At 56.7% G+C, this 93,806-nt stretch carries 80 protein-coding genes, 2 tRNA genes and 2 rRNA genes (2 of these 84 only partly in view); 51 read left to right on the top strand and 33 right to left on the bottom strand.

Features of this window, described 5'->3' with window-relative positions:
• Positions 1-1,784, top strand: the 3' portion of a protein-coding gene (locus DDIC_RS09535) for an MFS transporter (protein WP_136400221.1). 601 nt of this gene lie to the left of the window's left edge; 1,784 of the gene's 2,385 nt are visible here — the last part of the coding sequence; the start codon falls outside the window, past its left edge; it ends in the stop codon at positions 1,782-1,784.
• On the opposite strand, the gene DDIC_RS09540 is transcribed toward DDIC_RS09535, so the two are convergent.
• A complete protein-coding gene (locus DDIC_RS09540) occupies positions 1,765-2,763 on the bottom strand; it encodes a formyltransferase family protein (protein WP_136400222.1) in 999 nt (332 codons plus the stop codon). The two genes, DDIC_RS09535 and DDIC_RS09540, sit on opposite strands and share 20 nt — an antisense overlap.
• 88 nt (positions 2,764-2,851) lie before the next feature.
• Positions 2,852-3,553 carry a M15 family metallopeptidase gene (locus tag DDIC_RS09545; RefSeq protein WP_247647444.1) on the bottom strand — a complete coding sequence of 234 codons (702 nt, stop codon included), beginning with the start codon at positions 3,551-3,553 and terminating at the stop codon, positions 2,852-2,854.
• Positions 3,554-3,709: 156 nt separating this feature from the next.
• On the opposite strand from DDIC_RS09545, the gene selD reads away from it, so the two are divergent.
• From selD to lon, 6 genes are all read left to right on the top strand, one after another.
• On the top strand, positions 3,710-4,768 hold the full coding sequence (selD, locus tag DDIC_RS09550) for a selenide, water dikinase SelD (protein WP_136400223.1): 1,059 nt from the start codon (positions 3,710-3,712) through the stop codon (positions 4,766-4,768).
• Positions 4,769-4,994: 226 nt separating this feature from the next.
• Positions 4,995-5,078 (top strand) — tRNA-Leu (locus tag DDIC_RS09555).
• A gap of 27 nt (positions 5,079-5,105) precedes the next feature.
• Positions 5,106-6,452, top strand: coding sequence for a trigger factor (gene tig / locus DDIC_RS09560; protein ID WP_168732523.1), 1,347 nt, complete (start codon positions 5,106-5,108; stop codon positions 6,450-6,452).
• A gap of 96 nt (positions 6,453-6,548) precedes the next feature.
• Entirely contained in the window at positions 6,549-7,157 is a 609-nt protein-coding gene (gene clpP / locus DDIC_RS09565) for an ATP-dependent Clp endopeptidase proteolytic subunit ClpP (protein WP_136400225.1), read from the top strand.
• 1 nt (position 7,158) lies between these two features.
• On the top strand, positions 7,159-8,451 hold the full coding sequence (gene clpX / locus DDIC_RS09570) for an ATP-dependent Clp protease ATP-binding subunit ClpX (protein ID WP_136400226.1): 1,293 nt from the start codon (positions 7,159-7,161) through the stop codon (positions 8,449-8,451).
• Positions 8,452-8,844: 393 nt separating this feature from the next.
• Positions 8,845-11,283: an endopeptidase La gene (gene lon / locus DDIC_RS09575; RefSeq protein ID WP_136400227.1), complete on the top strand. Its 2,439-nt coding sequence runs from the start codon at positions 8,845-8,847 to the stop codon at positions 11,281-11,283.
• Between the two features lie 96 nt (positions 11,284-11,379).
• Here lon and DDIC_RS09580 read toward each other — a convergent pair whose 3' ends face one another.
• Genes DDIC_RS09580 through DDIC_RS09590 form a run of 3 tightly spaced genes read right to left on the bottom strand, consistent with a single transcriptional unit; the run spans position 11,380 to position 14,113 of the window.
• On the bottom strand, positions 11,380-12,066 hold the full coding sequence (locus tag DDIC_RS09580; protein ID WP_136400228.1) for a hypothetical protein: 687 nt from the start codon (positions 12,064-12,066) through the stop codon (positions 11,380-11,382).
• On the bottom strand, positions 12,060-12,638 hold the full coding sequence (locus DDIC_RS09585; protein WP_136400229.1) for a bifunctional adenosylcobinamide kinase/adenosylcobinamide-phosphate guanylyltransferase: 579 nt from the start codon (positions 12,636-12,638) through the stop codon (positions 12,060-12,062). Before DDIC_RS09585 ends, DDIC_RS09580 begins: the two co-directional genes overlap by 7 nt.
• Positions 12,638-14,113, bottom strand: a complete 1,476-nt coding sequence (locus DDIC_RS09590; protein ID WP_136400230.1) for a hypothetical protein — start codon at positions 14,111-14,113, stop codon at positions 12,638-12,640. Before DDIC_RS09590 ends, DDIC_RS09585 begins: the two co-directional genes overlap by 1 nt.
• A gap of 230 nt (positions 14,114-14,343) precedes the next feature.
• Between DDIC_RS09590 and thiD the strand changes: the two genes are divergently transcribed.
• The 4 genes from thiD to truA all read left to right on the top strand — a co-directional run bounded on the left by thiD (position 14,344) and on the right by truA (position 17,742).
• Positions 14,344-15,147, top strand: a complete 804-nt coding sequence (gene thiD, locus DDIC_RS09595; protein ID WP_136400231.1) for a bifunctional hydroxymethylpyrimidine kinase/phosphomethylpyrimidine kinase — start codon at positions 14,344-14,346, stop codon at positions 15,145-15,147.
• A 123-nt stretch (positions 15,148-15,270) separates the two neighbouring features.
• Positions 15,271-15,708, top strand: a complete 438-nt coding sequence (gene fliJ, locus DDIC_RS09600; protein ID WP_136400232.1) for a flagellar export protein FliJ — start codon at positions 15,271-15,273, stop codon at positions 15,706-15,708.
• A complete protein-coding gene (locus DDIC_RS09605) occupies positions 15,665-16,969 on the top strand; it encodes a MotE family protein (RefSeq protein WP_247647445.1) in 1,305 nt (434 codons plus the stop codon). The genes fliJ and DDIC_RS09605 overlap by 44 nt, the downstream gene beginning before the upstream one ends.
• Positions 16,969-17,742 carry a tRNA pseudouridine(38-40) synthase TruA gene (truA, locus tag DDIC_RS09610; RefSeq protein ID WP_136400233.1) on the top strand — a complete coding sequence of 258 codons (774 nt, stop codon included), beginning with the start codon at positions 16,969-16,971 and terminating at the stop codon, positions 17,740-17,742. Before DDIC_RS09605 ends, truA begins: the two co-directional genes overlap by 1 nt.
• Positions 17,743-17,835: 93 nt before the next feature.
• Here truA and DDIC_RS09615 read toward each other — a convergent pair whose 3' ends face one another.
• From DDIC_RS09615 to DDIC_RS09645, 7 genes are all read right to left on the bottom strand, one after another.
• A complete protein-coding gene (locus tag DDIC_RS09615) occupies positions 17,836-18,255 on the bottom strand; it encodes a YbjQ family protein (protein ID WP_136400234.1) in 420 nt (139 codons plus the stop codon).
• A gap of 159 nt (positions 18,256-18,414) precedes the next feature.
• The gene (locus tag DDIC_RS09620) at positions 18,415-19,404 is read right to left on the bottom strand and encodes a hypothetical protein (protein ID WP_136400235.1); all 990 of its coding nucleotides are present in this window, start codon (positions 19,402-19,404) and stop codon (positions 18,415-18,417) included.
• 87 nt (positions 19,405-19,491) lie between these two features.
• Positions 19,492-20,127 carry an HAD family hydrolase gene (locus DDIC_RS09625; protein ID WP_136400236.1) on the bottom strand — a complete coding sequence of 212 codons (636 nt, stop codon included), beginning with the start codon at positions 20,125-20,127 and terminating at the stop codon, positions 19,492-19,494.
• A gap of 50 nt (positions 20,128-20,177) precedes the next feature.
• Positions 20,178-20,951, bottom strand: coding sequence for an acyltransferase (locus tag DDIC_RS09630; RefSeq protein ID WP_136400237.1), 774 nt, complete (start codon positions 20,949-20,951; stop codon positions 20,178-20,180).
• Complete coding sequence (locus tag DDIC_RS09635) at positions 20,952-21,722, bottom strand: 3-deoxy-manno-octulosonate cytidylyltransferase (protein ID WP_136400238.1); 771 nt, start codon at positions 21,720-21,722, stop codon at positions 20,952-20,954.
• A gap of 112 nt (positions 21,723-21,834) precedes the next feature.
• Positions 21,835-22,749 carry an NAD-dependent epimerase/dehydratase family protein gene (locus DDIC_RS09640; RefSeq protein WP_136400239.1) on the bottom strand — a complete coding sequence of 305 codons (915 nt, stop codon included), beginning with the start codon at positions 22,747-22,749 and terminating at the stop codon, positions 21,835-21,837.
• 11 nt (positions 22,750-22,760) lie between these two features.
• Positions 22,761-23,543 (bottom strand): HpcH/HpaI aldolase family protein, encoded by a 783-nt coding sequence (locus DDIC_RS09645; RefSeq protein ID WP_136400240.1) that lies wholly within the window; start codon positions 23,541-23,543, stop codon positions 22,761-22,763.
• A gap of 439 nt (positions 23,544-23,982) precedes the next feature.
• Here DDIC_RS09645 and DDIC_RS09650 point away from each other — a divergent pair, with 439 nt between their 5' ends.
• A complete protein-coding gene (locus DDIC_RS09650; RefSeq protein ID WP_136400241.1) occupies positions 23,983-24,438 on the top strand; it encodes a hypothetical protein in 456 nt (151 codons plus the stop codon).
• Here DDIC_RS09650 and DDIC_RS09655 read toward each other — a convergent pair.
• The 4 genes from DDIC_RS09655 to DDIC_RS09670 form a co-directional block, all read right to left on the bottom strand.
• Positions 24,435-25,154, bottom strand: a complete 720-nt coding sequence (locus tag DDIC_RS09655) for a flagellar basal body L-ring protein FlgH (RefSeq protein ID WP_136400242.1) — start codon at positions 25,152-25,154, stop codon at positions 24,435-24,437. The two genes, DDIC_RS09650 and DDIC_RS09655, sit on opposite strands and share 4 nt — an antisense overlap.
• Before the next feature lie 24 nt (positions 25,155-25,178).
• Complete coding sequence (gene flgA / locus DDIC_RS09660) at positions 25,179-26,456, bottom strand: flagellar basal body P-ring formation chaperone FlgA (RefSeq protein ID WP_247647446.1); 1,278 nt, start codon at positions 26,454-26,456, stop codon at positions 25,179-25,181.
• Between the two features lie 9 nt (positions 26,457-26,465).
• The gene (flgG, locus tag DDIC_RS09665) at positions 26,466-27,251 is read right to left on the bottom strand and encodes a flagellar basal-body rod protein FlgG (protein ID WP_136400243.1); all 786 of its coding nucleotides are present in this window, start codon (positions 27,249-27,251) and stop codon (positions 26,466-26,468) included.
• A 61-nt stretch (positions 27,252-27,312) separates the two neighbouring features.
• Entirely contained in the window at positions 27,313-28,107 is a 795-nt protein-coding gene (locus tag DDIC_RS09670; RefSeq protein ID WP_136400244.1) for a flagellar hook-basal body protein, read from the bottom strand.
• A 449-nt stretch (positions 28,108-28,556) separates the two neighbouring features.
• Here DDIC_RS09670 and DDIC_RS09675 point away from each other — a divergent pair.
• A tRNA-Leu gene (locus DDIC_RS09675) sits at positions 28,557-28,643 on the top strand.
• Between the two features lie 180 nt (positions 28,644-28,823).
• Here the strand turns inward: DDIC_RS09675 and DDIC_RS09680 are convergent.
• Complete coding sequence (locus DDIC_RS09680) at positions 28,824-30,053, bottom strand: ISL3 family transposase (RefSeq protein WP_168732524.1); 1,230 nt, start codon at positions 30,051-30,053, stop codon at positions 28,824-28,826.
• A gap of 167 nt (positions 30,054-30,220) precedes the next feature.
• Between DDIC_RS09680 and DDIC_RS09685 the strand changes: the two genes are divergently transcribed.
• Genes DDIC_RS09685 through DDIC_RS09695 form a run of 3 tightly spaced genes read left to right on the top strand, consistent with a single transcriptional unit; the run spans position 30,221 to position 31,954 of the window.
• Entirely contained in the window at positions 30,221-30,571 is a 351-nt protein-coding gene (locus tag DDIC_RS09685; protein WP_136400246.1) for a DUF6538 domain-containing protein, read from the top strand.
• 10 nt (positions 30,572-30,581) lie between these two features.
• Positions 30,582-31,445, top strand: a complete 864-nt coding sequence (locus DDIC_RS09690; protein ID WP_136400247.1) for a hypothetical protein — start codon at positions 30,582-30,584, stop codon at positions 31,443-31,445.
• Positions 31,446-31,462: 17 nt separating this feature from the next.
• Positions 31,463-31,954, top strand: a complete 492-nt coding sequence (locus DDIC_RS09695; protein ID WP_136400248.1) for a hypothetical protein — start codon at positions 31,463-31,465, stop codon at positions 31,952-31,954.
• 354 nt (positions 31,955-32,308) lie between these two features.
• Here the strand turns inward: DDIC_RS09695 and DDIC_RS09700 are convergent, their stop codons facing one another.
• The gene (locus DDIC_RS09700) at positions 32,309-33,211 is read right to left on the bottom strand and encodes a LysR family transcriptional regulator (protein WP_136400249.1); all 903 of its coding nucleotides are present in this window, start codon (positions 33,209-33,211) and stop codon (positions 32,309-32,311) included.
• 94 nt (positions 33,212-33,305) lie between these two features.
• Here DDIC_RS09700 and DDIC_RS09705 point away from each other — a divergent pair, with 94 nt between their 5' ends.
• From DDIC_RS09705 to DDIC_RS13810, 8 genes are all read left to right on the top strand, one after another.
• The gene (locus DDIC_RS09705; protein WP_136400250.1) at positions 33,306-33,944 is read left to right on the top strand and encodes a hypothetical protein; all 639 of its coding nucleotides are present in this window, start codon (positions 33,306-33,308) and stop codon (positions 33,942-33,944) included.
• A 41-nt stretch (positions 33,945-33,985) separates the two neighbouring features.
• Positions 33,986-34,663, top strand: a complete 678-nt coding sequence (locus DDIC_RS09710; protein ID WP_136400251.1) for an O-methyltransferase — start codon at positions 33,986-33,988, stop codon at positions 34,661-34,663.
• On the top strand, positions 34,660-36,204 hold the full coding sequence (locus DDIC_RS09715) for an MFS transporter (RefSeq protein ID WP_136400252.1): 1,545 nt from the start codon (positions 34,660-34,662) through the stop codon (positions 36,202-36,204). Before DDIC_RS09710 ends, DDIC_RS09715 begins: the two co-directional genes overlap by 4 nt.
• 526 nt (positions 36,205-36,730) lie before the next feature.
• On the top strand, positions 36,731-36,871 hold the full coding sequence (locus tag DDIC_RS13805) for a hypothetical protein (protein WP_168732526.1): 141 nt from the start codon (positions 36,731-36,733) through the stop codon (positions 36,869-36,871).
• A gap of 14 nt (positions 36,872-36,885) precedes the next feature.
• The gene (locus DDIC_RS09720; RefSeq protein ID WP_168732527.1) at positions 36,886-37,494 is read left to right on the top strand and encodes a hypothetical protein; all 609 of its coding nucleotides are present in this window, start codon (positions 36,886-36,888) and stop codon (positions 37,492-37,494) included.
• 124 nt (positions 37,495-37,618) lie between these two features.
• Entirely contained in the window at positions 37,619-38,137 is a 519-nt protein-coding gene (locus DDIC_RS14200; protein WP_432612334.1) for a cobaltochelatase CobT-related protein, read from the top strand.
• Between the two features lie 55 nt (positions 38,138-38,192).
• Positions 38,193-38,528 carry a hypothetical protein gene (locus DDIC_RS09730; protein ID WP_136400255.1) on the top strand — a complete coding sequence of 112 codons (336 nt, stop codon included), beginning with the start codon at positions 38,193-38,195 and terminating at the stop codon, positions 38,526-38,528.
• A 147-nt stretch (positions 38,529-38,675) separates the two neighbouring features.
• On the top strand, positions 38,676-38,828 hold the full coding sequence (locus DDIC_RS13810; RefSeq protein ID WP_168732528.1) for a hypothetical protein: 153 nt from the start codon (positions 38,676-38,678) through the stop codon (positions 38,826-38,828).
• A gap of 474 nt (positions 38,829-39,302) precedes the next feature.
• On the opposite strand, the gene DDIC_RS09735 is transcribed toward DDIC_RS13810, so the two are convergent.
• Positions 39,303-40,805, bottom strand: coding sequence for a sigma-54 interaction domain-containing protein (locus DDIC_RS09735; protein ID WP_247647447.1), 1,503 nt, complete (start codon positions 40,803-40,805; stop codon positions 39,303-39,305).
• A gap of 294 nt (positions 40,806-41,099) precedes the next feature.
• Between DDIC_RS09735 and DDIC_RS09740 the strand changes: the two genes are divergently transcribed.
• From DDIC_RS09740 to DDIC_RS09750, 4 genes are all read left to right on the top strand, one after another.
• A complete protein-coding gene (locus tag DDIC_RS09740) occupies positions 41,100-43,547 on the top strand; it encodes a glycyl radical protein (RefSeq protein WP_136400256.1) in 2,448 nt (815 codons plus the stop codon).
• Positions 43,548-43,621: 74 nt separating this feature from the next.
• Positions 43,622-44,518, top strand: a complete 897-nt coding sequence (locus DDIC_RS09745; RefSeq protein ID WP_136400257.1) for a glycyl-radical enzyme activating protein — start codon at positions 43,622-43,624, stop codon at positions 44,516-44,518.
• An 8-nt stretch (positions 44,519-44,526) separates the two neighbouring features.
• Positions 44,527-44,814: an ErpA-related iron-sulfur cluster insertion protein gene (locus DDIC_RS14100; RefSeq protein WP_168732529.1), complete on the top strand. Its 288-nt coding sequence runs from the start codon at positions 44,527-44,529 to the stop codon at positions 44,812-44,814.
• A gap of 81 nt (positions 44,815-44,895) precedes the next feature.
• Complete coding sequence (locus DDIC_RS09750) at positions 44,896-45,189, top strand: ErpA-related iron-sulfur cluster insertion protein (RefSeq protein WP_136400258.1); 294 nt, start codon at positions 44,896-44,898, stop codon at positions 45,187-45,189.
• A 125-nt stretch (positions 45,190-45,314) separates the two neighbouring features.
• On the opposite strand, the gene DDIC_RS09755 is transcribed toward DDIC_RS09750, so the two are convergent.
• Positions 45,315-46,220 carry a DMT family transporter gene (locus tag DDIC_RS09755; RefSeq protein WP_136400259.1) on the bottom strand — a complete coding sequence of 302 codons (906 nt, stop codon included), beginning with the start codon at positions 46,218-46,220 and terminating at the stop codon, positions 45,315-45,317.
• Positions 46,221-46,335: 115 nt separating this feature from the next.
• A complete protein-coding gene (locus tag DDIC_RS09760) occupies positions 46,336-47,802 on the bottom strand; it encodes an APC family permease (protein WP_136400260.1) in 1,467 nt (488 codons plus the stop codon).
• 475 nt (positions 47,803-48,277) lie between these two features.
• Here DDIC_RS09760 and DDIC_RS09765 point away from each other — a divergent pair, with 475 nt between their 5' ends.
• From DDIC_RS09765 to DDIC_RS09825, 13 genes are all read left to right on the top strand, one after another.
• On the top strand, positions 48,278-48,817 hold the full coding sequence (locus tag DDIC_RS09765) for a DUF4125 family protein (protein WP_168732530.1): 540 nt from the start codon (positions 48,278-48,280) through the stop codon (positions 48,815-48,817).
• 45 nt (positions 48,818-48,862) lie between these two features.
• Positions 48,863-49,594: a sulfite exporter TauE/SafE family protein gene (locus DDIC_RS09770; protein WP_136400262.1), complete on the top strand. Its 732-nt coding sequence runs from the start codon at positions 48,863-48,865 to the stop codon at positions 49,592-49,594.
• Positions 49,595-49,707: 113 nt separating this feature from the next.
• On the top strand, positions 49,708-51,135 hold the full coding sequence (locus DDIC_RS09775; RefSeq protein WP_136400263.1) for a sodium:proton antiporter: 1,428 nt from the start codon (positions 49,708-49,710) through the stop codon (positions 51,133-51,135).
• A 1,213-nt stretch (positions 51,136-52,348) separates the two neighbouring features.
• On the top strand, positions 52,349-55,252 hold the full coding sequence (locus tag DDIC_RS09780) for a bifunctional diguanylate cyclase/phosphodiesterase (RefSeq protein WP_136400264.1): 2,904 nt from the start codon (positions 52,349-52,351) through the stop codon (positions 55,250-55,252).
• A gap of 624 nt (positions 55,253-55,876) precedes the next feature.
• Complete coding sequence (locus DDIC_RS09785; RefSeq protein ID WP_211088871.1) at positions 55,877-57,028, top strand: ABC transporter substrate-binding protein; 1,152 nt, start codon at positions 55,877-55,879, stop codon at positions 57,026-57,028.
• A 63-nt stretch (positions 57,029-57,091) separates the two neighbouring features.
• Positions 57,092-57,946, top strand: coding sequence for a branched-chain amino acid ABC transporter permease (locus tag DDIC_RS09790; RefSeq protein ID WP_136400266.1), 855 nt, complete (start codon positions 57,092-57,094; stop codon positions 57,944-57,946).
• Between the two features lies 1 nt (position 57,947).
• Positions 57,948-58,976, top strand: a complete 1,029-nt coding sequence (locus DDIC_RS09795) for a branched-chain amino acid ABC transporter permease (RefSeq protein ID WP_211088872.1) — start codon at positions 57,948-57,950, stop codon at positions 58,974-58,976.
• Positions 58,973-59,725 (top strand): ABC transporter ATP-binding protein, encoded by a 753-nt coding sequence (locus DDIC_RS09800; protein WP_136400268.1) that lies wholly within the window; start codon positions 58,973-58,975, stop codon positions 59,723-59,725. Before DDIC_RS09795 ends, DDIC_RS09800 begins: the two co-directional genes overlap by 4 nt.
• Positions 59,725-60,417, top strand: a complete 693-nt coding sequence (locus tag DDIC_RS09805) for an ABC transporter ATP-binding protein (RefSeq protein ID WP_136400269.1) — start codon at positions 59,725-59,727, stop codon at positions 60,415-60,417. The genes DDIC_RS09800 and DDIC_RS09805 overlap by 1 nt, the downstream gene beginning before the upstream one ends.
• A 30-nt stretch (positions 60,418-60,447) precedes the next feature.
• The gene (locus DDIC_RS09810) at positions 60,448-61,863 is read left to right on the top strand and encodes an amidase (RefSeq protein ID WP_136400270.1); all 1,416 of its coding nucleotides are present in this window, start codon (positions 60,448-60,450) and stop codon (positions 61,861-61,863) included.
• A gap of 101 nt (positions 61,864-61,964) precedes the next feature.
• Entirely contained in the window at positions 61,965-63,293 is a 1,329-nt protein-coding gene (locus DDIC_RS09815) for an aminotransferase class III-fold pyridoxal phosphate-dependent enzyme (RefSeq protein ID WP_136400271.1), read from the top strand.
• A gap of 12 nt (positions 63,294-63,305) precedes the next feature.
• Complete coding sequence (locus DDIC_RS09820) at positions 63,306-64,409, top strand: iron-containing alcohol dehydrogenase family protein (protein ID WP_136400272.1); 1,104 nt, start codon at positions 63,306-63,308, stop codon at positions 64,407-64,409.
• Positions 64,410-64,509: 100 nt separating this feature from the next.
• Positions 64,510-65,811, top strand: coding sequence for a M20/M25/M40 family metallo-hydrolase (locus DDIC_RS09825; protein ID WP_136400273.1), 1,302 nt, complete (start codon positions 64,510-64,512; stop codon positions 65,809-65,811).
• Positions 65,812-65,867: 56 nt separating this feature from the next.
• On the opposite strand, the gene DDIC_RS09830 is transcribed toward DDIC_RS09825, so the two are convergent.
• The 6 genes from DDIC_RS09830 to DDIC_RS09855 all read right to left on the bottom strand — a co-directional run bounded on the left by DDIC_RS09830 (position 65,868) and on the right by DDIC_RS09855 (position 72,976).
• Positions 65,868-66,101 carry a hypothetical protein gene (locus DDIC_RS09830; protein WP_136400274.1) on the bottom strand — a complete coding sequence of 78 codons (234 nt, stop codon included), beginning with the start codon at positions 66,099-66,101 and terminating at the stop codon, positions 65,868-65,870.
• 31 nt (positions 66,102-66,132) lie between these two features.
• Positions 66,133-66,825, bottom strand: a complete 693-nt coding sequence (locus DDIC_RS09835) for a hypothetical protein (protein ID WP_136400275.1) — start codon at positions 66,823-66,825, stop codon at positions 66,133-66,135.
• Positions 66,822-67,763 (bottom strand): PD-(D/E)XK nuclease family protein, encoded by a 942-nt coding sequence (locus tag DDIC_RS09840; RefSeq protein ID WP_136400276.1) that lies wholly within the window; start codon positions 67,761-67,763, stop codon positions 66,822-66,824. The genes DDIC_RS09835 and DDIC_RS09840 overlap by 4 nt, the downstream gene beginning before the upstream one ends.
• A 164-nt stretch (positions 67,764-67,927) precedes the next feature.
• Positions 67,928-71,887: an MFS transporter gene (locus DDIC_RS09845; RefSeq protein WP_247647448.1), complete on the bottom strand. Its 3,960-nt coding sequence runs from the start codon at positions 71,885-71,887 to the stop codon at positions 67,928-67,930.
• Positions 71,880-72,197: an ArsR/SmtB family transcription factor gene (locus DDIC_RS09850; RefSeq protein WP_136400278.1), complete on the bottom strand. Its 318-nt coding sequence runs from the start codon at positions 72,195-72,197 to the stop codon at positions 71,880-71,882. The genes DDIC_RS09845 and DDIC_RS09850 overlap by 8 nt, the downstream gene beginning before the upstream one ends.
• A gap of 107 nt (positions 72,198-72,304) precedes the next feature.
• Positions 72,305-72,976, bottom strand: coding sequence for a Crp/Fnr family transcriptional regulator (locus DDIC_RS09855; RefSeq protein WP_136400279.1), 672 nt, complete (start codon positions 72,974-72,976; stop codon positions 72,305-72,307).
• 218 nt (positions 72,977-73,194) lie between these two features.
• Between DDIC_RS09855 and DDIC_RS09860 the strand changes: the two genes are divergently transcribed.
• The 4 genes from DDIC_RS09860 (at position 73,195) to DDIC_RS09875 (ending at position 79,195) form a co-directional block, all read left to right on the top strand.
• Positions 73,195-74,643, top strand: coding sequence for an aryl-sulfate sulfotransferase (locus DDIC_RS09860; protein WP_136400280.1), 1,449 nt, complete (start codon positions 73,195-73,197; stop codon positions 74,641-74,643).
• A gap of 91 nt (positions 74,644-74,734) precedes the next feature.
• Positions 74,735-76,135, top strand: coding sequence for an SLC13 family permease (locus tag DDIC_RS09865; protein ID WP_136400281.1), 1,401 nt, complete (start codon positions 74,735-74,737; stop codon positions 76,133-76,135).
• Positions 76,136-76,161: 26 nt separating this feature from the next.
• Entirely contained in the window at positions 76,162-77,751 is a 1,590-nt protein-coding gene (locus DDIC_RS09870; protein WP_247647449.1) for an outer membrane homotrimeric porin, read from the top strand.
• Positions 77,752-77,821: 70 nt separating this feature from the next.
• The gene (locus DDIC_RS09875; RefSeq protein WP_136400282.1) at positions 77,822-79,195 is read left to right on the top strand and encodes an aryl-sulfate sulfotransferase; all 1,374 of its coding nucleotides are present in this window, start codon (positions 77,822-77,824) and stop codon (positions 79,193-79,195) included.
• A gap of 199 nt (positions 79,196-79,394) precedes the next feature.
• Here the strand turns inward: DDIC_RS09875 and DDIC_RS09880 are convergent, their stop codons facing one another.
• The gene (locus DDIC_RS09880) at positions 79,395-80,522 is read right to left on the bottom strand and encodes a LacI family DNA-binding transcriptional regulator (RefSeq protein ID WP_136400283.1); all 1,128 of its coding nucleotides are present in this window, start codon (positions 80,520-80,522) and stop codon (positions 79,395-79,397) included.
• Between the two features lie 329 nt (positions 80,523-80,851).
• Here DDIC_RS09880 and DDIC_RS09885 point away from each other — a divergent pair, with 329 nt between their 5' ends.
• The 3 genes from DDIC_RS09885 to DDIC_RS09895 all read left to right on the top strand — a co-directional run bounded on the left by DDIC_RS09885 (position 80,852) and on the right by DDIC_RS09895 (position 83,956).
• Positions 80,852-82,195, top strand: a complete 1,344-nt coding sequence (locus DDIC_RS09885) for an MFS transporter (protein ID WP_136400284.1) — start codon at positions 80,852-80,854, stop codon at positions 82,193-82,195.
• Positions 82,196-82,199: 4 nt separating this feature from the next.
• Positions 82,200-83,021: a phosphodiesterase gene (locus DDIC_RS09890; protein ID WP_136400285.1), complete on the top strand. Its 822-nt coding sequence runs from the start codon at positions 82,200-82,202 to the stop codon at positions 83,019-83,021.
• A 350-nt stretch (positions 83,022-83,371) separates the two neighbouring features.
• Positions 83,372-83,956 (top strand): TetR/AcrR family transcriptional regulator, encoded by a 585-nt coding sequence (locus DDIC_RS09895; protein ID WP_136400286.1) that lies wholly within the window; start codon positions 83,372-83,374, stop codon positions 83,954-83,956.
• A gap of 180 nt (positions 83,957-84,136) precedes the next feature.
• On the opposite strand, the gene DDIC_RS09900 is transcribed toward DDIC_RS09895, so the two are convergent.
• Both DDIC_RS09900 and DDIC_RS09905 read right to left on the bottom strand, forming a co-directional pair.
• Positions 84,137-84,634 carry a nitroreductase family protein gene (locus tag DDIC_RS09900; protein WP_136400287.1) on the bottom strand — a complete coding sequence of 166 codons (498 nt, stop codon included), beginning with the start codon at positions 84,632-84,634 and terminating at the stop codon, positions 84,137-84,139.
• 42 nt (positions 84,635-84,676) lie between these two features.
• Positions 84,677-85,216 carry a flavin reductase family protein gene (locus DDIC_RS09905; RefSeq protein ID WP_136400288.1) on the bottom strand — a complete coding sequence of 180 codons (540 nt, stop codon included), beginning with the start codon at positions 85,214-85,216 and terminating at the stop codon, positions 84,677-84,679.
• A 517-nt stretch (positions 85,217-85,733) separates the two neighbouring features.
• Between DDIC_RS09905 and DDIC_RS09910 the strand changes: the two genes are divergently transcribed.
• Together DDIC_RS09910 and DDIC_RS09915 are read left to right on the top strand one after the other, a co-directional pair.
• Positions 85,734-86,867, top strand: coding sequence for a DUF362 domain-containing protein (locus DDIC_RS09910; RefSeq protein ID WP_136400289.1), 1,134 nt, complete (start codon positions 85,734-85,736; stop codon positions 86,865-86,867).
• A gap of 132 nt (positions 86,868-86,999) precedes the next feature.
• Positions 87,000-87,884 (top strand): AraC family transcriptional regulator, encoded by an 885-nt coding sequence (locus tag DDIC_RS09915; protein ID WP_136400290.1) that lies wholly within the window; start codon positions 87,000-87,002, stop codon positions 87,882-87,884.
• Between the two features lie 212 nt (positions 87,885-88,096).
• Here DDIC_RS09915 and DDIC_RS09920 read toward each other — a convergent pair whose 3' ends face one another.
• On the bottom strand, positions 88,097-89,260 hold the full coding sequence (locus DDIC_RS09920) for a GGDEF domain-containing protein (RefSeq protein WP_136400291.1): 1,164 nt from the start codon (positions 89,258-89,260) through the stop codon (positions 88,097-88,099).
• A gap of 2,270 nt (positions 89,261-91,530) precedes the next feature.
• On the opposite strand from DDIC_RS09920, the gene DDIC_RS13820 reads away from it, so the two are divergent.
• Positions 91,531-91,686 (top strand): hypothetical protein, encoded by a 156-nt coding sequence (locus DDIC_RS13820; protein ID WP_168732531.1) that lies wholly within the window; start codon positions 91,531-91,533, stop codon positions 91,684-91,686.
• A 25-nt stretch (positions 91,687-91,711) separates the two neighbouring features.
• Here DDIC_RS13820 and rrf read toward each other — a convergent pair.
• Both rrf and DDIC_RS09930 read right to left on the bottom strand, forming a co-directional pair.
• Positions 91,712-91,826 (bottom strand): 5S ribosomal RNA (gene rrf, locus DDIC_RS09925).
• 48 nt (positions 91,827-91,874) lie between these two features.
• Positions 91,875-93,806 (bottom strand): 23S ribosomal RNA (locus DDIC_RS09930); it runs 1,002 nt beyond the window's last position.

The following is a 93,806-nucleotide window of genomic DNA, read 5'->3' on the forward strand; positions in this document are numbered from 1 at the left end:
AGCGCACCGTGGGCACAAGCCTTTCGGGCATGACCAGAATGCTGATTGTCATCATCGGCACGGCGCAGCTGCTCTATGCCTGCGGCACGCTGGCGCTGTTTGACACCTACGTCAAACAGGCCGTCCGAACAAAGGCCGACATACTGGCGGAGGCCACGGGGCGCGACTTTGAGTACCTCATCCACAAAGGCGTGGATATTGCCAGCCTGCGGGGCAAGGATCAGGCGCTGGAGCAGCTGCTGGCGGCCAACAACGAGCTGGCCGGGGCCATGTTGCTGTCTCCCGACGGGACGGTCATTGCCTCTGCCGGGCATGTGCCCGACGCCTCGCTTACGCTCGAAAAATCTCTCAATACATACTGGCCCAGCCGCTTCCACCAAAAGCAGGAAGTGCTGCGCCTTCAGCTGGCCCTGCGCCCGCAGGCCATAACCGCGCGCATATCCGCTCTGGCGCTCGACCTCGGCGCGTCGCTGCTTATCAGCTTTTTGCTGCTGCTTGAGCTTTCAAAACTGCTGGGGCTCATCGCCCAGCGCACCCTGCCCCTCGGCGATATGGCTAACGAGCTTGAGGGCACGCACCGGTCACGCGCGGTGCAGGCTTTGCGGGCTGCTGGGTTTGTGTTCTTTTTGGGCTACGATATGGGCATATCGTTTATCCCGCTTCTGGCCCGCCAGCTTTACGAGCCTTTCATGGGACTGAGCCGCGATGTGGCCATTGGCCTGCCCATCTCGGCCGAGATGGTCAGCGCGGGCGTGGCATTGCTGTTTTCGGGCGGATTTTCGCTGCGGTACGGCTGGCAAAAGGTCTTTGCCGCCGGCACGCTGGCGGCTGCAGTAGGGCTGCTGATGGGCGGCATGGCCAACAGCCTGCATCTGCTTATTCTGGGCCGCATAGCCGCCGGTTTTGGCTTTGGGCTGGTGCTCATGGCCGGGCAGATAGGCACCCTGGGCAAGGCCAATGCCGGGGCCGGGCTTACCAGCGTTTTTGCGGGTATCTTTTCGGGCAGCATTTGCGGCTCCGCCGCCGGGGCCATGCTGGCCGACCATATTTCATTTCAGGCGGTGCTTGCCACGGCGGCCTGCACGATATTGCTGGCCCTGTTTACGGTTATGCTGGGCAAGGAGCCCGCCGCCGCGCAGGATGCAACCGGGGCCGCATCCCCGACCAGGCCAGCTCTCGGGCATATGTTTTCCGGCTGCATGCAGCTGCTGCAAGACCCGCGCATGCACCTTGTGCTGCTGCTGGTGGGCATTCCCGCCGCCATGTGCCTGACGGGCTTTTTGCACTACCTGCTGCCGCTCAGGCTGGCAAACGCGCATGTGGACCAGTCGGACATTGGCCGTATATTCATGCTCTACGGGCTGTGCTTTATCACTGCCGGCCCGCTGCTGGGCCGGTGGATAGACCACAGAAAAGATAAATCCATATTTCTGACCCTTACAGGCCTGCTGTCTGGCATTACGCTGCTGATCGCGGCAAAGGGCACGGGCATGACCGGAGCCGCCGCCGCTGTCATAACCCTGGGGCTTGCCCAGTGCCTGGCAGCCCCGGCTTCCATGATCTGCATTCTCACGCTGGCCTCGGCCCAGAGGCTTGGCAGGGAAAAAACCGCCTCGGTCTACCGAGGGCTTGAGCGCATGGGGCAGGTGGCCGGGCCGGTGATATTTGGCCTTGCCGTCAGCGTCATGACCTCAGCCAGCGCGCTGCTGCTCATGGGCGGCATTGTCTGCGCGCTGGCGTTGCTGTTTCACCTGCTGTGGAAACTCAAGACGGCATCGAGCTGATCATGTTGCCCAGACAGGCCCCGGCATCGGTTTCGGCCTCCCGGCCTGCCGCCGCACTGGCGGCGCTGGCCCTGGAATGAGCCTGGGTTGTGGACAGCGACCCGGCCCGCGAACAGGGCAGCGACTCAACCATGGCCCGCAGTTCCGGCATGGCGGCATCCGCCAGCCCGCCGGGCAAAAACCACGACAAGACCTCATGGTAATCTTGTGACCGCACCAGCGGTGCGACCTTTTTTGTAAACCGCCTAAATTCTTCTTCGGTAGGATAGCTGAAATACTGCCTGCCCTCAGGCCGCTGGGCGTATGTGGTCAGCTCCTGCCCGGATTCCAGCTGCGGCAGATGACGCAGCAGGGTGTCAATACCCGCAAAATAGGTGTGCACAAAGTTCCACAGCAGGCAACGCCCATAGTCTATGGGCCACCAGCCTATTTCCACAATAGGGCCTGTATCCAGCCCGGCGTCGAGGTGAAACAGCGTGCAGCCAGAGCGGGCATGCCCATGCTCCATGGCCCGGAAGGGGCTGCACAGACCCTGCAGGTCGGGCAGCGCGCCGGGGTGCATGCCATAGGTGCCGAGGCGGGGCATGTCGATAACTTCGCTTGGAATGACGTAATCATACCGGCAGGATATAATCACATCCGGCGCAAGGGCGCGCATGCGCTGCCGCGACTCGGCAGACTTCATGGGCCCCCACATCTGCATGGGGATGCCGTAACGTTTTTGCAACCCCAGATACGTCTGACATACGGCGCTATTGCCTTGAGGAAACCGGGTTTCGAGCCACGGCAGTATATGGTCGAGCACCATGCCCCGCTCGTGGCCCACGAGGCATTCCGCATAGGCATTGCTGCACTCGGCATCAAGCACGTAATCTGACAGCACCACAAAAACTTCGTGCTGCGGAACCAGACCAGCCAACAACCTGTTAAGGGCCACACAGCCGGCAAGATCTTTTTTGGCGCATACAACAATTTTCACAGCATATCCTTTAGTAGAACATTGCTGTGCATGCTACGCCGCAACATTGCGTATGAAAAGGAAAAATCGTTTACCTTATGCGGTGCCGTCATTCCACCACAAAATTAAAATAGGTATCGGGATAGGGTTCGTTTTTGAGGGTATAATGCCACCACTCTTCTTCGTACCTCTTAAAGCCCGCCTGCTCCATCACCCCCAGCAGCACGGCCCTGTTGGCCTCTTGCTGCGCAGTCAGCCCCTTGGCCCCGTGGTGCGAGGCTTCGCCAAAATGGTCAAAGGTCGAGCCCATATCGACCTCCCTGCCGCTCTGCCTGTCCACCAGAGTCAGATCAACGGTGCTGCCGCGCGAATGCCCCGAACGCGTGGCCACATAGCCGAGGTCAAACACGCGGGCCTTGTCCACCTGCGGGTAAAAGACGGACTTCATGCGGGTGTCGGCGGCGTCCATGCCCCAGCGCACAAAATGGTCCACTGCGGCCTGCGGGCGGTAGGCGTCAAAAATTTTCAGGGTATAGCCCTTGTTTTCCGCGCTTGCGGCGGCCTTGCACAGGGCCTTTGCCGCCGGCTCCGTCAAAATGGCCTGCGGCCCGACATAGCCGTCAATACGCTTGCCGACAAAATTGTAGGATGAAAAATAGCGTATTTCCAAAATCACGTTTTCGCACACGCCGGTCACATGCACAAACCCCTCATGCAGAGCCGCCTGAGCCCGCAGCGGCAGCAGCAGAGCCAGAGAGAAAACCAGAACCGACAGCATCCCAGACCAATTGCACTTGCGGCTTGCACTCATGGAGCTTCTCCTCTTTTTTCCGCAGGGGGATAAAATAAAAAACCCGATGGTTATTGCACCCTATTATGCCCTGAGCGTCAATGCATGGCTTTTTGACCTTTTGCTTTCAACAATGCATAATTGGCAGATGAACATCACACTACCAGGGAGCGCAGCATGAAACTGCTGGAAAAAGCCCGCGCGGCCGGTTGAGCCGCCAAGCTGGCTCCAGGGGCCCTGGAGCGACTTTTGCGCGGTTTGCCGTCTGCTACGCGCCCTGACCTTGAGGCCAGGGTTCTCGCTGGCCGCGCCAGGAACGAAGACGCCGTGGTGCTGACCGTTCCCCCTGGCTGCGCTCTGGTGCAGACCGTGGATATTCTTGCGCCCATCGTCAACGACGCCTTTGCCTTTGGCCGCATTGCGGCGGCCAATGCGCTGTCTGACGTCTACGCCATGGGCGGGCAGCCGTGGAGCGCCATGAACGTGGCCTTTTTTCCGCAGGCGCTGGCAGAGGACGACCCTGAGGGCATCCTTGAAAACATCCTGCGCGGCGGCCTCGACGCCATGAACGAAGCAGGCGCGGTGCTGGCGGGCGGGCACACGGTGCAGGACGACGAACTCAAGTACGGGCTGGCGGTTACGGGCATCATCGACCCAGCGCACATGGCCCGCAACGACGGGCTTAAACCGGGGCAAAAGCTGCTGCTCACCAAGCCCCTTGGCACGGGCGTGCTGGCCACCGCAGTCAAGGCCCGCTGGGATCATGCCGAAGAAAGCGAGGCCGAGGTGACACGCTGGTGCTCACGCCTTAACAGCGTGGCTGGGGCCGTTGTGCGCGACCTCAAGATTGCTGCGGCAACAGATATTACAGGCTTTGGCATTGGCGGCCATGCCCTTGAGATGGCCTTGGCCTCTAACGTGACCGTGGTGCTGCATGCCGAGGCCTTGCCCCTCATGCCGCACGCGCTTGAATACGCGCGCGACGGCCTCATACCTGCAGGCAGCCATCTAAACAGAAACTACTGGGCCTGCTCGACCAGGGTTGACAATACGGTGGATGAGGCGCTGACAAGCCTGGCTTTTGATGCGCAAACATCGGGCGGGCTGTTGCTGGCTGTTGCGCCCGAGCTTGTGCGGCAGGCCAGCCAGTTGCTGCTCGCCGGGGGCGATCTGGCCTGCGAGGTGGGCGAAGTGACCGAAGCCGGAACGGACGGCGCGGCCCTGATCTTACGCTGACGTCTTGCCCTTTGCACAGGCCCGCTGCCGCTTCAGGGGCACTTGCCCTGAAGACTCAAGTTTTTTTTGCATAATTGCTTGCCCAAACGCCATAACGACTTATTATAAGCAAAGATTTTCTGCTAACGCCTCTCCGCACGGCAGAGCGGCCCCATAAGCGCCCGGCAAGGGGTGCGCGGTTCACGGCTTGCAGCCCACCGGCAAGTGTGCTATGGAAACACGCTTTGCGAGAGTGGCGGAATTGGTAGACGCACTGGACTTAGAATCCAGCACCATTGGTATGGGGGTTCAAGTCCCCCCTCTCGCACCAACTACCTCACCAGAAAAGGAGTCCCTCGTGGAATATAGCGCAGAAGACATTTCGCCGGTCAGAAAAAAGGTCGTCATCACCACCGAAGCCCAGGAAGTGGAAGCAGCCATCATGGGCGCCGTGGCGCTGTACAAAACGTCGGTACAGGTGGACGGTTTCCGCAAGGGCAAGGTTCCGGCGTCGGTCATCGAGCAGCGCTTCCGCGACAAAATTTATGAAGAAGCCCGCCAGGACCTGATCAACGTCCACATCAACGACGTTATGCAGAAGCTCGACGTGACGCCCGTCGCCGGAGTGGACGTAGACGCCAAGGGTACCTTTGAGCGCGGCAAGGGCTACGAATACAGCATCGAATTTGAAACCCTGCCCACCTTCGCCCTGCCCCCCTACGAAGGGCTGGAAGTCGAGCAGGAAAAAGTGGTCGTGGACGAAAAAGAAGTTCACGAAGTCATCGACCGCATCCGCCGCGACCGCGCCCAGCTCGTGCCCGTTGAGGGCGCAGGCCCCGCCGTGGACGGCCAGATTGCCACTATTGACTTTGCCGCTTACGAAAACGGCCAGCCCATTGAAGGCGTAAAGGCCGAAAGCTTTGATCTGGCCCTTGGCGAACGTCAGGCACTTGAAGACTTTGAAGCCCTGGTCAAGACCATCCGCTATGGCGAAGAAGGCGAAGGCCAAATCACCTTCCCCGAAGATTTTCTGGCCAAGGATCTGGCTGGCAAAACCGTCACCATGAAGATACGCGTTCACGCCATCAAGGAACGCAAGCTGCCCGAACTCAACGACGAGCTCGCCAAGACTGTCGGCCTTGAAAGCGTCGACAAGCTGCGCGAAGCCATCACCGGCAGCTACACCCAGAGCCGCGCCAACCTCAACAAGAGCGCCGCGCAAAAGACCCTGCTTGACCGCCTGCTGAAGATGGTCGAGTTTGAACTGCCCCCCACCCTTGTTGACACCCAGGTGCGCACGCTTCTGGGCGACATGGCCGCTCGCATCGAGCGTCAGGGCCGCAGCATGGATTCGCTTGGCAAGAGCATGGAAGAACTGCGTGCGGAAGTGCAGCCCCAGGCTGAAGAACTGGCCCGCGCTCAGGTTCTGCTGCTCTCCATAGCCAAAAAAGAAGGTCTTGACGTTACCGACAATGAGGTCAACACTCAGATCTACCAGATGAGCATGCGCTCCGGCGAAGACTTCAAGACCCTGCGCGAAAGCTACGAGCGTTCGGGCATGATCTTTGTGCTGCGTGACCGCATGCTGGCAGACAAGGGCATGGATCTGGTGTACGCCAAGTCCAAGGTGACCGAAGTGGAGCCCAAGGCTCCAACCGCCGAGGCCGACGCCGCGCCGGGCGCACCCGCCAGCGCCCAGAACTAACTGATGTATAAGGGAGGCGGCCTTAAGGCCGCCTTTTGGTTTTATTTTGCGGCCTCGCCGCAGCAACCGGCCCACAAGCCGCGCCAAGAGGCTTATATGTCGCTTGTCCCCATGGTTATCGAAACCACTGGCCGCTCCGAGCGGGCCTATGATATTTATTCGCGCCTGCTCAAAGACCGTATTGTACTGCTTGGCTCAGAGGTCAACGACACGGTCGCTTCCCTCATTTGCGCCCAGCTGCTTTTTCTTGAATCGCAAGACCCGGAAAAAGAAATTTACCTTTACATAAACTCCCCCGGCGGCTCCGTCACCGCTGGTCTTGCCATTTACGACACCATGCACTTTATCAGCTCGCCGGTGGCTACGGTGTGCATGGGCCGCGCCGCCAGCATGGGCGCTTTTTTGCTGGCTGCGGGCAAATCTGGCATGCGTTTTGCTTTGCCTAATAGCCAGATCATGATTCACCAGCCCTCGGGCGGTTTTCAGGGTCAGGCCACAGATATCGAAATCCACGCGCGCGAGGTGCTGCGCCTTAAGGAACGCCTCAATCGCATGCTGGCCGACAATACGGGACGCCCTTACAAGGACATCGTCAAGGCAACCGAGCGCGATAACTTTTTGACGCCTGAAGAAGCCAAGGAACTCGGCATTATTGACCGCGTGCTGGTATCGCGGAACGAGATGGCTCAGGAAAAGAGCGAGTAATATGGCCAAGAACGATAAACCCACGGTGAGCGAACCTCTGCGCTGCTCCTTTTGCGGACGCAGCGAGCTTGAGGTGCGCAATCTCATCGTGCAGGACGGCGCAAGCATCTGCGACAAATGCGTCAAAGCCTGCAACGAAATTATCGCACGCGACCAGATGGAAAGCCCGCAAAGCGATGAGCGGCTTCTTTCGCCCCAGGAAATCAAGGACCGCCTTGACCAGTACGTCATCGGGCAGCACGAAGCCAAAAAGATCCTTTCGGTAGCGGTGCACAACCACTACAAGCGTGTGTTTTACGCCAACGCCCTGGGCGACGATGTGGAGCTTGAAAAAAGCAACATCTTGCTTGTGGGCCCCTCTGGCAGCGGCAAAACCCTGCTTGCCAAAACGCTGGCCCGCGTGCTGCGCGTGCCTTTTGCCATAGCTGACGCCACCACGCTTACAGAAGCGGGTTACGTGGGCGAGGATGTGGAAAACATCCTTGTGCAGCTGCTGCAAAATGCCGACTACGACCTTGATGCCGCCAGCAAGGGCATCATCTATATTGACGAAATCGACAAGATTTCGCGCAAGGGCGACGGCCCCTCCATCACCCGCGACGTGTCGGGCGAAGGCGTGCAGCAGGCCCTGCTCAAGATCATCGAAGGCACCGAGGCCAATATTCCTCCCAAGGGCGGGCGCAAGCACCCCCAGCAGGAATTTATCCGCATGAACACGGGCAACATCCTGTTTATCGTGGGCGGCGCTTTTGTGGGCCTCGACAAGATCGTGGGCGGGCGCATGAGCGGCGGAGCCATGGGCTTTGGCGCCAAGATGCGCGCCAGCAAGGAGCTGCCCCTTGGCGAGCTGCTCGACAAGGTGCACCCGCAGGATCTTGTGAAGTACGGCCTTATCCCCGAATTTGTGGGCCGTATCCCCATCATCACCCATGTGGACGAGCTGGACGAGCCGGATCTGGTGCGCATCCTTACCGAACCCAAAAACGCTCTGGTGCGCCAGTACCAAAAGCTGTTCGGGCTTGAGAATGTCGACCTGCGTTTTACGCCCAATGCCCTCAAGGCCATTGCCGCCAAGGCCATTGAACGTAAAACGGGAGCGCGCGGTCTGCGCAACGTGATGGAGCGTACCATGCTCGACATCATGTTTAAGCTGCCCTCCCTGCCCAATGTGCGCGAATGCCTGATTAATCAGGCTGTTATTGATAAAGGCAAGGAGCCTGTGCTGCTGTTTGGCGACAAGGCCGACAGCGCCGAAGCTTCCACGGCCCAGGCCGGGGGCGACAAGGCCTCCTAGCCCAGGACCCGCCCGCGCCCTACGCCACGCGCAAGGGCGCGGACGGATGCCAGCAGCGGCACTGCCGCTGGGTTACAGCGGATTTGTCGCAAGCCAAACCGCGTTGCAAAGCGGCTGCAAGGCGCCTGTTGCATACTTGCCGACAAAGCGGCACAGTACGACAGCAAAAGGCCTCGCCGCTGGCAAAAAAATTCGGGGCATTCAGCCTGAACGCCCCGACAGGGCTGCGCAAGCGGCCTTGCGCCCCACAGCCCCACGCGCGCAATTTGCGCTCATTGACGGCCACAAGGGCATGACTTTCACCCCTGATGCGTGCAGCGTTGCAGGGGTAACCGCTTTAAAGTTCCGCCGGGCGGCGCTGACCGCCGTCCGGCTTTTTTTCAGGGGAAATATATGACAGACGACATGCGCGGCTCTGACGCCTACACTGAACTGCCCATCATGCCTTTGCGCGAGGTGGTCATGTTCCCCCGCTCCATCATGCCCCTCTTTGTGGGCCGCGAAGCCTCCATCAAGGCCATCGAGGCCGCTCAGAGCACGTACAGCAAACAGATTTTTCTGGTGGCGCAGCGCGAGCCCGAGCTTGAAAAGCCCGACGCCCAGGACCTTTCGCCCGTGGGTGTGGTCAGCAAGGTGCTGCAGATGCTGCGCCTGCCTGACGGCACCATCAAGGTGCTGTTTGAGGGCGTGTACCGCGCCACCTGGGAAGACCTGCACGAAGACGAACAGTGCGCCATGGTGCGCGTGCACCGCCGCGCCGAAAGGCAGAGCCGCCCCGAAGAGCGCGAAGCCCTTGTGCGCGCCGTGCACGAAGCGCTGGAAGAATACGGCAAGAACAACAAAAAAATTTCGCAGGAGGCGGTGCTCTCCATTCTGGCGCTGCAGGAGATCGGCCCCCTGGCCGACGCCATCATCCCGCACCTCAAGGTCGATTACCGCAAAAAGCAGGAAGCCCTTGAAATTGACGACGCCACCCAGCGCCTCGAGCTCGCATACGAGCTTTTGCAGGGCGAGGTGGCCCTTGCCACGGTTGAAAAGCGCATTAAAAACCGCGTCAAGGTGCAGATGGAGCGCAACCAGCGCGAGTACTACCTCAACGAGCAGATCAAGGCCATCAACAAGGAAATGGGGCGAGACGACGACCCCCAGGCCGAAGTTGACGAAATAGAGCAAAAGCTCAAGACCCGCGATATGCCCGAAGAAGCGCGCGAAAAGGCTCTTTCCGAAGCCCGCAAGCTGCGCAGCATGCCCCCCTCGGCGGCGGAATACACGGTTGTGCGCAACTATGTGGACTGGATTCTTGACCTGCCCTGGAACGACCTCAAGCAGATCGACATCAATCTCGACAAGGCGCGCGAAATTCTGGACGGCGACCACTACGGCCTCGAAAAGCCCAAGGAACGCATACTCGAATACCTTGCCGTGCAAAAACTTTCGCACGGTCTCAAGGGCCCGATCCTCTGCCTTGTGGGTCCCCCAGGCGTGGGCAAAACCTCGCTCGCCAAGTCTGTGGCCCGCGCAACAGGGCGCGACTTTGTGCGCCTTTCGCTCGGCGGCGTGCGCGACGAGGCCGAGATTCGCGGCCACCGACGCACCTACGTGGGCGCTCTGCCCGGCAAGATCATCCAGTCGCTCAAGCGGGTAAAGTTCAACAACCCCCTCTTTTGCCTGGATGAAGTGGACAAGATGACCTCCGACTACCGCGGCGACCCAGCCTCGGCCCTGCTGGAAGTGCTTGACCCCGAGCAGAACAATACGTTCATGGATCACTACCTTGATCTGGAGTATGATCTTTCCAAAATCTTTTTCATCACCACGGCCAATTCGCTGCACTCCATCCCCGTGCCGCTGCTTGACCGCATGGAAATAATCGAGCTCAACAGCTACCTTGAAACGGAAAAGCGCCATATCGCCCGCCGTTTTCTGCTGCCGCGCCAGCGCGAGGAGCACGGCCTCAAGGAGGGCAACATCCGCGTGTCGGACAACGCCATCCTCGAGCTTATCCGCTCGTACACGCGCGAGGCCGGGGTGCGCAACCTGGAGCGCGAAATCGCGGCCCTCTGCCGCAAGACCGCCATCAAGCTGGTGGAAGACGACAATACGGAAAAATGCGTCAGCATCTCGCGGCAGAGCCTGCCCGCCTTGTTGGGCGTGAAAAAATACCGTCACGACGAGCGTGAAACCGAGCCGCAGGTCGGCGTGTGCGCTGGCCTGGCCTACAACCAGCGCGGCGGCGAAATACTGCTGGTAGAGACAAGCCTCATGGCTGGTTCGGGCCAGGTGGTGACCACCGGCCAGCTGGGCGAGGTCATGACGGAATCGGCCAAGGCGGCGCTTTCGTACGTGCGCTCGCGGGCCGAAGTGCTGGGCCTCGACACGCGCTTTCACCGCAAGGTCGACATCCATGTGCATGTGCCCGCAGGGGCGACGCCCAAGGACGGCCCCTCGGCGGGCATTACCCTGGCTACGTCCATCACCTCGGCCCTGCTGGGCATACCCGTGCGCAACGATGTGGCTATGACGGGCGAAATATCGCTGCGCGGCCGGGTGCTGCCCATTGGCGGCCTGCGCGAAAAGCTGCTGGCCGCGCGCCGCAGCGGCATTAAAAAAGTGATCATGCCCCACGACAACGAAAAAGACCTCAAGGAAGTACCGGACGAAGTGCTGCGCGACCTCGAGATCGTCTTTGTCGATCATGTGGACGAGGTGCTGCCCCAGGCCCTTGCGGCCACCGCCGAAGAGATATTCTCCGGCAGGGCCACTGCCCAGCCCATTTGCCGCACCCTGCGGCCCGAAAAGCACGAAGACGACAAAAACCAGCCCGCGCAGTAGCGGCACTGGTCATTGCAATACTAAAAAAGGGGGCGCAGGCCCCCTTTTTTAGTATCCGTCAAACATTACGAAGGATGCTCCATACGCCCGGCCCGGTTACGGCTCAACAGCGCGGCTCTCCGCCGCCACCTTGCGCAGCAGCGATTCCATGTTGGCCACCGAGGTCAGCCGCATCTCGCCGTTCACCGGAGCAACGCGGCCCGTCACGTCATACGACTCGCCGTTGCCGCCGTCGTGCACCACAAAGGGCACAAGCCAGCCGTCGCCGTCGCGGCGCGCCTGCCCTACGCTTTTGATTTCCTTGCGACCGGTGGAGGCGTCGGCAAAAAGCGGGGCCAGCAACCCCTGCGCCGCAGTGCCAGAGGGCTTTTTACCCGCAAAGGCCCCGGACGAAATGCCGTTGAGCACAAAGGCCCGTGTTTCGTTGAGCAGCAGGGAGCGCACGTTGCCCTCCTTGGCGGCCGCCTGGGTAAACAGCAGGGCAACCATGGGCGGCAGATCCTTTGCGGCCTCCGGGTCTTGGGCGCGGCGAACAAAAAGATTCAACGCCTGCTCAAGTATGGCGTCCACATCCACCTGCCGTTCAAAGGCGGTCACGTCCGATTTGTCCACCGCAGCGCCCGCCTCAAGCACGCACTGACGCGGGTCGGCAGCGGCAAGGGCGGTACGCGGCTGCCATGCAACCGCCGCGCACAACAACAGGCCTGCGCAAAAAATGGTCATGCGGGCACAGGCCCGCGCACTCCAGGCGTTGCTGCCGGGCAGCCCCATAAAATTCAGCATAGTTCCTCCGGCAACTGTCCCTTGAGCGCAAGGGGCAGCCCGCAACTTACAAAAAGTACGGTGTCGCACACGCGGGCCAGCGCCTGATTGGCCAGACCCAGCGTATCCTGAAAACGTCGGCCAAGACTCGACATGGCGACCATGCCAAGGCCAGCCTCAACACTTACCAGAGCAAGCGGCAGCGGGCAGTCTGCAACAACAGCCGCCAGCGCGTCCACACGCCCAAGGATGTCGGCTTCCGTCATGTCGGCGGCCATGAGGTTGGCCACCCACAGGCTCACACAGTCAAGCAGCACCACGCCGGGCGAAGGGGCCTCGGCTCCCTTCGTCTGACCGGCTCCAGCCAGGCCAATGCCGGACAGCAGGCCCACCGGGTCAAGCGGCTCTTCGCTGCACTGCCAGCCCTGACCGCGCTCCGCCTTGTGCCGGGCGATACGGGCGGCCATTTCCGCATCATCGGCGCGTCCCGTGGCAAGGTACAGCCTCCACGGAGCCTGCGCCTCGGCCCAGCGCTGGGCCAGACCGCTTTTGCCGCTGCGCGTGCCCCCGACAAACAATACGGCCTTGCCCATTACTGCTGCCCGCCGGTCCGGGCTGCAGGGGCACGCAACGCACCGTTCTGCCTGTTTTCTGCTGGCAGCGCTGGCACGGCCTGAGGCGCGGTCAACGCGGGGGCGCTATTGGCCGGAGGGGTCAGCGCGGGCGCGGTTTGCACCTGCGCGCCGGTCTGTCCAGCCCCTAGCGGAGCGCTTTGCGGCATGGATTGGGGCGCAGACTGGGACGCAGCCGGGGACCCAGCCGGGGGCGCAGCCGGGGGCGCTGTCAGATGCGTCCCTTGCTGCATGCCCTGCGGAGCAGCCGATCCCCCTCCTTGCGAAAACGGCGCGCCCGTGGCCGTTTGGGCGCTGCGCCGCGCCAGATCGCGCAAAACGCCCGCCGAGGCCTGCACAGCGGCAAGAGCCTGGGGGTCGGCATGCAGGCGGCGGTCAACCCACTGGGCCACAAACAGCAGGGAATCATCATCCAGCGCCTGCCCGCCGCCCTGACGGATGGCCGCCACAAGGGTGCGCTGATGGGCGGCGCGTTCTTCCAGCGCCCGACGATAACGGGCGCTCAGCCCGTCAACGCGCATCTGCGCCGTAGAAATCTGAGAACCGGAGGCGTTGTTTTCGCGCAGCTGATCTACGGCAAACACCGCCTCGGCCATCTGGGCGTTTATGTCCACCGCCACCTGCGAGGCTTTGTCCTCCTCGCGCATGCGGGCGGCGAGATTGGGCACGGAGGCCACGCCCTCCAGCGCCCCGGCCAAAAGCACAAACCGCCCGGCCATGGTCATGTGCAGCTGGCGCACCTGCTCAGGAGTGAAACCCTTGGCGGCCGCATCGCGGTTGACGGCATCCAGAAAACGGTCTGCATACAGGCTGTAAAGGCCGCGCAGCATGGTGGGCTGAAAGGCGTACCGCAGCAGCGCGTCGCGCCCGCCCTTGCCGTCTGACGTGCCCGCGAGCTTGACGCCGTAGCGCTGGTTGAGCGCCTGCACGCTGAGGTTCAGCGTGCCGCTCTGCGGGCCGGGTTTAAAGCGGGCGACAATAAAGGCCGCCAGATCTTCCACAAACTCCAGCCGCACGTGGCTGTCTTCCGTAACTTTTTGCGGCATCTGCACGCCGCCCTGCTGACCAAACTGCCCGGCTGCCGACCCGTCCACAGGGGCGGCTACGCTGCCCTGCACGGTCTGCCCGGCCAGCGTGCCCGGCGAGGTGGGGGGGCTTACTACCGAGACGGGCGGTGGCGGCGGCCCATCGCGCAGCACGTCTCCCACGCCGGCCAGGAGCGTACCGCTGGTGGCGTTGTCGATGACGTCAGCGGCCTTTTCGCGCCACTGGTCGCGGGTCGATTTGTCCCGCGTAAGCCAGATGGCCGCGCCGCTTACCAGTATCACGGCCAGTAGCGCCAGCACCACCGCCTTGCGCGCGCCTGCGCGGGCAGGGGCGGGCTTGGGCATGTTCATGATGTCCGGCACGTTCAGCGTTTTTTTTTCCAATTTCATAAATTCTCCTAACAAGGCGATCCGTCCTGCTGCGGCGAGCCGCCTCAAAAACGGCGTGCAAAGCCATCATTTCCGTTTATCGCGCGTAAATGCTAGCATTGCTTCCCTGCAGTGTGAAGACATTTTCCAGAGAGTTTCTGGATACCTGACGAAACAGCCTGCATTGCGCCTCAGAGGGCGTCAGGGTATAATGACAGGATAACCACGTAGCATTGCAAGAGAGGCTATGTATGCTTACTCCCCCAAACATCCTCACCATTGCCGGTTCTGATTCCGGCGGCGGCGCAGGCATTCAGGCAGATATCAAAACCATCATGGCCCTCGGCGGCTATGGCATGAGCGTTATTACAGCCCTGACCGCGCAAAACGGGCTTGGCGTTACGGGCATCCATGCGCCCGACGCGGACTTTGTGCTTTTGCAGCTGCGCACAGTGCTCGAAGGATTTTCCATCAAGGCGGCAAAAACCGGCATGCTGTTTTCAGCGCCCATTATCCGCGCAGTGGCTGGCGAGCTGCGCAGCCGCGATTTTCCGCTGGTTGTCGACCCTGTTTCCGTGAGCCAGAGCGGCAGCCGCCTGCTGCAGGAAGATGCCGTCGCCGCGCTGGTGGAAGAAATGTTGCCCGGCTGCGACCTGCTGACCCCCAACCGCCCGGAGGCGGAGATGCTCACCGGCATGAGCATCAACAGTCTTGAAGACGCCGAGGCCGCAGGTGAAAAACTGCTGGGCATGGGCGCGCGCGCCGTGCTTATCAAGGGCGGGCACATGGAGAGCTCCATCGTTGTGACCGACTGCCTGTGCGTACCCGGCGAGCGACCCAAACACCTGCCCCAGGCCAAGGTTGAAACCGCCAACAACCACGGCACTGGCTGCACGCTTTCCGCCGCCATTGCCACCGGGCTTGGACGCGGCCTGCCCCTGCAGGCGGCCGTGGCCAGAGCGCAGGAGTTTCTTAATCTCGCGCTGCGCAAGAGCTATGCCCCCGGCAAGGGTTGCGGCCCTGTAAACCACGCTGCGGCCCTGAACATCAAATAACCGCCAAGACCGCGCCATTGCCGTCAGGGCCTGCCCTGCCCGCACCAACTGGGGACAGGTTGGCCCGCTGTTTGCAAATTCAGCAGATGGACAGTACGGGCGTCAAAAACAAGGCGGTGCGGCGTGCCCTTTCATTTTAAAATGCAAAAAGTTCTCGACTACCGGGAGCAGCTTGAGGAAGAAGCCAAGGTTGATCTGGCCCACAAGCAGAAACTTCTGGAAGAAGCGCGGGAGCTTTTTGAACGGCTCAAGGCCGAGCTGCGCCAGAGCGAAGACCACCTCTTTGAATCAGCCCTTGTTCCACAGCAGGAGCGCTGGCTGCTTGAGCAGTACGTCAAGGGGCTGAAGGGCGACGTGGCCCAAGCGGCCCTGCAGGCCCGCATGCAGGAACAGCTGGTGGATGAAGCCCGCAAGCTGCTTGCCGCCCGCGCCATTGAACGAAAACTGCTGGATAAGCTCAAGGAACGCCAGAAGCAGCAGTATCTTCGTGAGGAACAACTGAAGGAGCAACGCGTCAATGACGAAACAGCCACACTCCGCTACAAAGCTCCGGCTCTCTAAGCTTTTCCGCTGGCTGGCGGTGCTCTGCTTTATAAAGCTTACCATCCTCGGCCTGTTGCTGCTGGATGTGCCCACGCCGTCCTGGCTTGGCGGATCGCCCAGACAGGACGCACCCGCCGTGGCCGAAACCGGCCCCCATGGCGGGCAGGAAGCCGCACAAACCGCCGCAGCGGCGGAACCGGCATCCTCCGGCATTGCCCAGAGCGTCAGCTCATCGCTGTCGGCCATGGGATCGTCCCTTGATGCTGCCATTGCCACTGTAACGGACAAGGTCGAGGCTGGCCAAAGCGTCCCCCAGGGCGCGGCCGCCGCCCGCATTGCCGCCGCTGCCAAGCCGCAGGGCGGGCATGCAGCCAACCTGCCCGACGCCGCCATGCCCGCGCCTCTTATCCGTGCGGCGGCCTCCGGCGGCGCAGCCGGGCCATCTGCCGCCAGCGCTTCCAGCCAGACGTTTTCGCCCAATCTGCCAGAGCCGCAGGCTCTGTCAGCCCCGCAGGCAGAGCCGGGAACCTCCGCGCCCTCCAGCAGCCTGATTGTTTCGGCCAAACCCAATCGCGCCAGCGAATCAGAATGGCTGGACGCCCTGGGACTGAGCCATCTGCCCATCCCTGGGCTTGGCAGCGTGCAGGCCGCCCACGCGGCCGCTCTGGACATGCCTGTTCCGCAGGCTCCTTCCACCGGGCAGTCGCCCTTTGCCCCTGCGGAACAGACCGCGCCGCTTTCAGTACCTGGCGCGCCGCCCATCCCGGCCAACATACCGCGCGGGCAAGGCGCAGACGGCGCTCCCCTGCCCCAGCGCAGCGCCGCAGGCGGCAATGACGGATTTTTGCCAGCCCTGCCGCAAGGTCAAAATACCGGTTCGCTGCCCGTGCCTGCCGTGCAGACGCCGCCCAACGCCTACGCCAACGACCCCAACAGCAAGGCGCAGGATCTGGCGCGCCAGCAGCAGGACATCCTTGTGCTGCGCCAGCAGATGGACCAACGCCTCAAGGATATTCAGGATACCGAAAAAAAGATGCAGGACATGATCCGCGAGGCCAGAGGCATCGAGAACGAAAAAGTTCACCGTCTGGTGCTCACGTATTCCATGATGAAGCCCAAGGCTGCGGCCAAGGCCCTGGAAAGCATGGACGAGCGCGTGGCCATCCGCATTCTTTCCGGCATGTCGCCCAAGCAGTCGGGCGAAATACTCACTTACGTGTCGCCCGCCAAAACCGCAAAACTGACAGAGCTCATCACCCGTATGAGGATCCCCGACTGATGCGCCTCAAACTTCTGGTGGCCTACGTAGGAACCCGTTACAGCGGTTGGCAGATACAGGAAAAACCCAGCCCGCCCCCCACCATACAGGGCGAGCTTGAGGCGGCCCTGCGCACCATTGCCGGGCGGAGCGTGCGCGCCTACGGATCAGGGCGTACCGACTCGGGCGTTCACGCCCACGGGCAGGTTGTGCACTGCGACGTACCCGATACCCGCACGGGGCTCGACTGGCGCAACAGCCTCAATGCCGTGCTGCCGCGCGACATCCGCGTGCTGCACGCCCAGCAGGCGGCCCCCGATTTTCATGCCCGCAAGGACGCTCTGCGCAAAACCTATGCCTACCAGCTGTGGCAGGAGCAGACCTTTATGCCCCCGCAGCTCACCCCCTTTGTCTGGAAATGCGGCCCCCTCAATGTTGACGCCATGCACGAGGCCCTGCCCCACCTGCTGGGGCGTCACGATTTTGCCGCCCTGCGCAATGTGGGTACGGACGTGGACAGTACGGAACGTACTGTGCTGCAGGCCGAACTGAACGCCATGCCGCCCTGTGAATATTACCCCCCCCACGCGCCCATGCTGCGCTTTGTGGTCACGGCTGACGGCTTTCTCAAGCAGATGGTGCGCAATATGGCGGGCCTGCTGGTTGCCTGCGGTCAGGGCAAAATTGCCCCGCACAGCGTACCAGCCCTGCTCGCGACCCGCGACCGCCGGTCAGTGCCAGCTGTTACCGCCCCGCCGCAAGGGCTCGCCCTGGTAAACGTGGTTTACCCCTGAAAGACCGACGGCCTTTGCAGAATTTGCCTGCGCAACACAAAGGCCCCCGCTCAAACTGAACGGGGGCCTTTGCTGTATGGTGTTCCGGCTTGCTCAGATTATTTCGCTGAGGCCAGATTGTTCCTGAGCCTTGAATTTTTGTTGCAGCATGAGCGGCAATGATTCCGGATCGGCGGGGTCAAATTCAAACATCACTGCCGTGCCGAAGCAGGAAAAATACTTGCTGCCGTCGGGGTGAAAGGCCACGTTTTCGTTATAGCCCACGATGGCCTGAGCGCCCTTGTTCATGGCGCGCGCCGCCATGCCAAAAAAGGCCTCGTCCGAATCAAACCCCCGGCAGCACACCAGCCCCAGCACCTTGGCGATGCGGCGGCCCTCCACCTGATGCGTCGTCACCACAGGAAAACGTCCGGCAAGAAAAACCTCGCGCACTCGGTCGCTGCCGTCAGAAGCGCCCGCTGGCCTCTCCGCCTTGCGGCTCTTTTTCTCGTGGCCTCCCAGCAAAAAGAACATGCTGAACCTCCAGATCAGATGGATGTTCGGGTGCATGACACCCGTCGCATTCAATTTGCAAATGGCTTGCCAATGATAATTTTATGTTAAATTACAACATATTATATATGAGACGCGCGCCACAGTCAGGGTATTGACGCACAACTCGGGCACGGTGCTTCAACGCATCTGGTTGGCGTCGCGTACAAAGTCATTATAAGCGGCGCGGCTGGCCAGAGCGGCGTTGTTCATTTCAAAACGCAGCGGGGCGTAAAACTCCCCTTCCAGCCCGTTGTCAAAAAGCTCCGCATACCTGCTTGCCTGCTTGAGAAAGCCACGGTAGCGGCGTTCCAGATCAGGCGCGGCCATAAAGGGCGGGCGGCCGCCGTCGGCCAGAGCAGAGGCCAGTTCTTGCCGCAGGTTTTGGAGGGCCTCCCGGTCGGGCTTTTCGGGCGTCAGTAATGTGGCGGTTTTACCAAAAACGGCAAAAATGCGCTCCGCAGCCTGAATCTGCCTCTTCAGTGGATGATTGCGCAACAGCATGTCTTCCGCCGGTGCGGCTTCGCCCTCCACAATCTGCATAAACGCATCGCGCGCAACCACAAAGGCGGCATGCGCCTTGGCTATGCTTGCGCCAAACGAACGGCCTTTTGCCCCGTCATCCTGCACCGTGGCGTCTTCCACATATTTTTCAAGCTGGCGGTAGTCGGCCCGCATGCTGGCGATGGCCTTGTTCATGTCCTGCACGCTGGCCGCCATTTTTTTTGTCTGCTCGGGCGTGAACAACCCCACAGGCGGCACAAGACGGCGGGCCAAAACGTCGTCCCCGTCAGGGTTGATGGCCGGACGTTTTGCCAGCTGCCACTCAGCAAGATAATACTTGGTGTAGGCGATGAGCACGTCGGCCTGCGCGTAACGACCCGCCGCAAGAGCCGTGGAGGCGGCATTGGAAAAAGCCACCAGACGGTCGGCCCGATCCAGCTCCGCAGGACTGGGCGGCGGGCTGGCTTCTTGCGGTTGTTCGACAGCGGGCGGGGTTTCCGCCTTGGGCGCAACAGCAGACTGTTCCGCCGGTTTGCTGTCGCCTTCTTCTTTCTTGTCCGATTTACAGGCGGTCAGCAGCATGGCCAGACTCAAAACCAGCATCAGGGTACAAATGATGTTTTTCATAGGCGGATATGCGTAAACGTCCCGCTCGGCTGGCGGGACGTTCATAACGGTTTGCAAAGTATTGCGAATATGCAATGCTGCTGTTGTTCAGGCCCTGGCGGATATCCAGGCGTCAAGACCCGTGAGGTCTTCGCCCCAGGCAAACGAGCCGCCCTTGAGCTCCGGCCCCACGCCGTAAAACTGTGTGCCCACGGTTTCCGCCGCATCGCGGTCTGTGGGGGCGTCGCCCACCATCAGCACATCTGCGGGGTCAAGCTTCTGCCGGGCCACAATCTGCCCCAGCAGCACGGCCTTGGCTGGCGGCGAGCCGTGTATGCCGTCAAAATATCCGTCCAGCCCGCGCTCGCGCAGCACCGCCAGAACTTCCTCCTGCGGCGCGCCGGAGCAGACGAACATGGGCAGCCTGCCCCGCCAGGAGTCAAGAGTCTCCTGGATGCCCGGTATGAGCTCGCAACGGCGCAGCTCATCCAGCACGTATTCCGCAAAGCGGTTGCCAAGGGCTTCCGACTCTTGAGGCGTGATGGTTTTGCCCAGCACATCGGCAAAAAACCATTCAAACTTTTTGTAACGGCTCACGCCGCCGTGCACCTTGTGGTACATCAAAAAGCGGTCTCGCGCCTCGGGGCCAAAGGGCTCCATAAGGCGGCCAAAAGCACGGGTCTTTACAGGTACGCTGTCGAGTATGACGCCGTCGCAATCAAACACAAGGCATTGCAGTGACATAAAATTCCTTAATCAGTTCGTGTCGGGCAGCGCGTAGAGATTTGCGCCCGTCAGTCCCATTGCTGCTGGCCGCCCTGGCCACGCATGCCGATAAGCTTGGCAGGCACGCCGCCCACAATGCTGAAAGGGGCCACGTTGCGGGTTACCACAGCTCCCGCGCCCACCACCGCGCCACGGCCAATGCGCACGTCGGGGGTGATGACGCAGTTGGCGCCGATCCACACGTCATCTTCAATTACAATCTGGCCGGGAACATGCCCCTGTTGCATGATGGGCACGTCCTTGCGGGCGATGCAGTGGTTTGCCGCGCGGATAACCGTGCCCGGCCCCACCGCGGTATGCGCGCCGATTTCGATGCGCCCCGCATCGGCTCCCACATGCACGTTGGGCGAAAGGGCCACGTTGTCGTGCAGCACAAGCTCGCCGTCGCTGGCCGTAACAAAACAGCCGCGCCCCAGGCGTACGCCGTTGCCCAGATGCATGTTGCGGCAACCGGCAAGGCTCAGGCCGGTGCCAAAACGCGCCGACCCGCAATGTCTGAAGAGCCACCGCCAGGCAAGCAGGCGTGCGGCCAGCCCCAGCGGGGTGGGAATCCAGGCGAAGGCGGCAATCCACAATTCTTCAAGCGCTGCGGCAACCCTGCTGCCGATGCCGGGCGCACCGTGGTGACCCGGCTGTGCGGCCTTGCCCGCCGACCGGCCTGACTGCCCCGCCGCCGGCGTGTCGGCAGCGCCGCAGGGTTTTGTTCCTGCGGCGCATGCGCATTCAGAACCGGAAACGGGCTTGTCCCCTTGCGCAGGGAAAGACTGGAGGTTGCCCGCCATTTATTTGCGGTATCCCTTCATAAGGTCGTCGCCTTCCATCAGACGGGCCACGCGGGCCAGGTCTTCCGGTGTATCCACGCTCCAGGTGCGGCAGTCGGTGGGCACCATGTGCACCTTTTCGCCGTGCTCAAGGATACGCATCATGTCCACGGATTCGTAAATTTCCAGCGGGCTTTCGGGCAGTTCGTTAAAGTGCAGCAGATAGTCGCGGCGGAAGGGGATGATGCAGACCTGCTTGCGCATGGGAACCTTGTCTGAACCCTTTTTGCGCGAGGGGATGGGCTCGCGCGAAAAATAGAGCGCGTTGTTGAAGTGGTCGACAACCACCTTCACTTCGTTGGGGTCTTCAAATTCCTCAAGGGTGTCCATGTCGGCCATGAGGTTGACCACGTTGATGGAGGGGTCGGCCAGCATGGGGGCCACCGCGGCGTCGATCATTTCGGGGCGCACCATGGGCTCGTCGCCCTGCACCATCACCACGATGTCGGCCTTCTGGCCGGTGGCGGCCTCAATCTTCAACAGGGCCTCGGCGGTGCGCGTGGAGCAGCGCACATGGTGGTCGCCGGTCATCACGCTCTTGAGCCCGGCGTCCTTGCAGTAGTTTTCGATGATTTCGTCGCAGGTGGCCACATAGGTGGCGGTAAGAGTCTTGCTCATGGCCGTACGAAAGGCCACATGCCCCACCATGGGTACATTGTGGATGAGGGCAAGCGGTTTGCCGGGGTAACGGCTGGAACCCATGCGTGCGGGAATGATGGCAATAATGTTCATCTACGGCTCCTTGTGGCCTCAAAATAATTGCTGTGGTTTCAAAAATCGCATCCGAATCATCGCCGCGCGGCCATGGACCGCCCCCGGCGCAAACCTGCCCATGGGACAGGCCCTAGTCGTCAGTGGGTACGAGGTATCCGCCTTCTGAAGCCAGTTCGGGGTGCATTTCCTTGTGTTCTTCTTCCATGACGCGCAGGATGCCCTGCCCCAGATCAACCGTAAGCGGCGGAACCAGCTTGCGGCCCACCTTGGGCATAAAGGCGTAAGGCGTGACCTGATAATGACCGCTGTTGGGGTCGTTTTGATAGCTTATGGTCAGCTCTTTGCCCAGCATTTCGCCGATCATCTTGAACAGGTCGCCCACGCGCATGGGCTGATTGCCCGAAATGATGATGTTCTGGTTTTCAAACTCGGGGTCGAGCACCGCAAGGGTGGCCGCCGAGGCGTCGTCCACATGCACGTATTCGCGCAGGGCCGAGGGAGCGCCGTAGTAGGTGATGCCGCCGGTGGCCAGCGCCTCGTAGACAAAGCGGTTGATGGCGTTGCGCCGGTCGGAGCGCGGGCCGTACAGCGAGCCGTAACGCAGGATGGTGTACGGCAGGTTGTGCATGGCCTGATAGTTTTCGATATACAGCTCGCAGGCCTGCTTGCTGCAGCGGTAAAAACCGCCGGACTTGCCGTACACGTACAGGGAACTGGCAAAAACGTAGCGCTTCACGCCCGCCTTGCGGCAGGCCTCAAGCACCATGACGTTGCCAAGCACGTTGATGCGCGCCGTGTCCACCGGGCGGTTGTTGGCCTCGCCGATGTCGGCGATGCCCGCGTAGTTGAAGACCATGTCCGCGCCGGCAACGGCCTTGTTCACGGTTTCTTCGTCCAGAATATTGCCGGCAATCATGGTCTGGTCGGGGCGCAGCCAGGGCGAGGGATGCAGATCGACAATGGTTACGGCATGTCCCGCTTCAGAAAGCTTGTCGCAGATATGCGAGCCCAAAAAGCCAGACCCGCCGAATACGGTAATTTTCACAGTTGTTCTCCCTAATTGGGGCGCTCAGCCGCCCGCCACAAAAAGACCGAATCAATGCCATATGCGATAAAACGGCTGCCCGCCGCAATCTGACGGGTGAGCTCCTCCGGGTCGGGCTGCACGATATGCAGGCCCATGCGCGCCCCGGCGCTGGCGCACCCCGCCGCAATGCGTGCCATGGCCGCCTTGAAGTCAGGGTGGTCAAACTGACCGGTGAGGCCCATGGAGCCAGAGAGGTCGTACGGACCAACCATGATGGCGTCAAGGCGCGGATGCGCCAGGATGGCCTTGAGATTGTCCACCGCGCGGATATGTTCGATCTGGGCTACCAAAAATATTTCTGGCGCGCGGCTGGCGCGGTAATCGTCAAACTTTTTGCCAAACACGTTGGCGCGGCAGTAGCCCACGCCACGGTATTCGGGCGCGGTTTCGCCCGGTTTGCGCCAGCTGTCCTGACCGGGGTACACCGAAAGGTCAATGGCGCGGTCAAGCTGCTCGCGGCTCTCGATCATGGGGAAGATAAGCCCCTGAGCGCCAGCCTCAAGCGCAGCCTTTATCTGGGTTTTGCTGGCCTCGCCCAGACGGGCGAAAGGCGCGGCGCCGCCGCATTCGATGGCGCGGAAGATATCCGGCAGGCCTGTACGGCCAAACGAGCCGTGTTCCATATCAACGGCAACCCAGTCGTAACCGGCGCGGGCCATCAGCTCGGCCACGTCGGACGAAGGCAGTTGCAGCCATGTACCCACAGTGGCTTTGTCAGCCGCCAGCCGCGCACGAATTTCATGTACAGTCATATCAAGCGGCATGCCGCCGCAGGGTTAAAGTTTGCGAAAAACGCTCTACACTATACGCCCTGCTTTCAACGTGCGCAATACAGCCTGCAGGGCCTGCCCCGCATATGGGCCCAAGCATACGCCTGCGGCAGGGACAAACAGGCCCTCAACCAGCAGAGGCGCACGGTCCCAGATGGCCCTCAACGCAAACAGCCGTGCGCAACCGATGGTATTTTTTACAAAAGCCAGTGAAGGCGATATGAAATTGTTAATTATTTATCAAGGAGGGAGCACATAAAGGTCGGGACTTGGCGTTTTGCGTCGGTCATGCTAATAAAAAGCCCCCCGTCGGAAACGGAGGGGCTTGGTAGGGAACCTGACTGCGGCAGAACAGTCTGGTTCGCAGGAGGAGGCTGGAAAACCAGCAAGAACGTCAGCGCCTTTTGACGCTGGCACTTGCATGCAAAACTCCGCAGCTGGCAGAAGCCTGCGGGGATGTTGTACTCCATTCTCCGCCGGAGCTCCTGGATCGCAAGATTCAGGAGCTTTTTCATTTTGGCGGGACAGCCCGGACAAATGGGCAAAAAAATGCGCCCGGCGGCGTTTTGCCTTTGCGGCAACGGTCTTTATGAACTGCCAACAACATAGAATGGAAGAAATTTTAGGTCAAGGAGCTGCGCAATTTTTCACATATTTTTTGCATTTTATTTTTATCAACATTGTTAATCTATTAAAATATCAGTGTAAAATAATCGACTTTTTTTCGCCCCCCGCAGCCCGTCTCTTTGCGGCGTTTAGGCCGCTGGCGGCAAGCTTGCCTGATTGTCCTGCCGCAGCATCCCCATACGCACACACCCCGCCAGCGCTCGCGCCGACGGGGTGTGCAGTTGCATCCGAGGTGATCGAAGCCAGCTAGAACGGCCAGATATTGTCCATAAGCCGCGTGAACCAGCCGGGCTTCTGTTTGTCGGCCAGAACGCCCTTGCCGTAATATTCGATACTGGCATCGGCAATCTGGGTGGAAAGCACGCTGTTGTCCGCACCGACATCCTTTGAACGGATCATGCCGCGCACAACCATATACTCTGTTTCTTCGTTTACCTTGATCTCGCGCGCGCCCTCAATTTCCATCAGACCGCCGGGCAGCACGCGCAGCACGCGCGTGGCCAGGGAGGTGGTGACGTAGTTTTCACGCTTGGTCTTGCCCGTTGCCGTCAGACCGCTGACAGACCCCGTATTCAGCACGGGCAGCCCCACCGCCGGTTGCGGCCCAACAGGTACAAAGGGGATAAAACCCGCGTGATCGCGGTTAAACATGGCCGAAACCTGGTAATCGTTGGAGCCGTTTTTGGAGGCTGTGGTTTCGGCCTTGTTCTGGGCCTTGGTGTTTTCCACCAGTTTGACCACCACAATATCTCCCACGCGGCGGGCGCGGCTGTCTTCAAACAGTGTATCTGACTCGCTGGCGGCAAAAAGCGAGCCGGGGTTGTTGGCCGCATTTCCCTCCTGCCGGTATTCCTGCGGCGGGGTCACCGGCGGGTGCAGGGCTGGCCGCCGGGTCGGACTGCCGCCGCAGGCGACGCAAAACAGATAGGTCAGCGCCAGTACGGGTATCAAGTAACGTGCCTGCATTTTCCTCTCCTTCACCTTTGAGCGCTAGTGGATTTCCACAGTGCTGCCATCTTTTACAATGGCGTAGACCTGTTTTTTTGTTTGCAGATTTCGTACCGCTATGGTTGCGCCCGGCTCGCCGTCGCCCAGAGCCTGGGCCTGCGTGGCTATGCGCAGATTACCCTTGCGATACACAAGGTTGACCACGTCGCCTCGCTTGACCATCAGCTGGCTCACAAGATCACTTTGCAAAATTGGCTCGCCCGTATTGAGGGAGCGGTTAAGCTGCCAGGGGCCGCCGCGCCCGTCCCAGGGCAGGTCGCGCAGCTGGCTGGCGTTGACCTTCATAAAGGTTACCGACTCCGCAGCCAGGGCCTCACCCTTGTTCATTGGACGTGAAGCCGCCGGGGCCGTTATCCATAGGGTGAGGTTGACCGTGCCCGAGATGCGCCGCAGCACGTTGCCGTCAACCTCCTGCACGGCAAAGCGCAGGGGTACGCGCCCCGGCGAGAGCTTGCCCGGCTCAAGTTGCACCCGCTGCTGCGCGTGGGCCAGAAAAATATAATCCGGCAGGCGAAAATCGCTCAGCTCCACCTCGCCCGGCATGGCCGCAAGCTGGGGCGTCAGGCTTTTGACAACATAGGAGCGCAGGTCTTCCTCGTGAAACACCAGGCCGCCGCGCTGGATTACCAGTGAGCTGGGCAGGATGCAGCGCCCGGCCACTTCCTTGCCTAGCGCCTGCCTCAGGGCATGGGCAAGCCGGGAGTTGTTGATCTGCAAAGGCTTGCCTTCTTCGGGCGGCGCTGGCCAAAGCTGCTGCGTGCGCAGCTGCCCCCAGATATCTGGGGCTATCTGCCCCAGCGGAACGGCAATATCCCCCAACAGCACCATCTCTGAATTGGTGACTGCGGCCGACAATATTTTGAGCCGCCAATCGCCGGGGCCAAGCATGTTGAGCTGGCCATCCTGCGCCATGGGGGCCTCGCCCGCCGCAAGCTGGTTGCGCGCTTTGGCGGCGCGCTGATCCTGAGCGTCGTCGGGCAGCGGCATTTGCCCCGCCTGGGCCTGCTGCGGCGTGCGCAGCTGGGTCACAATCTGGTTGGGCGAGCGCCGGTGGTTGCGATCGTTATCCTGCCATGTGGCGCCGGAAACACCGCTCTGCGGAGCCGCATACGCCGTAGGCGCAGGCGGCAGCAAGATCGCACCCCAAAGCATGGCGCAGGCAAGCCCGCAGGCCGCACCGCGCGGAGCCTTGCGTGTCGGCGCCCCCGCATGCAGCCCAAGGCTGCCCAATATTGCCCTTATGCCCCGCAAAAACCGCATAACGCACCCCTAACTGCGCTTGAGCTGTACAGCTATGCCCAGCATGGAATCTGACGTCTGAATGGACTTGGAGTTTACTTCGTAAGCGCGCTGGCCCACGATCATGTTCACCATTTCGTCCACGACCTCGACGTTGGACATTTCCAGAAAGCCCTGAGCCAACGTGCCCACATTGTCTGTGCCGGGCACGCCTTCGGTGGAGTCGCCTGATGCCTGTGTGGGCGTGTAGAGGTTACGCCCGCGAGCGTCGAGACCAGCCGGGTTGATAAAGGTGTAGAGCGGAATTTCCGCCCCGGCCAGTTCCTGCCCCTGCGAGTCAAGAGCCGCGATGTGGCCCGAAGACGAGACGGAAATGGTCTTGGTCTGCGCGGGCACGGCAAACTGCGGCTGCAGGATGTAGCCGTTGGCCGTGACCACCGTGCCGTCCTGATTGAGCTTGAACGAACCGGCGCGCGTGTACATGAGCTCGCCGTTTACATCCACCTGAAAAAAGCCGTCGCCTTCAATGGCCACGTCCAGCGTGTTGCCGGTGTTCTGAAAGTCGCCCTGCGTAAAAAACTTGTGCACGGCAGTGGGGCGAGTGCCCATGCCCACCTGTATGCCCACGGGCAGACGGTTGTCGCCCTCGGTGACGGCGCCAGCCATGCGCATGGTCTGGTACATCAGGTCTTCAAATTCGGCCCGGCTCTTTTTAAAACCCGTGGTGTTGACGTTGGCCAGGTTGTTGGAAATAACGTCGATATTGAGCTGTTGGGCCACCATGCCGGTGGCGCCTGTCCAAAGCGATCGCATCATGGGAATTTCTCCTTGTACTAAACCGACGAGGCTGCCGGTTGCCTGTAAAAACAGTCAGCTGCTAGCCCTGACGGCGGCCAACTTTTTCGTTGGCGGCGCGGTCCAGCGTATCGGATGTCTGCATTACCTTTTGGTAGGCTTCAAACTGCCGCTGGACTTCAATCATGTTGACCATTTCGGACACAACTTCCACGTTGGCGGATTCGGTGAATCCCTGCTCTACACGGGCGCCTGCGTCGTAGGCATTGCCCTCGACAACCTGAACTCCGTCGCGCGGGCGAAAGAGGTTTCCGCCCATTTTTTCCAGATTCTGCGGGTTGTTAACGCTTACCAAGGTCAACTGATCAATGACGTTGCCGTCGGCAAGCACCTGACCGTCGCCGCTGATCTGCACATGCCGCGTGCCGGGTGGAATGCCGATAACGCCCCCCGCCCCTTGCACGGTGTAGCCCTGCGGCGTCATGAGGATGCCGTCGCCGCTGAGCACAAAGGCTCCGTTGCGCGTCAGGTACTGGCCCGTGGGCGTAGTGACCCGGAAAAAGGCGTTATCGCCGTTGATGGCAACGTCCAGATCATTACCGGTATATTGCATGGCCCCCTGCGAAAAATCCGTATTTGATACGGCTATACGCACCCTGGCAGCATTCATGGGTTCGGGAAACAGCGGCGTCGATTTGAGGTTCAAAATCGGCTCCCGAATCTCATCAAAGGCAAAGGTTGGCATAGTGTCCTTGAACGACAGGGTCTCCCGCTTGTAGCCGCGCGTGTTCACATTCGCCAAATTATTGGCGATGAAATTCATACGGTGTTCTGTGGTCAACGCGGCAAAAAGCCCGCTAAACATGCCTGCTTGCATAAGCAGCTCCTTGTGTTGGCAGCAGCGCCGAAAAGTTGCGCCGCCGTCTACCCCGAGCCTGACGACTCTTGCCAGAGCTTTTTGCAATATGCGGGCCAATGACTTTGCCAGGAACAACCTGCTGCCGGAACAGTCTTGCCGCAGGGCTTGCGGCAGGCGGCAAAACCGCAACCAGTTGCGCCGCATTGCCGACAGCAACCAGCAGGGGGACAACTCCGCAAGCGAGGGGCCTGCAGCTGCTTACGTCAATCTTGCTGATTATGGCGATACGACAGCCCCACAAGCGAGGGGCCTGCAGCACACCGAGGGCAAGACAATACGAAAAAATCGGCCCTGACAGCCGATTTGAACTGAAGCACCCTTCTATCTGCCCCGATGCCATGATTTTTTTGCCGAAATCAAAAAAAAGGCTTGCCAGCCTCCCCACGTTAGCGTAAACACATTTTCGCGCCGAAGTGGTGGAATTGGTAGACACGCTAGGTTCAGGGTCTAGTTCTCGCAAGGGAGTGGGAGTTCGAGTCTCCCCTTCGGCACCATCTTTTAAGAGTCGTTACAAGCAACAGCCTGTAACGACTCTTTTTTTTGGCTTGTGCCCAGCATAGGCACCAGACCAAAACCCGCCCTTGGGAGCTTATGGGGCTCTACACCAAAGACGGAGGCAAGCCCCTTCAGCGGGCAGTTTTTCCGACAGGTTTCTGAACGATTCCCCAGCCATTTCAGCAGCACAAAACGCGCACACGCAGGCGGTAGTTTTCGAAGTTGCGAAAGCCATACGCACGCCGCTGGATCAACTTCATTTTTCGGTGAAAGCCTTCTGTGATGCCATTATTCCGGGTAAAACGGAACATTCGGGCTACTTCTTCCCGCCAATTATGCAACGTCTTGCCCAAGGTACGCAACGGCGCGAAGCTAGTTTTTCGAAGTTGCTCAATTTTATCTAATAATTCAGCTACATACCTGCGGCACGAATCGACACTTTGCGCCCGCACACGCAATAAATCAGCTGTGTCATGCAAAAATTCGTACAGCGATTCAATGTCCGGTCTGCAAGCAAAGTATGTTCGTAACCGCTCTTTCTGTAAGTCTGTTAACCGATCACGGCGAGTCAGCAAAAGACGCATCATACCGCCTCGCCCATAAGCAAGTTGTTTTTCATCAATTGCCTTGCACAGCTCTGAAAAGTGTTGATTCACCAGCCTGATAACATGAAATCTGTCCGCAACAATGCGCGCATTGGGAAACCACTCCCGCACAAGTCGCCGATACGCAGAGTTCATATCAATACAGACCATTTTGACTTTATGGCGGCCTTGCAGTGATTGCAAAAAATCGCGCATATCGGCGGCACTGCGCCCTTTTACCACGTCAAATACCCTGCGGCGGGCCAAGTCGCAAAAGGTGGTCGCAAAGCCCTGTCTGCGCGTAAATCTATGCTCATCAATGCCCAGAATGCGCGGGCATGTGCGGTTTGCCCAGTGGCTGCTCTTGTGCTGCATCATCTGGTGGTAGTAGCGCTCCACGCTGGCTACTCCTATGCGGTGCTCGTCGGCGATATCCTTGCAGGAAATCCCTTTATTGTAGGCTTGAAATATGTTGCGTTTGAGCAGTTCTGTTGTTCTGCTCCACACTTTTATGCCTGCAAGTCTGGTATTAAAATATCTACTGCATTCTTCGCATCGGTATTTGTGGCAGCGAACCAACAGGCGTGACGCCCTTCCATGAATAAAACTATTACGGATCGTCCGCCAGAATGAGTCCTTGATGCGTAGTTTTTCGCCTGCGCAGTGCGGGCACGTATTCTTGCCCGTCCACCTGGCCTCAAAAACCGGGGGCGTACGACTCACCACTTTTTCGATTGCAAAATCCCGCAAGCCAATTAAAAATTGTTCCACAGGGCCTTCTCTTCTTTTCTTTGGTCGGAAAATAAAGGTTGCCCTGGTGGGCATACCGGCTTTGCTTGGTATGCCCATTTTTTCTTGGAGACGCTATGCCCCCGTCTTTGAGGTAGAGCCACCAAAACCCGCCCTTGGGAGCTTATGGGGTCAAAGCGCGGGGTCAAAGGCACGACAAAATTGGGAGCAAGCCCGTTTTGCCGTTGCCAGGAGAAAACCCCATGCCCCATCCTCTTCCTGTCCTTTCCAGCCTTTTGCCTGCCGTCGCCAGCAACCAGGGTGATGACAAAAAGTCAGCACCTGCGTATCTTTATTGCAAAAGAAAAATCTACTATTTTCGATATGCCTTTCCCGCCAACCTGCGAAAATCACTTGGGCGGGCCGAGCTGCGCGTGAGCCTGCAAACGTCCTACCTGAGGATTGCGCGATTTCGCGCCCGCATGCTGTCCGCAGAAATTGGCAATATGATTCTTGAGGGGTTTATGCTGGACTACAAGGAAATACGCCGCTGCATGAATATCCTTGCTCCAGCGTTTGCTGGAGTAGGACCACGCAGACATTTCAGAACGTAAAAACATCTCTGTGGGAAAGCTCGACATCACGTACGACCAGCTCAGGACGTCTCAAATAGAACTACTCCTGCACTGTAACTCACCACAACTGCTTGAGCAGATTGCGCCAGAATGCATTGTTGACTTGCTTCGTTCCGGTGCTTTCACACGAAATGAGCTTGCAGGGGAAAACTATCTGCAAATAGTGAAAGCATACAAAGAGATGCAGATCACCCGGCATCGCATCGACATTGCCCGTACCAAAGGCGATTTCTTGATGGAAGAAGAAGTCATGGGGCGCGATTTTGGCAAGTTGCCTTGCGACACCTCATGCACAGCACAGGAGCCACCTGCTTTGCTGGAGGTGCCTACGCACGTTCACCAGCAGCAGACGGGAGGAATTCTTTATTCTGAAGCCATGGAACGGTACATCGGCCAAAAACTTCAGGACGGTGAATGGCGTGAGCACAGCGTGAGGGACCACCGGGGACGCCTGGAAGAATTTCTGACCATTATTGGCGACAAGCACATCAAAGAAATTACCCGTTTGGATATGCGGAATTTTCGCGAAACGTTGAGAAAGCTCCCACCTAACCGCTCACGAATTAAGGCATTCAGGGATAAAAGCATACAGGAGCTGCTCGACCTGAAAGTTCAAGATACGTTGAGCGTCACAACCGTCAACATTCTTGTGGAAGCTGTTGGAAGCATGCTTGCGTGGTATGTGCGCGAGGGGCTATTGGACGCCAACCCGGCAACCCATCTTCAGATCAAGGACAGCCGACAGGCTATTGTGCGTCAGGCGTTCTCCGCCGACGAGCTCACAAAAATCTTTGCGCATCCCAAATTCGCGAGAAAGGAATTCAAATCCCCTCTTATTACTGGATCCCTCTGATTGCCCTTTTCACTGGCATGCGCCTCGAGGAGATTGCACAGCTTCACTGTGCCAACATCTATGAATGCCACGCAAAAGGAATCTGGGTTATCGACATCAACAGCAACGGGCTTGATGAACTTGGCAGGCCCAAGCTGCTGAAGAACAAAAATGCACGAAGAATTGTCCCCATCCACCCTGATTTGATAAAAATTGGCCTACTTGAATATCACACTGACATTGTGAAGAAAAAGCATATCAGACTGTTCCCCGACCTGAAGAAATCCGAAGGCGCAGTTAAATTTGGCAAACAGCCAGGCAAGCAATTCAAGGCAATTGTGAGCGCAACACTGGGCGAGGCCTCTGGTAAAACATTCCACTCGCTCCGGCATACCTTTGCTGACTTTTTCAAGCAACGCGGTTTGCAAAACGACTATTTTCGACAAGTCTTTGGGCATGAGTTGCCAATGCTCGCTGCCAAGCAATATGGGGGGGGAAATTTCCTCCAGAACTTTTATTTGAAGAAGTAATTCTAAAAATTGATTATAATATCAATAAAATAATCACCACTCCACAGTGGTCAATTTAAAAATCATACATAACACATCACATCCAATTCAATGACCATATAAATGTCAAATAATAACCATTAAAATTACAATAACGAAAAAATTACAATAGAAAAAAGATGATTTAATGAACAAATTTAATAAAATTAAAACATTATGAGCACAATGTCACAGTTGTATATACAAATGATCATTGTTGGAATGTGAAAAATATTCCTCAAAATTCATCTGTACAAGTTTAGACTTACGTGCAGGTTGATTAAAAAACTGTGCGCTCGAAGGTACTTCCGACAGTCAAGACTATGAAAGCGAAGGTCAAAAAGTCCCCGCGATCTTTGTCGCAGTGCAAGCCTGAAGCATAAGTCCACGCAAAAACTGATGCCCCGGATCTGTGCTGAAGCGCGGATGCCAAGCCTGGGATATCTGTACGGCAGGTGTTGTAACCGGCAATCGCAGCACGGTCATTCCCTGACGCAGATTCTGCGTAAGCCGCTCCGGCACGGATGCCACAAGGTCTGTCCCGCGTGCCACGGCAATTGTTTCCGCAAGCGAAGCGGCCACGGCGCAAACCCGTCGTGTCAGTCCCTTCTTGTCCAGTTCCACATCCACAGGGCCCCGTGCGATTCCCCGCCGCGAAAAAACAACATGGCTGCATGCCGCATACGCTTCTGCCGTCACCACACCTAACTGTGCCAGGGGATGCCCCTGGTGGACAACAATCACATACGAATCATGCAACAGTCGCTGACGCACAATCTCCGGCCCAAGGTCGGGAATGACGCCAATATCGAGATCAATCAAGCCCTCCCGCAGCGATGCCACATCCTGCTGCCCCTGTGCCGTAAAACGTACGTCAACAAGGGGCGCGGCCTCATGCAGCATCTGCAAAAAGATCGGCCCCAAAAAACTGCCTACGCCATCATCAGCCCGGATGGTAACTGTCTTTCGCAATGAGCGGGTGTCAAAACTTTCCGCCCGTTCGAGCAGTGCCTGCGCCTGAAGAATCAGGTCGTGCACGCCGCTTCGCAATGACTCGGCCTTGGCGGTGGGCACAAGCCCGCGCCCGGCCCTCACAAAAACAGGGTCAGCCACCAGGGTGCGGATGCGGTTCAGCGTCCTGCTCATGGCAGGAATGCTCACCCCCATTCGTTCGGCAGCAGCAGTAACGCTGCCAGTGGAAAGCAGGGCGTCCAGCGCGATCAGCAGGTTCAAATCCATAGTTGCACCAAGGTTAAATATATCTGTTCATAAAGAGCATATATGCAACTATTGGTTTCGTCTAGTGTCCCTCCATCACTTCATGGAGGCCACAATGTCTGTCACAAATACACACAAACAGCTCCTCGGCCGCAGTCTGGCCCTATACGGATCAGGCTGCCTGATCTTTTCTGTGGGCGCGTATCTTTTTATTCATTCCAACCTAGGCACAGACCCCCTGGACACCTTTGCCCTGGGTTTGATGGCGCATATGCCCATGACGGTGGGCATACAAACCCTGGTAGCTCTGTTGTGCCTGCTCCTGATTGCAGCGTGGACAAAGACGCGCGTCATGCTTTCCCCGCTCATAACGTTCTTTTTTTGCGGCAGCATTATTGACGGTCAGATGGCTCTGGATTGGGCGCAGTATACAATCCTGCACTCCTATGTCGCCATGATCACAGGTGGATTTTTATGCGCCTACGGTTCCGCCCTGATCATCATGAGCAACTTCGGAATCAGAGCCATCGACCTGCTGGCCCTGACAATGTCGTGGCGGCGGAGCATCCCGTTCTGGATTGGTAAAGGCCTTATCGAAGGCTCGCTGCTGCTTTCAGGCTGGCTACTTGGCGGGCCGGTTGGAGTCGGCACAGTCTGCTTTTTCGTCATGGTCGATGACCTTATCCAGCCAATGATCTGGGCCAATATCTGCTTCTTTAACCTGAGCAACCACGCCGCACCCAGTGCGGTGTAACCTTGCCAGAACCACATAGACATATATTGAAAGGAGTTTGTATGAACAGTCTCAACAATCCCACCGTGCGCAACGTTATTGAGGGCACCTGGACGCTTCAGGCCCAGATTAACCCCATGGCTGAAGCGCAACTGCGCAAGGCTATGGCGCATCATCCCACACCATTTTCACACAAAGAACTTGTGGATTTGTGCGCGGAAGGTTCCTTTGCCTGTCCACCCGAAGTCGGCAGGCTGCTCTACGCGCTTGTCCGGGCCATGCGCCCGCAGGTAGTTGTGGAATTTGGCATGTCCCACGGATTTTCCACCCTGCATATTGCTGCCGCCTTGCGCGACAACGGCGCGGGCAAGCTAGTAACCACCGAGATGCACAGCGGGAAAATTGCTGTGGCGCGCGATATTCTCGAAGAAGCCGAGCTTGCCCCCTGGGTTGCAATTCTGGAAGGTGACGCGGTGGAAACCCTGTCCGCCGTGGAGCGTGTGGATATGCTCTACCTTGATGGCTGGACGGATTTTTATCTTGATGTGCTGAAGACGGTCGAACCGAACTTGCGCCCAGGGGCTTTTATTCAAGCCGATGACATGGGCAAATTCGGCTCCAGCGCAGCCGCGCAAGCCTACCTTGCATATGTGCGCGAGCCTGAAAACGGCTATGTGTCCGTTTCGTTCAGTGATTACCAGGGATTTGAACAGTCCTGCTGGACGGGAAGAAATTCATGACCAGCACCGCTTTCAACAATAGTGCTGCGGGGGCTTCTGTGGGCGGCTCTCAGAGCAATGCAGGATTGCTCTTCCTGATGTCAGCATGCGCCGCCCTGGTTTTTGGCCTGGGCGCAAGCCTTAACCTGGCTGTGGACCGCATTGCGACGAGTCCTTTGCAACCCTCAGCAAGCCAGGTCCTTTGGATTGTGGATACCTATCTTGTGGTGTTCGGCTGCCTGCTCATCCCTTCCGGGGCTCTGGGAGACCGCTTCGGGCGCAAGGCAGCATTGATGGCAGGGTTGCTGTTGCTGGCGGCGGGTTCAGCGCTGTCTCTGGCCTCCACAATCCCTTGGCTGCTGTGCGGGCGGGGTGTAGCTGGAGCCGGAGCTGCACTGATTTTGCCCAATAGCCTGGCCTTGCTGGTGCAGTCCATGGAGGGCGTTGCCCAACGGCGGGCCATTGCCGTGTGGACGGGCATGGGCGGTCTTGGCGGAGCATTGGGGAATATTTTGGGGGGGCTTGTCTTGCAGTTTTTTGACTGGCAGGCACTCTTTGCCTTTGCCATTCCTCTCGCTCTGGTGGCGTGGCTGCTTGCAGGCTATCTGGTGCCGCGCCGGGCAGGGCAGCCGAACCCCATAGATGTGCCTGGAACATTTGTGCTGCTGTGCGGCGTTTTTACCCTGCTTAAGGCGCTGATTGACGGGCAACATGCTGGATGGGTCAGTGCCCCTGTGCTTGCCCTGTTTGCAGCGACTTTCGTTTTTGCCGTGCTGTTTGTACTTGTGGAAAGGCACAGGCAACACCCACTCATAGATCCGCAAATCTTTCGCAACCGCAGGCTGGGGGCGGGCATGCTTGGCGTAGCGTTTTCGTTCATTGGCATGTACTCCGTCTTTTTTCTGAACGGGCAGTACCTCATGAGCGCCAAGGAATATTCTCCGATTTTTGTCGGCCTCAGCATCCTGCCCATGTGCGCAGTGATGTTCTGGCTTTCGCCGCGGAGCCTGTGGGTGGCAAAGTATCTGGGTTCACGCGCTACCGTGGGGCTGGGAATGCTGGCTTTGGCCCTGGGCCTCTACCTGCTCAGCCTGTGCACGCCTGACACGGGGTATCTATTTTATGCCTTTGCGGTCAGCGTGATTGGCGTGGGTTCCTCACTGTCTAATCCATTGCTTTCCCTTGGTATCCTGGCGTCCTTGCCGCCAGGAAAAAGCGGGATGGCTTCGGGATTAAACAGCTTTACGCGCGAAATTGGCGGCGCTGTCGGCATCGCGCTGTTTGGGAGCCTTCTTGGCAATGCCCTTACAGCCCGGTTGATACCAGAGCCACAGGGGCTGGCAAAACTCGCAAGCCCGGCGGGTCACGCGGTGCAGCAGACAATTTCTGCCCACCTTGCTGTCCTGCGGCACACTGGAGCAGACCCTGCCTTGCTGCATGCGGCGCAGTGGGCTTTTACCAACGCCATGGCAGAGGCGCTCCATGTTGTTTTTGCGTTGACTGTGGCCGCCACAATTCTTGTGGTAATGTGGTACTCTGCGGATAACAAAGGTGCGTCATGAACGTTAACAATTTAATATAATAGATAGAAAAAAACTGCATTCTTTCTATAAATGCTATTTCAGAGAAGTACAGAGGAGGAGTTTTATATGCAAAGCGCATTTGTCATAATTTGCGTGTTTGCAGCAATTTTTATTGTTGCACGGCATGTGAGACATCAATGGCGTAAGGGGTTGTATTTTACATCTAACCGCAAGAATACCCTCGGCACTAAATAATTTTTGTGCTGCGGGGCCGCCTCGCTTCCACCAAAAGGATGGAAGCAGGGTTGGAAAAAATTTGAGCAAAGCAAAAGCCCTTATGATTTTTATAGTAAGGGCTTAATTTTAATGGTGCGCTGGCGAGATTCTAATTCACGGCCTTTGGCTCCGGGGGCCAGCACCCTCATCAACCCGATCAAGCAGTGAAGAGGACTAGGGGATCGCACAGTTCACTATGAGTGAACCTCATTAGTGATTTGTCCTGGCTTCATCGTCCTCGAACAGAATAATCATAGTCCCAGTTCGGGCTTTCTTATTGTGGGGTACCATGATTCGCACAAAAGACGTTCTTAACTGCCTGCCCCTGGTGGCGTCCATCCTAGGTGATCGCTACGGGGTGCAGGTTCATATCGGCGGCATGGCGGCCTGCACCAACGGCAAGGTCATTTTCTTGCCCTCCTTCCTATGAATTGTGAGCCTGAATTGCTAGCACTGGCCAAAGGGTTCACTGACCATGAGGCTGCCCATATACGGCACACTGATTTTAATGAGCTGAAAGTTGCAAACCTTGATCCTGTGACCTTTAATTTGTTCAACTGCCTCGAAGATTGGCGCGTTGAGAAAAAGCTGTCAGGCATTTTCCCTGGCTGCCGGAAAAACCTGAACTGGTTGATACGACGATTCTTTGTAGAACGAGCACAGCCAAGGGCCGGGGATGATTCCCCGGCCCTTGCTGCTTTGGACTATGTACTGCTGACGGGGAAGGCCTGGGATGTGGATGAGGTGACCCCGGCACGCCAAAACGCGGCAAGCATCATGGAGCAGCACTTCCCCGGTCTGAAAGAAGCCCTGGATGCCATATTGGTCAAGGTCTACATCCATTGCCCGGGTACAAAGGCAGCGGTTGAATACGCGAGGCAGATCGCCCAGGGCATCCGACAGTGGAAACCATCACAACAACTGCGCATGCCCCACGAAAGCACCACGCAAAACAAACGAATCCACGGGGAATCACTGCGCAAAGGCAACACGAACGATAAAGGATTAAGCATCGGCGACAGAAAAGACCAACGATTCCAGCACACAAATTAAGCGACAGGGGCATCCCGCCCTTTCGCCTGAAGCAGACGCCCCCTTGCGGGCTTTGAGCGCCTCACCGCTCAATGCCTTGTTTCATGCGGAGGCGCAATATCTACCCCAGCACATCGGGGAAATTATGGCGCCTGAGCTTGTCAATTGCAGCGTAGAGTCCGTAGGCGACGCGCTGACTGTCGCTGAAGAAGGCACACGCCAAACAGCCCCCTTGCCTGCTGAACTGAAGCAGCAAGCGCTTCAGGCCAGCCTTGCCCTACGCACTCGCCTTCAGGGATTTCTGCAGGCGCACACCCAGAAGCGTTGCAGCATCGGGAGTAGAGGGACACTGCACGCCAATTCGCTACACCGTCTGCAGGTTGGCAATGCTCGTGTTTTCCAAAAAGAGTCAGAACATCAAGGCATTAACACCGCTGTTCATGTCCTGCTGGATGTGAGCGGAAGCATGGCTGGCACGCCTATTAATCTTGCCAATCGGGCCTGCTATGCAGTGGCAACAGCACTGAGGCATCTCCGTGGAGTGAACCCGGCGGAACGGCTTTCCCCGCCACAACGGTCACAAACTCTGTATTCCCCATTATGCGGCACGGGCAACCGGTGCCAGTTATGTTCGACATTCGAGCTTCTGGCGGGACACCGCTAGCTGGGGCTCTGTGGTGGGTGCTGCACCATGCTGCCCCTCAAAGGAACAGCGCAAGATGATCCTGGTTATCACTGACGGCATGCCGGACAACCCGCTGGCCGCGAACAATGCCATAGGGGTGGCCCAAGAACTCGGCTTTGAAGTTCATGGCCTTGGCATTCGGAATGAACACATCACGCACCTACTGCCGGACACCAGCAGGGTGGTCAACGACCTGCCCGATCCGGTGCCTGCCATGTTTGCCCTGCTGCAGGCTGCATTACTCAAAGGGGGGTGTAGCATGATGGTGCCCCTCGATTTCAGACCTTGGTACCGGACGGGAATATTCCGTTTCTTACGCTTAACAAAAAACGGCGCACCCCGCGCTGTTAAACGCAGGGAGGGTAAATGAACAACTATGTTAGCTGGATACCAGTTGTGATAGCTGTACTTCAGGTCATCAAAAATAACTGGGACCACTAGCCCCTCTCAGGCTGGCATGCAGGAGGCGGGAATAACCCGCCTCCTGCAATTTTATAAGAATAAAAGGAGCAAAAACATGAGCAAAACTTGGATATTTATTGGTGGCATGGTGGCAGGAATCGCAGGTGTATTTGCTGCGGCTTTTGCGGCTGAAGAGATAGAGGCCAAAGGCAACACGACACTTGAAGGCAACGGCAAGTTGGCTTTGCCGGAAGGTGACGGCAGGTAGAACACCGCGTCGTGATTTCAGGGTAGGGATTCTTTGGGAATTCCTGCCCTACAAGCTGTTGTAGCTTTATTCCTTTTTTGACTGAATCTTGTTGAGGCGGTTAAAAAGAAACATATGCGCTCCACAACTACTTCGCCCTCTAGCGCGCAAATGACTGAAGTGTGAAAGACCTGAACAGTTTGACCTGCAGGACGGCATAACCCAGATATGATTAATGGATCCTGCGTACTGATGCAAAATGGTCACAGCACCCGCCTGTTAAATGCAATTTTACGACTTTCGCCCTGAAAGATTGGCGGAAGATCAATTTTCTCCTTTCTGCTACGTGCACGTTGAGAACTCTTTAACAATTCAATGCAATCATACAATTTTATGTAAATTTTTAATTTTATTTTAGCATAGCTACATATTAATGTTACAATAATTCATAAAAAATGAAATTCAAAAATTATTACATAGATGCAAAATAGTTATCTAATAGAAAGAATCATCAATCTTCAGCATCTTTATCCTATAGCGCAATCCAGCTGGCGTAAGATGCATCATCCGCGCGGCCTTGGCGACATTCCCGCCAGTGATGCGCAACACATTATTTATGCATGAAGATTCGTATGCATTCATGCATTCTTTAAGCGAAACAGCTGCACCTCTCTGAATCATGCTATAGTCGTAATACAATTCTCTATGATTATTTTCAATAATTAAGGCTGCTTCCGACAGTTGTTCTACGGGTACGCCCGCTGATTCCTTGCGGTCTTTCTGGTAGAACTCAAGAAAATGCTTTGGAAGCGAATTGAGATCAATGGAACGTTCTTCGTTCATCATTGCCAGGCTGCCCTCAATCACATGCTCCAGCTCTCTGACATTACCAGGCCAATGGTATTCCATGAACATGCTCATGGCCTCGTTGGAAATACTAACCGGATTGCCGCCCTCCGTCTTTGCCACCACAGATTTGACAAGCAGGGGAATATCCTCTCGCCTTTCGCGCAATGGAGGCACTGCCAAACTTACCACCGCAAGGCGATAAAAAAAGTCTCGGCGCAGTACGCCGCTCTGCACCGCCTCAAGCGGATGCTGATTGAGAACGCTGATAATCCGCACATCGACAGAAATTTCTTCGCTCGATCCAAGTCGACGGACTCGCTTTTCCTGCAAAACGCGTAGCAACTTGGCTTGCAGACCAAGCGGCATGGAGTTGAGCTCGTCCAACAGAATGGTGCCGTGGTTGGCTTCTTCAAAAAGGCCGGGCTTATCTGAGGCGTCGGTATAGGTGCCCTTGGTGGTGCCAAACAAGATGCTTTCGAGCAACGTTTCTGGAATAGCCGCGCAGTTAACTGGCACAAAAGGAAAGGCCGCCCTGCTGCTCGCTGCGTGTATGGCCTGAGCGAAAACCTCTTTGCCAGTGCCGCTTTCTCCCCAGATCATGATGGGCGAGCTTGAATGGGCTGCTGCACGCGCGGCCTCAATCACCGCCACAAGAACCTGATCCTTCCCAACAAGATCGTTGAATGAATACAACGTCTGCGGTTTATTACAGCTCCGTCCTTCATTTCTGCGTATGCCAAGTTTACCAAGAATGTCTTCACCAAGCCAACTTGTAAACGCAATAACGCCATCTTTAACACCACTATCAAACAGTGCAAAGAAATCCGTGACAGTTCGAGTCATAAAATTGTTTGTTGTTTTATAGGTATATACCATCCTTAAGATAGGCCTTCCTTTTTGGAGGCACTCAATTGTCGGTATACATTTGATGTCATGCGGAACATACAGATTGGTAATATGCTTACCAATAACCTGATCAAATCCATCAATCCGCTGCTGAATCGGATTCATGTATCTGCATATTCCTTCTGCATCAACAACAGCAACGCCAATACTCATACCATCCCAGATAGCAAGCATGGACGGATTAAGCACGCTTTCGCGGCTTACACTGGCAAACCTGCGTCGCAGGGTTGAGTCATGTGCCATTTTTCACATCCTTTTAGCCAAACAGCCTCTTGTGGGAAAAACCGACATGGCTGCCTATTTTGAGTATCTGTTTTTTTTAAAAAAGACAAATTTCTTTCTTTTTATGAAATTTTCTTACGCATTTTTGTGAAGTTAAACAGGCCTTAACAAGGTGCTCGCCCGCCCTTTAACGCTTTTGGCAATAAAACCAGCGCGTGGCACAGCTTGTGCTTATCCCCACATAAACGCGTTGTTTTCTTACAAGCAAAAAACCTGCCTATGCGTATGCAAGGCAAAACTAGTTAGGAGTATACAATGCCTGTTGTTCCCTTTCAAAGCGGCAAATCAGCCGAACCCAAGGGTTATGCGATCAACTGGAGCACTGCCGCAAGCCGCCTGACCGACCTTAAGGAATTTCTTCTCAATGCCCCGCAAACCATGGACCCGGAACGGCTGCAGTTTCTTGATGAGGTTTATCAGGAGTTCAACGGCGAGCACATCTTCTACAGGCGGGCCAAGCTGTTAGAACGCGTGTTGCTCAAAAAAAAGATATTTCTGGACGGGAACCCTATTGTGGGAACGCTGACTGGCACCCGTGCTGGCGTTTACGCTTATCCTGAATGGAACGTCGCCTGGATCAAGGAAGAAATGCAGATGGCCAAAATGGCCTCGCTAGGCGAAATGAAGATCCCTCAGCAAACTCAGGAGTTGCTTGAAAAAACCTACAAATCGTGGCGCGGTCACACCTGCATAGATATAAACAACAAGCTGTTTAAGGATAAGTACGGATTCAACCCCGCCCCTTACTCCAAAGCTGGCGTATACTATGACAACGTGAGCGTTGCCAGCGGGTCAGGCATTGCCGATTACCCCCTCGCGCTGAACAAGGGCATGCGCTGGGTCATTGATGACCTTAAGCAGCGCCTGCTTGACTGCCCCACCACGCTTGAGCGTACCAACCAGACCGAGCTGTACCGCTCCATGATTGTTGCCTGCGAAGCGGTCATCGCCCACTCGCACAGATATGCCGATCTGGCCGAGCAAACGGCGCAAACAGAAACCGATGCTGCCAACAAGGCAGAGTTGCTCGAGATTGCCGAAATTTGCCGCCGCGTTCCCGAATTCCCGGCCCGCAATTTCCGCGAGGCCATACAGTCCTTCTGGTTCATCCATCTTTGCATTGAAACGGAGCAGATGGCCTGCGCCTGCTCCCCCGGCCGCTATGGCCAATACATGTATCCCTTCTATAAAAAGGATATTGAAGAAGGCAACATGAGCCGTGAACAGGTGCTCACCCTGCTCAAGTTCCAGTGGATAAAGCACCTGGAACTGGCCGAATATCAGGGCGGCTCCTACGCCATGACTCTCTCGGGACACACTGGGCAGAGCATCACCATCGGCGGATTCGACAAGGACGGCAACGATGCCAGCACGGAGCTTGAAGAGCTGCTGCTGGAAACGCAGATCCAGATGAAAAACATCCAGCCGACCCTGACCCTGCTCTACCACCCCAAGCTCAAAGATTCTTACATGCACAAGGTGGTGGAATGCATTCGTGGTGGCTCCGGCCAGCCGCAGATTCTGAACAACAACGTTGTCATTCAACGCACCATGAACCGCTTTGCGCAATACAAAGGCGGCATTACGTTGGAGGACGCGCGCAACGTGGGCAACTACGGCTGCGTTTCCACAGGTATTTGCGGCAAGGGCAGCTTTATTACCCAGGAAGATCAGCCATGCCTTGCCAAGGTTGTGGAGCTTCTGCTCAACAACGGCAAAGATCCGCAAACCAAAAAGCAGTTGGGCGTCGAAACTGGTGATCCCGTAGAATTCAAGAATTTTGAGGAAGTTTATGATGCCTACAAGGCGCAACTCAAACAGGTGTTCACTGTCTCGCGCCACCATTCAGATCTGAGCCAGATGGCCCGACTTGAAGTGGTGCCGAGCATCTTCCGTTCCGTCATGTACGATGGATGCATAGACAAGGGAATGTGCGAAGAAGAAGGCGGCACCCGCTACCCGCAGGTCAATCCCATCATGACCGCCGGCATAGACGCGGCCAACTCGCTTCTCGCTATCCGGCACCTGGTGTTTGAAACCCAGTCCGTAACCATGGAAAAGCTGCTGGAGGCTATTAAAGCCAACTTTGAAGGATATGAAGATATCCGGCAGATGTGCTTTAATGCGCCCAAGCACGGAAATGACTACCCCGATGTGGAAACCTTCGTGCAGCGCTTCTATCGCGACGTGGATACCATCCACGGCTCCATTGGCCCGGATTGCTTTGGCTACCGCACCCCGCTGGATGCCTACTCGCTTTCCTACCACAACTACTTTGGCGCACTCATGGGCGCTCTGCCAAATGGCCGCAAAGCCGGTGTAGCTCTGACAGACGGCAGCGTTTCGGCCACTCCGGGCACGGATCATGAGGGCATCACGGCGCTTATCAAGGCTGGCGCACAGGCTATCGACACGGTGCGGTATGGCGCAAACCACTTCAACGTCAAGCTCACGCCTGCTGCTCTGGCTGGCCCCGCAGGCGAAAGGCTGCTGGTTTCACTTATAAAAACCTATTGCGACTTTGACGGTTCGCACATCCAGTTCAACTGCGTTTCCTCCGAAACGCTTAAAGACGCGCAGAAAAAGCCGCAGGATTACCGCAATCTGGTGGTTCGCGTGGCTGGCTTCAGCGCGTATTTCACCCGGCTGGACAAGGGCGTTCAGAACGAAATCGTCAAGCGCACGGAATATAATAACTTTTAATCTCTCCTCCATGTGAGGCCGGGGGGATGTTGCCGCCCCCCCGGCCTCCAGCCGTGTGGAGTTCAGGTGCAACCATGAGCCAAGGAATGATTTATAACATCCAGCGCATGTCCATTCAGGACGGGCCGGGGATACGCACCACTGTTTTCCTCAAAGGTTGCCCGCTGCGATGTTTATGGTGCAGCAATCCTGAATCTCAACAGGTTGCCCCGCAGCTTCTGGTTTTCAGCGACCTTTGCACAGGGTGCGGCGCCTGCCTGGCCGCCTGCCCAAGTGGTGCGGCAGTGCGCCTGGAAGACGGCAAATGTGGAAAAATCGCTGAAAAATGCACATCTTGTGGTGTTTGTGCGGCAGTTTGCCCTAACAAGGCCAGAGAAATCAGCGGCAAGATAATGACTGTTGATGAGGTGATGGAGATTGTCCACAGGGATTCAGCTTTTTATGCGAATTCCGGCGGAGGGGTCACCTTTGGCGGTGGTGAGCCAACAATGGGCGGTGATTTTTTCATTGATCTGTTGCAGACCGCCCACGATGACGCCCTGCATACCGCAGTGGATACCTGCGGATTCTGCCCTGAAGACCGCTTTGAAAAAACCCTGAAGCTTGCCGACCTGCTACTGTTTGACTGCAAACACATGGACCCGGTGCAACACAAAGAACTTACAGGGCAGGACAACGCTCTTATTCTGAAAAATCTGCAATCTGCACTTCTCTCGGGCATTGAGGTGCGCATCCGTATGCCGCTTATGCCAGGGTTAAATGACAGCGACGAAAATTTTGCAGCAATGTCCAACTTTTTGGGCAAATTCGGGCAACAGCACGTAGAAGTCATGCCTTGTCACATGTTTGGCACCAGCAAATACAGGGCGTTAAACAAGCCATTGCCGCCTGTAAGCCAATATACACCAGATTCGCTCGAAAAAACGCTGATCAGGATGAAAAGGCATGGCTTGAAGTATACAATTATATAGGAGGTAGAATGTTTTCAGTGGCAATTGATGAAGCAATGCTGCAAAAACTCAGCGACATGCTTCAGGACGAAGACGAAGGAACCTGCGTCAGGCTCAGGGAATATAAAGTCGGCGGAGGCTGACACTCAAAAATCGTACTCGGTCTGGGTATGGATGAGCCAGATGAAGATGAAGACGAACAGATTTCTGTAGGCAATGTGCCGTTTACGGCAGAAAAAGATTTTCTGCTCAAATACGGCAGGGCCTTCACACTTTCTTATGTTGAAGGTCAAGGGGTTGTTGTGGCTCCGGCATAGCAATGCTGTGGGGCGACATCCCCTGCCGATACGCAAATCTCTCGTATAAGAATGCCGTATCATATATTGCGGAGGTTTCACATGTTTACAGTTACAATTGACGATGCAATGCTGCAAAAACTGCGCACAATGCTGGAAGAAGAAGACGAAGGAACTTGCGTACGGCTTCGTGAATACAAGGTCGGCGGCGGATGCCATTCCAAAATCACTCTTGGTCTGGGAATGGATGCAGCAGATGAAGAAGAGGACGTGCAGACCAGAATTCACGACGTTCCTTTCGTGGCGGAAAAAGACTTTCTGCTGAAGCACGGCAACGAGTTCTCCCTTTCATTCAGCGAGGATAAGGGCGTAGTTGTTACGGCAACAGCGGAATAGTGTTTCCGCCATTACGCAGTGTACGCCAAAAGCCCCGCTCCGTTTCTGGAGCGGGGCTTTTGGCGTACATTCGTCCGCACGTCGACTGCATATTCCTGAAAATCTGCAACTTTCTGTAAGCACAATCAATTCAGAACAGATTGACTGCCATTACAGGATGGCTTGGGTGACGACGCAATCAAAAAAACCATCCCTGCCAAAATACAAAATAACCCCAGCAGAGTTTGTTGGGTGCAGGGTTCGTTAAGCACCATAAAACCAAGCACAGCCGCCCCGATAGGTTCGGCCAGTCCCAACGTGGAAGTCACAGCCGCTGATGTGGTTTTCATGCCGTACAGCACCAGGGTAAATGAGAGGCTGGTAGTCAAGGTGGCAAGATCTGCGGCGACCAGAGCCCCGCGCGGAGTCAGGAGCCATCCAAGCGGCTGCGCACAGAGCAGCGGCGTAAGGCTCAGCCCCCCAAGCAGAAAGATGACCGTCATGATCTGCGATGGATCATGGTGTTGCAGCACCGGCTTGATGGCCACAAGAAACACAGCATAGCTGCAAGCCCCAAGCACGGCCAACGCCAAACCCAGCATACTGAACTGCACATCGCTGCCTGTGCCCAGCGTCAGCACCGCAAGGCCGCACAAGGCCAGGATTGTGCCAGCATACCAGTTTCTGGCAGGTTTCTCTTTCAAAACAAACCACCCAAGAATTCCCACAACTATGGGGCAACCGCCAATAGCAACCATTGTGCTTACGGCCACCCCAATCTGCTTGCATGCTTCAAAAAAAAAGAGCTGATAACCAGCCAGTCCTGCGGCAGAAATAACGACATGCAATTTAGGCCAGCCAGCAGGCCGGGGGATATTGCGTGAAATCAGCCCCCACAGCAAAAGCACCAGCCCCCCACCCAGAAGACGTATGGCGCCGACGGCGATGGGCGTAACGCCATCCGGCGCAAGGGCCTGTGCCGTGCCGGATGTGCTTGCGCAAAACGCGCCGCACAAAATAGCTAATGGAGCCTTAAGAGAATATAAAGACATAACATTGTCTCCATATTTAAAGTAACGTACCCCTTGTCTGATTCGGCAAGGGGTACGTTTTGCTTTTTTTGAAAGGGATTATCCGACAGGTTTAACCCTGCTGCAGATGCCAGGCCTAAGAGTTGAAGTACACAGCAATATCTTTACTGCCAAGAATATTCATCCTGATTTCCTCTTCCGGGAGGGAAACCCAGTTTTTCTTGCTGGTGCTGTAGAAAATAAATCCGAGTACTATCCATATGCCAAGGCAGGCAAAAGGTGCTCCGCCGATAAGCGCCGGGGAGCCGGGGATAAGCAGAAGCACGATGCACAACACGGCGGTGATGGTTCCGATGGCGCAGCAAAGCAGTTTGAAGGCCTTGCTGGGAACGTTCACACTGCCATTGATGACGCGACGGGCGGCCAGGCAGGTAAAGAGATAGCCGATGCCCGTACCGACGGAGCTCATATCAACCGTCCAGGCGATGGCCGAACGGCCAGCGAATGGTGTCAGAAGCGTGATGATGACGATAAAGAGTACTGCATTGTAAGGTGTATGGTACTTGGGATGGATTTTGCCAAACCATTCGGGAAGGATCCGGCTGCGAGACATGCTGAGCAGCAAGCGGCTGGCTGCGATAAAGAACCCGTTGATGCCTGTAAGAACTGCACCAAACACGCCGCATGCAAGAACGACGCTGCCAAACCGGCCAAAGGCCATGGTCGCCACTTCGCCAGCGCCCCAGGCAGCTCCGCCTGTCGCACGCTGCGCATCCAGTTTTGCCAGCATTTCCGGGTAAGAGATGGCCATGCCCACTGCAAGCATTACCATGGCGTACAGAATAACACCCACGATGATGGCGATTATCATGATGTTTCTTGCACGGGCAGGATCAAAAGAAAACTCCTCTGCCGCCTGCGGAACGGTATCAAAGCCGACAAAAAGGAAGGGGGAAATGGCAAAAATCAGCAGTACGCATGACAGGGGGGTACCACTTTCTGAAAAACCGGGAGTGAGATTGCTCAACTGACTCGAATCCAGAGCAAGCACACCTGCAAACAGAGCGGCAATGCCAATTGTCAGCATAAAGGCCAGAATAAGCTGGATTTTGCCCGCAATGCCAATACCCCGATAGTTGATCCAGCCGAAAATCAGGGTTCCGGCCGTCATCAGCAGCACTTCCCCTGAGTATACCTGCCATCCGGCTATTGCATACAGAGGGCCGAATTCAAAAATACCTGGGAACAGAAACCGAAAGATCACCGACAGCGCTGCGATATCAATGGCCACAATGGCAATGTATCCGATTACAAGCGCCCAGCCGCAGATAAACGCTGCTGTAGGCCCAAAACCTATGTATGCGTAAGCAAATGCGCCACCTGCCACTGGCGCGTATTTGATCATATAGCTGAGACAAACTGCAACAAAGCAAATAAGAAACGCACCTATCATGAAGCCATAAAGCGTTCCAAGCGGCCCAGCCTTGGGCAGAAACATATCCCCCGGCAGCACAAAACAACCCCAGCCGACAATGGAGCCTAGCGCCAATGCGCAAACTTGCATGGGCGATAGTGTTTTTTCGAGCTTAACCTGTTCCGACATAATAGTACTCCCAGCACTAAAGAGTGGGCCAGAGAATCTGCTTCGACAATTGCATTGCGCACCCCCGGGGACGTCGAAGCATAACTCACTGGCTGTTGCACCTGTCCACTGGTTATTCCCTCATGTAGCTGCCGGCTGGGAATAACTGTCTTCGGGACTATTGAGCAAAGGCTGTGCCAAATAGTGAAAAAAATCTCCAAGCCAGTCTGATTAGCGCAATATGCAGGGATATTGAGCTAATAGTATAAAAAATCATTAGCTTCGATAAACTATTTTTATTATTTCGATGAATTTTTTTCTTTTTGAGAACATTTTTATCGCATTTTGAGACGCGGTAATTACTTTGCCCCTTTCATCAGCCTACAAAGGCCCAAAATGGCGATGGCATCGTATTTGCTCAAGACAACATGTGAATTCAGTTACTAACGCCAGAAACCACGAGATGTTACACTTTTTTCATAGGCAGGGGACAAAAATGACGAACAGCAACGCCGTATCTATCATCAATGAAATAACGGCCATAGAGCTTAAAATGTTTCAGGCGGTCAATAACGAAGGGGGAAAAGCGGATTGCCAGAATCAACCCGAAACTTTCTGCGCGATGCGCCAGGTTGTCTATGAAGTCCTATCACCACACTTCCTTATAGCATGGCTGAAAGATTTGAGGATGGCTGAGGGGGCTGGCCGAAACATAATGACAGAAAAATACGCCTTGATGTGCGGGAACATTGAAATGCCTGCAATCTCCCAAACCATAAAAGACATTGTTTCTTGCGAGCTGTCTTGGCTTCAGGCAGCGGCCAAAGAACATCCCGATTATTTTGACGGCAACGATGCAGATTTTTGTCGATATCTGCTGTGCGAGCTGTTGATGTATTCAGAACCAACGCTGCATGCATATGCGCAATGCATCGCCGACGCTCAGGCCGCAGGACGGAACATGGTTATGGAACGGCTTGAAAATATAAAAAAGCTTTTGTGCTCCACTACTCCACACGCACCATCATTGCACTGACGCTGATTAGTTTAGATCGTTCCAACTAAAAGGGATAACAAGGTTATGGATGTTGAAGTTATTGTGGTCGTCTGCGCATGGTTCATGGGAGGATTTATTTCTGGAGTCAGCGGAATAGGCGGAGCCATGTTTGCAGTTCCAATAGCGGCTATGTTCATTCCCATTCAGCAGGTTATTATTCTGAGCTGTATTCTCAATCTTGCCATGGACGGGACGCTGACTGCTCTGCATTTTCGTTTTTGCCGTGTCCGTGCGCTGGGACCGCTCTTGGCTGGGACAATACCAGGGTCCGTGGCGGGCTTGTTCATCTTGCAGATGGTTCCAGGACAAATCTTGCAGGGAATCATTGGGGTTCTGCTGCTGGTATTTCTGATCTGGCAACAATTTTTTCGTATTCGTCAAAAAGGAAAAGAATCCTGGCTGCTAGGCGGGCTTGCAGGCTGTGCAGCCGGAGTATTTGGAGCAGCAATCTCTTTTGATGGGCCGCCTGTTGGCGCTTATGGCTTATATGCAGGCTGGCAGCCGAGGGTGTTTCTGGGAACGTTGGGCGTATTTTTCATACTTAGGGGAACATTTACCTGCGCATTACAGGCGTATTCCGGCCTTTATTCACCAGAAGTAATTCAATATGCGCTATACGGCTTTCCAGCCACCATGATGGGAACATTCTGCGCATTCCCTGTTGCCAAACGGGTTAACCCAGACGCATTTCGCAACATACTCAAGGTTATCATAGCTGCGGCCGCAGTTGCTTGCGTTTACCGTGCATTACTTTAACAGGGCAAAACTTTACGGGCAGCCTTAAAAGAGCACCCAGTAAAGCCAAACGTTCCTGCGACTACATCACAAGACACATGGCAGTTGTTCCATTCAGAATTTTAGGAGTGGTTATGCTAAAATTTCAAAACACGGCCCTTGCGTTATGCATCGCTCTTTTGCTTCCCAATGCCGCCATGGCGGAAGTGGGACATCCGAGCCTTCCCGGTAGCGATCTTTCTTTTCTCTGGGCCATTCCTTTTATATGCATGTTGCTATCCATTGCAGTCATGCCATTGTTTCTATCTCATATTTGGGAAAATCATTTCGGCAAAATCGCCGTCTTTTGGGGGATGGCATTTCTTGTCCCGTGCATGATTTTTTATGGGTATCATGTTGCCACATATGAATTTTTACACATCATCCTTCTTGATTATATTCCATTTCTGGTACTTTTGTTTTCACTGTTTACTATAACCGGCGGCATACGCCTGAAAGGCAAACTCGCAGGCACACCAGGGGTGAACACCTGCATCTTGGCCGTAGGCACATTTCTGGCTAGCTGGCTGGGCACCACAGGAGCTGCAATATTGTTTATCCGCCCGTTGTTGCGGGCCAATGCACACCGCAAATTCAGGGCGCACTCTGTCATCTTCTTTATTTTTCTTGTTGCCAATATCGGGGGTTCACTCACTCCATTAGGCGATCCTCCGCTGTTTCTGGGTTTTTTGAAAGGGGTAGGCTTTTTTTGGCCGATCACCAATCTTTGGGTAAAAACAAGCCTTCTTGCCTTGATTCTTCTGAGCATTTTCTTTGTGCTTGATACAGTCCTGTTCAACAAAGAAGGACGGCCATGTCCCCCGACACAGCCCCCTGCCATGGTTGAAAAGTTTGGTGTTGAGGGCAAGATCAACCTGCTGCTTCTGTTGGGGATTGTGCTCGCAGTATTTCTCTCTGGCCTTTATCCAATGGGGGAACTGATTTCAGTCAACGGGATTGCAATGGAAGGGCAGAATCTGCTGCGCGATGGTCTGCTGCTGTGCATTGCAGGCCTTTCGCTTAAGCTAACCAGCAGGCATACCAGGGAGGCCAACGGATTTTCGTGGGGGCCTATTGAAGAAGTTGCAAAGCTATTCTTTGGCATTTTTATTAGTATGATACCCGTTATTGCTATCCTGCGTGCCGGGCCTGACGGGGCTTTTGCTCCACTTGTTCGCCTTGTCTCGCATGACGGACAACCAATCAACAGCATGTACTTTTGGCTGACTGGCCTCCTCTCAAGCTTTTTGGACAACGCGCCTACCTATCTTGTTTTTTTCAACACTGCTGGCGGCGACGCGCAATACCTCATGCAGGAAACGCCAGCAACTCTTGCAGCCATTTCAGCCGGTGCAGTTTTTATGGGTGCCAACAGCTATATTGGCAATGCACCGAATTTTATGGTGCGCTCCATTGCTGAAAGTAGCGGTGTGCGCATGCCAGGGTTCTTTGGATATATGGCGTGGTCAGCAGGAATATTGTTGCCGTTGTTCGGCATGCTGACATGGTTATTTTTTGCATAAACGGAATCGAGTGATATTGGGCTGCAAAAAACAATAACAATTGCGTTCCAACCATGTACCGAAAGATTCGAGTTGCTGTCATGGTCAACTACTGCTAATGGGCATCGGTCAACTTTTATGTATGCACAGGTTTGATTTGCGCGCATAGGCGCGGCTCATGAATACTCCCAGCTATTTTTCATGTCGGCATCAGCAGTCTGAAGTTTCTGATCCGGCGCACATATCTGTTAACAAGTTGGCGGCTTCGTCAATGACGGAGGTATGTTGTTTAGCCATCATATTAACTTCGCGTGAAGACTGATTGATTTCCTCACAGGTGGCGGGTGCTTTATTGGCGGCGGCAGCTTCTGAAAAAACTCCATCAGTGGTAGACTGCGGTGGAGGCAGTTGTAAGCTTCATACGCTTTTTATGGTAGGCGGGGCATGGCATGAAATGTCTGCACCGTTTCTTCATCGTAAGATAACTAACTTTATTATATTACTATTATCGCCAATATAGCGGAAAGCCGCTCCAAAAGATGAAATTACTAACCAACTTTTGACCACGCCAAGCCGCAGCAAATAACAGGCTCACGAAGGAGGATTCCACGTAGTTGGGTCAAAGCATGGGGTCAAAATGCGGGGGCATAGACAAATAACTCAAAACTTTTATCAACAATATCAGTTTATTTTGAACTCGATGGTGTCGTTGTGCCTATTCTCCCCCTAGCACCATCTTGAACTCCAAGAAAGTTCAAAGAGGCGCGCCGCAACCTGTGCCTTGGCCTGCTGCTTCACGGAAAAATCTGATTGGAGCGCCGCAGTGCCTGCTGGCGAGCCGCGACAAAGTATGCTCCCCAAGCTGGGCATCCAGGGCGACGCGGGTCTTGAACCTGGCGGAGAACTCCCGTCTCGATTTGGACATCAAAAACCCCCTTCAGCTTCTCACGTCCACCTCTGCTCCTGATCCAGTTTCCCGACCCCACCGCTACCACAATTGTATTACCGATATTTGCTAAAACCACAGGACCGGTGCAAACCGCCGCCCCCTGAAAACCCATGGCATAACTATGCGGACCAGCCCCGCCCTCACTGCGATTACCCGATATTAATTTCAATTGAACGCACTGATACTTATCTATATCACTGAAATAGGCTCGTGCTGAATGCAGCATATTGAGTTGTTTATGGCTGCGTCTCCTGTGCTTTTTATACTCAATCCCCAGGATGAGTTATGAATATCCGCACCAAAGTATGCCTGCCGTTGGTAGTAATTACGCTGGCCGTGGCTTTGTTGTGCCTGCTGGTTGTGGCAAGACAGGGGGAAAAGCTCTGTGAAACCAGCATACAGACCATGGTGGATTCAAAAATATCGCAGATCGAGCTGATGGTGAAAACCAACGGCATTCACGCCATGGAGATGGCCGCGCTGTTCAGTCGGCTGCCGGAGGTGGAAAAGGCGTACCGAGTTGCCTTTACTGGCGACATCAATAACGAGGCCAGCCCGCAATCGCAGCTGGGCCGCGAAATGCTGCGCGCCAGCTTTTCCCCGATTATCGCAGGTTACGCGGCGGTAATGGGCGCCAAGCCCCAGCTGCACTTCCATTTTGCCACAGCCCGCAGTTTTGTGCGGCTGTGGCGCGAAAAGCAGACCATGCGTGGTGGAACGTGGGTTGATATTTCTGATGACCTTTCGCCCTTTCGCCAGAGCGTCAAGGACATCAACGCAGATAAAAAACCAGTCTGGGGTGTGGAGGTCGGCAGCGGCGGTCTGGCTATCCGGGGGCTTGCCCCGGTTGTAAGCCCTGCCGGCGAGCACCTTGGTTCAGTAGAAACGCTGGTTCCCTTTAACCCGCTGATGGAGAGCCTGGGGTCCGGCAAGGGCGAAAACACCCTGCTGTACATGAACCCCGCCAAGCGCTCCATCGCGACCCAACTCCAGGATACCGGCGCTTACCCTACCGTCAACGACCACTATGTGCTCGTCAGAGGAACCGCAGCAGGCATTATTGAACGCCTTATCAGCACGGAATTTCTGGATTCTGTGGCAGACTGTTCAAACTGGAAGGTCGTGGGCAACCTGCTCATTACGGGTGTTCCGGTTAAGGATTGCAAAGGCGAACAGATAGGGACCTTTATTTTTTCCACAGACCTGACCGAGCAGCAGGACATTATTTTCAAAGCGGGCATAATGCTTCTGGCCTCATTTATTTTTCTGCTCATTGTCCCCATTGTTGTTGCCTATTTTGTGCTGGGGTTTGCCGTGCTGGCCCCTGTGCACGAGATGATGCTGGCCCTCAACAGCATTGCAGAAGATGGCGCGATACTGACCAAACGCCTTAAGGACACCGCAAAGGATGAAATTGGGCGGCTGGCAAAGATGTTTAACCGGCTTATGGACAATATCGAAGCCGTGATGAGCGAAATTGAAGAATACAAAAATCTTATCAACGCTGTCCCTGACCCCATTTTCGGCATCGATAAAAGCCGCAGAATAACCATTGCCAACAAGGCCACAGAGCTGCTGCTCAAAAAGCCGTTCGAACTGTTTAGCGGAAAGTTCTGCTACGACTGTTTCAACTCCAGCGCCTGCGGTTCGATCGATTGCCCCATAGAGCAGTTGACCCTCGCCCCCAAGTTGCCCCGAAGCAGCATCATCGACATGGGTACAGAAGAAAAGCCGTACTTTGTCCAGCCCGTGAGCGAGACTCTCTACGACTGTCGCGGGCAAAACAAAGGCTATGCGGTTGTTGCCAAGAATGTGACCTCGCTGGTGCTCAAGGAGCAGGAGATAAACAAGCTGGCGTTTTATGACCAGCTCACCGGGCTGGCCAACAGGGGACTGATGGTTGACCATGTCAGGCAGGCCATTGCGGCATGTCAGCGTCAGGCCTGCCTGCACGCCCTGTTTTTTGTGGATATTGATGATTTTAAATCAATCAATGATACGCTGGGGCACGACCACGGCGACAAGGTGCTGCAGCAGATAGCGGCGCGGCTCAAGTCAGTGGTGCGCGAGGGTGATACGGTGGCCCGGTTTGGCGGCGACGAATTTGTGCTGCTGTCGCTCAATCTTTCTGAAGACATGCCCACCGCCGCAGCCCAGGCAGAGGTCATCAGCAAAAAAATTCTCAGCGCCATGCGTCTGCCGCTGCAGCTTGATACCATCAATTACCGCTGTTCGGGCAGCATCGGGCTTACCCTCTTTGGCAACAAACCAGTCTCGGTGGACGACCTGCTCAAACAGGCCGATCTTGCCATGTATCTGGCCAAAGAACGGGGAAAGGACACCGCGGTTTTCTTTGATCCGCTGTTGCAAACGGCCATGATGGAACGCAACGCCATGGAGTGCGACCTGAAGGATGCGGCCATGAACCTGTCGCAATTTTCACTGCACCACCAGCCGCAGGTAACGGCTGATGGACGGATAGTAGGCACAGAAGCCCTGCTGCGCTGGAACCACCCCCGCCGGGGCATGGTCATGCCAAACGACTTTATCAAGGCGGCGGAAGAAAACGGCCTGATTGTCGTCATTGGCGACTGGGTCTTGCAGATGGCCTGCGCCCAGCTGGCCCGGTGGTCTGACGACCCCCGGTTTTCGCACCTCACCGTGTCGGTTAACGTAAGCGCACGGCAGTTTTGCGAGGCGCACTTTGTTCAATCTGTGACCACCGCTGTTCAGCACTACGGCGTTGAACCCGGCAAACTCAAAATCGAACTTACCGAAAGCCAGCTTTCAACCAACGTGGAAGAAATTATTGGCAAAATGAACGACCTAAAAAGGCTCGGCATCACCTTTTCACTGGATGATTTCGGCACGGGGTATTCATCGCTGGCCTTTTTAAAACGGCTGCCGATTGATCAGGTCAAGATCGACAAATACTTTGTCATGGACCTGCTCGACGACCCTGACGATGCCGCCATCGCGGGCACCATCATGACACTTGCGGGCAGCCTTGGTCTTGAGACCATAGCAGAAGGGGTTGAGACCATGGAACAGGTGGAATTTTTGCAAAACCTTGGCTGCCAGATGTTTCAGGGCTACCTGTTCAGCCAGCCCCAGCCCGTTGATGCGTTTGAAAACTACGTGCGCACGGCTGGGCATGGCTCCCTGCAGGGGCTGTTTGCCCGGCCCTGAACCGCGCCGTTTTTACCACCCCACAGGTATACACTTTGAGCATCAACTCGAACCCGACAGGGTTCGCACAAGCCCGCCAGGCAGATCATCTGGCGGGCTTTGCGTTTTGACTGCCAAACGGGAGCACCTGCGCCAAACCCGAGCACCCCGGCGCATTGCTCATCCTCACCACCATGGCCGCATGAGCAGCCACGTCATACGACAATACAAAATTGTCGCCAGCAACACCGCTTTTTTGCAAGGAAACACCGCCACCGGGCACTGGTAAAAAAAGCGAGCAGTCTGACAGGCCTGCCAATCGTTGTTTGATTGACCAGCCCAATCAACTCGCGACTATTCAAAACATTTTTGTTATCTTTGCGGATTAAAATACAAATTTGTATCAAAACTGCCAGATGCCATATCTCTCAACGCTGCGCCAACAAAAAAATAAAGTAATAAATTACCGCAAATTATAGATAAAAATAGCCCACTCCACGGCATTGGCTCGCTAATTGCTACTTCAGGCTAACTTCTCCGGCAGACACTGGGCATTTTTAGGCCGGAACCACAACCCTACTGGAGCAACCGATGAACAGGCGTTATTTTTTGAAGTCCGGGCTGGCTGCAACGTCAATGATGCTCATGCCCTCTCTCGTTAGCCGGAGCTTTGCTGCCGACCCTGTCACCCTGTACGGGCTCAAATCCATGTCCGGCCCCTTTGCCAGCTACGGCGACTTTGCCGAAAAAGGCTCGCGTCTTGCCGTCAACGACTTTGGCCCGCTTTTGGGGGCTGCCCCCAAGTATGTGACCATTGATACGGAGGGCAACCCCGGCCGCGCGGTGCGCAAGGTGCAGGAGGCCATCCAGCAGCAGAACGCCAAATATTTTTGCGGTTGCACGCTCTCCTCCACCGCGCTTGCCGTGGGCAAGGAAGTGGACAAGGGCGCGGGCGTGTTTATTACGCCTGCCGGTGCGGACGAAATTACCTCTACCGAGTGCAACCGCGCCACATTCCGCTGGACAGTGCCCACCTACGGGGCCATCCAGCAGACCGTGCGCCCTGTTTTTGAAGCCAACCCCAGCGCCAAGCGCTGGTACACCATCACGCCCCAGTACGTTTTTGGCGAGGCACTGCTTACGGCTGCCAAAAACCTGTTTGCCGAGCTGGGCATCGAGCATGTGGGCAACAGCTACCATTCCACCCAGGAGCAGGAATACTCCGGCTATCTCACCAACGCCATGGCGGCAAAGCCCGACGTGCTGCTGTTGCTGGGTTTTGGCGGCAATGGAGCCAGTTGTCTGCGTCAGGCGGCCAACTTTGGCCTCAAGAGCAAGATGACCATCCTCATGGCCTGGACCGCCGGTCTTGACTGGTTCCAGTCGCTGGGCCCCGACCTTCTGGACGGCGTCTATCTGGGCGCGCAGTACTGGCATCAGGTGCACAACCCCTGCAACGACGAGTTGGTCAAGCGCGTGCGCGAAGTATACGGCATCAACCCCAATTATCCCCTCGCAGCCGACTATGCGGGCACCAAAATCATTCTGGACGCCATTGCCAAGGTTGGCAGCGCCGAAGATGGCCGCGCCGTGGCCAAGGCCATGGAAGGCATGGTCTATGAAGGCCCCACCGGCACGGAAACCGTGCGTGCGGCTGACCACCAGGTCATCAAGGACTACTACCTGCTGCGCGGCAAGCCCAAATCAAAGATGAAGGATGCGGACGATCTGGCCGAGGTGATCAGCTCCGGCAAGTCCTTCCCCGAAGGCGACGCAATCATGTGCAAGATGTCCTAAGGCTCTTTTTTCCACGGGCCTGCGTGACCGCGCAGGCCTCGCACTGGAGCGGAGTTTCTACCAATGCTGTACCTTTTTCAGATTCTCAACGGGCTGGGCCTGGGGATGATTTACTTTCTCATCTCAGCCGGGCTGACCATCATTTTTGGTCTGCTGAACTTCGTCAACTTCGCTCACGGCGCGTTTTTCATGCTGGGCGGCTACTTTTGCTATTCGCTTGTGGAAGCGACCGGCAACTTCTGGATAGCCCTTATTCTTGGCCCGCCTGTGGTGAGCACCCTTGCATGGCTGGCGGAAAAGGTGCTTATCCACCGCATCTATCATCTGCCGCACACCTTCCACATTCTTGTAACAGTGGGCATCGCCCTGATCCTGCAGGAACTTTCCATCATGATCTGGGGGCCCGTGGGCAAAAACATTCCCGTTCCCGCCGGGCTGCAGGGCGTGATCATTTTCGGGTCGTTCGCCTACCCCACCTACCGGCTGTTTCTCATCGCGTTTACGGTCGTTATTGGCTTTGCGCTCTGGTACATGCTTGAGCGTACCCGCTTTGGCGGTCTGGTGCGCGCGGGCAGCGAAAATGCCGAGATGGTAGCCCTGCTTGGCACAAACATTCACCGCCTGTTTGGCTGGACTTTTGCCCTGGGCGTGGGTCTGGCCGGGCTGGCCGGCATACTGGCCGCGCCCATACGCGGCGTACACCCCTTTATGGGGCCGGAGGTCCTGGGCATCGCCTTTGTGGTTGTGGTTATCGGCGGCATGGGGTCCTTTGTGGGGGCGTTGCTGGGCGGCCTGCTGGTGGGGCTGGTGCAAAGCCTCATGAGCACCATCTGGCCCGAAGGCGCGAGCCTCATGATTTACGGGGCCATGGCCGCCGTTATTTTGCTCAGGCCTCATGGGCTCTTCGGGAGGGCGTAGCATGAACGCACGTAATGGTTTGCTTGGAGGCCCCACCCTGGCCGTCGCCGTTGTCCTGATACTCATGCCGCTGGCGCTGCCCTCCTCCACTCTGGCGACAGAAATACTCATCTTTGCCATGGCCGTGCTGGCCTGCAACCTGCTGCTGGGCTACGGTGGGCTGCTTTCGTTCGGGCAGGGGCTGTTTTTTGGCGCGGGTTCTTACGTCGCCGCGCTCACCATGATGCACGCCCACTTCAGCCTGCTGGCGGCCCTGCTGGCGGCCATGTGCTGCGGGGCGGTCATTGCCGCCTTTGTAGGGGCCATGGCCATACGCCGCGTGGGCATCTACTTTGTCATGATGACCCTGGCCTTCAGCCAGACCGGATACTTTTTGGCCTACACGCTTTCAGACTGGACGGGCGGCGACAACGGCCTGCTCAACGTTCCCCGCCCGCCGCTGGCGCTTTTTGGCGTCACGCTGGCCGACCTCAACGGCGGCATGGCCTATTACGCCTTTGTGGCAGTGCTTTTTCTGCTGGTCTTTATCGCTGCCAGACGCGTCATTGCCTCGCCCTTTGGCAGCACGTTGATCGCCATACGCGAAAACGAAACCAGAGCCTATGCCGTGGGGTATGACGCGCGGCGCTTCAAAATGCTGGCATTTGCTCTTTCCGGCGCGGTTACGTCGCTGGCGGGCGGCCTGTACGCCATGCAGCTGCACTTTGTTCCGCTGGAAAACATCCAGATGGCCATGTCCGAACACATTGTCATCATGACCGTCATCGGCGGCACGGGCTCGCTGTTTGGCTCGCTGCTGGGCGCTGGCTCGTGGGTTATTCTGGCCGACCTGCTTTCAAGCATCTGGCCCCGCTGGATGATCCTTATGGGCGGCGGGCTTATCGCTGTGGTGCTGTTTTTGCGCGGCGGCCTGTGGAGCGGGCTGGAGGCCCTGATGCAGCGCCTTTGCACAAAAAAACGCGCTCCGGCGCAGACCGACGCCATCACCCCCGACGACACCGCCGCCCCCGGCAAAGGAGAACAGGAATGAGCGACTATATTCTCAAAACGGAAAACCTCAGCCTTTCCTATGGCGGTTTCAAGGCTGTGGACAACGTCAACCTGCAGGTCGGCAACAGAACCATCCATTCCGTCATCGGCCCCAACGGTGCGGGCAAGACCTCGCTTTTTCACTGTCTTACCGGCGGCAGGCGTCCCACTGGCGGTCACATCGTGTTTAACGGAGCAGACATCACGCACAAGTCGCCCGACGCGCGGGTAAGCTGCGGCATGACTCGCTCGTTTCAGATCACAAGCCTGTTCCAGAACCTCTCGGTGCGCGAAAACCTGCGTCTGGCCTCGCAGGGGCGCGACGGCAACAGCGCGCTGGTGTTCTGGCGCTCGCTGCAGTCTGGCCGCAGGCACCTTGAAATGGCCGATTCGGTCATGGAACGCCTGGGCCTGACCAACCGGGCCAACGCGGCTGCGGGCGACCTTTCGCACGGGCAGCAGCGCATCCTTGAGGTGGGCATGGCCCTGTGCGGCGAGCCAAAACTGCTTCTGCTCGACGAACCCACGGCGGGCATGGGCGTGGACGACATCCCGCTCATGACGAACCTCATTGCCGATCTGGGCAAGGACTACGGCGTCATGCTCATCGAGCACAACATGAACATTGTCATGTCCATCAGCGACATGGTGACCGTCATGAGCCGGGGCAGCGTGCTTGTGGAAGGAAAGCCCGAACTGGTGCGCGCCGACAGCCGCGTACGCGAAGCCTATCTGGGAGAGGCCGCCTGATGCTGACCGTATCATCCATCTGTTCCTGTTACGGCAAGAGCCGCATCCTCGAGGATGTCAGCCTTACCGTGGGCGACGGCGAGCTGGTCACCCTGCTGGGGCGCAACGGCGCTGGCAAAACCACCACGCTCAAATCCATCGCGGGCGTAGTGCGGCCTGTCTCCGGCTCCATCACCTTTATGGGCAAAGAGCTTGTGGGCAAGCCCATCTATGAGATCGCCCGGGCGGGTATTTCGCTGGTGCCGGAAAACAGGGGCATCTTTGGCATGCTGTCGGTGGAGGAAAACCTCACCATCGCCGTGCGGCCCGGCCCCTGGAACATGACGAAAATCTACGACTTTTTTCCCCGCCTGTACGAGCGCCGCAAAAATGGAGGCAACGCCCTTTCGGGCGGTGAGCAGCAGATGCTCTCCATAGCGCGCGGCCTGCTCACAAACCCCTGGCTGCTGCTGCTCGACGAACCTACCGAAGGCCTTGCCCCCGTTATCGTGGACGAAATTTTAAAAGGCCTGATCAAAATCAAGCAGAGCGGCATGTCGGTACTGCTGGTGGAGCAAAACCTGAACATGTGCCAGAAGCTGGCCGACCGCCACTATATTATTGAAGAGGGACGCATCGTCTACAGCGGCAGCGCCCATGAATTTGCCAATGACCTCAGCGTGCGAGACCGTTACCTGGCCATCGGCGCCTGAACCATGCCCCTTTGAAAGGAGGATTCAGTCATGTCACATGCGGACGACCCCGGCGAAATGTCGGCAGTGGAACTGGGAAAGCTTTTCAGACAAAAAAAGCTTTCGCCGGTTGAAGCCGCCAAGGCGTCGCTGGGGCGCATTGCCCGGTTTAACGAGCACGTCAACGCGTTTTGCCATGTGGACGAGCAGGGAGCGCTTGCTGCTGCACGCGCGGCGGAACAACGCTTTATGAAAAACAGCCCGCTCAGCCCCATCGACGGCGTGCCGTCGTCCATCAAGGATCTGACGCTGGCGGCTGGCATGCCCACGCACAAAGGGTCTCTTACCGTCGACCCCAACGCTAACCCCGGCGTGGACGCGCCCTTTACGCAGCGTATGCGCGAGGCCGGGGCCGTGCTGCTGGGCAAAACGGCTACGCCCGAATTTGGCTGGAAGGGCGTTACCGACAACCCCGTCAGCGGCATCACCCGCAACCCATGGAATACCGGGCGCACGTCGGGCGGTTCGTCCGGCGGCGCGGCGGTGGCTGCGGCCCTGAACATGGGCGTGCTGCACCAGGGATCCGACGCGGGCGGCTCCATACGGATTCCCGCCGGTTTTTGCGGCGTATTCGGCATGAAGCCCAGTTTTGGCTTTATTCCCCAATGGCCGGCCAGCGCCATGACCACGCTTTCGCACATGGGCGCAATCAGCCGCAGCGTTGCTGACGCGGCCCTGATGCTGAACGTAACCGCGCGTCCCGACAGCCGCGATTCGTACCAGGGTTGGGGCTTTCCCGCCGACTGGACAAGCGACCTCGAAAAGCCGCTTGCGGGCCTCAAGGCCGCCTACAGCCCGACCCTCGGCTATGTGCAGGTGCACCCCGAGGTACGGCAGGCCGTGGACAGGGCCGTCGCCCTGCTTGAAACGCTGGGCGCGGTGGTCGAGCAGACCGATCCCGGCTTTGCCGACCCGGTGGACAGCTTTAATACCCTGTGGTTCGCAGGGGCGGCAAAGATACTTGCCGGCGTTACGGACGAAATGAAAAAGCGCATGGATCCCGGTCTGGCGGCCATTGGCGAGCAGGGGCAGTCCATCTCTGCCGTTGCCTACCTCAAGGCTACCGAGGCCCGGTCCGTACTTGCCGAAACCATGGCCCGCTTTCACCAGCGTTACGACGTGCTGCTGACGCCCGCCCTGCCCATCACCGCCTTTGAGGCCGGACGCAACAATCCGGTTGGCGACCCCAACGGCAACTGGGTTTCGTGGACGCCGTTCACCTATCCTTTCAACATGACGCAGCAGCCCGCCTCTTCCGTACCGTGCGGGTTTGACGCGCAGGGCCTGCCCGTCGGCATATCCGTTGTGGCGGCCAAGTATGACGACCTGACGGCCATGCGCGTGTCGTATGCGCTTGAGCGGGCGCTTAAACCAGTTTTTCCTTCAGAGCCGGTCAACCGGGCCTGATATTGCGTTAACCGCGCGTACCTTCCAGCACGCCCTGCGGCGGGCCGGTTCATATCATATCCTGTTTTGCGTAAAGGCGCGGAACAGCCAGGAGCAGCACCATGTCAGAATCTTCCATCAAGACCAACCACACCACCTACAATCTTCAGTCCTGGTCAAAGCAGAAGGGCCTGAACCCCATCGCCATTGAAAAGACCGAAGGCATATATATTTGGGACACAGCCGGCAAACGCTACACCGACATGTCGAGCCAGCTCGTGAACATGAACCTTGGGCACGGCAACAAGGCCATCATCGACGCCATCAAAAAGCAGGCCGAAACCTGCTGCTACATCTCGCCCTCGTACGGCAGCGAACCCCGCGGCGAGCTGGCCAAACTGCTGGTCAGCCTGATGCCCGACAACATCGGCAAGGTGTTTTTTACCAACGCAGGCGCTGACGCCAACGAAAACGCCGTCAAAATGGCCCGCATGTTCACCGGCCGCACCAAGGTATTTTCGCGCTACCGCAGCTACCATGGCTCCACATTCGGCGCGGGCAACCTCACCGGCGAACCCCGCCGCTACGCCCTTGAACCCGGCATCCCCGGCTTTGTGAAGTTTTTTGATCCCTACATCTACCGCGAAAAAATCAATTTTGCCTCCGAGGCCGAAGCCACGGAATTTTACCTCGGCAAGCTGCGCGAGCAGATTATTTACGAAAACCCCGCCACCGTGGCGGCCATTGTGATGGAGACCGTCACTGGCTCCAACGGCGTCATCATTCCCCCGGCGGGCTACATGCCCGGCGTGCGCAAAATCTGCGACGAGTTCGGCATCATGATGATCTGCGACGAGGTCATGACGGGCTTTGGCCGCACGGGCAAAATGTTCGGCTTTGAAAACTTTGACGTCAAACCAGACCTGGTCAGTTTTGCCAAGGGCGTTACCTGCGGCTACGTACCCCTGGGCGGCGTGGCTGTTTCCAAGGCTATTGCCGCGTTCTTTGACGACAACCTGCTTTCGTGCGGCCTGACCTACAGCGGCCACCCCCTTGCCTGCGCTGCGGGCCTTGCCTGCGTAAACTATTACAAGGAACACAACATCCTTGCCAACGTGACCGCGCGCGGCGCGGAGCTGGCCGCTACCCTCAAGGGCTTTAAGGCCAAGCACCCCTGCGTGGGCGACGTGCGCGCAATCGGCCTGTTTGCCGCCGTGGAGCTGGTAAAAGACCGCGCCACCAAGGAGCCGCTGGTACCCTACGGCAAAGACCCCGAGGGCGTGATGAAAAAGATCGTCGGCGCACTTGCGGCCAGGGGCTTTATGACCTACAGCCACGAAAACATGTTCCTTATTGCGCCTCCGCTCATCATCACCGCAGAACAGCTTGCCGAGGAGCTGGCAAAGGTTGACGAAGTGCTGACCACGGTCGACCAGCAAATCGGCAAATAAAGGACCCTACTGATGAAATTCGCCTACTCCATGCCCACGCGCGTTGTCGCGGGCGAGGGCTGCCTTGTGGAAAACGCGGCAGCGCTTAAAGAAATGGGCAAAAAGGCCCTTATTGTTACCGGCAGGCATTCCGCCCGCGCCAACGGCTCGCTGGACGACGCCCTCAAGGCGCTGGCGCTCAACGGGCAGGGATACGTGCTGTTTGACAAGGTCATGAGCAACCCCACGGTACAGTGCGCCTTTGAAGGCGCCGCCGCCATGCGGGAGGGCAAGTGCGACTTTGTGCTGGCCATCGGGGGCGGGTCTCCCATGGATGCGGGCAAGGCCATGGCCCTGCTCGCCGCGCGGGACGAAGCCGTGGACCCTGCCGCCATATTCAGCACAGCCTATACGGCGGCCTACCCTGTCGTGGCCGTGCCCACCACCGCCGGCACCGGCTCGGAAGTGACGCAGTACTCCATCCTGACCAACGACGCGGCGGAGACCAAGACATCCATCGCCAATCCGTTGATCTTTCCCCGGTTGGCGTATCTCGACCCGCGCTACATGAGCGGCCTGTCCCAGACCGTCACCGTCAACACCGCCATCGACGCGCTTTCGCACGCGGTTGAGGGCATGCTTTCCGTACGCGCCTCGGCCATAAGCGACGGCATGGCGCGGCAGAGCATTGAAATGCTGGCAGGCTGCTTTGGCCCCATGCGCGAGGGCACGCTCAGCGTGCAAAACAGGGCCGACCTGCTCTGCGCCTCAACCCTGGCGGGCATGGTTATTGCCAATACAGGCACCACGGCGGTGCACGCCATGGGCTATTCGCTCACCTACTACAAAAATATTGATCATGGCCGGGCCAACGGCCTGCTGCTGCCGGAATTTCTGGCGTTTACGGCCAAACATGCGGCCGGGCGCGTCCAGAACATTCTGGCCTGCATGGGGCTTGCGGATGTGGCCGATTTTGCCGCCCTGCTCGGCGGGCTGCTGGGCAAGCGTGAAACGCTCACCCCCGAAGAACTCGCGCATTACGCGGAAAAGGCCAGCAAGGCTGGCAACATCGGCAACTGCCTTGTCCGCCCCGAAAAAGACGATCTGCTTGCAGTGCTCAAGGCTGCGTTAGGCTAACCCTGCGCTGCGGGCAGCCAGATACTGCCCGCAGCGAACCGCAACACCTCAGCGCGCAGGACCGGCGTGCTGATGCGCAACCAACGCATGTGGGGAAACGATGAGCGAAGAATTGCAAAAGCTGGCTGCGGAGCTCAAACCGCAGATGGTGGATTTTTGCCAGCGGCTGTTGCGCGTGCCCGCCCTTTCGGGCGAGGAAAAAGGCGTTGCCGACCTTTATCTGGCCGAGATGGAAAAGCTCGGCTACGACGAAGTGTTTCGCGATGCCTGGGGCAATGTGGTGGGCATCGTCAAGGGCGATGTACCCGGCCCGGCCATCATGTATAACGGCCACCTTGATCATGTGCACCCCGGCGACTACAGCGAGTGGGGGGGCTACGACCCCTACGGCGGAGCTGTGGACACCAACAGCATGTACAATCAGGACATGACCGCCGAGGAAGACGCCGAGGTCATTCACGGTCGCGCGGCGGCGGACGTCAAGGGCGGCGGCGCTGCGGCCGTCTATGCCGGGGCGGCCCTGCTGGGCCTGCGCCGCAAGGGCGTACCTGTCAAGGGCGACTTTGTCATGACCATGGTGGTGTTTGAAGAATCGGCAGAAATGCTGGGCATGATCAAACTGCTGGAAGAGACCTTTCCCGCGCGCGGCATCAAGCCCAGCGCCTGCGTCTCGTGCGAGGCCACCAGCCTCAAGCTGGCTCTGGGGCACCGAGGACGCGTGGAAATCAAGGTGACCGTGCAGGGCGTCACCTCGCACGGCAGCGCCCCGTGGCTCGGCGTCAACGCCGTCAACAAGGCCACCAGGTTTATCGACAGGGTCGAAGAGGTGGTCAAGGCCGAAGCCCTGCACGATGCCGACCTTGGCGACTCAAGCATAGCCCTTACGGTCATCAGTTGCTCGCCGGGGGCCATGTGCATTGTGCCCGACAGGTGCGTGATCACGTACGACCGGCGCTTTCCGCCGCAGGAAAGCCCGGAATCGTGCATTGCGCAGATACAGCGCGTCATTGATGAAATTGCGTCAACCGACCCGGAATTCAAGGCGACTGTTGCGGTGGCGGCGCAGGAGCGCGTGACCTACACGGGCAAGGCCGTAACCCTGCCCAACCAGAAGGAAGCCTACAAGCTTGAGCAGAGCCACCCTGTGGCCCAGGCCTGCGCCGCCGCGCTCGAATCGGTGGGGCAGCCGGTAAAATGGCGCTACTGGGACTTTGGCACAGACCTGCCGGTAACGCATGTGCGCTACAAAATCCCCTCCATCGGGTACTCCGGCATGCAGGAATACTATTGCCACCGCCCCGTGGACAAGGTGCGCACCGACTATCTTGAAAAATCCATCGCGGGCAATGTCGCCATATTTTTGAAGCTGACGGCCCTCGCGGCGAAGGACTTTGCCCTGTAACCCGACGGCCCAAAGACAAAGGCGCATCGGCGGCAGCTGCCCAGAAGGCAAACAGGCTATGCCGCCCGCAGACAGATACAACAAGGGATTACATCTGATGGTGTAATCCCTTGTTGTATTGCGGCAGTGTAATGTTGCTCAATAATTATCTGCCCAGCAGGGATCGATTTGCCGTCAAAAAAACGGTAATAGCTTGCCATGCGGTCAATCAACTGATCTGCCGCATCATTTCGCCTGCCGGCTTCCTTCTGCGATGCTCCATAATTGCGCGGTTGCAGTGCATCACGCATCTTCCCGTTATACTTTGCATAGATGAGTTTTTTACAGCGATCCAGAGCTGCCCGGAGCAACGCAAAAACGTTCTTTAATAACCGTAACAGCCTTGGCAGCTATCGCTGCAACTTTTGATATATCAAGTACATTGTTATTCTTAAAAGAAGGACAATCTTCAATATTCAGGCAAAATTCTTTTGCATTTGTAGATTTTTGCCAGCATGTTCCGAGAGCCGCACTCAGATCATCCCAGATTATCCAGCGTCCCTTATCATACACATAAAAGCAAAGTCTGAGTTTATACTCGCCATTATCAGTAACGATATAACATCCGCAACAAAAAATACAATCCATTAATGTAAAATACCAATAAAGCCCATGATACTTATCATCCCAAGCTGATTGCGGATGAAATATTCTGTCAGCCATGGCAAATTCATCCGCAGTTTCTACCGCCAGACAGTTACGCCTGATGGCTTTGACCGTCAGCGACGTAAAACTCGATTCCCTGACAGGCTTCAGCCAGATTTTTTGAAAAACTTCGGACATAAACTGAAAAAGTTCCATCCTGCAGACTTCAATGCTTTGCTTTGCTGTATAAAATTCCAGTGTTTCTTCAAGATCAAAGGAATCTGGTGAAGTAATATTTTTATCAAACTCCATCATGCGGGCTTCGTTATTTTCTTGAAAAAGAAAAAAGACACTTTCAGGAATGGCAATGGCCGTAGCATCAAAGTTCATTGTTTACCCCCATATATTTTATCAAAAATACTTCGCCTGAGAGAACCACCATTTTCAGGCCTAGATGCATGTGTATATTCATTTTTCAAACATTTTTCCCATATTGGTAAAATATCTTGCCAATAAATAACATGCCACTGATAGCCAGAGCTGTTTTCAAAATAATTTCTATTGATCATTTCTCTTTCACTTGATGCATGCTGAATTAAAAACAGTAAAAGAATATTATTATTTCTATCTGCGCAGGTATTACCAATCATTGCTGTCGCTTCATTTTCGTACGACCTGAATGGATTTTCGGCTGCAGCATCAAATTTAACTTCAAAAATTACGACACGAACACCGTCTTCGGCCTGCCAGCGCACTAATATATCAATAAAACCATCGCCATTGCTTGCGATGTCTCCAGCAATGCTGCCATCCGAGTTTCTGCATTTTGTGGGGTATTCAGCCAGCACCTCTACCTTTGCGGAGCGGGGAGGGACAAACCGTTCAAACTTGCCGTCCACTGAGCAGGCTTCACATACTGCACGCAAAAAGGCTTGAATACTTAACACATTTCCAGACAGACTTTGGGCCATAAGCTTGGTTATATCTTTTTCTTTCAGGCTTCGATGCCAAAAGACGGGGTTGCAGCGCAAGGCATGACCCGACCAGTCTTGCCCCAGTATTTTATCAACGGGAGCCGACGGCGGCGGCGTAAAAGTAATGGATATCTTTTTTTGCGCACGGCAAATACTTGCAATTAAATCCTTTATGTTCGCTTGATTAGCGGGTTCAAATATCTCCTCAACAAACCTCAACAACTCCTTGCCGCCAAAGCGGGCACAGCGCGGCAGCCTGTACAGCAAAGCAAATTCTTTTGACTGCGTTACCAGTGCAATATGATCTGGTGTTGTTTCTGCGTCTTGTGTGGATAGTTGCCATATATCATGCACAGCTGCATCCTTTCGTTTTATGAAAAAGTCCAGCAGTAACTGTCTTCCCCGACTTCGCACCCTATGTACATACAAAACGGTTAACTACGCTGTCGGCAACCCGCACGCTTCTACGCTAACAGGAGTTGCACAGCCGGACAGGCAGGAACGCCCCTCTCCGCCGATTATGCGGTCGCAAGGATGTTTTTCAGCGCCCTGTAATCCGTCTTGCCGCTGCCCAGCAGGGGTATTGCCGCCACGTGCACCACGCGCTTGACGGCGTACAGGGATGAAAGCCCTGCCGCGCGCAGGGCGGCATTTACCTCTGGCAGCGCGAGCGGCAGCGGCGTAAAGAGCAATATCGCCGGATTGTTTTCTTCCGGGCCTGCCTCTACGGCCAGCGCGGGGCCTTGCTCCGGCGCATCCTCCCGCTTGCCGAAACGCTCAAGCAACACGGCCTCTATCTGCGGCAGCGAAATCATTTCTCCGCCAATCTTTACAAAGCGCTTGAGCCTCCCCTCAAAGGTCATGCGCCCCGTTGCGTCCATGCTCGCAAGATCGCCGGTGCGGTACCACATCTGCCCTTCAAACTGCACAAAGGGGGTCGGGGCGTCGCCAAGGTATCCGCCAAAGACACTCGGGCCGCGCACCAGCAGCATACCGGTCTGCCCCGCCGCCGCACGCCCCGTGATTATACCGTCCTCCTCCCGCACCAGGGCCAGCGTTACCGAAGGCATGGCATGGCCGATGCTGCCGGGCTTGATGTCCCCCGGCCTGTTGACGGAGACCACCGGCGAGCATTCCGTAATGCCGTAGCCCTCGCAAAGCGCTGCCTGCGGGCACTGCCCGGCAAAGGCCCGGTACACGTGCTCGGGGCATTTTTCCGCGCCGACAAAGGCAAACCTCAGACTTGCCAGATTGTGCGTACCCGCAGCCCTGTCCAGCACCGCCCCCAGAAAGGTCGGCGGCGATGCCATGAGCGTAAGCCGATAGTCGCGCACCATGGCCGCCAGGGGGCCGGGTTCTGTGGGGTTGGGGTGAAAGGCGGCCCTGATGCCCAGCGAGAGCGGCAACACAATGTTTACCATCAGACCAAAGGAATGGAACGGCGGCAACATGGCAAGCACGCTGTCGTCGGGTGCAAGGTGCAGCACCGTGATGATGTCGCGGGCATTGGCGAGCAGATTGGCGTGGCTTAAAGGTACGGCCTTGGGCATGGATTCCGAGCCGGAGGTAAAGAGCACCGCCGCAACGTCTGGCACGGCGCAGTTTTTACAGCTGCGCGGCAGACGGGCCCTGAGCGCCCCAACGAGCTTTTCGCCAATAGTCAGGGAGGCGGCCAGTTTGTCCAGCGCCAGCCACTGCACCGGCAGGGATGCCAGCGCCATCCCCTGACGCTCAAGCCGCTGCTGCAGCGGCGTTGCGCTGAGGATATGGCTTACGCCGGTGATGCGGATGCAGTGCCGCAGGTTGGCCTCGCCCACGGTCCAGTTAAGCAGCACCGGCGTTTTGCCCGCCAGCTGCGCGGCCAGCCACACCGCGACCACGGCTGGCGTGGCGGGCAGCATGATGCCCACGCGCTCGCCGGGCAGGCGCTGCAGACGGCGGGCCAGAACCAGCGCCCCCGTGAGGAGGTCCCTACGGCTGCGCAATACGGAGCGATCCGCCAGCAGGGGCCGGGAGGGGGCGGCACGTACCTGGGTCAAAAAAGCGTCTACAATCGTGCCCGCCTGATCGGGAACGGCAAACCTGTCGTCTGCGGCAGACGCAAACCATGCCGCAGGGGCGGGTTCATCCGGCTCCGCCGGGTTCAGCTGACCAGTCGCCACCAGTAGGCAGTCCCCCGCCGTAACAAGCAATTCCAGACTGGGGATGCTCACCCCTTGCGCATTTTCCAGGCTGAGGGCCAGATCCATGAGGGCCAGACTGTCCAGCCCCAGATCGCCGCCCAGCGTCATGCTGTCGGCAATTTCATAATCCTCAGGCAGGCCCGCCGCCTGCCGCAGGGCCGCGTACACAGCCTCGCGCGCCTGCGGGGGGATGGGTGCGCCAGCCTGCGCGGGCATAGGTGCCGTGCTGGGCAGAAGTTGCGGTTTGCTCCCCTGCCAGAAAAAGCGCGGAACAGCCTGCGCCGGGAGCTCCGCCTGATTATAAAACGCCTCCAGCCAGGGGTTGAGCTCGCGCTTGTCGCCGCTGCGGGGCATGCTGGCGGCTTCCACAAACTCCACACTGACCGCGCGGCGGGGAGTAAACAGCAGCAGGTTGGCGCATACGGCAAGCGCCCCGCGCAGCAGCGCCCAGCCAAAATGCGGAGCCTTGCCCGTGGCGCCGTAGCCAAAGGAGCTGCCCCACAGCCCGGTGGTGCGCACCAGCACCACCCGCAGTTCGGGCATCCTTTGCAGAATCTGGGCCGCGCCGGATTTACCGCCAAGGCTTTCGCGCGACGAACGGTAAATCCGCCCCGCAGGGTACAGCAATATGTTGTCCCCGTCCCGCAGGGCATCCAGCACGGCCTGCATGCCCGCTTCAACTCCCTGCCGGGCCTTGGCCCCATCCTTGAGGGCGTCGGGCAGCAGCACGGCGCGCAACAACTTTGCCGCCATACGCCCCATGGGTCCTGCCAGCTGGCGCTCGTCCGCAAGGGGACGCGGCGCGTGCTTTGCCAGCAGCGAATACAGGATGACAGGGTCAATCAGGGCGGGATGATTGGGCATAAACAGTATGGGGCCGGGGCCGGACACCGCTTCAAGGCCGGTTGCCGTCACGCGGTAGCGCAGGCCGAGCAGCAGTCGCAGCCCCAGGGCCACAAGGCTTAACCCCCTGCCGTGCGGAAACATGCGGGCAATGCTTGCGCCCGCCCAGCCCGCAAAGATCAGACAGGTCAAGCCGCAGCCCGCCAAAAGCCAGGCTGGCGGCACCTTGCCCAGCCAGGCAAAAACAATTCCCGAAAGCAGTATGCCGCTGAAGCACAAAAAGTTTGAAATCCCCAGGGTTTTGCCTTTCTCCGTGGCGGCGGGCCGCACCTGGATAAAACTTACCAGCGGTATCAGGTAGAGGCCGCCGCAGATGCCCGAAAACGTAAAGAGCGCAAACAGGCAGGCAAACTGCAGCGGCTCGGGCAGCAATGGCGCGAGACCCGCGGCCATAAGGCCAAGCCCCAGCCCCCCGCAGGCCGGAAACATGCTATGCCGCCAGCTTGTGGCTTCATACCGCCCGGCCAGCACCGAGCCGATGCATATGCCGATCATGAGCGCCACGGAGAGCAGACTGGTGAGCGTAAGCGAAAACCCCAGCTGAACAATGCCAAGATTGTTGATGCACAACAGGGCAAAGGAAGACAGACAGTAAAAAAAGGCTTCCCCGGCCAGCGTCAAAAAAAGCTGCGGATCCTTGTTGCGGCACTCCAGCGCGTGCAGCAAGGAGTGCACGGGGCCAAGCAGCGGAAAGGGCGCGTCCGCCCCTGTTTGGACAACACTTTTGCCGATGCCGAAGGCCGACGCCACCCCAACAACGGCGACCAGTACGGAGAGCCCCCCCACGGCAAGCCTGCCGAAGCCGTGCTCGCCCTGCGGAATCCAGCCGCCAGCAGCTGAAACATCCGGCAGATCCAGTACAAGCCCCCCGGCGGCTATGCCCAGCAAAATGGTTGCCGTTGTGGCCAGCTTGAGCATGGCGTTAACCTTGGGCACATCCATGGGCGAAAAATTTTCGGGTATGGCCCCGTTGAGGGCAGGGCTAAAAATCGTGGCCTGCAAGCCCATCAAAAAGACCACCCCTACCATGGCCGTCCAGTTCATGCTGGCCATGGCCCACACGCCAAACAGCATGGCGGCCAGCTCCATAAATTTTGACCAGACGACCAGTTTGCTTTTGGGCACGCGGTCGACCAGCCACCCGGCCCAAGCGGAGCAGACCACAAAGGGCAGGGCGAACATGGCCGAGGCGATGCCCTGTATGGATTCCAGCCCGGCGCTGGCGGCCAGCAGCAAGGCGGCCTGCTTGAAAAAATTGTCGTTGAACGTTCCCATGGCATAGGTCGTGCCCATGCTCAGCAGAATTCTTTTTCCGCGGGCTTGCTGGGGCGTTGCGGGCGACTGGGGCATGGTTGTGTTACCTTTGCCGGTTGGGGCGGCGCGCTTAGGCATGGAGGTCTTCTTCTATAAACAGGCGGAGCTTTTCCAGAGAATCCAGCACAATATCGTGGCGTACAGAATACAGGGCCTGTCGGCCTTCGCGCCGCATGGCGAGAACCCCGGCTTTTTCCAGCACAGCCAGATGGTGCACAATGGTCGAACGGCCATAATCGAACATTGCGGCAATATCCTTGATGGAAAGCTCCTCCCCCGGCTCAAACAACAACAGTATACGCTGACGGGTGGTATCGCCCATGGCCGCAAAAACCGCCGCCACGGGCTGCCAGTGGTCAGGGAGGGTGTTCAGGTACGTTGTTTTCATGACTACATAACTAGTTTTTTAGTTATTATAAGTCAAACAAAAAGATCTCGCCAGCAATGGGGGTGCCTGCTCATCACAGCGACGCCCTCCCCGCAGGCCGGTACGCATCAGCTTTCGGCCAGCAAAAAAAACTCCTCGGGCCGCAGGATTGTTACCGTCTTGCCCGAAAAAGGCCCGAACAGCCCGCTCTCCTCCTGCTGCCGCAGGATTTTGTACAAAGAGATTCTGTGCACGCCCAAAAGGCTGGCCATCTCCTGTTTTGAAACCCCCATGTCCACAGTGAGGGGGTCGCTGCCAGGAATAATATGCTGCGCCAAAAATTTGCAGGTTCGCGCCAGCACGTTGTCGAGATACAGCGACGATGCCTGGTTTGAAAGCACCCGCAGCTTGCGCGACATGGAGCACAACAGGTTTATGAGCAGGTGCGGATGCTCCTGCCGAATTTCGCTCAGGCTTTCTGCAGAAAAAGCATAACTCACGCATTCAGTTACGCAAGAAAAATAGCTTTCTGCCGGCATGGGATCAAAAAAAGGCGTCTCGCCAAAAACACAGCCCTCCTGAATATACCAGAGGATTTTTTCCACTCCCTCCATGTTCTGGTTTGTCAGCCGTACCTTGCCGCGATCCAAAAAGTACAGTTCGCGGCCAAACGGCACGCGATGCCCCTTGGACCACACCAACCTTCGCCCCAGATGCAGCACTGACCGCCATTCAGAATTCATCTCGCGCATTTCTTTGAAGGCCAGACTGCGCCCGCCGCAGATGCCGCGCTTTTCCATTTTGCCTCCTTCAAAAAACTTGTCGGTAACTACACATAACAGGGTCGTCCCCCAAAAGGCAATTAATTGTGAAAAATGTTGCAAATGAAACACGCACTTTTTTTCCACCATTCTATTCTGTCAAACAGAGTGGATCAAATACGTTGCGCCATGCCCCCGGCCACTGCCGGATTGCGGAACGCATCCTCACAACAACAATCGATCAGGAGGAATACGATATGGGTCATCCGACAATTTACCCCACAGGAGTTACCGTTTTCAAACCGGAAAAATGCTGGGGCGGGTACACTATTTTTCAGGCTCAGGAACTTGGCGCTGTGCTTATTGACATGAATGGTCATGAAATAAATGTCTGGAAGGGCGTGCACGGCATGCCCAATAAAATTCTTCCCGGCGGTTACCTTGTAACCAGCCGAGGCCGTCGCAGTGGCAAATTCAGTGTGCAGGACGGACTTGATGTTGTCCAGGTCGATTGGGACGGAAACATCGTATGGAAATTTGATCAGAATGAATTTATTGAAGATCCTGGCTACCCTGGCCGCTGGATTGCCCGTTACCATCACGACTTTCAGCGCGAGGGCAACCCCGTGGGCTACTATGCCCCCGGCATGGAACCCAAGGTGCTTGAGGGCAAAACCCTTATTCTGGCCCACAGAAATGTGAGAAATAGCGCAATAAGCGACAAGCAGCTGCTTGACGACCTGATTCTTGAGGTGGACTGGAACGGCGACATCCTCTGGGAGTGGTCGTGCCACGAGCACTTTGCCGAAATGGGCTTCCGCGAAGGGCCCAAAAACACCCTTTGCCGCAACCCCAACTATCGACCCACCCAGCCCGAAGGCATGGGCGACTGGATGCACATCAACTCCATGTCCGTGCTTGGGCCCAACAAATGGTACGACGCGGGCGACGAGCGCTTTCACCCCGACAACATCATTGTGGACGGGCGCGAGGCCAACATCATCTTTATCATCAGCAAGGCGACCGGCAAAATCACCTGGAAGATAGGGCCGGACTACGACACATCCCCCGAGCTCAAGGCCATCGGCTGGATTATCGGCCAGCACCATGCGCACATGGTGCCCCACGGTCTGCCCGGCGCTGGCAACATCCTTGTTTTCGACAACGGCGGCTGGGGCGGCTACGACGTGCCCAACCCCGGCGCGCCCACGGGCGTCAAGGCCGCGCTGCGCGACCACTCGCGCGTGCTCGAGATAGACCCTGTCTCCCTCAAGATCGTCTGGCAGTACACCCCAAAAGAAGCCGGATTTCTCGAACCCATGGACAGCAACCGCTTTTACAGCCCCTTTATCAGCGGCATGCAGCGCCTGCCCAACGGCAATACCCTTATCACCGAGGGGTCTGACGGCCGCGTTTTTGAGGTTACCCCAGACCACGAAATCGTGTGGGAATTCATTTCGCCATACTGGGGCAAGCATGTGCCCATGAACATGACCTACCGCGCCTACCGCGTGCCCTACGAATGGGTGCCGCAGGTGCAAAAACCTGCCGAAACGCCCATCGAGCCGCTCAATGTCTCCACATTCCGCGTGCCGGGGGCTGCCGCCGCAGGCGATCGCGCCAAGGAAGTAACGGTTGAAGGCTGCCAGCCCTACGAGGGCAGCAACGCGCTTTGCGTGGCCTCGGTGGAAGACCCCAAGGACTGATCCCCAGAGCAATTATTGCTGCAATGCTTCAGGGTCCGCCGCCGCGACTGGCCGCGGCGGACCTGTGATCCCCGTTTTTAAGGAGATCCCTATGCTTATCAAGACATCCGACCTGACGCCCGGGCTGCTGGCCAAGTGGGCCGTCAACCTGGCGCTGCCTCTGGCGCTCTATTTTTTTCTTCCCCGTAGCGAAAGCCTCACCCAGCCCATGGTGGTTTTTTTGGCCGTTACCCTGTGGGCTATCGTGGCCTGGGCTCTGGATACGCTGAACGAGATTGCCGTGGGCATTTTGTTGCCCATCCTCTATGTGCTGCTGTGCGGCATTGGCCAAAAAGTTGTTTTTTCGCCCTGGCTCTCCGAGGTGCCCATCATCGTTATTGGCGGTTTTACCCTGGGCAAAATCATTCAGGTTACCGGCCTCGGCAAGCGCATAGCCCTGACCTGCGTCAAACTCACGGGCGGCAGTTTTGCCGGCGCGCTTGCGGGCATTACCCTTGGCGCTGCGGTGGTATCGCCGCTTGTGCCCTCCATCATGGGCAAGGCGGCCATTTTTTGCGCTGTGGCGGTGAGCCTGTGCGACGCCCTGGATTTTAAGCCCAAAAGCCGGGAGGCAACCGCCGTGGTGCTTGGCACCTGCCTTGCCGTGGGCGCGACCAAGCTGGGCTACCTCACGGGAGCGGGCGATCTGGTCATGGGCATGGGTATTGTGGACAAGGTCATGGGCATCCACACGAGCTGGCTTGAGTACGCCAAGTTCAACTTTCTCCCTGCCATGCTGTACACGGCCATGTCGCTGGGCATTGTGTTGCTGGTGCTGCGCAGCTCGGTAAACAAAAGCGTTTTATGCGCGGTGGTTCAGCAAAAGCACGCCGAGCTGGGCGACATTACCGACGAACAAAAACGGGCGCTTATTCTGCTTTGTCTCACCCTGGTGCTGCTTGCCACCGACAAGCTGCACCACATGAGCGCAGGATCAGTGCTGGTCATCATTACAGCGCTGGCCTTCATGCCCGGTGTGGGGCTTATGGACGGCAAGCGCATGGGCTCAATCAATTTTGCGCCGCTGTTCTTTATTATGGGCTGCATGGCCATTGGCAGCGCCGGCGGTTTTCTTAAGGTCACACACTGGCTGGCAGGCCTTGTGTTGCCGCTGTTCAGCGATGCTGGCGCATGCATGGCCTCTGTATGCTCGTACATTGTGGGCGTCGCGCTCAACTTTTTGCTCACGCCGCTTGCGGCTACCTCCACCCTTTCAGCCCCTATTACCGAGCTGGGCATGCAGATGGGGCTGGACCCGCGCCTGCTGTATTTTTCATTCCAGTACGGTCTGGACAACCTGATATTCCCCTATGAATACGCGCTGTACCTCTACTTTTTCAGCAGCGGCTACATCAACTTTAGAGAAATGGTTCTGGTCATGGCATTACGCATGCTGTTGACAGGCGTGTTTGTGGCCTTTGTGGCCATGCCTTACTGGCGCATGGTTGGATAGTTTGCATCCCAACAGAAGGAGGATGGATGATGAAAAAGCTGGGCATACTACTTTTGGCAGCAGGGTTGCTGCTCGGAAGCGCTCCCCAGTGCAGGGCGATCAATTTTGACGTCAAGGGCAGCTGGCAGTTTGCCTTTGACTACATCAACGGCGGCAATTTCATGGGCAAGGACCGTACCGGCAATCACGTGACGGGACAGCAGTGGGCCGCGATGCACCAGCAGAGGGACGAATTCGAGGCTATCCAGCGGCTGCATCTGCAGCTGCAGGCCAAAGCCTCGGAAGACCTTGCCGGTACCGTCTTTTTTGAAATCGGCGAACAACGCTGGGGCATGGCTGCACAGGGCGGAGCGCTGGGCTCTGACGGCAACAACGTGGTCAAGGTCAAAAATGCTTACATTGACTGGCTTGTGCCCAACACCCCTCTCAAGCTTCGCATGGGTCTGCAGGGTGTAAAACTGCCCGGATTTGCCCTGGACAGCCCTGTTTTTCAGGATGATGTGGCAGGCATTGGGGCATCATGGAAGGTAAACGACGCCGTCAGCGTCACCGGATTATGGATGCGCCTGCTCAACGACAACTGGGCTGGCGACAACTCGACGCCTGCCAGTTACATGGACAATTTCGACCTGTTTGCCTTGACAGTGCCCGTGACGCTGGACGGCCTCAAGCTTACACCGTGGGGCATGGGCGGAGCCATGGGGCCCAACAGCCTCATGCCCGCCACCATTACCAACATGCCCGGCGGCAGCAAAAAAGTGGCCCTTACCAACCCGATAACCGGTCAGGCCATCGACGGTCTGGAGCTACGCGACGGCCTCTACCCGGCGGCCTTCAGCTCGCGCAAGTCTGCCTCCAAGCTGTGGAACGACAGCTACAGCAGCATGTACTGGGGCGGGCTGACCGGGCAATGGACAGGCTTTGATCCGCTCAGGGTATCGTGGGACTTTATTTATGGCAGCGTCGACAACGGCAGGGACGACCTCAACCGCAAGGGCTGGTTTGGCATGCTGCTGGCCGAATACGCCTGCAACTGGGGCCTTCCCGGTCTGTACGGCTGGTACTTCAGCGGCGATGACGACAACCCCAACAACGGGTCTGAACGTCTGCCCTATCTTGCCACCACCAACAACCTGACCAATTCCCTTTCCACATTCGGCTATCGGGGCAACCCCATCATGGGCGGCGGCAAGGGCGTGCTGGGCGTGAACCCCAGCGGCACATGGGGCGTTGGCGCGCGGCTCAAGGACGTGAGCTTTCTTGAAGACCTCAGCCACACCCTGCGCGTCAACTATTTTGGCGGCACCAACGACACAAAAATGGCCTCATACATCACCGGGCGGCAAGCCACGGATGCTTCAGGCAGACAAATTTACCGCAACAACACTGACTTCAACTCGTTCGGCACGTATCTCACCACAGCCGACACGGGCATGGAAGTCAACCTCGACAGCAAGTACAAGGCGGCGGAAAACCTGACGTTTATTCTGGAGCTAGGCTATATCCACCTTTGGTTGGACAATGACGTATGGGGCCATTATCAGAACATCTCCGGTGACAGCCTCAATGTCAAGGATGCATGGAAGGCATCGTTAAATATTGTCTATTCATTCTAAGCCGGCACAGGGACGGCCCGGTTATCCACCCCGCGCCGTCCCTGTGCTCCATCCCCCAGCAAGGAGGAATATGACCATGAAATTTCGCGCTTCCATTTGTCTGCTTGCCGGTCTGCTGGCCCTTGGCCTCGCCGCGCAAGCGCCGGCCTATGAGGTGCATGACGGCCCCACCGGCGTCATCAAGCTTGTGCCCGAAAAAGTCTTTAAGGGGTATACGCTGTTTGCTCCCACGGTTAAGTGCACGACCACCTATCTTATGGATATGAACGGCGACGTTGTGCATACCTGGAAGAGCAAATACCCTCCAGGGCTCTATGCGGTACTGCTGCCCAACGGCAACCTGCTGCGCGCGGCAGCCCCAAAGGACCAGCCCGTCAAAATTGGCGGCGCAGGCGGCATTATTGAAGAGCTGGACTGGAACAGCAACGTGGTCTGGTCCTACGCCATGCTTACAGAGAACGAGATACAGCACCACTGTTTTGACCGCATGCCCAACGGCAACACCATGATTCTTGGCTGGGAGCGCAAAACCCCCGCCGAATTTCAGGCCAAGGGCCGCAAGCCCGGCACATGGCCTGAAGAGGTAAAAATCAAGGGGCAGGCCGTGCGCGATTTTTGGGTGGACTTTGTGCGCGAGGTGGACAAAAACGGCAAAACCGTCTGGGAATGGCATGCCTGGGACCATATCGGCACAGGGCCTGACCAGCTGGATATCAACTTTGCCCTGCCCACGCCCGTGGGGCCGGGGTACGACAGCTTTGACTGGACGCACTTCAACACCTTGCAGTATCTCCCCAAGACCGACCAGATACTGCTCAACTCGCGCAACTTCAGCGAATTCTATCTCGTCGACAAAAAGTCCGGCAAAATCGTCAAACGCTGGGGCAACCCCGCCGCCTATGGGCAGGGCACACGCCCCGGCTGGTACTATGACGGAACCCAGCAGGTCTTTGGCGAGCACAACGCCACCATGCTGCCCAACGGTCATGTGCAGCTGTTTGACAACGGTTCGGAGCGACCCGAGGGCAACCGCTCGCGCGTGGTCGAGGTTGACCCGGCCAGCGGCAAGGTTGTGTGGCAGTACGCCGCCAATGGCGCCAACAGCTTTTTCAGCTACCGTCAGGGCGCGGCCGAGCGTTTGCCCAACGGCAACGTGCTTGTGACGTCCACACATCAGGGGCACCTGTTTGAAGTTACCCCCGAGGGCGAGGTTGTGTGGGAATTTGTGAACCCCATCATGGCGGGGCAGGCCAAGCCTGTTTTTTCTGACCGCGACGATGCCGTGCCCAATGCCCACCAGACATTCACCAACATGATTCACCGGGCGTACCGCTACGCGCCGGATTACCCCGGTCTCAAGGGCAGGGATCTCAGCGTCAAGACGCCCCTGCTGCCCGGCTATCCGAAGTTTTTTGAAATCTGGAAGCCCGCTGCGGCAAACTAATACACCACAACGTGCGCACAGCCCCAGGCCTGCAAAGGCTCGGAGGCTGTGCGCCATGGTGCTAACCGTCCCGCCCGGCAGGCCCCATGCCCGCCGTAGTTTTGTCGGGCCAGGCCTGCGCAGCGGGCAGACGCTGACAAAAAGGATAGGGATGATAAAAAACCTGGATTTCTCCAGGTTTTTTTACGTTGCGCGTCTGTCAGCAGGCTTCGCCGGGCTCCGCTGCCGCCCCCGGCTCCGTGCGCGGCGATGCGGTTGACGCCCGCGCAATCAGCTTATGGCTGTATTCCACCCGCGTGATGTTGCGGCCTGAGGCGGCCCCTATAATTTTATTATGCAAAATTTCCAGGGCGTTGCACCCCTTATCCCGCATATAGTGCTCCACCGTGGTCAGGGCCACGCCCGCAAAGCCCGAGGGAAAGATATTGTCAAAGCCGCAAACGCTGTAGTCGCCAGGTATGGTAAACCCGGCCTCGCGCACCGCGTCGATAACCCCGTAGGCCACCATGTCGTTTACCGCCACAAAGGCGGTTATTTTTTTGTCATCCAGGCACTTGCGCGTCAGCTCGAGGCCCACGACGTGCTCTATCTGCAAATTTTCCAGCTCTGTCTCCGGGGTGATGTCCCGGCATTTTACAAGCACGCTGCCCTGGGGGCACAACTGGCCAAAGGTGTCGCGCAGGCCCTGCAGCCGCTGGGTGCGGATGGGGTTGGCCTCGTCCAGCGTGGTGGAAATATAGGCCAGATGCCGGTGCCCCAGATCGTGCATGTGTCGGGCAATGAGGCTGCCCGCATCATAGTTGTTCAGCTCCACCGTATCCACGTTGAGGTCTTGCCGTCTGTCGCCAATGACGACCATGGGCAACTTGCGGTCAGCCTTGGCCAATATGGCTTCGGGATGCGCCAGCATGGCAAAGACAACCCCCGCCATGCCCATGCTGCGGGCAAACCGCAAGGCTTCCTGCTCGTTTTCCAGACTGCGGTAGGTTGTATAGATGCAGGTGGCGTAGCCCCTGAGCACGGCGGCCTGCTGGATGGCCTGAATAACCGTTGAATAATAGGGGTTGGTGACATTGGGGGCCACCACAAGCACCGTCGGGATGGCTGCGCCCCCAAGGGACCGCCGCCCCACCCGATAGCCCAGGTTTTCCGCCGCTGCAAAAACGGCGGTTACGGTCTCATCGGCAAACGAAACGCCCTCCCGTCCATTAAGAATCATTGAAACCGTGGCCTGCGAGACACCCGCCGCCTTGGCCACATGAGCCAGGGTAACCTTTTTTGCTGCGGTATGTCTGAGCCGCTGATTGTTGCCTGTTAGAGCCGCCATGGCCAAGCCTCCGTTCAGCCGTCGACGGTTCCATAGCGCAGGGTGCAGGGTGCACAGGGCGCATGGCAACCATGTCCAGGGCTTTGATCAGTAAGATTTGCGTCAAAAGAATTATTTTTTATTTAATAAATATTCAATTGACATAAAAATTTTTCACGTGCTATCAGACCTTAAATTTAGCCATATTCAACAATATTTTTCTACAGGAGGCAATTAAAAAATTTTATTATTTTTAACGAAAGCTGCTTTATAAAAAAAATTAATTAAAAAATTTTAATCCAGCCGCACATACAATATGGCGGGGTCGACAGCCCACGGAGGGTGTCTGCATGGACGACAGCTCAAAGCAAAAACACGTTCCTTCAAAGAGCGAAATGCGCAAGGTTGTTCTTGCCAGCCTGCTTGGCGCAACTATTGAATGGTACGACTTTTTCCTCTACGGCGTTGTGGCGGGCATTGTATTTAACAAACTCTACTTTCCCACTGCCGACCCCTTCATGGGCACTATCCTGGCCTACAGCACCTTTGCCATCGGCTATCTGGCGCGTCCCCTCGGCGGTTTTATTTTTGGTCATTACGGCGACAAGCTGGGCCGCAAACGCATGCTCATTCTCACCATGGTGATCATGGGCATTGCCACCATGGGCATCGGCATTGTGCCCACCTACGCCTCCATCGGCATTGCCGCCCCCATACTGCTGCAGACGCTGCGCCTGTGTCAGGGGCTTGGCCTTGGCGGCGAATGGGGCGGAGCCGTGCTCATGACATACGAATACGCCAGCGACCGTCAAAAAGCCTTTTACGCCAGCATACCCCAGATGGGCCTTGCCACCGGTCTGTGCCTTTCGTCCGGCATGGTGGCCCTGCTCTCGTGGCTGCTGGACAACGAGCAGTTTTTGACCTGGGGCTGGCGCTTTGCCTTTCTTATCAGCGTGGTGCTCATTGCCATTGCCCTGTATGTGCGTACCCACATTCTTGAAACGCCCGAATTTCGCAAGGTCGAAGCCACGGGCGAAACCCGCAAAAAGACCCTGCCCATCGTCACCGTGTGCCAAAACTACCCCGGCAACATTGCCCTCGGCGTGGGCGCCCGGTGGATTGACGGCGTGTTCTTTAATGTGCTGGCCGTTTTTTCCATCACGTACCTTGTGCAGCAGATACACACGTCGCGCACCGAGGCCCTCACGGCCGTCATGATTGCGGCCCTGATCATGTGCCCCTTCATCCTGATTGCCGGCCGACTTGCCGACCGCTTTGGCCGCGGCAACATCTACGGCCTTGCCAGCCTGGCCTGCGGCATTTCGGTTTTTCCCTCGTTCTGGCTCATGCAGAGCAGCGGCGGCAACATGTTTTTGGTCGGCCTGGCCATTGCCATACCGCTCAGCATTTTTTATGCGGGTGTTTTCGGCCCCGAGGCCGCGCTGTTTTCTGACCTGTTCCCGGCCGAGGTGCGCTACACGGGCATATCCATTGTGTACCAGTTTCCCGGATTTCTGGTTGCCGGCATAGTTCCAGGGGTCTGCACCGCGCTGATCCAGTGGAACGACGGCGACCCCTTCTACATCTGCATATTTGTGCTCATTGCGGCGGCCACCAGCGCCTTCTCGGCCTTTACCATCCAGGCCCGGCACAACAGGCTGGCGGCCCGAGCGGCAGGAACAGCACAGGACTAATACCATGCGAATATTGCAACTTTCAGACACGCACCTGCGGGGCGACAACAGCTTATCCTTTGGGGTGGTTGATACCCGGCGCTGCCTGAATGAAGCCATGGCGCACCTTAAAAGTCTTACGCAGCAGCCGGACGTCATCGTTGTCACGGGCGACCTGGCCGACAGCGGAGATATGCACGCATACCACATTCTGCACGACGAGCTGGTCGCTCTGGGGCTGCCCGTCTATGCCGTACCCGGCAACCATGACCGGCGCGACCGCATGCGCGAGGTAATGCCGCAGTGGTGCCCGGCCAAGCCGGACATTGCGCCTTACCTCTGCTATACGGTTGAGCAGGACAACCTGCGCATGATCATGATGGACAGCATGAGCCCCGGTTCGCACTCAGGCCACTTTCCTGCGCAAACCGGCGACTGGCTTGAGCGTGAACTGGCAAAACGCCCGCAGACCCCGACCCTGCTCTTTATGCACCACCCGCCCTTTGCAACGGGCATGGGGGCCATGGACGAGCCATTTGAAAATGTGGAACGCCTTGCTGGCATCGCCGGGCGCAATCCGCAGTTGCGCTTGTGCTTCGGGCACATGCACCGACCCATCGTCACCATGTGGCAGGGGCGTGTGGCCATGACAGCGCCCGCCGTCTCCATGCAGATCGACCTTGATCTCTCGCCAGAGGGGGGCGACACCTTCCGCATGGAAACGCCGGGATACCTGCTGCACCATTTTGACAACGGCATCTGGAATTCGCACATCTGCCAGATAGCCGTGCAGGCCACTTTTGCAGGCCCGTACCCCTTTGCGGGATCGGTCAATCCGACGCAATAACACTTTCAGACATGACCAACCCACTCTAACTGACAGGGGCCGACGCCACGTGCGCTGGCCCCTGTCATGCTGCATGCTCTTGCACTGCGCCGACAGTCGCCCGGAGGTCGGGCAATCGCGTAAAAAACCGCGCCTGACAAACGCAGCCGAACGGCAGCAGCTGCAAAACCGACGCGCAAAAGCCGCAGACGGCCAACCGCATGCAGCCGGTTGGCATGGCAAAATCCGCAAGCTGCCAGGTGGTGGCGGCCAGATTGCTGCAAGCCCCTTGCCGCCGGTTTTGCCCCTAGGGTGCACCTTGTTGCAAATTACTATTGACAGCCGTATATGACCGGTCTAATCCATACGCCATGAAGCAAAACGCAAGAGAAAAAATCATCACCACCGGTGTCGAAATGGTCGCCATTTCGGGCTTTAACGCTACCGGCATCGATTCCATCCTCAAGGCGGCGGGCGTGCCCAAGGGCTCGTTTTACCACTACTTTGGCTCCAAGGAAAATTTTGGCATCGAAGTGATCAACCTCTTTGCCGACCGCTACGCCCAAAGGCTGCACCAGTACTTTGACGACCAGAGCGTTGCGCCGCTGGCACGCATACGCAACTATCTGGAGCAAACCATAGAGCACCTGACCGAAGAAAATTTTTCCAAGGGTTGCCTCATCGGCAATTTGGGGCAGGAGCTTGCCGACCAGAACGAACGGTTCAGGGACCGGCTGGCGGAGGTATTTTGCGACTGGCTTGAGCTGTTTGCCGATTGTCTGCGTCAGGCCCAGCAGGCGGGATCGCTGAGTGCACGGCTGGATGCAAAAAAACTGGCGAGCTTTCTTCTTTCCGGCTGGGAGGGCGCTGTGCTGCGGGCCAAGGTCATGCGCTCGCCCGAGCCGCTTCGACAGTTTGTTGCCATTCTTTTTTCCTGCGTACTTGTGGCGGAATAGTACAGCCCTGCCCGCTGGCTTGGGCGCTCGGCCGCAACCCTGCAATAATGCCGCTACAGCTTTCCGGATTACGGCAAAACGCCCGGCTCACCGTATGCTGGTGAAACCGGGCGTTTATTGCACGCATTTGCAGCGGCTCCATGAGGCGCTCAGACCTATCCGCGCCGGTGGGCGCGGGGGTCAGCGGATGTAATGGATGCGCTCGGCTTTGAACCTGTCCTGCTGCTTGTTTTCTTCCGCCGGGTACCCCATGGGAAAGATGGCAAAAGCGCGCTGCCCCGGTGCACTGGGCAGAATTTTTTCGACTTTTTCCATGCGGTCTTCTTCGGGGGCCACGCCAAGCCAGACCCCGCCCAACCCCAGTGAATGCGCCTCAAGCCACAGGTTTTCCATGGCAATGGCAAGGTCTATCTGCGCGTATTGCGGAAAGCGGCACCCCTCCTGACGATACGCCGACACTATGGCCATGGGCGCATGAGCGGCGCAGCCCGCATAGGGGCTGACCTGCGACAACGCCTGCAGTTTATCCTTTGACGTCACCACGTAAAAATCCCATGGCTGCTGGTTGCCTGCGGAGGGCGCCGCCATGGCGGCCCGCAGCACCTGCTCAACCTTGGCATCTTCAACGGCGCGGTCTGCAAACCTGCGCACGCTGACCCTCTGGAATATCTCTTTCATCGGGCACTCCTGCATTGCAACGTCGTCGCTCTGTACGACAGTCTATTTAAGAATATAGGCGCTCACGATTTCGCCATAATAGGCAATGTGCGCATCGCGGTTTGCGCCCACGGCAGCCCCGTCCACATGCTGCGGATAACTTTTTGATCTGTAGGGTTCAATCAGTGCGGCAAGGTCCTGCTTTTGCTGATAGACAATTCTGCATTCCAGGGTGAGGGGCAGCTCCTTGACTGCTGGCACGGAGATGAGTTCCGGCTCCACAAGGGTTATGCCCGCCTCGCTGATTTTGTCCAGATTGCGGCCGCATTTTGAACCGCAAATCGCAATAATCTTTTTGTTGTATTCGCCCACGGGCACGCTGATCGTAAATTCGGGATTTTTGTCCAGCAGTTCGCGGGTAAAACGGTGCTCGCGGACAAGGGCCATAAACATCGGCTTTGACCATACAGTACCAAGGGTTCCCCAGCCGATTGTCATGCTGTTGACCCTCTCGCCGGCCTTGGAGGTTAGCAAAATTCCCTTGGGCAGGGCTTCGAGGATACTGTTTGCGTATTCGGCAACCACTATTTTTTGTCTTTCCATAACATGCCACGCTTGCTGAAGGTTACAAAAACAACTCTGCGTTTCTACTGTACGGGCTACTTGATAAACTGAACCCCAGCCGGGCGTTTTGCCCAGCAGAACGAGCCCTAAATCCCGTTTTCCGTCTTGCAGGGGGGCGGCGTTTGCGAATTCAGTATTAGACCGGTCGTATATTATGTCAAGCCGCTTTTGTCCTGCCACAAAATTTATATACATCCTGCAAGCGCGCAAAGTATTGCACAATGGTGCAACTTTGCAGGATCAGGCAAGTAAATTAGAGAATTGTGCTAGCGACCAACCATCACGCGGGGTTATGAATACACCGTATCATTGAGAAAAGATATTGACCAATCCTCCCGCGGGCAGTCTGAACACTTTGCGCGGCTTCAGGCCGCTGACGGGAAAAGCGCCTGACAACAGCCGCACAGGGACAACAAAGGCAATATTTTTGTGTGCCTTCGATTGGGCAATATTTTCAGATTACGTTGTGAAAGATAACCAGCAAGGGTGATGACATATGGAAAAAGCAAAGGTGTATTTTACCGACTTTCGCACCAAGGCCTTTGGCGATGGCCTGCCCACCAAACTAAAAAAAATGATCAAAAAGGCCGGTATCGGCCATATCGATATGAAGGGCCGCTTTGTGGCCATAAAGATGCATTTTGGCGAACTCGGCAATATCAGCTATCTGCGGCCCAACTACGCCCGAGCCGTTGTAGACACGGTCAAGGAATTTGGCGGCAAGCCATTTCTCACCGACTGCAACACCATGTACCCCGGCAGCCGTAAAAACGCTCTGGAGCATCTGGAATGCGCCTGGCAAAACGGTTTTACCGCGCTTACGGTTAATTGCCCCATACTGATCGGCGACGGCCTCAAAGGCACTGATGAAGCTCTGGTGCCTGTCGAGGGCGGCGAATTCGTCAAAGAAGCCAAAATTGGCCGGGCCGTCATGGATGCGGACGTCTTCATCAGCCTCACCCATTTTAAGGGGCACGAGATGACCGGCTTTGGCGGCACCCTCAAAAACATCGGCATGGGCTGCGGCTCGCGGGCTGGTAAAACGGAGCAGCACAGCAACGGCAAGCCCAATATCGACGAAGCAAAGTGCGTTGGCTGCCGTGCATGCATCAAACAGTGCGCCAACGACGCCCTGCACTTCTCCGCCGAAACCAAAAAAACCGCCATAAACCACGACAACTGCGTAGGCTGTGGCCGCTGCCTTGGGGCGTGCAACTTCGACGCTATTTCCTTCAGCTTTGACGCCGCCGTCGAAATGCTCAACTGTAAAATGGCCGAATACACCAAGGCCGTGGTGCAGGGTCGCCCGAACTTCCACATCTCGCTGATTGTCGATGTTTCGCCCAACTGCGACTGCCATGGCGAAAATGACGCGCCCATTCTGCCAAACATCGGCATGTTCGCCTCTTTTGACCCGCTGGCCCTTGATCAGGCCTGTGTGGACGCATGTATGAAGGCCAAGCCCCTGCCGGGCAGCCAGCTTGCCGAAAACCTCGCCAAAAAAAGATTTGTGGACCACCACGATCATTTTAGAAATTCGCGCCCTGAATCGGAATGGCGCACCTGCCTTGAGCATGCCGAAAAAATCGGTCTGGGCACGCGCGAGTATGAACTTATCGTAGTCAAGTAGCACAGTTGAATTACAACAATGGCCGGTCATGCACCGGCCATTGTTGTTTGGGTACCAAACCTTTGCCCTGCACCATCAGGCCAGCCCAGCTTACACGCAGGCTGCCAGAATGCACAAAATAAGGAATTGCCCATGCCGGACATGGCCGAACTACTCGAAGAACTCGCCACCGTTGACGGCGGTTCTGTCCACTCGCCGATAAAGGGTGTACGCTTTTTTAAAAACACCAAGCAGACCCGCCGCAAGCCCCTGCTCTACACGCCAGGCATATGCATTGTAGCGTCGGGGTACAAACTGGGACATCTTGGCGGACAAACATTTCGCTATGACGCAGGCAACTATCTGGTTACTTCCATTTCCATGCCTTTTGAGTGCGAATCCTTTCCCAATGGCAATGAGCCGCTGCTGGGGCTCTTCATCGATATAGACGTTGTGCAGCTCAACGACCTGATCCGTCAGGTGGACATGCATAATGAACCCCGCCAGACTGGGCCGCAGGACTTTCAGCTGGCCATTGGGCCGTCGGCAATGGACGAGGAAATGAAGGACGCCACCATACGCCTGCTCAAGGCCCACCGGTCAGTGCAGGAAACGAGAATTCTCGGGCCGTCGTACGTGCGCGAAATTCACTACCGTGCCCTGTGCGGCAGCCAGGCGCCAGTACTGCTCTCGGCTGCGCGCGGCAGCGGCTCGCTGGCACAGGTGCTAAACGCCATAAACCTGATGGAGCGCAGCTATCAGGACAAGTTTGACATCAAGCAGCTTGCTGTCTCCGCACACATGAGCACCTCGGCCTTTCACAAGGCATTCAAGGATATTACGGCAGATTCACCTTTGCAGTACCTTAAAAAAATCCGGCTGGCCAAGGCCAGGGACCTCATAGTGCAGCGGAGCATGAGGGCCAACCTTGCCGCCAGCGAGGTGGGCTACGAAAGCCCCTCGCAGTTCAGCAGAGAGTTTAAACGATACTTCGGTGAAAGCCCGGCGGAAGTAATGCGGGAAATGCGGTCGGCATAGGGCAGCGGCAGCAAAAACAGGCCATGACAAGCCAGCGCCTGTCCGCTGCAACCTCCCTGTCTGTAAACATATGGCCCGTCAGGCCATGCCGCATCATCCTGGCGGGGTTGCAAGCAGCCCCGCCAGGAGTCGGCCCCCATGCAGGCAAGCCAAATACAGCAACATCATACAGTTTATGTGGGACACGAAAAAATATCCCACAATACTGCAAATCACCCCTGCTCGCCGCAACATTTTGCGTGGCTGCTGGCAGCCACGCAGTTGCGCCCCTGCCGTTTGGCTTCATACAGCAAGGCGTCCGCGTGCCGCAACAGAACGGATAAATCAGCAGCCGGGCCATCGCAGGTAACAACGCCGATAGAGACTGTTCCCTTGATCGGGTGTCCCAAAATAGAATCCAGCAGAAGCTCCGTCTTGGCTCTCAGGGCATTTGCCGTATCGCGGGCCAGATCGCTAGTGGCGTTGGGCAACAACAGACAGAATTCTTCGCCCCCCAACCGGCCGGAAATATCGCCCTTGTGCTCCGCCTGCTCAACAATGCGGGCAAACTCTTGCAAAACCGCATCGCCCACATCGTGCCCAAAGCGGTCATTGATGCTTTTGAAGTGATCAAGGTCCATCATAAGCACAGAAACAGGTTTGCCGCTGGCTGCCATGCTGGCAATAATTTTATTACCTCTCGCAAACAGGGCCCGTCTGTTCAGCAAACCAGTCAGCTCGTCCATGCAGGCTTTACGGTCAAGGGCCATAAAAAGCAGACAAAAATTCCAGGCAATTGACATGGTGAGGGCAAAAACACGGATCATGCCCCCGTTAAAGCCCGCCTTTATCTCAGCCACCCCCATGTTGGCTGCCCATACGCCCCACCCTCTCACCAGATATAGGGTTGTGAACAGCAATAAAACAATTGCGCACGCTTTTCGCCCCACATCGTATTTTGCGCCAAACCGCAAAAGAGTCCATGACGCTTTAGCCGCAAAGTAAAAAAGTCCTAGTGCCAAGATGACAATACGTCGTCCTATATTATTGTCGTACGCCATGGAAAGAGCGAGAAGTGCTATTGAAAGTACGGAGACGAAAATAATCTCTTTTTTAGGAAATTTTTTATCGTCAAAGACCTCAACCCCAGCCGCTACAAAAGCCAAAGTTAATAAACATGCTATATATGCGGCTATAGTAAAAAATACAGAATCAATCAATGTACATAAAAATAAAAACAAACAAGCCAGTACGCTGGCAAAATTAGAAGCAGACCACAAACGCAGCGCTTTGGTGTGAAGGTAAAATGAAGCAAAAAAATTCATTATGCACATGAATATGCCAATGACTGTACCGACAAGAAACAGCGTGGGTGTGTCAGGCGTGACAGACATCATGTGTATCCTTTGCTCAAAGCGCGTTATGCTGCATGGTTGATTGCTGTCGAAGCCAATGGCAAAAAGGACTTTTTTTGCGGTTCATGGCAATCACTGTGCGACAACGGCAAAATCTGTATTTTAACTACCAATAAAATCAATCATTTCCGCAAGCATGTCAAACAGTAAGACCTGGCAGCATGTTGGCCGCACTGTCTTACATAAAATATGATTGCATATTTCACTGACGCAACAGGACTGGTACACGTACAAATTGAGCGAGTACGCAAAGTTTCAGCAGACTGTATTTTTACTATCTGCAGTACAAGTCCACGGATTGCATCAGCACTTTCGCCAGCCGTAAAACTGCTTGCGTGAGCTTGGCTACTCGTTTCATCCGCCTTGTTTTATAGGCCTCTTCCAGAAGCAGGTTGAGGAAAAACCTTCCTTTGACTCGCCGGAGCGGAGCGGGTTGCCGCCCTTCGGGCGTGATCGTTCGCCGGTTGACGAAATTTTGGACGCCAACGCGGCGCACGGCATTGCGGCACTCAAGACTGCCCTTGGAGCTGTGCACGAAGTCAGAAGAACTGACTACGACGATACTTGCATTTGCCTTTAGCCGCCGGGCACCAGAAGCAGGTTGTGGGGTAGCCTTCCTTTGACTCGCCGGAGCGGAGGGTTGCCGCCCTCCGGGCGTGATCGTTCGCCGGTTGGCGAAGTTTGGGACGCCTGCGCGGCGCACGGCATTGCGGCACTCAAGACGGCCCCTAAGCTGTGCACGAAGTCAGATGAACTGACTACGATGTTACTTGCATTTGCCTTTAACCGCCCGACACCAGAAGCAGGTTGTAGAGTAGCCTTCCTTTGGCTCGCCGGAGCGGAGCGGATTGCTACCCTCCGGGCGCGATGGTTCGCCGGTTGGCGAAGTTTGGGACGCCTGCGCGGCGCACGGCAAGGTGGGGCCGGTTATGGGGCTTCGCCCCCTTCGCGGCCCCCCTTGCATCCCCCCCGAAGCACCCCCAGGAAAAGTTTTCAGCTTCCTTGGGCTAGCGAGGGCACGCGGCTTTAGCTGCGGGAGCTTCCTTCCCTCGCTACGCTCGCTCAGGTGATCTCCCTCCGCACCGCGTAAATGCCAAAGTCCGCTGCCGCTTTGAATGTTATTCCGCTTCAGCCAACAACCACTGTCCGCTGCAATGATTGAAAGTCTGGAGCTAGACCAGCTCCACTCGTGTTCAAAAATTGCTCGCGCTGTTTATCAACTGTCTTCACGTTTCGCACAGTAAAATTTACGGATTGTAGCGGCGCTTTCATCTGCCTTTGAGTTGCACGGCATCAGAAGCGTAGGCTGCGGGTTGCTTTCATTGGCAATTAACCGCCCGGCAGCAGAAGCAGGTTGAGGGGTAACCTTCCTTTGACTCGCCGGAGCGGCGCGAGGCGATGGTTGGTGTTAGGGGAATTTGCAAAATACGTATTTTTCTGGTCTGGCAAGGAAAAAGCATTTTTTTAAGCGCAGCGTACTCAAGTACGTGAGCATTAAAAAAATGCTTTTGACGCCGCCAGACCAAAAAAGGCGGGTTTGCATAAATGCGCCTGACGGGCTCACCAAAAACCACGGGTGAAAGGTTTTCCTCCCGAGTGATCAGCCTGCACTGGGAATATTGCCGCCCTCCGGGCGTGATTGTTCGCCGGTTGGCGAAATTTGGGACGCCTGCGCGGCGCACGGCATTGCGGCACTCAAGACTGCCCTTGAACTGTGCACGAAGTCAGAAGAACTGACTACGATGTTACTTCCATTTGCCTTTCGCAGCCCGTCACCAGAAGCAGGTTGCGGGGTAGCCTTCCTTTGGCTCGCCGGAGCGGAGCGGGTTGCCGCCCTCCGGGCGTGACCGTTCGCCGGTTGGCGAAATTTGGGACGCCTTACGCGGAGCACAACATTGCGGCACTCAAGACTGCCCTTAAGCTGTGCACGAAGTCAGAAGAACTGACTACGATGTTACTTCCATTTGCCTTTCGCAGCCCGGCACCAGAAGCAGGTTGGGGAGTAGCCTTCCTTTGACTCGCCGGAGCGGAGCGAGGCGATGGTTGGTGTTAGGGGAATTTGCAAAATACGTATTTTTCTGGTCTGGCAAGGAAAAAGCATTTTTTTAAGCGCAGCGTACTCAAGTACGTGAGCATTAAAAAAATGCTTTTGACGCCGCCAGACCAAAAAAGGCGGGTTTGCGTAAATGCACCTGACGGGCTCACCAAAAACTGTAGGCAAGGGATTGCAAAAGGGATGCAGGAAGGAAGGGATGCAGGAAGGAAGCGACGACGGAACACGGCAGGGCGTTGCAGGTACTGCTGGCCTGGTCAAACTGCAGGCAGCGGCTGCGGGGCGTATGTGGGGGCCGGAGGAGGCGAAGCAGGGCAAGGGGAAGCGCAGCAAAACACAAAGCCCCTTGCGCTAGCAGCAGCAAGGGGCTTTGGAGCAATCGTTGACAGCGGCCTACTTTCCCACATGACGTTATGCAGTATCATCGGCGATGGAGAGCTTAACTTCCGAGTTCGGAATGGGATCGGGTGTACCCTCTCCTCCATGGCTATCAACGAAATTTGTCAAAAATATTAATTGACAGGGACGGAAGGAGTTTTTTTCAAAAACAAGCCTCACGGGCTATTAGTACTGGTCAGCTGCACGCCTCGCGGCGCTTCCACCTCCAGCCTATCAACGAGGTAGTCTACCTCGGCCCTTTAGGGATTGCTCCAGGGAGAACTAATCTTAAGGCAGGCTTCCCGCTTAGATGCTTTCAGCGGTTATCCCTTCCGCACATAGCTACCCTGCTGTGCCGTTGGCACGACAACAGGTCCACCAGGGGTGCGTCCATCCCGGTCCTCTCGTACTAGGGACAGGCCCTTTCAATTCTCCAGCGCCCACAGAAGATAGGGACCAAACTGTCTCACGACGTTTTAAACCCAGCTCGCGTACCACTTTAAACGGCGAACAGCCGTACCCTTGGGACCTGCTTCAGCCCCAGGATGTGATGAGCCGACATCGAGGTGCCAAACCGCATCGTCGATGTGAACTCTTGGATGCGATCAGCCTGTTATCCCCGGCGTACCTTTTATCCAATGAGCGATGGCCCTTCCATTCGGGACCACCGGATCACTAACACCTACTTTCGTACCTGCTCGAGATGTCTCTCTTGCAGTCAAGCTCCCTTATGCGTTTGCACTCGACGGCTGGTTTCCAATCAGCCTGAGGGAACCTTTGCATGCCTCCGTTACTCTTTAGGAGGCGACCGCCCCAGTCAAACTACCCACCAGACACTGTTCCCTCACCGGATAACGGTAGAGGGTTAGGGACCTGAAAAAACAAGGGTGGTATTTCAACAATGACTCCCCCCATACTAGCGTACAGAGTTCACAGTCTCCCACCTATCCTACACATGCAGTTCCAAATCCCAATGTCAAGCTATAGTAAAGGTGCACAGGGTCTTTCCGTCTTTCTGCGGGTACACGGCATTTTCACCGCGACTTCAATTTCACCGAGTCTCTGGCCGAGACAGTGTGGAGATCGTTACGCCATTCGTGCAGGTCGGAACTTACCCGACAAGGAATTTCGCTACCTTAGGACCGTTATAGTTACGGCCGCCGTTTACCGGGGCTTCAATTCGAAGCTTTGCTTGCGCTGACCTCTCCTTTTAACCTTCCGGCACCGGGCAGGCGTCAGTCCGTATACGTCGTCTTTAGGACTTCGCACAGACCTATGTTTTTAGTAAACAGTCGCCACCACCATTTCTCTGCGGCTCCCTCAGGCTCGTTAAGTGAATTAACTTCACCCGGAGGAGCACCCCTTCTTCCGAAGGTACGGGGTTATTTTGCCGAGTTCCTTGGCCAGAGTTCTCTCGAGCGCCTTGGATTATTCATCCCACCCACCTGAGTTGGTTTGCGGTACGGTTTGCACATCCTAAACTTAGAAGATTTTCTAGGCAGTATAGGCTCAACAGCTTCAGACCTTACGGTCACGGACTCGCGTCTCGACGTAGAGCGGTACGGATTTGCCTGTACCACACGTCTACCTGCTTGCACCGGGACAACCAACACCCGGCCTGTCTACCTTTCTGCGTCCCTCCATCGCACAGATGTACAAGTACGAGAATATTAACTCGTTTCCCATCAGCTACGCCTTTCAGCCTCACCTTAGGGACCGACTAACCCTGGGAAGATTACCTTTACCCAGGAAACCTTGGGTTTACGGCGAACGGGTTTTTCACCCGTTTTATCGTTACTCATGTCAGCATAATCACTTCTCCACAGTCCAGCATGCTTTACAACACACCTTCAGCCCATGAAGAACGCTCCCCTACCAGACCGCCTAAGCGGAATTCAAAGCTTCGGTACTATGCTTAGCCCCGTTACATTTTCGGCGCAGCGTCATTAGACCAGTGAGCTATTACGCTTTCTTTAAACGATGGCTGCTTCTAAGCCAACGTCCTGGGTGTCTCTACAACGTCACCACCTTAACCACTGAGCATAGATTTGGAGACCTTAGCTGTTGATCTGGGCTCTTACCCTCTCGACAATGGAC

It is taken from the genome of Desulfovibrio desulfuricans (genome assembly GCF_004801255.1).
Classification (GTDB): Bacteria; Desulfobacterota; Desulfovibrionia; order Desulfovibrionales; family Desulfovibrionaceae; genus Desulfovibrio; species Desulfovibrio desulfuricans_C.

Excerpts from the sequence above, each read along its gene's own strand:
- DDIC_RS09745 (WP_136400257.1), top strand. The coding sequence starts at position 43,622 with ATGAGCCAAGGAATGATTTATAACATCCAGCGCATGTCCATTCAGGAC.
- DDIC_RS09775 (WP_136400263.1), top strand. The coding sequence starts at position 49,708 with ATGCTAAAATTTCAAAACACGGCCCTTGCGTTATGCATCGCTCTTTTG.
- DDIC_RS09920 (WP_136400291.1), bottom strand. The coding sequence starts at position 89,260 with ATGATGTCTGTCACGCCTGACACACCCACGCTGTTTCTTGTCGGTACA.
- DDIC_RS09545 (WP_247647444.1), bottom strand. The coding sequence starts at position 3,553 with ATGAGTGCAAGCCGCAAGTGCAATTGGTCTGGGATGCTGTCGGTTCTG.
- DDIC_RS09625 (WP_136400236.1), bottom strand. The coding sequence starts at position 20,127 with ATGTCACTGCAATGCCTTGTGTTTGATTGCGACGGCGTCATACTCGAC.
- DDIC_RS09685 (WP_136400246.1), top strand. The coding sequence starts at position 30,221 with ATGCCCCATCCTCTTCCTGTCCTTTCCAGCCTTTTGCCTGCCGTCGCC.
- DDIC_RS13820 (WP_168732531.1), top strand. The coding sequence starts at position 91,531 with ATGCAGGAAGGAAGCGACGACGGAACACGGCAGGGCGTTGCAGGTACT.
- flgG (WP_136400243.1), bottom strand. The coding sequence starts at position 27,251 with ATGATGCGATCGCTTTGGACAGGCGCCACCGGCATGGTGGCCCAACAG.
- DDIC_RS09890 (WP_136400285.1), top strand. The coding sequence starts at position 82,200 with ATGCGAATATTGCAACTTTCAGACACGCACCTGCGGGGCGACAACAGC.
- DDIC_RS09785 (WP_211088871.1), top strand. The coding sequence starts at position 55,877 with ATGCCCTCTCTCGTTAGCCGGAGCTTTGCTGCCGACCCTGTCACCCTG.
- DDIC_RS09915 (WP_136400290.1), top strand. The coding sequence starts at position 87,000 with ATGCCGGACATGGCCGAACTACTCGAAGAACTCGCCACCGTTGACGGC.
- DDIC_RS09590 (WP_136400230.1), bottom strand. The coding sequence starts at position 14,113 with ATGAAATTGGAAAAAAAAACGCTGAACGTGCCGGACATCATGAACATG.
- DDIC_RS09910 (WP_136400289.1), top strand. The coding sequence starts at position 85,734 with ATGGAAAAAGCAAAGGTGTATTTTACCGACTTTCGCACCAAGGCCTTT.
- thiD (WP_136400231.1), top strand. The coding sequence starts at position 14,344 with ATGCTTACTCCCCCAAACATCCTCACCATTGCCGGTTCTGATTCCGGC.
- DDIC_RS09885 (WP_136400284.1), top strand. The coding sequence starts at position 80,852 with ATGGACGACAGCTCAAAGCAAAAACACGTTCCTTCAAAGAGCGAAATG.
- DDIC_RS09895 (WP_136400286.1), top strand. The coding sequence starts at position 83,372 with ATGAAGCAAAACGCAAGAGAAAAAATCATCACCACCGGTGTCGAAATG.
- DDIC_RS09730 (WP_136400255.1), top strand. The coding sequence starts at position 38,193 with ATGATCCTGGTTATCACTGACGGCATGCCGGACAACCCGCTGGCCGCG.
- DDIC_RS09735 (WP_247647447.1), bottom strand. The coding sequence starts at position 40,805 with ATGGCACATGACTCAACCCTGCGACGCAGGTTTGCCAGTGTAAGCCGC.
- DDIC_RS09715 (WP_136400252.1), top strand. The coding sequence starts at position 34,660 with ATGACCAGCACCGCTTTCAACAATAGTGCTGCGGGGGCTTCTGTGGGC.
- truA (WP_136400233.1), top strand. The coding sequence starts at position 16,969 with ATGCGCCTCAAACTTCTGGTGGCCTACGTAGGAACCCGTTACAGCGGT.
- DDIC_RS09705 (WP_136400250.1), top strand. The coding sequence starts at position 33,306 with ATGTCTGTCACAAATACACACAAACAGCTCCTCGGCCGCAGTCTGGCC.
- DDIC_RS09845 (WP_247647448.1), bottom strand. The coding sequence starts at position 71,887 with ATGCCTAAGCGCGCCGCCCCAACCGGCAAAGGTAACACAACCATGCCC.
- DDIC_RS09700 (WP_136400249.1), bottom strand. The coding sequence starts at position 33,211 with ATGGATTTGAACCTGCTGATCGCGCTGGACGCCCTGCTTTCCACTGGC.
- DDIC_RS09825 (WP_136400273.1), top strand. The coding sequence starts at position 64,510 with ATGAGCGAAGAATTGCAAAAGCTGGCTGCGGAGCTCAAACCGCAGATG.
- DDIC_RS09900 (WP_136400287.1), bottom strand. The coding sequence starts at position 84,634 with ATGAAAGAGATATTCCAGAGGGTCAGCGTGCGCAGGTTTGCAGACCGC.
- DDIC_RS09905 (WP_136400288.1), bottom strand. The coding sequence starts at position 85,216 with ATGGAAAGACAAAAAATAGTGGTTGCCGAATACGCAAACAGTATCCTC.
- DDIC_RS09620 (WP_136400235.1), bottom strand. The coding sequence starts at position 19,404 with ATGAAAAACATCATTTGTACCCTGATGCTGGTTTTGAGTCTGGCCATG.
- DDIC_RS09740 (WP_136400256.1), top strand. The coding sequence starts at position 41,100 with ATGCCTGTTGTTCCCTTTCAAAGCGGCAAATCAGCCGAACCCAAGGGT.
- DDIC_RS09615 (WP_136400234.1), bottom strand. The coding sequence starts at position 18,255 with ATGTTCTTTTTGCTGGGAGGCCACGAGAAAAAGAGCCGCAAGGCGGAG.
- DDIC_RS09790 (WP_136400266.1), top strand. The coding sequence starts at position 57,092 with ATGCTGTACCTTTTTCAGATTCTCAACGGGCTGGGCCTGGGGATGATT.
- DDIC_RS09795 (WP_211088872.1), top strand. The coding sequence starts at position 57,948 with ATGAACGCACGTAATGGTTTGCTTGGAGGCCCCACCCTGGCCGTCGCC.
- clpX (WP_136400226.1), top strand. The coding sequence starts at position 7,159 with ATGGCCAAGAACGATAAACCCACGGTGAGCGAACCTCTGCGCTGCTCC.
- DDIC_RS09810 (WP_136400270.1), top strand. The coding sequence starts at position 60,448 with ATGTCACATGCGGACGACCCCGGCGAAATGTCGGCAGTGGAACTGGGA.
- DDIC_RS09605 (WP_247647445.1), top strand. The coding sequence starts at position 15,665 with ATGACGAAACAGCCACACTCCGCTACAAAGCTCCGGCTCTCTAAGCTT.
- DDIC_RS09875 (WP_136400282.1), top strand. The coding sequence starts at position 77,822 with ATGACCATGAAATTTCGCGCTTCCATTTGTCTGCTTGCCGGTCTGCTG.
- DDIC_RS09765 (WP_168732530.1), top strand. The coding sequence starts at position 48,278 with ATGACGAACAGCAACGCCGTATCTATCATCAATGAAATAACGGCCATA.
- DDIC_RS09645 (WP_136400240.1), bottom strand. The coding sequence starts at position 23,543 with ATGACTGTACATGAAATTCGTGCGCGGCTGGCGGCTGACAAAGCCACT.
- DDIC_RS09755 (WP_136400259.1), bottom strand. The coding sequence starts at position 46,220 with ATGTCTTTATATTCTCTTAAGGCTCCATTAGCTATTTTGTGCGGCGCG.
- lon (WP_136400227.1), top strand. The coding sequence starts at position 8,845 with ATGACAGACGACATGCGCGGCTCTGACGCCTACACTGAACTGCCCATC.
- DDIC_RS09815 (WP_136400271.1), top strand. The coding sequence starts at position 61,965 with ATGTCAGAATCTTCCATCAAGACCAACCACACCACCTACAATCTTCAG.
- DDIC_RS09860 (WP_136400280.1), top strand. The coding sequence starts at position 73,195 with ATGGGTCATCCGACAATTTACCCCACAGGAGTTACCGTTTTCAAACCG.
- DDIC_RS09850 (WP_136400278.1), bottom strand. The coding sequence starts at position 72,197 with ATGAAAACAACGTACCTGAACACCCTCCCTGACCACTGGCAGCCCGTG.
- DDIC_RS09680 (WP_168732524.1), bottom strand. The coding sequence starts at position 30,053 with ATGCCCACCAGGGCAACCTTTATTTTCCGACCAAAGAAAAGAAGAGAA.
- DDIC_RS09855 (WP_136400279.1), bottom strand. The coding sequence starts at position 72,976 with ATGGAAAAGCGCGGCATCTGCGGCGGGCGCAGTCTGGCCTTCAAAGAA.
- DDIC_RS09805 (WP_136400269.1), top strand. The coding sequence starts at position 59,725 with ATGCTGACCGTATCATCCATCTGTTCCTGTTACGGCAAGAGCCGCATC.
- DDIC_RS09750 (WP_136400258.1), top strand. The coding sequence starts at position 44,896 with ATGTTTACAGTTACAATTGACGATGCAATGCTGCAAAAACTGCGCACA.
- DDIC_RS09585 (WP_136400229.1), bottom strand. The coding sequence starts at position 12,638 with ATGGGCAAGGCCGTATTGTTTGTCGGGGGCACGCGCAGCGGCAAAAGC.
- DDIC_RS09835 (WP_136400275.1), bottom strand. The coding sequence starts at position 66,825 with ATGAACTTTGATGCTACGGCCATTGCCATTCCTGAAAGTGTCTTTTTT.
- DDIC_RS09820 (WP_136400272.1), top strand. The coding sequence starts at position 63,306 with ATGAAATTCGCCTACTCCATGCCCACGCGCGTTGTCGCGGGCGAGGGC.
- DDIC_RS13805 (WP_168732526.1), top strand. The coding sequence starts at position 36,731 with ATGATTCGCACAAAAGACGTTCTTAACTGCCTGCCCCTGGTGGCGTCC.
- DDIC_RS09580 (WP_136400228.1), bottom strand. The coding sequence starts at position 12,066 with ATGCTGAATTTTATGGGGCTGCCCGGCAGCAACGCCTGGAGTGCGCGG.
- DDIC_RS09650 (WP_136400241.1), top strand. The coding sequence starts at position 23,983 with ATGCAAAACTCCGCAGCTGGCAGAAGCCTGCGGGGATGTTGTACTCCA.
- DDIC_RS13810 (WP_168732528.1), top strand. The coding sequence starts at position 38,676 with ATGAGCAAAACTTGGATATTTATTGGTGGCATGGTGGCAGGAATCGCA.
- DDIC_RS09635 (WP_136400238.1), bottom strand. The coding sequence starts at position 21,722 with ATGAACATTATTGCCATCATTCCCGCACGCATGGGTTCCAGCCGTTAC.
- flgA (WP_247647446.1), bottom strand. The coding sequence starts at position 26,456 with ATGCGGTTTTTGCGGGGCATAAGGGCAATATTGGGCAGCCTTGGGCTG.
- DDIC_RS09670 (WP_136400244.1), bottom strand. The coding sequence starts at position 28,107 with ATGCAAGCAGGCATGTTTAGCGGGCTTTTTGCCGCGTTGACCACAGAA.
- DDIC_RS09870 (WP_247647449.1), top strand. The coding sequence starts at position 76,162 with ATGATGAAAAAGCTGGGCATACTACTTTTGGCAGCAGGGTTGCTGCTC.
- clpP (WP_136400225.1), top strand. The coding sequence starts at position 6,549 with ATGTCGCTTGTCCCCATGGTTATCGAAACCACTGGCCGCTCCGAGCGG.
- DDIC_RS09695 (WP_136400248.1), top strand. The coding sequence starts at position 31,463 with ATGCGCCTCGAGGAGATTGCACAGCTTCACTGTGCCAACATCTATGAA.
- DDIC_RS14200 (WP_432612334.1), top strand. The coding sequence starts at position 37,619 with ATGGCGCCTGAGCTTGTCAATTGCAGCGTAGAGTCCGTAGGCGACGCG.
- DDIC_RS09630 (WP_136400237.1), bottom strand. The coding sequence starts at position 20,951 with ATGGCGGGCAACCTCCAGTCTTTCCCTGCGCAAGGGGACAAGCCCGTT.
- DDIC_RS09865 (WP_136400281.1), top strand. The coding sequence starts at position 74,735 with ATGCTTATCAAGACATCCGACCTGACGCCCGGGCTGCTGGCCAAGTGG.
- DDIC_RS09780 (WP_136400264.1), top strand. The coding sequence starts at position 52,349 with ATGAATATCCGCACCAAAGTATGCCTGCCGTTGGTAGTAATTACGCTG.
- DDIC_RS09830 (WP_136400274.1), bottom strand. The coding sequence starts at position 66,101 with ATGCGTGATGCACTGCAACCGCGCAATTATGGAGCATCGCAGAAGGAA.
- DDIC_RS09710 (WP_136400251.1), top strand. The coding sequence starts at position 33,986 with ATGAACAGTCTCAACAATCCCACCGTGCGCAACGTTATTGAGGGCACC.
- DDIC_RS09760 (WP_136400260.1), bottom strand. The coding sequence starts at position 47,802 with ATGTCGGAACAGGTTAAGCTCGAAAAAACACTATCGCCCATGCAAGTT.
- DDIC_RS09880 (WP_136400283.1), bottom strand. The coding sequence starts at position 80,522 with ATGGCGGCTCTAACAGGCAACAATCAGCGGCTCAGACATACCGCAGCA.
- DDIC_RS09655 (WP_136400242.1), bottom strand. The coding sequence starts at position 25,154 with ATGCAGGCACGTTACTTGATACCCGTACTGGCGCTGACCTATCTGTTT.
- DDIC_RS09770 (WP_136400262.1), top strand. The coding sequence starts at position 48,863 with ATGGATGTTGAAGTTATTGTGGTCGTCTGCGCATGGTTCATGGGAGGA.
- DDIC_RS09800 (WP_136400268.1), top strand. The coding sequence starts at position 58,973 with ATGAGCGACTATATTCTCAAAACGGAAAACCTCAGCCTTTCCTATGGC.